The organism is Paenibacillus sp. B2(2019), assembly GCF_008370385.1.
Classification (GTDB): domain Bacteria; phylum Bacillota; class Bacilli; order Paenibacillales; family Paenibacillaceae; genus Paenibacillus_AQ.
In genome coordinates, this window is record NZ_VTZR01000003.1 from 1 (window position 1) to 115,343 (window position 115,343).

Here is a 115,343-nt window from a genome sequence, read left to right on the forward strand (position 1 = left end):
ACACCAACGCCGATCGTGACACCAACACCAACGCCGATCGTGACGCCAACACCAACGCCGATCGTGACGCCAACACCAACGCCGATCGTGACGCCAACACCGACACCGTCGTCGGAAGTGACGCCAACACCGACATCGTCGTCGGAAATAACACCAACACCGACACCGTCGTCAGAAGTAACGCCAACACCGACGCCAACGCCGGAGCCTCCGGTGTTCCCGACACCAACACCATCATTTGTAATTGGTACTATCGTTGTTAATGATGATCCTGTGCCGCTGGGCCCTGTAGCTTCGTCAACTCCAGCACCAGTACCAACACCAACACCGTCGAGCAACACAGAGGTACTTGTTGATGAGGAGGAGATTCCATTAGGACCAGTATTGACAGTAACACCAACGCCGTCACCAGAGGATATTGCTGTAGTGGATGATACAATCCCGCTAGGTAATCCACCTGTGGATGAACTTCCAAAAACGGGAGAATCAAGTTCAGTCCCTTATTATGTAACTGGTCTAGGTTTTGCACTTATTGGATTGCTAATGAGAAATAGATTCTCGAGCAAGAAATAATAAACGGTGATTGTAGCTTGAACACAAGTTATGCCATGAAGAATAGTAAAGCCGCTTTCGGGACATATTCCGATGGCGGTTTTCTTTTGTTATGATTGTTATATTTTGGCGCATTCTAAGTAGATGTTATACTGATTTACAACGGATATGAAGAAAGGACGGGGAAGATGAATTGGTATGGTTCTTCATTAGCGCTGTCATCGTCATAGGAGCTCTGATCTATGCGGGCTTTTTCTTTTATGGAATTGCTATTAAACGAGCACCGAAGGAATTCCTGAGTAATAATCGTGATTTGAAGGTTGATCCCCCGGTTGCCGGGGCTTCTTGGGGTGAGGGGAAGGATTGGATCTCCAGTCAGAGCTTTGAGAATGTGGAGATTACATCTGAGGACGGGCTACAATTAAGAGGGTACTTGCTCCTTTCGGATCGTGCTGAAGGTCGTACAGCGATTCTAGCTCATGGTTATTCTGGAAAAGGGAAGGATATGGGGGCGTACGCCAAAATCTATTACGAGAGACTGGGCTTTAATATTCTGATTCCCGATGCCAGGGGACATGGGGAAAGCGCTGGGAATTATATTGGTTTTGGATGGCATGAGCGCAAGGATTATTTGCAGTGGAGTGAATATATAATAGAAAAGACTGGGCCCAGTGCTCAAGTTGTGCTTCATGGGGTCTCTATGGGTGGTGCTACAGTGCTAATGACCTCAGGTGAAAATCTCCCACCGCAGGTCAAAGCTATTGTCTCGGACTGCGCTTACAGCTCAGTTAAAGCACAATTAGCCTACCAACTACGGCGTATGTATCGCTTGCCAAGTTTCCCTTTTATTCAAAGTGCGAGTCTAATTACTCGTTTGAAAGCAGGGTATGGGTTTAGTGAAGCGTCTGCCTTGAAACAGGTGAGGAAGGCGAAGGTGCCGATTCTTTTTATTCATGGGGATGCCGATAATTTTGTACCATATAGTATGATGAATGAATTGTATGAGGCATGTCAGAGTCCCAAAGAGAAGTTCGTAGTGCCGCAAGCAGGGCATGGGTTAGCTTATGATATGGATAAGACGGGGTATATAAACGTAGTAACAGCTTTTGTGAATCAGTATGTAAATTAGATGCCCTGAACGTAGACAGCGCCCGATATCCGCTAGGTAGCGGTTATCGGGCGCCTATATTTTTCCACACATGGCATGTGTCCTTATGTAAGGTTCGTACAGCCATGCTTTTTCGTTATATTCATCCCCCGCCGTTCGTGAGTAACGGGTGTCTTAATTCCTTGTTATTTCCAGCAGCCGTGTGGCGAGAATAATCCTTCCAATACGACAAAAGCCCTACCTCTCTTTTGCCCTTGCGGCTCCATTGACCGCGCCAGTGTGAATCGGAATGCTATATTTCGAATTTAGTCTCATAAAAAGGAAAGTTTCTGCAAGAAAACATGAAGCCTCTGTGTCCAAAATGCCGAAGTGTAAAATAGTCGGCCTGACATCTTCTTGATGGGGATATTCAATATATCGAAAAACAAATACGATATAAATATAACACAGTATTGTTTAAAAGGCAAATATAATAATGAATTCCAAGATAAGGGTTGTTTGATTTAGAAGGGGAACAAGCAGAGCAAGAGAGAGTGTTTGATTCGAATATATCGTATGCTGGATTATTTGTGGATTAATTCGGAAAAGCTAGAAAGCCAGAGTAAATGGGGCTGTGGGGGTTATTTTGCGTGCCTATTTTGTGAACTGGTCTCTAAAACTTACATTAAACCCCAACATTGATTGAAGGATTGAGGGTAGACCGTTATAATTAATAAGTCTGGATTTTAATTAAAAAATAAGGGAGATTTTTATGAAACGCGCAGATGTGTGGTTGATTTCCATCGTATTAATTGCTGCGCTCGCTTTTCTCGCACCGAGATGGTTTTCGGACAATGATGATAAAGGTGGGGCCGGTAAAAATCTCGTAGCCAATGTAACGGTGGACGGCGAGTTATTTAAAACGGTAAAGCTTACAAAAGAAGAACAAACCATTGAGGTCCGTACCGAACGTGGCTATAACCTCTTGAAGGTGCATGATTACGGGATTGAAATGTACGATGCCGACTGCCCGGATCAAGTATGCCTAGGTTTTGGTTTTATTACCCTGCCCAAACAGACGATTGTCTGTCTACCGCATAGAGTATTAGTGGAAATCACAAGTGCGTCGGGGGAGGATGATATAGATGCCTATGTCCAGTAGTGAATCTGCAACAGCTTTAAAAAGAACGGTAATTATTGCGATTTTCGCCGCAGTGGCAGTAGTGCTTAGTCTAATAGAAGCGCAGATTCCGTTGTCAGGAATGGGACTGGTGCCGGGTGCTAAACTAGGATTAGCTAACATTATGATTTTGACTTGTATTTACTTTTTACGTGGACGGGACGCATTCCTGCTTGTCATCCTCAAAACGTTGCTTACTGCATTTTTGCTAGGTACTTTTTCAAGCTTACTATTCAGTTTATTCGGTTCGCTGTTTAGCTTTGTTGTAATGTTCGTGTTAATGCTGATTAGTGGCAAAGGCAAGAGTATAAGCTTGATCGGCATTAGTATAGCTGGTGGGATTGCACATAATATCGGTCAGCTGCTGGCAGCTTCTATGGTATTCTCATCCCTTAGTATTTTTTATTATCTTCCCATGCTGCTAATCACTGGAGTAGTAACAGGAATTGCCGTGGGCTATGCAGTCCGTTATTTGGTGGCTTCATTGTCAAAAATATCGTTGTTTGAAGAGTTTTTGGACTGATTAGTCACATCAGCGGAAGGATGACTAACATGAATGAATCATATGAAGGTCAAGAATTAGAGGGAGAAGGACAAGCTATCATCTCTCTGGATGGGGTATCGTTTGGTTATGATCCTGAGCATCCGATTCTTCAAAATATAACGTTATCTATTTCTCAGGGACAATGGGTTAGCTTGGTTGGTCCTAATGGCTGCGGAAAGTCTACGCTAGTTAAGCTACTAAATGCTTTGCTGCCTAAGAGTGCTGGCGAGATTGTGGTTAGTGGTATGCAACTGAGTGAGGAAACGATCGGAAGCATTCGGCAATGCATTGGTATGGTGTTCCAAAATCCAGATAATCAGTTTATTGGAGCCACTGTAGAGGAAGATATCTTATTCGGCCTGGAAGGGCTTTGTTTGTCGTACGAAGAGATGGCTGAACGATTACACTCTTATACGACGAGGCTGGGAATAAATCATCTGCTGTCCAAACACCCAGGTGAGCTGTCTGGAGGCCAAAAGCAGCGTGTCGCTATCGCCTCCATTCTTGCTATGGAACCAGGCATCGTCATTTTTGACGAGGCCTCTTCTATGTTGGATGAAGGAAGCAGAAATGATCTTCTTGGTATTTTGCAAGATATGCGAGCGGAAGGAAAGTATACGATCCTTATGATTACGCATGATGCAGATGAGATTTTGGCATCGGATCGGGTGCTTGCGCTGCATGGAGGTGGTTTAGCTGCTGATGTTACACCGGCGGAGCTGTTCCGGAACGAGGAGCTTCTGCAAAAATGCCATCTGTGTGAGCCGTATCCTTGGCGCCTTGCACGCGAGCTGCAGAATCAGGGCATCCATGTGGATGTTCCCGCCAGTGAAAAGGAGCTTATAGACACGTTATGGCCATAGAATTACAGCAAGTAAGTTATTCCTATGCTGACAGAAGCCTATGGAAGCTGACGGCGCTCCGCGACATTAACCTCAGTGTTCCAACAGGCTCTATGGTTGGTATTGCTGGGGCGACAGGCTCTGGTAAATCGACACTGCTGCAGTTGTTTAACGGGATACTGAAACCAACGGAGGGTACAGTAAAAGTACTCGATGTAACCATCCAGGCGGGGGAGAAATCACCTAAGCTAATGCCGCTGCGCCGTAGAGTCGGATTGGTATTTCAATTTCCAGAGCAGCAAATGTTTGGAGATACGGTCGAAAAGGATCTTATCTTCGGTCCTCTTAACTTCGGCATGAGCCTCGAAGAGGCAAAGGCACGCGCAAGACAGGCCATGTTGGATATGGGGCTGGATCTGGCGCTGCTAGAGCGGAATCCTTTTAAATTGAGCGGTGGGCAAATGCGTAAGGCAGCTATCGCCTCCGTACTAGCTATGGACCCTGAAGTCATCGTTCTGGATGAACCGACGGCTACGCTTGATCCCATCAGCCGTGCAGAACTAATCCACTTGCTGGAGCGTTTATGCCGTGAGCAGGGGAGAACGATCATCGTCGTCACGCATCGGATGGATGAGTTATTGCCTTACGCGGACAACTGGCTTGTCCTTAAAGAGGGCAGTACGGCATTTCAAGGCAGCGTAAAAGCGCTGGCAGATGACCCTTCGATTCTGGAACAGTGTGGCTTGACGGTTCCGCAGTCCCTTCGTTACTGGCGTGCAGTAGCTGATCGCTTTGGTCTTACGGATGAAGCTCCTCGCTTAACGGCAGAGAGCTTAGCAGAGCTAATCGCTTCGCTGCCATCTGGATCAGGCAACTCTAGCGAGCAGCACGAAGGAAAGAGGGATGGCCATGAATGAGAAGCTAATCATAGGGCGCAGTATTGAGACCGGTTCATGGGTACATAAGCTAGATGCTCGTGCCAAAATCACCGGAATGCTATTATACGTAGCTGTTATCCTGCTCTCCCGTTCGTGGATGGCTATGGCGCTGCTGGCTATTTTCTCAATAGCGGTTATGGCTTCCACTCGGATTCCGCTTAAATACTTCCTGAAAGCAGCTAAGCCTTTACGGTATTTAATGCTATTTATCTTTATCGTACAGCTGCTGTCTGTGAAGACGGGTGAGGCGGTGCTGACGCTTGGTTCGTGGTCCATTTATGAGGGAGGGCTAAGATTAGGCGCATTTTCGGTCATCCGCATGTTCTTTCTGATCACTTTCACGGCGTTACTTACATTCACCACAACGCCGGGTAAGCTGAATCAAGGGCTGGAGGGGATTTTGGCTCCATTCAAAAAGTTTGGCTTGAAGCCCGACCGTATCACACTGATGATCAGCATTTCCCTTCGTTTCATACCTACGATTCTAGATGAGTCGCAGATTATCATGAAAGCGCAGGCCTCACGAGGTGCCGATCTGAAAGAACTGCCTTTGAAGGAAAAGGGACGAATGTTAGTCTCCCTGCTGGTTCCGATTATCGCTAGTGCGTTTAGGCGTGCGCAGGATTTGGTATATTCCATGGAAGCTCGTGGCTTTCGTATGGATGCTCCGCGTAGCCAGTATCACCGCCTAAGGTGGGGCATATTCGATACTATTTTTATTACTATGTTTATTGTAATGGGGATTGCAGTAGCTTTGGTGTAAAGTACAACTTGTATGGAGAGTATCAACTTGGGAGGGAACTTGAATGGCACGTTATTTTAATGGTAGAGAGATTGAATTATTAGCACCCGCAGGAACGTTTGAGATTTTCAAGGAAGTGATCCAGGCACGATGTGATGCAGTTTATTTTGGTGGACCTGTATTGAATATGAGAATGATGCGTAAAGGATATAATCTGTCTCATGAGGAGATCGTAGAGGCACTAGATATTGCTCACCGTCTAGACAAAAAAGTGTATATCACAGTGAATAACCTATTTAGTGAAGAAGATGTGGAAGAGGCTAAAGAATATTTGCGTTTCCTTGATGGTGCTCGTCCCGATGCCTTGATTGTTCAGGATATGGCAGTGCTGGAGCTAATTCGCGAGATGGAGCTTAATCTTCCTATTCACTCTTCGGTCATGATGAATGTTCACAATCTGGAAATGATCTACGCATTGCGTGATCTGGGTGTAAGTCGTGTGGTTACTTCGCGGGAAATGGATTTGCAGACAGCTAAGCTGCTAGGTCAGCGGAGTGGGATGGAACTGGAGTATTTTATTCACGGGGATATGTGCTCCGTTCACGGTGCGAATTGTTATTTCAGCTCCCATGTATTCGGTATGAGCAGTAACCGTGGGAAATGTATGAAGCCTTGCCGCTGGGATTATCGGGTTAAAAAAGACGGGTATGTATATCCGGCCGAATACCCCCTAGCTGTAAAAGATATGTTCATGTATGAACATCTTCCGGAATTGATTGAATCAGGGATTACCTCCTTCAAAATAGAGGGCCGCATGCGGGATAAGGAGTTTATGGTGATGCTGGCGAATAGCTACGGCGAAGCCATTGACCGGTATATCGATGATCCGATTGGCTTTGATCGTACGGTAGATACGAAAGAGCTTCATAACAACCGTAAACGTGACTTTTCGACGGCGTATGCCTTCGGCAAACCAGGACTGACTAACATTAACCGCCGTTATGAAGGAACTGGTAAATTCTATAGCACTGGAAAAGTATTCAGTACACCAACTGCAGAGCGTGAGCTGTCTGAGAAACGAGTTGAGCAGTTGCGTGAAAGATTGGCTGAGGTCGAGCAACCGCAAAAGACAAAAGCTAAGTTAGCTGTACGTGTGAATAATATGGAACAGGCACGGATGGTCTTAGAGCTTGGTGTAGATAGCCTGTACTTGCCAGGGGATGTATTTGAACCAGATAAACCTTTTACAAAGCGTGACATCAAGGAACTGGGTGAGCTAAAGGGCGATAGCAAAATCTACTTGGGTTTACCACGGATGATGACCGAGCTGCATTTTGACCAATATGATCAATTGCTTGGCGGAGAACGCTTGCCGATTGACGGTATTATCGTTACAAATTTAGGAGCTATTCGTCGTTATAACAATACAGGCTATCCGCTAATTGGGGACAGTAACTTAAATGTATACAATCATCTTTCAGCGCAATTATATGCTAACTTAGGTTTAACTCAGCTTTCGGTATCGCCAGAAATGACGCTAGAGCATTTTGCTACCTTTGCCTCTCGTTGCAAAACGCCTTTGGAAGTTGTTGTTCATGGTACACCCGCACTAATGTATATGGAACATGATCTTTATGAGAATACGGAGTTAATGGAGCCTATTGCTGAAGAGGATAATCAATATGTGCACAATAATGTATTGGTACTAAAGACAGATCAAGGCGAGAATCCGGTATATCGTGATCAGCACGGCCGTTGCCATCTTTTATTCGCAAAAGAGCTTTGCTATTTACCTTTGTTGAGTGAGATGAGTGGACTAGGGATATCAAGCTTCCGTATTGAAGGAGCAACCTATAGCGTCGAACAGCTACGTGAAATTATTGTTTCTTATCAACAGGCAATCAACGGATCTGATAGCGGGGATGACATGCTGGGCGGCCTTAAGCCAGTCTATGCTGGTTATACTTTGGGCTCGCTACAGTTCAACTAATTGTATTTTAATGGGAACTAAATATCGCCTAGTGATAGGGCGGTGCACAGGACTCTATGAATAAGTTACTATTTTCACAAAAAGGAGAGAACCCTTCATGGAACAACAAGACTTCATCGGAAGAGAAGCAGTAGCAGCCAAACGTAAGCAATATTTCTATCCTTGTACACAGCATTTTTACCGTGATGCACCTCAGCTTGTTCGTGGTTCAATGCAGTTTGTTTATGATGAAAAAGGGAAGTCCTATACGGATTTCTTCGCTGGCGTATCCGTAGTCGCATGTGGTCACTGTAATCCGGCTATAACAGTACGCACGATTGAACAACTGCAGCAGCTGCAGCATACGACAACCATCTATCTGACGCAACCGAGTGTAGATTTGGCAGAGCGTTTGGAAGAGGTTATGCCGGGTGGGCTACGACGGACCTTCTTTGTTAACAGTGGTTCTGAGGCTAATGAGGGAGCTCTGCTGCTCGCTCGGATGTATTCGGGACGTAAAGGGTTTATAGCGCTGGAGAGTGGCCTGCATGGCCGTACCAATCTAACTATGAGTGTGACAGGCCTGCCTATGTGGCGTACCGATAAATACTTGGATCATGACGTTGAGTTTATTCCTCGCCCTTATCATCCGGATTTATCGCTGGAGGAAGCGGCATCGTTATCCCTGGAATCGCTAGAGCAGGTGCTTGAAGTGAAGGGGAATACTATCGCTGCCATGATCGTAGAGCCAATCCAAGGCAACGGCGGAATGATTATGCCAACCCGAACCTACTTTCGTGATGTAAAAGCATTGTTAGAGAGATACGGTGTACTCCTAATCGCTGATGAAATCCAAACTGGATTTGGACGTACTGGTAAAATGTTTGCTATGGAGCATTTTGACGTTGTACCCGATATTATAAGTATGGCCAAAGCACTCGGTAACGGAATTCCAGTTGCAGCCTTCGCTACAACCGATGAGATTGCCCTTGCCCTAAACCGTCCTTCAGCTTCCACATTTGGAGGGAATCCGGTATCTGCTGCAACAGCGCTGGCTGTGCTTGATTATATTCGAGATGAACGGCTTCCTGAACGTTCGGTACAGCTCGGAGAACGATTGAAGGCAGGTCTGAAGGCTTTGCAAGCTCGTTATCCTTCGTTGATGGTTGATGTGCGGGGAACTGGACTAATGCTGGGTGCGGAGCTAACGGGTGTAGATGCTGAGGGTGCAGCGGCACTTACAGATCAAGTGCTGGAGGCGATGAAGGACCGAGGTTATCTAATCGGCAAAAATGGCATAGGGCGCAATGTACTAGCCTTCCAGCCACCGATGATTATTACGGAAGAAGATATCGACGGGATGCTTAACGTCCTGAACGAAGTTCTTGCAGACCATAATCATTAATGGACATAAACACAGTAGTGAAGAAAGAGGAATGCACGAATGGCGATTCTAAACATATGTAAAACTGCAGGTCTAAAACTTAAAATGTTCAGCGAATTGGTAATGTTCTCTCATACGCTTTTTTCGCTACCATTTGCTATTATATCGATGGTATGGGCCGCAGGGGGCTGGCCATCGGGACATGTGATGATCTGGGGATTGATTGCATTGATAGGCGCCCGTAATGGCGCCAATGCATTTAATCGGCTGGCGGACCGTACGTTCGATGAACAGAATCCTCGAACGGCACATCGACATCTGCCTCAACGCTTACTGGCGGAAAAAGAAGTTGTTGTCTTTGTTATTGTCAACTATGCCATTTTCATTGTGGCTTCAGGCATGCTTAATTTGCTCTGCTTGATCTTGTCGCCAGTGGCTATCGTATTGATATCAACCTATTCCTACACGAAGCGGTTTACCTTTCTCAGCCATTTATATTTAGGATTTGTTATTGCTTCTGCACCGATTGGCGCATGGTTCGCTGTAACCGGAAATATCGCATTTACACCGTTTGTTATCGGTACTGTTGTTATGCTGTGGATTGCCGGATTTGATATTATTTACGGCACTCAGGATATCGACTTTGACCGGCGGCATGGTCTATGGTCTATTCCTAGCTTTTTCGGTCTAGAGAATGCGCTGCGCATTGCAAAAGGACTACATTTCATTATGATTATGCTGCTATTGTTCCTATATTTATGGCGTGATCTCGGCTGGATGTATCTGGTAGGGATTGGCATCGCGACGCTGCTCCTGATGACCGAGCATAAGATTATAAAACCATCGAATCGTAAGCTGATGAAGGTGGCCTCTTATAATCTGAATCAGGTGATCAGCATAGTGATTTTATTGTGTACGCTGATTGATTTTTTTTATGTTAGCTAGGGAGCGTTTATCGTTGAGTGTGGTTAGGAAGCTGCACTGCGTGGAATGTTGGACTTTCGATCGCTGTTATTCTCGGATTTCTTTGATTTGAACCGGCTGTCTGCGGTAGAAATCCGAGAATAAAGGCGAGCACTTCGTTTCTACAGTTCCAAAATTCCACTCCGTTCCGTCCTAACCTCTAAGCTAACAACAAAAGACAACAGCCTACCCAAAAGAGGGTAGGCAAAGGGATCGGAAAGCTGACTACGCGGCTTTCCTTTTTTTGTTTTTGTGGGCATCTGTGAAGGTGACTAGAGCCATGTAAGAGGGCTGAACTTATCCAAGGCAGACTTATAGGGAAAACCTCCCTATATTTCCGAGCTTAATTGACTTTAGATCTTGTTATAGGGAAAGTCTCCCTCTAATTTACCTGATGAGTCTATAAACCATGCAAAATCGGTTTTTAGAGGGAGGATTTCCCTATATGTTCGGAATAGTAGAGCCTGGAAGCTAAAAGGCTAAACACGCTCACGGGCGCTGCGCTACGTTCGGCTTGTTTAGCAAGCACACAAAAAACGGATACCAACCCAATTAAACGGGTGATATCCGTTTTTGATTGTCCTTAGCGATCACGGTCGGCAAAATATTGCAGCAGTGTATCCAGATCGGCATGCGCCGGATAGGAGGAGAGCTGCTGCACAATCGCTCCAGCCTTATCTAGATAGTTCTGGCTGAACTGTTCTGCGCGAGCTAAGGCATCGCTTCTCTTAATAAGGGCAAGCACATGTGCCACCTCAGCATCGGAAGAATCAGGGCCGATTGAACGAATCACAGGCGAAAGCTTTGGATCCTGTAATGCATAAAGCACTGGCAGGGTAACCTGACCATGACGCAGATCGCTGCCGGCGGGCTTACCCAGCACAGCCTCAGACTGCGTGAAATCCAGCAGGTCATCTTGTATTTGAAAAGACATGCCTAAGGCTTCGCCAAAGGTATACAGAAGGTTGGCCACTTCCTCTGAGCTTTCGGTGGATAATGCACCCACACGTAAGCAGGTGGCCATAAGAAGAGCTGTTTTGTTTAAGGACTTCTCCAGATACTGCTCCATTGTAATCTCATAATCAAAAGCATGTTCCATTTGCTGATACTCACCTAGACAGAGCTGAGCAGTAGCTACAGAAGATAAGTCATGAACATATTTGTTTTTGTCTCCGGTATATTTGCTTAACAGTTCGATAACCCGAGCGGACATATAATTGCCAATATGCACTGCTGATAGTGTGCCCGTCTTAGTATGTAGGGCGGGTTTGCCCCGCCGTAACTCAGAATCGTCGATGATATCATCATGAATTAATGAGGCAACATGAATAAATTCAGCGGCAGCAGCTAATTGAAGCGCTCTTCGACCTGTATCCTTTCGGCCAAAACGACTGCCAACAATGACCATAAGAGGACGGAGGCGTTTACCTCCAGAATTTATAAGCTCAAGAACACTCTGCCCGAGTTGTGATTTCTTAGGAACATCCTTATCTCGTGCCACAAGATTTACGATTTCACGATTAATTTCATCTATGTCTATGTTTAAGGCCTCATGCAGCTTCATCTTATAGATCCCACCTGTCAAATGGCTTTGCTTGTGCGACTGCGCTGTCTGCACTCTTGAATCAAGAACTGTTCGATTCCAGCCGCTGGATCATGTTCCGCGAAGTCTCCATTTGACCGTCTAATTTGCATTTTTTTGATCGAAGGAGCTAGATAAGCAACTAGGTCGAGCTCACGGCATTTCACCGCAAACTGAAGGTAAAAGCTGTACAAATAATCTCCATCCAAAATGTTGCGTGTAAGGTCGGGATGATGTGGGATACATTCCATATGGCGCTCAGCTGCCAAAGTGAGAATAGTGTAAATACCCAGCAAATTGACTTTGCGGTTGTATTCCAGATCATGGCGTTCTAGTACCGAGATTAGCTGCTCACATGCAGCCGGAGAGGGATTAAGCTCAATTCCGGCAATAGGTGACATTTCAGTATGCAACAACCGGAGGGTATCTTCTATGAGTTGTTTGTTCACAAGATTCTCTCCTTCTTGTCGGTTTTGCCGGAAGAAACCATACCCCTGATCATCCCTACAAAACCATTCATTAAAGAATAAATTGACCATTTCCTGATATTAGGAAGATTATTTTGTTCATGTAAATAAGGAGAGTAATGTGTCCTAGGGACACATTACTCTGAAGTACATCCATATTTAACTTACTGACATGCAATCTACATATTTGTTCTAAAATAAATTACACGAATTCAGGGCTTTATAATCAGTCGGTGTATAGATACCATCGTCTGACGATCGGAACTCTCTTCCAATGTTTCTTAAGCCAAGGAAGTACATAGTAATCTAGGCCAAATGTGCTGCCCGATCCGCCGATGCAGGCGATACCCGCACCAACATACCATAACATTTCTGTAGAAGCCATTTTGGTCGACCAGATCATGACGGACATGGCTATCGTCGCTATAGAAGCAATAGCTGTGAACAGACCAACGATGAGCATAATACCGAACACGATTTCTGCACATACCATACCGATTTGGAACCATTTTGCGAGGAAAGTATAACTTCCGTCGTTGTTGTAGAACATCAAATCCATGAACCAGTTTGTAATATTATATACGAAGCCAGGAACTGGCAATGCTTCAACCGCTTCTTTTGCAGTGGATACTGCTGAAGCTGCAGATTGTGCATCTACTGTTGTTTTAACTGCATCCACCGCTACGCTGGCTGCTGATGAAGCATCCGTTGCAAAAGGAGCGGCTGGAATTAGGAATATCTTGTTAGGATCTACCCAAATTTTCCGTAGCTTATCTATACCTTCATATAACCACATTCCACCAAGCAGCATGCGAAGCGGAACGAGCCAGAAGTTAGGTGAACGCTTGGAGAAGTGTCCGCCCAAGAAGCTCTTACGGTTCTCAACATGGAAGAACTCATGCATCATGTAAGTCCAAACCTTATTGAAGCCTACAACCTGAGACAGGTAGAACATATTGATAAAGTGTTTGGATAACATTGCCATAAAACCAGTAAGCATAAAGAACTTGCCTGGCAAACCAACATTTGCTACACCGTAGCGGCTACCGATGGATACCATGGTACCGTGGAAACCTGGTTTGTATGCTTTTTTAGCAGTGTTCTGAATGTCAGCTGCAATGTTACCAGCAACGATCGGAGCTGCTTGTTCAGCATTCTCAACCATTTGTGGTACAGGACGAGTTTCACCTTCAGGAATGAAGAAAATGTTGTCCCCTACTACATATACGTTCTTATGATCTACACTTTCAAGGTTCTCATTCGTAACAATACGTTTGCGTCCTTGTTGTTGTACTTCAAGTCCACCCACGATTTCAGAACCTTCAACACCTGCAGTCCAAACAATGGTTTGTGAAGCGACAACATTTTTCTCACCAAGGGCAACACTACCTTCGCCTACTTCAGTGATCTTGGCGCCTGTAACAATTTCCACGTTCAGCTTGCGAAGGTGAGCTTCGGCTTTTTGAATCAGCTTATCTGGAAGGATAGGCAGAATCTTCGGAGCCATATCAGCCACAATCAATCTTACTTCGGATGGGTCAATATAGAACTCCTTGCACAATTCCTCGCGTTGCTCAGCCATTTCCCCAACAAGCTCGACACCTGTAAAGCCGGCACCGATGATAACAAAAGTTAACATTGCACGGCGTACAGTTGGATTTTTCTCCATAGCGGCTTTGGTATACATGTCGCGGATTTGACGTTTCAATGCTACCGCATCATCGTAAGACCAGAAGGAGAAGGTATTCTCTTCTGCACCTGGAATGCCGAAGAAGGTTGGTTTGCTACCTGTACCGATTACAAGGTAATCGTACGCATAGGTAGTTTTATTGGATTTGAGTTTCTTACCCTTGAAATCAATATTGCTGATTTCGTCAAGAACAACATTCACTTTAAGGCCAGCAAAGATTTTCTTAAGATCGATCTTGATTGAATCCTCTGGAGCACGGTTCGCGGCAACCTCATGCAGCTCAGTCAATAGAGTGTGATATGGATTCCGGTCGATCAGTGTGATTTCAACATCTTTGTTTTTCTTAAATTTCTTTGCCAGTTTCTTAGCCGTGAGTACGCCGCCGTAGCCGCCGCCCAAAATGACTATTTTTTTCAAAAGAAATTCACCTCATTCGTCTGATTAACTGCAGAAGGTTATGCGAAATTATTTCGCGCCTTCGAGTGCTTTTTCAGCAAGTGTAAAATATTCACCAACATGAATACTCACGCCGGAAATTGCATCTGTTTTACCTTCAGCTGTAAGTTCTGGAGCAGCGCCTTTTTCAAGGTAGTATTGCTCAACTTTAGCGATCTCTTCATGCCATTCAGCTTGAGCACCGCCAGCTTTCATACCGTATTTACCGTCAACGGAGAATTGTTTCTTGTCGTCACCAGCAGCATTTACACCGCTGAATTTAACAGCGACGATATTACCGTTAGCAACAGTCAAGTCAACAGTGGATTTCCAACCGGAGTCTTTATCCATTTCGCCTTCAGCATGGTAGCCTCCGTCTTTGTATTGACCAGCTTCAACAGGGCCAGCGGCCAGAGCAGCTTCAGCAGCTTTTACAAAGTCAGTAACATGTACAGATACTCCCGAGATAGCGTCAGTTTTCCCCTCAGCGTCTAAAGTTATAGCTGCTGGATCTTGTTTCTCAATCAGAAATGCTTCAGCTTTAGCTGCTTGCTCGTGCCATTCAGAAGAAGCACCGCCAGCTTTCATGCCATATTTACCATCTTCGGATACTTTTTTCTTCAGGTCGCCTGCACTATTAACGTTAAAAGCATTCCAATCAGCTTTAGTGATTTTTCCACCTTCTACAGTCAAGAGTGCATAAGTTTGCCAGCCAGTTTTAGCATCGGCTTCAACAGTAGCGTAGTAAGTTCCATCTTTGTACTTCGCTGTTTCAGTTCCTGTGTTGCCGGAATTAGCTGCTGCATTGGTTTCAGTTGGAGCATTAGTAGCCGCCGGTGTGTTGTCTGTGTTGTTACCACAACCTGCAAGCAAACTACCTAGGATAAGGGCAGTCGACAAGATTACTGTTGTTTTTTTCATTTGTTATGACCTCCAAAAATATAGTTTAAAATATATATATTAAAATGTAAAACATTTTAATAGTAATGCGAAGTGATAAAAATCACTTTATAAATGATATTTGTCACTTTAATCTCAGGGTGAAGAGCCAAGTTCCAACAGTATCATGACATATATCGGCATACAATAGAAAAAAATTTAATGATGTTGTTTCATCTCCGAGGGCATTCTAGCACATAGAGCAATTAACTCATGTGAAAAAAATCACTTAAAAAATTAAATGTTTAATTTATACATTGATTGTATCAAATTTTAAAGGATTTGAATACCTTTTTTTAAACTATTATTTGACAAATTGTGACTTTCTATAGATTAGGTAAGATTCATGGCGAATAGGACAGGGTAATGTAACGATAACACAGGATAGTATTCTACCCTACTTAATTCAGCTAAGGAGATGAGCTTATAATGGACAACAATGTGTTTAAAGGAAAATGGAAACAGCTCAAAGGCGAGGCCAAAAAGCAATGGGGCAAGCTTACGGATGACGATCTTGATGTGATTGATGGTGAAAAGGATAAGTTGGTAGGTAAACTACAAGAGCGTTATGGCCATTCGAAAGAAGACGCGGAAAAAGAGTATCAAAGCTGGGGACGTTCCTACCGCGATTAATTCAAAATAGCTTATACTCTCAGTGCCCAAATATAAAATGCATAGGAAGAGCGCAAATCGTATACGATTTGCGCTCTTCCTATGCAACAATTAGGTGTGCGAAGGTTAAGCTATGGTATTATTGTGAGATGAAATCTGTAATTTATCTTGTGCAGGCAGGAGCAAAACTATGGGGTATCTTAAAATATTTTTCGGGAATACCGCGATTCTTATAGCCGTGGCCTATTTGGCTAATCTGATCTATAAACATACCATTTCAAATGCAAGTGTAGGAATAAAGAAGGCGAGCTGGGTGATCCTGGCGATCTTTGCTGGTTGGATCAGTACTCTTTTTGGTTATAATCTGGACGACCATGTGATCTTTGATTTGCGGTTTGTACCCTTAATCATCTCGACGCTGGCATATCCTAGACCCATCACACTTATATTGATCGGTATAGGGACGGGGCTTACAAGGTTAACTTTTGGAGTGACAGAGGCAGCAGTTGCAGGAATGCTAAATCTTTTTGTTTTGGGAGTTATTTGCGCGGCGCTTAGCTACTGGGTCAGACGCTCAACCCTCAGTATTGTGAATCAAGGTCTGATCGTTATTCTAATCGTTAATCTTATGAATGCCATAAACATTATGGCGTTAGGCGTTATCCCTGTGGAAGAGTACATAAGAGAGATTATGCCAATTACGTTCCCTGCGGGGCTAATTTTAAGTATTTTGTTCTCATTAATTATCCGTGATTTTCAACTCGGTCTTCTAAGGAATGAGCAGATCCAGCATGCTAACGAACAGTTGTCTGCTCAGACTGAAGAATTACATAAGAACAAGCTTGATCTTGAAGAGCGTGCTAATCAGTTAATGATGGCATCTCAATTCAAATCGGAATTTCTAGCCAATATGTCACATGAGCTTAGAACTCCACTGAATAGCATCATTAATTTATCGCAATTAATTGAAGAAAATGATGATTTGCTTACGGAAGCAGAAATAAGAGAGTATGCAGCCATTATCCATCGTTCGGGTGATGAATTATTGATGATCATCAGCGATATTCTGGATTTATCCAAGGTGGAGGCAGGTCGATTAGATATTATAAATATAGAATTAAATGTTAGCGAGATCCCAGATTTGCTGGCAATGCAATTCGCTGTGACGGCCAAACAAAAAGGGCTGGATTTTAATATCTACATGGATGAGAATGTCCCTCCAATGATTCATTCCGATCCACATCGCGTGCAGCAAATTTTGCGTAATTTGCTCTCAAATGCTTTTAAATTTACAGAGACAGGTTACGTATCGCTGCATATCCACGAGCAGGAAGGTGGGGAAGCGGATGCCGTGCAACACTGGCTTGTATTTGATGTGGAGGATAGTGGCATAGGAATCACGCCGGAGAAGCATGCCATGATCTTTGAAGCCTTTCAACAGGCAGATAGAACGACTAGCCGGAAATATGGTGGAACAGGACTAGGACTTTCTATTAGTAATGACTTGGCCAGATTGCTCGGCGGATTCATTTCTATGGAGAGTGAGGAAGAGAAGGGGAGTCGGTTTTCGCTTTATTTACCCCTTGAAGTGGATAGTGAGTAAAGCTCCAATATTATTTGGTGATTTGGCGTATTGACAGTAGATTGATGCGGAGTAGAATGAAGCCAATGCCGCATCAAAGGAGTGTTACCGCCTCTATGGACAACATGGAAAATAAGCATAAGGTTACGGTTTCAAAACGTGTTCGTAAACCTTCAGTTCATCGAAGAAATTTGCGTATAGCTACGCTGGAAGGTGTGCCATCAACTATTTTTCAGGTACTGCTGCAAGGGCAGTTCCTAACAGGATTCCTACTATATTTAGGAGCTTCCTCTAGTCAAATTGGATTTGTGCTAGCGCTTACTACATTAGTTAATGTGGCACAGATTGGTGTAGCCTTTCTGATTCAGAAGCTGCCAAGTCGCAAATGGGCCATGGTTACTTTTATCGGTCTGCATAGGATACTTTGGGGTTCTACGGGACTAATCCCGTTTATTTTTCCTAAAGAATATTGGGTCATTGCATTTATTGCTTTATATACTACTGCTTTTATTGCCAATACTGCTGGTGGTGTGCTGTGGAGCTCTGTGATTAGTGATCTAGTTCCCGCACGGGTACGTGGACGTTATTTTGGGATTCGTAACACTGTCCTGAATGCACTTGGAAGTTTGGTTATGTATGGCGGAGGTATTATTCTGGACCGTTATCCCGGGGGTCATGGTTTTCTGATTCTATATATTGTTGTGTGGATCTTCTCGATATCGAATGTCGTAGTATTCTTTTTTTATCCGGATGTACCGTTCGAGAAATCAGAAGAGCATAAATTTTTGCCCATGTTTAAGAAACCGCTTAAAGATACATTATTTATGAAGTCAACCTTGTTTCTGGCTGCTTGGCTGTTGTTGCAGAACCTAACGGTTCCGCTATACTCTTATGTCATGTTGCAGTTACTTCATATTAATTATGAAACGTTGTCATTGCTTAATGTGTCCCAGACCGTGTTTATGATGGCTAGCTTCTACGTTTGGGGCAATCTAAATGCGAAATACAGCAATAAGCGACTGTTATTCTTTACTTTGCCGATTATTGCGCTGTCCTCATTGATGTGGGGACTCTTGTCTGTGATGCCGATGCTGGTGGTCTTATTTGCGGCCCATATCGTTTTTGGTGTTGGTGTAGGCGGTTTCAACCAGCTGGCCTTTAACTTTATTATTGGAGACACGCCGAAAAAAGAACGTCCGATGTATATGGCCACATATGCGGCGCTTACCGGGTTATCATCCTTTTTTGGTCCGCTTATTGGCGGTCAGCTCTATGAAAAAATTGCGCACTGGCCGCAATGGACTCAGGTATACGGTATGCAGCTAGTGGTAGGGACGCTGATGATTGCACTTGCGTTTCTGCTAGGTCGTCGTATTCTAAAGGACGAATAGAAGTAAAAGGGGGTTATTCCTTGTTAAGAATAGCGATGGTATTAGGTGCCACCGGATTGGTAGGCAAAGCGGTTACGGAGGAATTGTTAAACCGTGATGGCTGGAAAGAAGTAAGGGTGCTTGTACGGACACCGTTAGCCATAGAACATCCTAAACTTAAACAAATCGTTGTAGATTGGGAGAACCTAAGAAACTATACAGAGTCGTTCGAAGGGGTACATTCCATCTTCTGTTGTTTAGGGACTACGATAAAAAAGGCGGGTTCACAAGAAAAGTTTGAACGAGTCGATCTACACTATCCGCTTGATGCTGCAGCCATAGCGAGAGAACAGGGTGTTAAACAGTTTTTGGTCGTCTCTTCAATAGGGGCAAAGGCGAAGTCGCGTAATTTCTACAGTCGGACTAAGGGAAGAGCGGAAGAAGGTTTAACCGCTATTGGATTTCAAGGTATGCATATATTTCGCCCCTCCTTGCTACTAGGCCAACGTGAAGAATTCAGATTAGGGGAGAGAGTCGGAGCCAGTTTGATGAAAGCGCTGGATTTTGTAATGGTGGGTAAGGCGGCTAAATATCGTGCGATACCTGGTACGACAGTCGCAAGAGCTATGGTTAACATTGCGTCTGCGGATACCCGTGGATTACATATTTATACGAATGAAGTGATACATGTGATTGGGAAACGCTAAGCTTTCTGGGTCTCTAATAAATTTGCATTAAGATGAGAACAGGACTTACAATGGACAATAAATGATCAGCGCATAATGGAGAGGGGTAGTAAGATGAGCAAAAAACAAGTAGCTACAACAAAAGCACCCGGAGCAATCGGTCCTTATAGTCAAGCTATAACCACGGGTAGCTGGGTATACACTTCAGGACAACTTGGTCTGAATCCGGAAACGGGTAATTTGGCTGAGGGTGTACAAGAACAAGCGCGTCAAGCGCTTAACAATGTACAAGCCATTCTTGAGGAAGCTGGTGCAACATTAGACCATGTAGTAAAGACAACTGTATTCTTAAAGGATATGAATGATTTCGCGGCCGTTAATGAGGTTTATAGCACCTTCTTTAAAGAACCTTATCCTGCCCGCAGTGCTATTGAGGTTGCGCGTCTACCTAAAGACGGACTTGTTGAGATTGAAGCGGTAGCTCGTAAGAAATAAGGAGTTATCCTTTTGCACTTTTATTATTTTTATCAAAATGGCAGGCTAAGGTGGATAACCCTAGCCTGCCATTTTTTATATTAGAATTAGTAACTTCTGTATCTCCGATACTTACTACGGCGGGGTTTGAACAATAACCAGATGCTGTAAAGAAGCAGGAGGCCTGCTGTAATCAGTCCCGTTAAATAGACATCGCTGGTCTCTTTGTGTTCCAAGGCAATCGCAATGAAGGCCCACACGAATACGAGTGGGTAAATGCTATCTCGGTAAGGATAGCTGACCACAATTGCAAGTAGAGTTCCCACGCAGAGCATAATAACGCCCCAAGTGCTACCGCTAAGACCCCAACCTCCCCAATGATTCTTTTCTAGAACAACGCTGATGTTCACGATAGTAGCCACAGAGATCCAGCCAAGGTATATACTAAAGGGTAGCTTCATCAGCCATTTCTCGCCTGAGGTAGGATTAGCGATCAAACGTGTTTTTCGGTAAATGACAATCAGTGTGATTAACATCAGCACCATAGCAACCAGAGAGAGCTCAATGTATAAGTATTGCCAAAGGAAGAGCCAACTCATATTAAAAATACAGCTCAGAACAAACCAGAACTGAATCGCCCTCACAGAATCTCTAGAGGCTGTATAGGAGCGGAATTGATAAATAACGAAGCCGGCTAACAGTAGATAAATCAATGACCAGATGGAAAACGCGTAACCGGCAGGTGTGATGTAGGTCTGATATTTATCAGAGATTTCTCCAGTGCTGTGCCCGCCTAATGGTAAGGTGACCGAGAGCACATTCACGATAATCACACCTAAAAAGAACAGAAGATTCCACCATTTATAAGGATTATAACGTCTCAAAGAATTCACTCCCTAGCTTTTTAATAGGGTGATGCTTACTTAGAATATACCCGCTTTCGGCACAATTAAGACTATAAACAAGAAAAGAAGTGACTAGTGAGTCATAATGTTCATGGATAGTATGGTAGTGGTGAAGGGTACTTTACGATAGTGGATAGAACATTTATTAAAAATATGCTGAAATGAATCAAATTCATGGGTGTTTCTACGTACTTCAACTTTATTTGTATAAAAATCTACAGAAAATATGCAGAAACGTTTTTAAATCAGCGCTTTTTCGTATAAGATGAAGAGATGAAGATTCAAGAGCAGATAAGTTTTATCCTAGTTCTTTATCCTTATATTTCTTACAGGAGTGTATCTCATCTCTAAAAGGATGGAGAAACTACTTCTACTTGTATAGCTTCAAAATTTATTTCTCGCGGAAAAGGTTGCAGTTACCACCTGATGGTGGCGGACTGGTTCTTTTTTTGCTTGCTTAAAAGACAGGAGATCACCGATGACTAAGCATCTTTATGCAATATGGTTGGGGGATGTGTTATTTTGCTTCTCTGGCGAAACTTCGGAGCCGAAGGTTGACGCTTGGACCCGAGTGGTGAAGCGGCTGGAGCTGCAGGGAGGAGTTCGCCCTTTTGCGAGTGCTGCTCTGCGGCTCGCAGAAGTGAAATATCCGGCTCCTCCTGTAGAGGGGAAGCCAGCACGCCGTGGATTGCCCGGAAGAACATTCGAAGGGCTCGCCTTAGTCCCTAGCGATGCATTTGAACTGCTTCTGGCATGGGATGAGACGTTATGCCGAGATCAGGGAGTAGAGCCTGGAGGCGAATTGCGCTATTGGGCGGCAGCAGCTCGCTTTGCGCTGGAATTGATGGGTACAGGCGGCGTTACGCCAGGAGCCTTGCCCCCACGTCCGGTAGGTTCACGCCGTCGTGGTGGTGAACAGGCAGCAACGGTCTGCTGGTCTCCAGCTTTTCGAAAGCAGGAGGATAAGGAGATCTTTCTGCAGCTGGCGTCGTCCATGCCGGTATTGGCCTTAGGGACGCATATTGCTGAAGCGGGGGATTTATCTTCGAGGGAAGAGGCTGGCGCCTATGTGCTTTACTCCTTTATGCAGGCGGTAATGACTGCAGAGATCAAGAAAGTGATTGCGGGTATTGAAAGTGAACTTACCCCTTACAAAGCCAATTATCGCCGGGGTTACTCCCCTTTAACTGAGCTGTGGTGGAATAGTCTTCTTACAGGCAGCCGGGATATACCCGTGCAGGGAACTCAAGCAGAGGTGACAGATCTTCTGGCTACTGTGAATGAGACAGCTGGTAGCGATGTGCCGCAATCGGAACCTGAAGAAGCGCGGAGTGGACAGCTGGGTCTTGGGCTACGTCTTGAGCCCCCTGGAGATAATGACGAAATCTGGCGCTTAACCTTCTGGGCGGAGAACAAGGAAGAAGGGGAATTCTGGATTCCGGCAAAATCGATTTGGAGCAGTAAGGAACGAGAGTTTACGTTATGGGGGAAACGCTATCGCAATATACAGCAGCAGCTTCTTATAGCGCTGGGCCGAGCGGCAAGAATCTCTCCAGACATAGAGCGCGCTCTTTCTATGCCTGCACCTACGGGAGCAGATTTGGAACCAGAGCGTCTTTATTTCTTTTTGAAGGAGACGGTGCAGCAGCTGCGTGAGCGTGGAATAACCGTGCAGATGCCATCGCGCTGGAGCCGTGAGGGACGCCGCCGGATTGGCATGAAAATGAAAATGCAGCCGGTAGTGAGTGGGATTGATAGTCCTGCTCCAGTGGCTCTTGGGATGGAAGAGCTGATTTCATTTCGCATTGAAGCCTCACTTGGGGAGAGTACAATCAGTGAAGAAGAACTAAACGCACTAGTGGAGGCAGGCGTACCCTTTGTACGTTTCCGCGGAGAATGGATTGAGGTAGATCCTAAAGAAATTCGCCAGGTTCTTAGATATATGAAACGCCATGAAAATGGGGAAATGACCGCAGCCGATTGGATGCGTCTAGAGGCTGAGGATGGTGAAGAGCGGCTCTGGAAAGGGATGTCGGTCACGGGGATGGAAACATCCGGACTATTGTCATCGCTGATGCGGGGCGACATATTGCGTAATCTTCCAGTGCGTGCCGTACCTGAAGGTCTGCACGGCACCCTGAGACCTTATCAGGAGCGCGGCTATCAATGGCTCTCCGTTCTCAGTGGTCTGGGATTTGGGGTGTGTCTGGCCGATGACATGGGTCTTGGTAAGACGGTGCAGGTCATTACCTGCCTGCTGGACCGCGCTTTAAGTGCTCCACCTGAAGAGAAGCAGGAGCCTGTCTTGATTCTATGCCCAACCTCACTTTTGGGGAACTGGCAGCGGGAATTGCAGCGCTTTGCGCCTTCTCTTAAAGTTCACATTCATCATGGTGGACGCCGAGTGCGGGGAGATAGCTTTTTAGAACTGGCTGCCAGTCATGATATTGTATTGACGACCTATCATTTAGCAGGTCGTGACAGCGAGGATTTAGCGAATGTTCAGTGGTCCACTGTGGTGCTGGATGAAGCTCAGTATATTAAGAATCATCGGACGAAACAGGCGCAAAGTGTGATGAAGCTATCAGCGCCGCATCGCATAGCTATGACGGGGACACCTGTAGAGAACAGACTAGGTGAGTTATGGTCTATTTTTCACTTTTTAAACCCGGGTTATCTAGGAACCTACCATTCCTTCCGGCAGCGTTATGTATCTGGAGAGGGTGGAGAACGACTAAGGGAATTGCATCGCTTGGTATCTCCGTTCTTGTTGCGCCGCTTGAAAAGCGATCCGGATATCTCTAAAGATTTACCGGAGAAGCTGGAGCTGAAGTCTTATTGTCCGCTGACGGAAACACAGGCAGTCCTATATCAGGGTGTCGTGGATGAAATGCTTGGCGTGATCGGAGAGAGTAGCGGGATGGCTCGCAGAGGACTCGTGCTGTCTTCTCTAACGAAATTGAAGCAGATTTGTAATCATCCTCAGCTATTCCGCAAAGAAGAAGGCAGGGGTCCACGAAGTGAGCATTCCGGTAAAATGGAAGTCATGTTCGAGATTCTGGATAGCATTGCGGAGGTCGGAGAATCTGTGTTGATCTTTACTCAATATGTAGCGATGGGTGAGCTCTTGGTTAGCAAGCTGACTAAGCGTTATGGAACAGCGCCGCTGTTCTTGCACGGCGGAATTCCTAAACGAGAGCGCGACGAGATGGTTCATGATTTTCAAGAGGGAAAAGGCCCATCCTTCTTCGTACTTTCTTTAAAAGCGGGTGGCGTAGGGTTGAACCTTACAAGAGCTAATCATGTCATCCATTACGACCGTTGGTGGAATCCGGCAGTTGAGAATCAGGCGACAGACCGGGCGTTCCGAATTGGTCAGGATAAAAATGTTCAAGTGCATAAGTTGATTTGCCAAGGAACGTTGGAAGAACGTATTGATGAATTGATTGAGCGTAAGAAAAATCTTTCCGAGCAGGTTGTTGGCTCTGGCGAAACATGGTTGACTGAGATGTCCAATCATGAGCTGAAGGAACTTATTGAACTGCAGGATCAGGACTGGATGTAAGACAGATATGAGTGTTACGGAGGGATCGAACAATGAGTGAACGGTTAGAGATGCAGCTGGAAGTTGTGCCTGGATTAGTAAAAGCAGCATGGACGGTGCTACCTGGGAAAGTGACGGGAGGGTCTCGGTCGAAGGGTGAATTGAACGCCAGCGCGCCTGCTCAGGAACAACAAGCGGATCGACCTCTCTCTCTGAAGGTTCCGGTATGGCATGCTTCCCGAAGAAAAGAAATATTACGAAGTCTGGCACTAAGTCCCGGGGAAGTATTTGCCTTGCTGCAAGGGCGTTTGACGGGTGAACTGGCAGAGCTTGAGCTTCTACCTACCGATAGTGAGCTGGAGCAAGCCCTTTTTGAGGGTGAAGGTGTGGAGTATAAGGCGGAGACTTTGAAGCTTATTAAAGAACGTCTTGCTGAAGAGCCACTGCTGGCACTTTCGCTGAGAGGATTTACTAAAGGAGAGCTCTTGGACGGAATTTTTGCCCTTTGGGCTGAAGGGAATATTTCTAGCGACGAAGCTGAAACAGAGGAAGAAGAGGCCTCTGTTAGTGAACTTTCTACGGAATTGGCTCGGCTTGAACGCAAGGGTCCGGCCATTTCCTCTGGCGAATGGCTGGCAGAAGCGGCTGCTGAAGGTTCGCTACATCAGCCTGGGCCACAGTTCCATGAGATTGCGGCTAGACCGTTTCCTTCGCCGGTAGTAGTAGCTGAAGTTACAGAAGACTGGGGAACATTGCTACCGCAGACACCTAAAGCCATTGAGGGATTAACTTTGATTATGCAGCGGGTTGCAGAAGCGTCTGCACGTCGAGCGACTAAGGGTCCGATTAAGCGGTAAGTGAAAATACGAAAGAGGCTGTCTCAAAAGTAGTGAATGCTACTCTTGAAACAGCCTCTTGTTTTGCCTAACTATCTAACAGAGTTTCTGGTTAGTTATTCTAATGCTGACCAGCAGGGGGCAATTCTCCTTCTGAAAGCTCTAGAATTTCGCGGCGAAGACGAAGCATTTTTTGATCTAGTTCATCAGCGGCGCGCGCGGCTTCTTTCAGTTCCTCAGCGACATGCGAAGGCAACTGCTTATCGAATTTATAATACAGAATATGTTCCATGCTTGCCCAAAAGTCCATAGCTAGGGTGCGCAGCTGGATCTCAGCCTTGACCCAGCGTGTTCCTTCCAGCAGGACGAGTGGGATACCGACTATAAGATGAAGGCTTTGATATCCGTTTGGTTTAGGATGAGCTATATAATCTTTAATCTCAAGCACGCGGATGTCTTCGCGTGTACTAAGATGATCTACTAAACGGTATATATCTTTAACGAAGGCACATACAATCCGCATTCCGGCAATATCGTGAATGTATTGCTCCATATTTTCCAAGCTGAAACCGTAGCCTTTGCGCTCCATCTTTTGAAGAATGCTCTTTGGTTCTTTGATCCGGCATTTGACATGTTCGATGGGACTGAAGCCGTCGCGGGATTGCCATTCCGTCTTGATTACATCAATTTTATTCTGAAGATCATTTAACGCGTGGCGATAGAGTGCCGGTAAGGCTTCGAATTCGTTAACCAGTTTGGCGAAATCCTCGTTGCTGTTACCTTGCCACTGTTGCAGATCCTTTACGTGTACCTGTAGCTGACTAAGCGTAAGCTGTGTGCTCTCATGTTCTTCCACTGAAACTCTCCCGATTTCGTTATTTGTGATAATTCTATTTTAACCGATGTAGAACCCCTGACGCAAAATTACATTCAAAATTAGGAAATATAACCCATAAGTGTAAGGGGGAAGTGGCTTAAATCAATTAGTATGGATTTTATAGGAACATTCTCCTCTAAATCGCGTATTAAAGCACATTAATGAATCTACTCGATACATTTGGTATGATAGAAACACGTATCGCTGGAGAGGGAGGAACTGTAATGAGTTTTATCAAAAAATTAAAGATAGCGCGAGCCGGGTTACCGAAAAAGCCCAAAACTCAGTAGAGATCGGCAAGCTGAACGGACTTATTTCCGATGTTGAACAAGAGATGGAAGTTGAATTTACGAAAATGGGCAGACTTTTTTATGAAGGATATCGTTCAAAGGATATGTCGGTAGCTGAAGGTAAAATGGTGGAGCTGTCCCGTAACTGTTCCAAACTTCAGGAAAAAATCGAAGTCCTGCGGACACGAATTGCTGAGCTGAAAAACGAGCGGTTATGTTCATGTGGTCATATTGTGGCGCTTGATGCAAACTTTTGTCCGAAATGCGGAAGTAAGCTGGAGCCATTGTCCGCTTCGAGAAGGGTGCCTTCTACACCGGTATTTGTTCAATCTGTGAATGAAGATGACGAAGATCAATATTATGGTGCAGATGAGCTTACGGATGAAGAGAAGGAAATTGCAATGAAGCTGCACCCGCAGAGTGTTGTATATGCTGAAGTTCAGCATCCGGATGATGAGCTGCCACTTGAAGAATATAAGGCGAGCGAGCAAGAGATTGAGCGGGAACGTAAACAAGCCGAGCAGCTGGAACGGGAAAGAAAAAGACAACTTGAACTAGACCGTCGCTTCGGCGAATGGCACAAGAATGAGCACCAGGAGGAATCTGCGGTCACTGAGGACCATGGTGTACGAGATATGATCCAGTGCCAAATCTGTCGGAACGAATTACCTAAGGGCTCCTTATGGTGCCCGCGATGTGGGTCAGAGCAAATATAGAACGGATTTCAGTCAGCTTAGGGGGACAACAAGATGGAACAGCTGCTGCTGCATCTGCGCAATCTGGGCTTCACAGAGATGGAGTCCAAAATTATGGTAGAGCTTGCGACAAAAGGTCAGGCTTCTGGCTATGAGGTTGCCAAACAGCTCGGAGTTTCAAGATCGAATGTGTATGCGGCGTTACAACGCCTTACGCAGCAGGGATATGTACGATGTGGCGAAGGAGAACCTGCGCGGTACAGTGTTCTCAATCCAGAGGAGCTTGCGACCATGATCTCGGGACGGGTTCAAGCTTCACTGGCTTATATGGAAAGTGAGATGCCTCGCGGTGGACCTGTTAGCCCTTCGTTTTATAATGTGGAAGGTGACCGCAATGTATTGGGCGCTCTTATTCGCCAACTTAATATGGCTGAGCAAGAGATCGTAGTGGATATGTGGCGTGAGGAAGCGTCACTTCTACGGAGTGAACTTGAACAGGCGGAGTTGCGTGGCGTTAGACTCTTGTGGGCGTTTGATGGTGGCAATGCTGCTCCTGCCGCCTATCCGGTATGGCCGCCTCTCGGAAGAGATTCTCAGCGAACAGATGGACGGAAGTTCTCATTCGTGATCGATCGGAGCTGGTGTATGCTCGGGATGCGCTATGAAGATGGATCGGCGCAAGCGGTTGTAACCGAGCACCCGGTGTTAGTAGATCTGCTATTGAATCATTTTGCACAGGAAATGGTGCTGTTCGAGCTGGAGCAGGATATGGGCGCAGAATTAGAAGAACGTTATGGTGAGCGTTACAGCAAAATTCACAGCAAATATGTGATGCATGATCCAGGCGATGATGGGGAAGAACAGGCGCAGTAGCTATTACAGGGAGGTGAAAAGCATGGAATGTATCGTACATTTTGAAGTGGTGCATGAGGATGGTCCTAAAAAATTGCGTGGACTGCTGTTTCTGGATAAAGGAGCAAGTCCCGGAGAAGCAGAGCTAGTTGAAATGTTCAAGGACATGAAATTTAACGTGAGACTGGAAGACCGCGAGAAATTGATCTTTAAACCGGTAAATCCGGGCGATTTCGTGGAGATTCGAATTACGGGTTATGATAACGGGCAAGAAAAGAGCAAAGATGATCATAACTTAAAATCTATCGTTGGAAATTTATTACCACAAAAACCGACAGGTCTATAAAGTGGGGAGAAAGGATTCATTGATGGGAGAAGGAGGAGCACAATGGAGCTGTTGAGACAAAAGGTGTTAAAAGAAGGTATTGTACTCGGGCAAGGCGTGCTCAAGGTAGATTCTTTTCTGAATCATCAGATGGACCCCTTTCTAATGCGTGAGGTTGGCCGTGAGTTTACCCGCCGTTTTTCCGGCGAAGAGATTACGAAGGTACTGACGATTGAATCTTCGGGAATTGCTCCGGGGATTATGACGGCATTAGAGCTGGAGGTTCCGCTGATTTTTGCACGTAAGCAGAAATCGTTGACGCTGACAGAGGATATTTATGTAGAGAAGGTGTACTCCTTCACGAAGAAAGAAACGAATGAGATCACCGTTTCTAAGAAGTTCATTGCTCCGGGAGAGCGGGTTCTAATTGTCGATGATTTCTTGGCAAATGGCGAAGCCGCCTTCGGACTTGCTCGAATTGTTGAGCAAGCAGGGGGAAGTGTAGTTGGGATTGGTATTGTGATAGAAAAAGCGTTCCAGCCGGGGAATCGGCTGCTGCAGGAAGCTGGATACCGGGTAGAATCACTTGTGCGGATCGCTTCACTGGAGGATGGAAACATTTCTTTTGTGGATGAAGAGTAAGAGCAGCTTGGCTGAGACTCTTTCCTGAAGATTAGGACGAAGTTAACATTAAAACAGCAAGAGACAGGTTTGGAAGCCTGTCTCTTGCTGTTTTTTGTTTGTGATATGCACGGGTATGGCTTACCCGTTGCCACCGCATGCCGCTGCAGCATCGGCGGGGCGCTGTGCGCCAACCGCCGCCAGCGGCGAGAGCACCCGCAGCGTCCCTGGCTCGCAGCGTACGGCAAGCGGCCCTTTGCCGAAGCTCTCGCCATCGCCGATCGCCGGCCGGGCCTCTGCGAAGTTGACGGCTACGCTACGTCCACGCAGCATCGACACGAAGGGCAACGCTACATGCTTGCCCTTCAGTACCGTTGGGAACAGCCGCAGCAGCTGCCCGCGGCTGCACCCGTGCACGACGCAGACGTCGAGCTGGCCGTCATCGGCCTTCGCCTGCGGGCAGATCAAGAGCCCGCCGCCGTAGCTGGGCAGGTTGCAGACCGAGACCAGCCATGCCTTCTCAAAGACGTGCTCCGTCCCGTCGCACGCAACACTCACCCGGCATGGCTTAAACGTCATCAGCGTATGCAATATGCCGATGATATAAGCCAGTTGGCCTGCGCCAATGGCATTGCACAGCCGTTTGTAACGGCTGGCATTCACATTCTCGGCCACCTGAGCATCGAAGCCGTTGGCAACGGCTGTTAAAGTCAGTCCGTTTGCGCCTGAGATCAGATCGGCTTCGATATACCGTTCGCTAAGTGCAGCTTCCAGCGCGGCTTCAGTCGAAAGGGGAATGGCGAAGCCGCGTGCGGAGTCGTTACCGGAGCCGGCAGGGATGATTGCCATAGGAATATCTTTGCCACGAAGGGCACCCAAAATGCTGTGCAGCGTGCCATCGCCGCCGATTACAATCGCGGCTTTCCAGTCCTCACGGTGTTTAATTGTATTTAGAACGAGGGCTTCTGCACCCTCTGCGCTATGCGTAAACAAGGTCATATATGGCAGCATCCGCTCTTTCATGATCGCCTCTACAGTATGCCAGGTCCGCCCGCCTGCGCCCCCGCCGGAACGCGGGTTTATGATGAATAGATACATTTAAATTCCTCCAGCCTGTAGAATTCCGTTGATGCCCGTCTTTCCATTGTAAGGAGTGGATGGGCAAAAGGGAATACTTTTCAGCGATAAGAGGTGTTAGTTCAGCGGTGTTTATAGATGCCGAATCTGACTTTCTGCGATATCCCCAACCCAAGGGAGCTTATACCATCTGCTGCTTAAAGCTTGATAGATCATAAGCAGCCATATAGCAAAGCTGCAAAGAGAAAGGATTGCACTCAACAGAGAACCGAGAAAAGGGATAAATCCGGTTAGGACATGGAGAATCATCAGCACGCCGAACGTAAGCAGTGATTGCAACGCGTGGAACAGCACGAAGCGGTTGCGTTTCTCCAGAGCGAGAAAGACCACGCCGCCGATAAAAGGGAAAAAATAGCACAGCGCGCCCGCAATATTATCGGGTAATCCGGTGGATGATTTGAAAGGGGACAAAGGGCTCACTCTCCTTCTACTTGGAGAAGAAGGGGGTTAGTTCGCTACTCCTTCTTCCTTAAAAGCCTATGACTTGTCAGGAAAAAGTATGTTTAGCTCATTGTGGGTATAATATACTTTTCCAACAGCTTGCGGGGGCTCTTCCAATTGTTTGTCTTACTCTCTGCTGTAAAGACCACAACCGCATCTAAATTGGGTAGGATAAGGATTTGCTGTCCGCCATGACCGTGGGCAAGCTTGTAGGGTTGGCCGCTCATCGTACCCACCCAGAACTGATATCCGTAATCTCCAAAAGCCGGGTATCCCGTAGTCTGTACAGTTAGTGCTTCTTGCAGCCAATGCTTCGGAATGATCTGCTGCTTCGCAAATACGCCTTTATTAAGCAGACACATACCAAATTTTGCCATATCTCTTGAGTTTAAGTACAAACCAATATGTCCCATACTATGTCCTTCGGGACTCGGTAACCAAGCCGTGTGAGTCATTCGGAGAGGGCTAAATAAATGCTCAGCAGCATAGGTGAATGCATCGAGACCTGTAGATTCACTAAGGATCATCGAAATCAGATGGGTGTCGATACTACGGTATTGAAATTGACCGATATGTTCCGGAATTATGTTCATACTAAGAGCAAAGGAACCCCAGCGGCGACTACGATGGAGATTCCGGACGAAAGGCTCCCCCAGCTTCTTGCCCGTGATCCAGCTAAATCCGGAAGTCATGGTAAGCAGATGACGGAGAGTGATTTTTGATAAATGAGGGGAGTGCAGGTATGGAACATGTTTACGAAGTACCTTGGAAACCGAGACATCGATATCAGGGATATCTCCCCGATCGATAGCAATTCCGATAATTGCGCTGATAAAGCTTTTAGTCGCAGATCGAAGATCATTTAATGCCCCGGCATGATGGTTGCCGTAATAACGTTCAAAGATGAGCTTGCCATGGCGAGCAATAAGCATACTATGCATCTTTGGATATTCTTTCTGAATAGCATAATCAGCTTGTTCAAGACCCTCACGGCGCGTTGCAGTTTCCTCGGGTAGCGCGGTAGTCATCGCGGGAACTACGTTATAAGATGAAGTCAGTAATGGTGTAGGTTGGCCCATAATGATCTCCTTTTCTTGCTGTGGTATGTGCTAGGTGTGGCCTGCTATAGAGCATATTGTATTTTAACCCGACACGAGCAATATGACTTACGAAGAACATTGTAAAAAAATAAAAATTTTCCAATTAGCACATTTTACAAGGAAAGGTGGAAGTTGGACCGGAATATGATACAATATAACGATAAGGCCCGAAAGGGGTGATTCAGTAAGTGGCTCTTCGGGTAATAAAAGTGTCAAGGAGCTTTCGTTCAACAGGCGTCCTTACTCTCAGCCCAAATCACGACGAACCTGCTTCACCGGCGAACCAGTATCTCAAGGCTTTGAAGCTTTGAATTTTACGTTTTGGCGGATAATGCAAGCCACGTATGTGTAATGGTTACTTCACTTGCATTCGAGGTTACGGCGTACTTTTCATCATGCATTCTCTACAACGGAGCATTCATTTTCAATGTTTTGGGAGGGAACTGAATCATGGCAAGTAAAGGTCATAACGAAGTCAAGGAAAGTTTACGGGAAATGACACGCATTTTCCGGCCCAAAGATCCCAAGAAATTCGTAAAGGAGTACGTCCGAAAATATCGGATTACCGGAGGCTATGAAGAAGAACTGACCATGGTCGTGGAGCATGAGCTGGTAAAGATGAATTCATCCGTCTCCTAGCTAACAGATACGAGTGTCACTTACTTTTGACATCATTTTGAGTAATAACATCCACGAGGATTCTTATAAACCGTGCCCGAGCAGCGTTTGTTGCAGGAATCGGTTTTTTTTGTATGTACATTTATGAATAAGAAATATTGTTTCTCATAGAATAGTCAAATGAATTAATAGACACATTTCACAATGAATGCGCTTTAATGATCATTTTTTATTTGATTGCGTTTTCAAAAAATGCGCATAAATGCAGGTGGGACAAGGAATTTTTATGTCGAAAATTACAATGTGAACTAGTTGTGAACGATTGACAAAACTTTCCCTTAAACTTATATTAATAGTGATTGTTATAATTGACAGAAAAAAACAGGAACCTACGAAATCGGGAAAAGCGGGGTAGATCAATGATGAAAACGTGGCAGGCTGTAAAGCGACTCCTTCCCATGACCGCTATGTTTGGTCTCTTTCTTGCCGGGTGCGGCCGTGAGGACTTGTCAGCGCTCAGACCACAAGGGCCTCAGGCGGAAATGTCTTACGGATTAATGGAGCTGTCGATCAGTATTATGATCGTCGTGTTGCTGATTGTCTTTACGATTGCAGCTTATGTACTGATCCGTTTCCGTCGAAAGCCGGGTCAGAATGAAATCCCTGAGCAGGTTGAGGGTAGCATCAAGCTTGAGATTCTCTGGACGGTCATTCCGCTTATCCTCGTAGTGGTACTGGCAGTTCCAACGGTGAAAGCAGTGTTCGCCGCAGGAGATGATCATGCCAATGACAAGGATGCGATTAAGGTTAAAGTAACCGGCCACCAATATTGGTGGGAGTTTGAGTATACCGATTACAAGGTGACTACAGCGCAGGATCTGATTATTCCGGTGGGCAAGGATATTGCCTTTGAACTGGAAACTAAAGACGTGCTGCACTCCTTCTGGGTCCCTTCCCTTTCCGGTAAAATCGACACCAACCCAGCCGGAACGATTAACCGTTTCAGCTTCAGTGCACCTAATGAAGGCGTTTACCGTGGCAAATGTGCGGAGCTATGCGGGCCGTCACATGGATTCATGGAATTTAAGGTGAAATCGGTTAGTGAACAAGACTTTCAGAAGTGGATAGATTCGATGAAAGCACCCGTAGCTGTGCTGCCAGAGGATCCTGCTTTAGCTGAGAAGTTCAAAGCGGCGTGTCTGACTTGCCACGCTGTAGGTGATCAAGGGATTAATAATGCGCCGAACTTGACTGGAATTGGTTCTCGGGAGTCGATTGCAGGGATCCTGCTCAACGACGACACGAGGGAAGATGGTGCACCAATTGAGGAGAATCTCAAAACATGGCTGCATGATCCACAATCCGTAAAACCGGGCAATCTGATGCCTAACCCCAAAGATCTAGGCCTAAGTGATGCGGAGATTGATGGCATTGCTGAGTATCTGGCCAACTATAAGCTGGACTAATGCCTTAGCCTAAAGGCGGGCGGAACTTTCGAAAAAGGGGGTACGAACTTTGGCTCAAGCAGCGCATACCTTGAATTCATCCAAGCCTCTGGGGCATGGCCACAGTGTGAAGCGCCATACAGGACTTATGGATTGGCTAACAACCGTCGATCATAAAAAAATCGCAATTTTGTACCTATGGGCCGGAGGATTATTTTTTGGTATCGGCGGAATTGAAGCACTTCTGATTCGCTGGCAACTCATCAAACCAATGAATAATTTTTTGGATGCCCAAACGTTTAATGAACTTATTACCATGCATGGTACGACGATGATATTCCTCGGCGTCATGCCAATCATCTTCGCCTTAATGAATGCCGTCATACCGCTACAGATCGGTGCACGTGACGTAGCCTTTCCTTTTCTAAATGCACTTGGCTTCTGGACCTTCCTGTTCGGCGGAATTCTACTGAATCTCAGCTGGATAATGGGTGGTGCTCCTGATGCCGGATGGACCGCCTACACCCCACTATCTACGAGTACATACAGCACTACACACGGTGTAGACTTTTATACGATTGGTCTTCAAATTGCCGGATTAGGGACCCTCATCGGGGGGATTAACTTTCTAGCCACGATCATTACGATGCGCGCGCCGGGAATGACCTACATGCGGATGCCGATGTTTGCTTGGACTACATTTATTACTTCCGCAATTATTTTGTTTGCATTTCCGGCAGTTACAGTAGGTCTAGTACTGCTGACATTCGACCGGATACTTGGAGCCAATTTCTTCGAGGTTGGGGCTGGGGGTAACCCGGTGCTCTGGCAACATATCTTCTGGATATTTGGTCATCCAGAAGTATATATCCTCATTCTGCCTGCCTTCGGAATTATATCGGAGGTTATCCCGACTTTTTCACGGAAGCGACTGTTCGGGTATAGCTCAATGGTGTTCGCTACCATCCTGATTGCCTTCCTGGGCTTCATGGTTTGGGCTCACCATATGTTCACTACCGGACTTGGGCCGGTAGCTAACGCGTTGTTCTCTGTATCTACGATGTTGATTGCGGTTCCGACAGGAATCAAGATTTTTAACTGGTTGTTCACGATGTGGGGCGGGCAAGTGCGCTTCACGACACCGAACCTGTTCGCGGCAGGATTCATTCCTACCTTTACGATGGGTGGCGTCACTGGCGTCATGCTGGCTTCTGCGCCTGCTGACTTTCAGTTCCATGATACGTATTTTGTTGTAGCGCATTTTCACTACGTTATTGTGGGCGGCTTGGTGCTTGGCCTGTTTGCAGGTCTGCATTACTGGTGGCCGAAGATGTTTGGACGGATGCTAAGTGAGAAGTTGGGCAAATGGACCTTCTGGACGTTTATCATCGGATTCCATCTGACATTCTTTGTACAACATTTCCTTGGACTCATGGGGATGCAACGTCGGGTATTCACGTATTTGCCGAATCAGCAATTCGATTTGCTGAATTTAGTCAGTACAATTGGTGCTGGGCTGATGGCTGTCGGTACGATTATTTTCTTAGTCAATGTCTTCCTAACTTCAAGAAAGCCAATGGATGCAGCTGATGATCCGTGGGAGGATGGACGTACACTAGAATGGACGATTTCTTCGCCACCGCCAGAATATAATTTCAAGCAAACCCCGCTTATCCGTGGAATTGATGCATTCTGGAAAGAAAAGATGGCAGGAAATAAAGGCATGACTCCGGCTGAACCCGTCGGTTCGATTCATATGCCGTCTGCGACCATATTGCCGTTCACTATGTCTGTTGGGATTTTCATCGCTGGACTTGGCTTCATGTTCAGTCGGGATGACTTCGGCAACGCCTTTATGAGCTTTATGTTTAATAATTATATCGTTACAGCCATCGGTCTTATCATTACGTTTGGATCTATGCTGTTGCGTTCGCTGTATGATGATCATGGATGGCATATTGAACCTGAAGAGCTGGAAGGAAGTGAGCGGACATGACAACGGCACATGCAGAAGCTTCTAAGGAAGAATTTCCTCACGAGCCGGAAAAAGCTACGCTCGAAGGACGAAACAAGGTTCTTGCCTTTTGGTTGTTTCTAGGTGGGGAAGCGGTATTGTTCGGCACGTTGTTCGCTACGTTCCTCGCATTGCGTAATCAGACGAATGAGGGGCCATCGGCGAATGAATTGTTTCACTTACCGCTTGTAGCTGCTGCAACATTCATTCTTTTGGTAAGCAGTCTGACGAGTGTATTCGCTATCCAAGCGATGCATAGGAACCGTCCGGCAGTGCTTCGTAACTGGCTTTTGGTAACTGTAGCCTTAGGGCTTGGCTTCCTGATTCTGGAGATCTATGAGTTTACTCAATATGTGAGACACGAAGACTTCGGAATGACTACAAGTGCATTTAGTTCGGCATTCTATACCTTAGTAGGATTCCACGGTGCGCACGTAGCTTTCGGGATTGCATGGATCGCCATCCTGATTGGGCAACTCATGCGTAAAGGATTAACCGTAGTTACTGCACCAAAAGTGTATGTGTCAGCCATGTACTGGCATTTTATTGATGTGGTATGGGTCTTCATCTTTACGGTTGTATACCTACTTGGAAAGGTGGGCTAGACACTATGACGAAAGATCAGCATCTGCCAGAGAACGACGGGTATAAACATCGTCATCGGCATGAAGGGCCACAGAGGCATATTGTTGTCTTTATACTGTCCATTGTCTTGACCTTAATTGCTTTCGCTACTGTTGCGGCTGGAGGTGTGAATGCCACCTTTGCGATTATTCTACTACTGGTGATGGCAGTCATTCAGGTCATTGTACAGATGGGCTTCTGGATGCACCTGAAAGATAAAGGACATTTAATACCGATTATCTTCATGCTGGGTGGTTTTTTTGCCGCCGGTACCTGTATTATTATGTCGCTGTACTGGGTTTGGTGGAATTAACGGACAATAAAGAAAGAGGTGGGCTGAGATGCCCCCTCTTTTTGATGTTTCGATAGATCCTGCGTTAGGGGGTTAGGGTTATGCTGGGATTACAATATTTTAGCTTTGCAGAACTATGGAGCCCGCTTTTTTTGGCGGTTATGCTGCTGCTGACGGCGGGTTATTTCGTTTGGATTGGTCCGATTGCTGGACGTTATGCCGATTCAGTTCCGGTTCCGTTCTGGCGAAGAGCACTATTTGTGTGCGGAATGCTTGCGCTTTATGTGGCACAAGGCGGTCCTGTTAGTCTATTAGGACATATGATGTTTTCCTTCCACATGGTGAGTATGGCCTTATCATACCTAGTGGCGGTGCCGCTGATTATGCTGGGGATTCCGGATTTTATCTGGCGCAGCATATTGAGAGTAAATCCATTTCGTCGGTTGTCTTTTTTAGCTCGACCGGTGGTAGCTGCCTTACTGTTTAATGGACTATTTTCCTTGTACCATATTCCTGTTATCCATGATTATGTAATGCTACATTTTACCGTTCACAGAATCTACTATATTGTTTTATTTTTAACAGCTGCCTTAATGTGGTGGACATTGATCAATCCGCTACCGGAGCGCCGAATGGCGAGTGGACTGGGCAAGATTGGGTTTATTTTTCTAAACATGGTATTGCTGACACCAGCCTGCGGACTGATTATTTTTGCAGATCAACCGCTCTATGCTACTTACAGTGATCCGGAGACTTGGGCACTTGCCATGGGCTATTGTATATCGGGTGATCCTTCTGCCTTACTTCAGAATTTTGGGGGTCCTGCGTTCTTTTCATTGTTGTCACCAAAAGTGGATCAGCAGGTGGGAGGTATCGCGATGAAGTTCATTCAGGAATTTATTTTTGCCTCTATGCTTGCTTATGTGTTCTATCATTGGTATAAAAAAGAGAACGGACAAGAGGGCGATGAATTATCGACGCCTTCCTCAGCACTCGAGGAGAGCACCTTGACCCGTGCATAACTGGTAGACTGCCAAGGAGGAGAATCATGGATATTTTTACGGTGTTTCCAACTATTAGCACATCGTTCATCGTGCTCAGTGCGGTGCTCGTAGCTATTGGCTGGTGGCTCATCATTAAGGGCAAACGCGAGGCGCACAAGAAGACGATGATTGCTGCCGCAATCGCTGCGCTCCTGTTTTTTATTGTTTATGTATCTAGAACGTTGTTCGTGGGAAACACCTCATGGGGCGGACCGGATGAACTTCAGACGATTTATCAAGTGTTTCTGATCTTCCATATCGTGCTGGCAACGGTAGCTGCGGTATTCGGACTTACTACGTTAACTCTTGGATTTAAGGCGAAGTACTCCAAGCACCGTAAGTGGGGCAGAGTGACATCTATAATCTGGTTCATTACTGCGATTACTGGCGTTATGGTGTATGTGCTGCTTTATGTTCTGTATCCAGGTGGACACACCAAGCCAGTGTGGGAAGTTATTTTGGGCGCGTAAGATAGTTGCGTGAATAGAGCTTGTGATTGGCATGTGAAAAGAGCATGTGAATATGCGTGCGAATCGTACGTGAATTTGTGTGAATAGTAATGAAATAAGCCTGTGCATCTGCTCGTTCCTAAATAGGGATGATGGATGGTGGGCTTATTTTAGTTTATGGAGTTGGGGGAGTGCTGAAATCTTGAAATTGTACTGTGAAATCACTTGTGATCTGAACAGTGCGTGATGTGAAGCATTCTATTTACTTATTTTTAGGGAAAACCTCCCTGAAAAAGATAAGTTTTGAGCTCGAAAAACGATAATTAGGGAATTTCTCCCTGTATTTTAACCGTTTAAGCTCTAAAACGTAGAAATGGGTGAATTTATAGGGAGGAATTCCCTAAAAACGATGATTTCAGGCTAAATCCAAGTAATTAGAGGGAGGTTTTCCCTAATTGTTGATTCTACTAGCAGTTACACCCACCGAGCGATCACATCCACTCGCAGTAGCACCCGTCGAGCCTTCGCATCGATTGAGCGGTCGCATCCATTAGTGGTCACAACCACCGAGGAGTCACTCCCGCCCTTCAATCACCCCACAACATCTGGCCCTACACCTACAACCCATTGACGAAGCAACAATGAGGCTGTCCTCACTCCGCGTCCTTCGCTCACATTCAACCTCTCCATAAGTTATGTTTAATCCTCTGATCAGTTAATCCCAATAATGATCAGTTTCCCATACGTGCAAAGCCTTCTCCAAAGGGGGGAGCGCATACCTCCTAATCAACTTGAATGTTTTCCATTTACAGGATTGACAATGGTAAATTAAGGACATATACTGTGTATATAGATATATACAGTAAGCACAGGGATATGAACACCTGCTTCTGCTAGACGCTGAAGACATTGTAAAGCGAGGTTAGTTTTAATGAGAACATTAAAAGATTCATGGTTTATGTTGCGCTCTGATTTTCGCGGAGACAAATTAAAGATATTAGGGACCCTCGTAATAACAGTTATTTTTATGTGTTATCTTGGTGGAATGACTAGCCTGGTAGCAAATGACGTACTAGGTGAGCAGGATCGGACGATGATAACAGATTTCTTATTTCTCTCCTTTATACCCTTATTGGGATTAACATTCTCTCGCCGTTCCATGAAATATTGGAGTGAAGACTCTTACACAAAAATGTTGGTTTACTTAAGAACCTTACCGATTCCAGCTGCAGTAATACTATCGCGGAGAAAACTTCAGGGGGTAGGCTCCTTTATTCTAAATGGTACGTTATTCTTCGGTATTGTTTACTTGTTAGGGGAAAATTTCCGGACAGAGCTGGCGGTTCCCTCGTATATAGCTTTTGCCATTACATGGCTCGGCTTCGGATTCATGGTCTCAGGTCTATATATTTTTATTGAGTATCTTTTTAGCGGCAAAGCTTATCTATGGCTAACATTGCTTATCGTAGTGTTATCGTGGGGAATATCATTCCTAGTTACACTTGGGGGAGGCAATTTGTTTTTATACAGTATCTCCTATTCCAAGGAGTGGGGGCTGTTATCTCCGATCATGTGGGGGTCACTTCTGCTGGGGACAATATCTGTGCAGTTATTCTCTAAATGGACTATACATCGGCTGAAGAGTCGCAATCTCGTATAAAAAATCGGAATGGCAAGGACTGCGCTCTAGCACGCTAGAGTGGAAGGCGAGGTGTAAATAATGTGGATACCGGTACAAATCAACGAAAATAGTGCAGAGCCCCTCTATCATCAGATAGAGACTCAGCTTAGATCCTTAATCATTAGCGGAGTCATTACAGAAGGTACGCTACTGCCCTCGATTCGTGAGTTCGCAGGAGATCTGAAATGCAGTGTAATTACAGTGCGGCGCGTATATCAGGATCTGGAGAATGAAGGTTTGCTGCGAACGAGACAAGGAACAGGTACCTTTGTATCCCATGTAGGCGACGGAGCAATGGAAGAATACAAACGGGACACGGTAGGCAAAGCACTTGAAAGTGCTGTGGATATCGGCCGATCGATACATTGCAGCAAGGATGAACTTGAGCAGATTTTTATGGAGATTGTAGAACGCAAGTATAGAGCAAAGGAATGAAAGGGGGGGCGCATGCTCATATGGTACAGATGGCTATAGAATTGCGGAATGTACTTAAACAACGGCGAAACAAGACGATAGGACCGCTGACCATGAATCTGCCTAAAGGATATATTACAGCCCTGGTAGGTCAGAATGGATCTGGCAAAAGCACGCTACTGAATCTACTGATGCAGCTGACCAATCCAGAGGAAGGCGAGATATATTGGTTTGAGAACAGGTATAATAGCGGGTTGCCTCTGGAGCTGCGGCAGACCATTGCCTATGTTCCTGAGACGTCGATTACTGAGGAGAACCACTGGAATGCAGAAGAGGCAGCTCAATTTCGACAGCATTGGTATCCGAACTGGGATGAGTCGTATTTTCAGGATCTAATGGATCGCTTTGAGGTTCCATATCATATGAGGCTTTCTAAGATGTCAAAGGGTGAGCGTCGGAAATTCGAAATTGCCGCAGCACTTGCGTCACGCCCAAGTCTGCTGCTATTGGATGAACCTTCATCAGGTCTTGATCCCTTTGCCTGGAAGATTATGATCGAGACGCTTCTTAAATATATGGATGAGAACAACGCTACGATCATCATCTCCACACACATTGTGGAAGAGGTGCGGCGGTTGGCAGATTATATCGTGCTTATGCATAGAGGTGAACTGCTGGGTATGGCCGAGAAAGACAGTTTATTCGGTACTTGGACCGAGGTATGGGTACAGGTTGCAGGTGAAGAGGAGCTTGCTGAGTTATCAGCGGAATTACCGGGAGGTATTAACTTTACCATGGATACACCGGGTGTAGCTTCTTTTATCATAGAACAATTTTCTAAGAACGAGAAACGCATTCAGGACTTGGGCGTAAAGGTTATCAAGAGTCGCAGTTTAGAATTGGACGAAATATTGGGTTTATGGACACAGGGACACCGTCCTATCCTGATTGATCACAAGAGAGGGGACTAGAGAAATGGAAGCCTTAAAGCTGGAAAGTGTAATGAAGCAATATGGAGAAAAAACCGCTGTAAACGGAATTAACCTAACGGTAGGCAAGGGGGAAATTTACGGATTACTGGGGGCAAATGGTGCAGGAAAAACAACCACAATGCGCATGGTGCTTGGCCTAATTTACCCTGATGGCGGGAATATTTTGTATAATGGAAAGCCGTATAACAGCGAACTTCAGCAAACCATGGGCTATCTACCCGAAGAAAGAGGATTATATCCAAAGGTAAAGGTAAGCGATCAAATCGTCTACTTGGCACGTCTGCGCGGGATGTCGGCTAGTGATGCAGATAAGAGCCTTCGCTACTGGCTCGATCGGTTTGAGGTTCCGGATTATTACAATAAGAAGATTGAAGAGCTCTCCAAAGGGAATCAGCAGAAAATGGGCTTTATCGCCGCAGTCGTTCATAAGCCGCAAATTCTCATCCTTGATGAAGCCTTCAGTGGCTTGGACCCTGTTAACGTGGAACTACTGAAAGATACGGTAAAAGAATTACGTGATCAAGGAACGAGTATCTTATTCTCTACTCACCGGATGGAGCATGTTGAAGAGCTTTGCCGTAATATTACGATTTTGGATCGTTCCAATACTGTCGTGCAGGGCGATATTCGTACGATTAAGAGTGGGTATCCTCGTGAACAAGTATTGTTGCGTACGGATAACGAAGTGACCGGTCTAGAATCAATTGCAGGTGTAACAGCAGTACAGCGACAGGAGCGAGGTTATCTGTTGTCCATCAGTGAGATCGGCGCAGCACAACGTATCCTACAGCAGGCGATGGCACAGGGTGAAGTGGAGCATTTTGAAATTAAGGAACCAACATTAAATCAAATCTTTATCAGAGCGGTGGGTGAATCTCATGAATAAGATGGGGACAATTATTGGCTTTACCTTTAAAAATAAAGTAAGAACGAAATCATTCATGATTACTACATTAATTCTAGTGTTGCTGCTCAGCATTGGGATGAATCTTCCGTACATCATCGATCAGTTTAAGGGTGATTCTAAAACAAACGCAGAGACTCAAATTGCTGTGATCGCGGAAGAGAGAAATCAGGCTGCAGAGTTGTTGAAGGCATATACTTCACCTGAAGGAATGCCGCAGGCAAAAGTTGTGCAATATACTTCTGCCGACGATGCGGAGCTAAAGAAAGCTTTAGATGAAGGGACTGTAGAGGGGTACGTTACTTTTGCAGAACCTACTGGCGAAGGACTTCCACCCGTTACTTATCATAGTGAAAATGGTGAATTGAAGGGCGATGTGCAAATCTATCTCCAAAATGCCCTTCAGCAGGCCAACACCCAGTTCATCGTTGGCGACAAGCTGACGCAGGAGCAGATTGCTGCTATGTCAACACCGGTACAGATAGCTACTCAGCAGCTCAACCCTGATGGGACTGCGGGAGATAAAGATGCGTCGCAGGAATCCGCTCCACCTATTAATTACGTCATTGTATACGCCATGCTTATGCTGTTCTTCATGTCTATCATGATGACCGGTAATATGATCGCAGCTGAGATTACTTCAGAGAAGAGCTCGCGGATCATGGAGATTCTGATTACAAGTGCCTCACCTTTAGCGCAAATGTTCGGTAAAGTTATCGGTGTCTTCTTAGTAGGACTATTACAAATTGGCGTCATTATCGCAGCGGTAGTTGTCAATCTTAAGCTTCCGCATAATGCAACGATTTTGAAAGATTTAGACCTGGATTTAGGCCAGCTTAATATTAACTTGTTGCTTTATGGAATTGTTCTTTATGTACTAGGTTATTTCCTCTATGCCTTGATGTATGCAGCTGTAGGTTCGATTGTCAGCCGTACAGAGGATCTTGGCCAAGCGGTTATGCCGATTATGATGTTAGGCTTCGTAGCATTCTATGTTCCACTGTTCAGTATCTCTAATGCGGATACTCTGCTGGTTAAGGTAGCGAGTTATGTGCCTTTCACCTCTCCATTGACCATGCTGCTCCGAATTGGTGTTGGTGAAGTAGCGATCTGGCAAGTTATTGTATCATTAGCCATCCTGCTTGTTACCACGTTCATCTTTGGCTGGTTGGCTGCCAAGATCTATCGCACAGGCGTATTGATGTACGGCAAACGTCCAAGTATTAAAGAGATCAGAAAAGCGATGAAGGCTTACAAGATCTAAGTGGCTTCATATGAACTTTTAAGGAGTGGTAATCATGACTAAAAGTGAACAATACAATATGATGCTTTTAATGAGTTCGGTATCTCTGGCTACGGTTAGTAGAATGCTCTCGATCAATGGGTCCACTTTAATGGATTTCACTCAGGGTGTAATGACTGGGATTGCCATGGTGGGGATGATTGCGGGATTGTGGATGTACGGAAAGGCTCGTAAGAGTAAAGCGTAATAGTAGGAAATAAGGAAGCCGCGGCAGATGCCGTGGCTTTTTCTTTTTTGTGTACATATCGTAAAAGTTATTTGGAAGATAGTTGCGGACTCCAGGGCTCCTGAGTCCAATATATCCTCCGTACACTCAAATGTCGTTTCCTTTTGAGGGATTAGACAACGGATAGATTACCACTAGGCAGCAAATCCTCTTGAGCAGTCAGTTGCTCCCGCACACGCCTAAGCAGCGCTTTTAGCACAGGAACACTCTTTTGCAGGATGATGCTTATTTGAGGTAAAGATAGCTTTAGGCCATACCACATCGTTTTTATAAGTTGTTCCTCCCAAGGCAATGCCTTGGCAGACAGAAGGGACCGGCGTGCGTAATAATCGGCGCATTGTCGGATACAAGAGCGGTAAGCTTCGATAGAGAATAGCTGGCTGTCGAAGCTTTTTTGACAGAATATTTTATGAAGCTCTTTAAAAGTACGGATAGTAATCTTCTCGGCTTCTGCTGATTGTTGTAACAACATGGAACTGAGCATATAGATATCATTCGTACACTTTTGAACACACTCTGCAAATATAGTTCTACGGGGGGATTCGGCAGGTAAGGGGTCAGGCATGATAAACACGATCCTTTCAGAATTGTTTATGGGATGAACCTATAATATAGAAAAGTAAGAAATGGATTTGTTGATAAGCTCGGCGGTATCAGGTTCTGGATAACTATGTTTTTGAAGCGCAACACTGGATGGTTTATAATATAGCCGCCCTCCTTTGGAATCTCTCCCACCAGCGACAGCTCTGTACAGACGACCTTGCTCAATGTGCCCTGCCAAGGATTTACCCTGCAGCTTGGCTTTTAAATCCTGTAAAGCACCTTGCACTAGCTCAAACTGAGTCTGATCCCACTCTGAACCATGGGTACGTACTTTATCTATCGCTTCCTCTAGCCGGCAATGGTATATCATTCTGAGAAAAGAACTCCATTTAATAAGATCGAAAGTTTTGGTATTGGCAGAGATAAGACATGCCCCCCAGCTGCTACCTCCTTTACAAGTAAGTTTCAGGATGCCATAACGGCTGCCTTGATCAGCCTCCATTCCATAGTGAATAGGTTCAGGTGAATCAAAGACGAATACTTCTATGCGAGATAGTCTTCGCTGGTCCATGACAGGTTTCTCCTCCTTAGGTTTCCAAAAGCTTAAGATCTACATGGTGAATGACGTTAGCCTTCTCTATACAGGCGAGCATTTCAGCTTCATTCTCACAGACTGCGGCATGCTCCAGCCATAGTCCGAATTTCTGTTTGCGTATAACGGATAAATGTAAGGGGAAGGTGCTGCGGGATCTCATTACGTACCAACCGACAGCAACATCTTTCCACGGTTCCTTAAAAGCGGTGAGCCACGGAAAACGTTGGTGTGCTGACCAATCCTGCAGCTGTTGCTTTTCTCGGATACTTTTATATATTTCGTATATAATTGTTCGGTCCATACAGTATTCACAGGTAGATGGGCTGCTGAAATGGCGAAGTGATTCAATCTGCTTCTGACCAAAAGCATAGCCGACAATAGTTCTGTGATGATCCTCTTCGAACCACAACGCTCCAAAGCAAACATAATTTAGACTTATCGGCTCAAGTAGCCCTTGCTGAGTTCCCCAATAATAGTGTTTCATTCCTTTCACCCCGTCCAGCATGCTATCACCCTATAGATTCAGGTAACGCAAAAACCGCAGCAAGAGGAGGACCTCTGCTGCGGTTTTGGAATACAGGTATACACACACCTGTGCCAAAGCGTGGCGGATCAAGGGTCTCTCTCTTTACGCTTACGAGGTTAGCTGTCGGATTCGGACGGTGAGAGTCGCCCTACCTATGTGAGACTTGGACAGTCTCCTTCGGATTCACCCCAAGTAGGCCATGTGGCCTGATGGTTCCCCCGTTCCCTGCAAATACAGGAACTCAGCGTTGAATGTATTTTGTGAAATAGATTCAACCCGAATCATACTCTTTTCAAGGTGTTTCTGTAAAAACAGAAAGTGTTCTTTTGAGCGCGATTTAAACCAAATCCTGCCTACTACGACGGAAAAGGGAACCAAATAGGTATTTATTGCGAGTTATCGGGCTTCTTCCTCGCTTAATCTCGACTTCTTGTTTTCTTACCTATAAAGGCGATTTTTTGAGATTTCTACATTTGTGGTGAATAAAATCACATGGTATGCCCGCTTTTCGCTAATGGATTAAAACTCGAGTAAACAAGAGATATAGAGAGATTGGATATCAAGTAAGCGCTATCCAATACGAAAATAGTTTTTAATTTGCATTATTTTGGCATCAATCAGGTTTTACAATTCTTCCTGCATAAGGGTATGATTACTCCTGTTTCAACAACAATCGAATATTTGATCCGCTTAATTTCCGATAAGGAAAGCGGGGGAACCAACAATCGGCAGACGATGTGAGAGTCGGAAGCCGGTTATGGGGTGAATCCTGTAGAAGGTGCGAGTGAGCTCGCATCTATACAGGTAGGGCGACTCTCACCGCCCGAATCCGACAGCTAACCTCGTAAGCGTATGGAGAGAGGATGAGTGCAATGTGACCGCTAGCGAGCCACAGAGGAGAATCCTTTGTGGCTTTTTGCTGTGCTTTTTTAAGCAAAGCATTTATGGAAAACCTCACGAAGAGGTCGTTATATTCATCATTAGCGGTAGCTTTTCTTTCAAGATCAGGGTGATCAAGCTCTGATCTTACAAGCAAAGCATTTGAGGAGAATAAGAGATGACAGATCAGAATGAATATGTACTGGTATGTGCGCCAACGAAGGCAGGCGAACATTTTATTAAGCTTCTAAAATTCAGAGGCATTAAGATGGCCGGATTGACCAACAACTTGCCTGAGAAGGCCCTACTCGAAGAGATGGGGATTGAACAAGTCGTTCTAGTTGATACCCGCCATCAGAATACTTGGTTTCGCCCGCCGTTCCCGGTAGGACGGGTATATCTGTTCGAGAGCAGCTTTACGTTATGCTGCCGCTACATTCAGATGTGCCGCACCTGGACGACACAGCCGATTTTTGTAATCACAAGCTCAATAAATCCTAGATTGGTCTATAAAAGACTTGGTGCAAGTTATGTAATCTATTCTCACAGTGGTGATGCTGATTTTCTAATCGATAAATCACCTCATCAAGGATAAAAGAAGGAGTGCGGGAGATATGATGGATCTGTATATGGTGGCTTCGTTAGCTGTAATTTACGGGTTGTTTTATGGATTTATGCGCTGGTGCGCAGGTGTAGTTGAGGATACAGGGAGGGATAAGTTGTGATTCTAGTAATCGCTGTTACCCTACTTTTGTTTGTATATCTGGTTTACGCATTGATTCATCCGGAGAAATTTTAAGGAGGGGCATTCATGGGCATTTTGCAAATAGTTGCTGTAATCGTAATTCTTATCTTGCTGGTTAAGCCGATGGGCACGTATTTATATTATGTATTTTCTAATGAACCGAACCGTACGGATCGATGGTTTGGAGGCATGGAAAAAGGAATTTATAAGCTGATCGGCCTGAAAAAACGGGACGGAATGTCTTGGAAGAAGTATGCGCTCAGCTTTGTGTTAACAAATATCGTATTGGTTACTTTCAGTTACATTGTTCTTAGATTGCAGCGGGGATTGCCGTTAAACCCGAATGGAATTACGGATATGGAACAGACGCTTTCATTCAATACAGTGATCAGCTTTATGACCAATACGAACCTGCAGCATTATAGCGGGGAGACGGGGCTTTCGTATTTTTCACAAATGGCTGTCATCACGATGATGATGTTCACATCTGCAGCGAGCGGATTTTCTGTTGCGGTTGCCTTTGTCAGAGGAATCACGGGACGGAAATCAGTCGGGAACTTCTTCGAGGATTTCGTCAAAGCACATATTCGTGTGTTCATTCCGCTAGCTTTGTTAGTTTCATTGGTGCTGGTAGGACTACATGTGCCACAAACGCTCAAGCCATCACTTGAAGTCACTACACTAGAGGGCCAAACACAACAAATTGCTATCGGTCCAGTAGCTTCTTTAGAATCGATCAAACATCTGGGCACGAATGGTGGCGGCTTCTTCGGGGCCAATTCATCCCATCCTTTTGAGAACCCTAATCCACTTACGAACGTTCTGGAGATTCTCTCTATGTGGATGCTGCCAGCTTCGCTCCCTTATATGTACGGATTGTTTGCCAAGAACAAACGTCAGGGCTGGGTAATTTTTACCGCAATGATGACCTTGTTTGTTCTGCTATTAAGCCTAAACTTCTATGCTGAATCAAAAGGTAATCCGGCGATCAATGCACTAGGAATCGAATCTTCACAAGGTAGCATGGAAGGTAAAGAGGTGCGCTTCGGCATACCGCAGTCTTCCTTGTTTACTTCAGTAACAACCGCAGCTACGACAGGTAGTGTTAACAATATGCATGATACGCTGACGCCGCTGGGAGGCATTACGCCTCTTGCACTGATGATGCTCAACAATGTCTTCGGTGGTAAAGGTGTCGGACTGATCAATATGCTGATGTATGCGATTCTGGGTGTCTTCCTGTGCGGTCTGATGGTCGGCAGGACACCGGAGTTCCTCGGACGGAAGATAGAGGCCAAGGAGATGAAGCTGATTGCCATTGCGATCCTTGTGCATCCGTTCATTATCCTTGTGCCAACTGCAGCTGCGTTCCTGACCGATTTGGGGCAAGGGGCGATTACGAACACTGGATTCCATGGACTCAGCCAAGTGTTATATGAATATGTCTCTTCTGCCGCGAACAATGGCTCAGGATTTGAAGGACTTGCGGACAACACAACCTTCTGGAATGTTACAACCGGGATTGTCATGCTGCTAGGTCGTTATGTTTCTATTATCGCAATGTTGGCGGTAGCAGGTTCTTTGCTTCAGAAGAAGCCGGTTCCTGAGACGATTGGCACGTTCCGCACAGACAATGGACTGTTTACGGGAATTCTGATTGGTACAGTAGTGATTATCGGTGCGTTGACGTTCCTGCCGGTCATTGTACTCGGCCCCATTGCAGAATATCTAACCTTACGGTAGGAAGAGGGAGAATAAGATGAGTACTGTAAAAAGAAAAAAGCTGCTGACGGGACCCATACTCCTAAGCGCTGTAAAGGATAGCTTTATAAAGCTTAACCCAGTAACGCTAATCAAAAATCCAGTCATGTTCGTGGTAGAGGTCGGTACGATCATTGTACTCCTCATGGTGCTGGCTCCTGGATATTTTAATGCTGAGCAATCGATAGGATTCAATATCACAGTGTTGTTCATTCTGCTATTTACAGTGCTGTTTGCGAACTTCGCTGAAGCACTGGCGGAAGGCCGCGGTAAAGCCCAAGCTGATTCGCTTAAGAAAACGAAACAAGATATCACTGCCAACAAACTGGTTGGAGGGTCGGTGAAAACAGTATCCTCCTCCGAACTGCGTAAAGGGGATATCGTCATCGTCAGTCAGGGTGAACTCATCCCTGGTGACGGTGAAGTGATTGAAGGGCTGGCTTCCGTAGATGAATCAGCGATTACAGGTGAATCTGCACCTGTAATCAAGGAAGCTGGTGGGGACTTTGGTTCCGTTACAGGCGGCACGCGGGTCGTCAGTGATGAGATCAAAGTCAGAATTACTAGTGATCCTGGTGAGTCGTTTCTAGATCGGATGATTTCCCTCGTTGAAGGGGCGAAACGTCAGAAGACACCTAATGAAATCGCGCTAAATACGCTTTTGATCAGTCTGACGCTGATTTTCTTGATTGTAGTAGTGACCTTGCGGCCGATTGCAACTTATCTAGGTGTTGATCTTGATATTCCCGTCATGATCGCCTTGTTGGTCTGTCTGATTCCGACAACAATCGGGGGGCTACTCTCCGCAATCGGAATAGCGGGTATGGACCGGGTGACCCAGTTTAATGTACTCGCCATGTCGGGTAAGGCAGTTGAGGCTGCCGGCGATATTAATACGATGATCCTAGATAAGACCGGTACGATTACCTTTGGGAACCGGATGGCGAGTGAATTTGTACCAGTCGGAAATGAATCCGAAGCGGAGCTTACGGCATGGGCGGCCATCAGTTCCCTAAAGGATGAGACGCCTGAGGGACGTTCTGTAATTGAGCTGGCCAAAAAGCTGGAACGCAGCTATGACAGCAAGCTTGCTGAAGGTGGCGAATTCGTAGAGTTTAAGGCCGAAACTCGGATGAGTGGTATTGACCTGCAAGATGGACGCTGCGTACGCAAAGGTGCGGTAGACTCCGTGAAGAAATGGGTACAGTCGAAAGGCGGTGTCATTCCCGCGAACCTCGACAGTAATTCTGATGCCATCGCCCGGATGGGGGGGACCCCGTTAGCGGTTGCGGTAGACAATCGGATCTATGGACTTATTTACTTGAAGGATACCGTAAAGCCAGGCATGAAAGAGCGGTTTGATGAGCTGCGGAAAATGGGGATCAAGACCATCATGTGTACGGGTGACAATCCGCTGACCGCAGCTACGATTGCCCGTGAAGCGGGGGTAGATGATTTCATCGCTGAAAGTACACCTGAGGATAAAATAGCAGTCATTCGCCGCGAACAGAACGAGGGTAAGCTGGTTGCCATGACTGGGGATGGTACAAATGATGCCCCTGCCCTTGCACAAGCTGATGTGGGCTTAGCCATGAATAGCGGCACTACAGCTGCTAAGGAAGCAGCAAATATGGTCGATTTGGACTCTGACCCTTCGAAGATTATAGAGGTCGTAGCGATTGGTAAACAGCTGCTGATGACGCGGGGCGCGTTAACAACCTTTAGTATCGCGAATGATATCGCGAAGTATTTCGCTATTATTCCGGCGATGTTCATGCTCGCCATTCCTGAAATGGAAGCCCTGAATGTAATGGGACTAGGCTCGCCAAGCTCGGCTATAATATCCGCCTTAATATTTAATGCGATTATTATTCCGCTGCTCATCCCACTGGCTATGAAGGGTGTGTCGTATAAAGCTATGAGTTCTACGAAGCTGCTTGGACGCAATATATTTATCTATGGGCTAGGCGGAGTGGTTGTTCCATTTGCTGGCATCAAGCTCATTGATATGATCGTAAGTGTATGGATTTAACGACGTGTTGACTAATCATTGAAAGGGTGAGAGCATCGTGAATAACGGAAACTCCATGGAGGACACTGAAGAGCAGTTATCATCATCGAAAGGTGCTTATTTCTTTATTATTGTGCGACTAAGTTTAGTATTTATTGTTCTCTGCGGAGTGATCTATCCTCTGACAACTACAGCGCTTGCCCAGGTTCTAATGCCGTCGCAGGCGAACGGCAGCTTGCTTAAGAATGATGCTGGAGTAGTTGTAGGCTCGGAACTCATCGGGCAGAACTTTACGAATCCAGCTTTATTTCATGGTCGTGTGTCTAGTATTGAGTATAAAGCAGAAGCTTCAGGTTCCAATAACTACGCTCCATCCAATCCGGATATGCTGCAGCGGACAAAGGATTTCATTACGCAGTGGAAGCTCGATAATCCGGATGTGCCCGTGAACAAATTGCCAGTTGATTTGGTCACCAACTCGGGTTCGGGGCTTGATCCGCATATCACACCAGCTTCAGCTATGGTGCAGATTCCTCGGATTAGCAATTTAACCGGTATTCCTGCGACACAGCTGGAAGAGCTCGTAAATAAGCATACCGAGGGTCGTGACTTAGGGTTGTTTGGTGAAGAACGGGTCAATGTGTTGAAGCTGAACATGGATCTACTGAAACTAGCGAACAAATAAATATAGTAAATGTCCCTGCCAGATTACTAGAATCGGGCAGGGATATCTTGCTTTCTAAAATATAAGAAAGTATAAGTTTTACATTATACATCATCCTTATATTTCTACGAGAAACGGCTGTCATCTTTGAAGGACGACAACGTCGTTTCTTCTTGGAACAGAAGGGTACATGCATGATCGGGGTTATTAAGGAGTGGTCTTGATGGGAACATACCGGAGGAAGACGCCGGAGGAGCTGCTGCTCTCTATCTATGAGCTGCATCGGGGACGTCTGAAGATCTATATCGGTCCAGTCAGTGGGTCGGGCAAAACGTATCAGATGCTGCGTGAGGGCCAGGCGCTAAAAGCGCAGGGAATCGATGTTGTGATCTGTGCGGTTTCGACGAATCAGAGTCCAGAAACTAAGGATCAGCTGGGCGATTTGGAACGGATACCAAGTATTCATTGGTTTCAGAAAGATATAGAGAAGAAGGATCTTGATGTAGCTGCTATTGTGGCACGTAATCCAGAAGTTGTGCTAACCGATGGCTTGGCTCACCAGAATCGCGAGGGTGCGGAGAGGTCTGGAAGACTGGAAGATATCAAATATTTATTGAGCAATGGGATTAGTGTCATTACAACTGTAAACGTATACGAACTGGAGGGTGCTGCGGATTTAGTGCGGAAGTGGACCGGGATTGAGGTAGAGCATTCCCTTCCTGCAGAGGTGCTTACCCTTGCCGATGATATCGTTCTAATTGATGTGACTCCAGAAAAGATACTTCAGCGCTTGTCCGATGGACATTTAGGGAAGCACCAGCAGAGATCGCTTTTTAACAAGGGTAATTTAAGCAAGCTGCGGGAGCTGGCACTTCGGATGGTCGCTGAGGATGTTAATGATTCGCTGGAGAAACACCGGGAAGAACAAGGGTTGCAGGGAGCTTCGGGGATCGCAGAAAAGGTGTTGGTATCTGCGCAGTATTATTGGAACGGCTCGATCCATATCCGACGTGGACAGCAGATTGCCAAGCGGTTAAATGGGGATCTGTCAGTGGTGTCATTCTGGAAGCAGGGTCTCACCCTTTCTAAGGAAGCAGCTACCTTTAAGCGTTCCCTCTGGAAGCTGACCGAGAAGATTGGTGCCTCTATGGAGGAGATCACCTTTCGCTCGAAGCGGGAGATCCCACGTCTGTTGGTAAAATACGCGATCGAACACAATATTACCCGAATCGTTATGGGACACTCCAAGCAGACCGCTTGGCAGGAATTATGGAAAGGCTCAATCGCTAATTCGTTACTGAAGCAAATCCGAGGTGTGGATGTGTTCTTCGTGGCGGATCGCGCAGACCGTGAGGGAGAACGTGTACTTCCAACCCGGCAGACTCGTAATGAACGGAAAGCGGATGCCTATCACAGGTTAAGCAGTCAGGAAGTAAAGGATAAAATCGATGCGATTCGCGGAGGAACCTTTAAGGTATATATCGGGGCTGCTCCCGGTGTGGGCAAGACTTACAAGATGCTGCGTGAAGGAAACGATCTCTTGAAGAGAGGGATCGATGTCGTGATAGGACTCCTTGAAACGCATGGCCGCAAAGAAACCCTTGAACAAATTGGCGATTTGGAGACCCTTCCGCGTCTACGTATGGAGTACCGCGGGACTATCCTTGAGGAGATGGATACGGCAGCAATTATTAAGCGTAATCCAGAAGTCGTGCTAGTGGATGAACTCGCTCATACCAATATGCCAGGCAGCAAACATAAGAAGCGGTATATGGATGTTATGGAGCTGCTGGATGCGGGAATATCTGTGATTTCTACCGTGAATGTGCAGCATTTAGAAAGTCTGAATGACGCCGTAGAGCAAATTACAGGAGTTAGAGTAAGGGAGACTTTTCCGGACAGCATTCTACAGCGGGCAAATGAGGTAGAGCTTATCGATGTATCACCCAAGACGCTTCAAGAGCGAATGAAGGATGGAAAAATATATGCCATGGCCAAGGTGGATCAGGCGCTGGGGGCTTTTTTCAAAATCGGGAATTTGATCGCCCTTCGGGAGCTGGCGTTGCGGGAAATTGCTGATGATGTTGATGAAAGGCTAGAATCTTGGGAACGTGTTGGTTCGTTACGGGGACCTTGGCGGCGTCAGGAAGTTATATATGTGTGTATCACCTTGGGGGATCATGCGGAGCGTTTAATTCGGCGTGGTTTTCGGATTGCATATCGTCTAAAAGCTTGCTGGTATGTTACGTATGTGCAGGAATTTAAACAAAATGGACCCGTATATGATAAACGTATAAATGATTTAAAGGAATTAACGGAACGACTGGGTGGAACGTTCAAGATGATTGAGAGCGGGCTCCCCGCCCGAGTGGCGTCGTTGCTGCTTGAAAGATCTCAAGCTTTGCAAAGCACTCAGATTATTATCGGTCAATCACAACGCTCATGGCTGCGAAAAAGTATCCGCGGCGATGTTACCAAGCAGATTCTGCGTTCTGCCAGAAACGTGGATGTGCTGGTCGTGGCAGATCTCATACGTGAGGAAGCATAGACTATGACTAACAAGTAAAAACGCCTTCGGCGTCCCTAAAGGACGGTAAGCGTTTATGCGAGAAATATAAGAATAATGTATAGCGTGAAAATTATAGATTCTTATATTTTGAAAAAAGGGTACCTTCAAGCCTATTGGCTATGAGGATACCCTTTTTTGCAGCTATGAATTACATCATGTACTGAATAGTTTAATGGCTTAATTATTGGGCAGCTTCGATGAGTGCTTTGAGCGCAGGAAGATTAAATCCCTTGATCGCTTGATCCCCTGCTACAGTGACAGGAACACCCATGAATCCAAGCTTCTCAACTTCCTCTTGATAGACTGTGCTGGTCATAACATCTCTTACTTCAAAAGGGACACCCTGCTCCGTAAGATAATTTTTAACCAAATTACAGTCACTGCACCCTGCGGTTGAATAGACAATCACTGGCTCACTCATTGGTTCACAGCCTCTTTGATAGCATCTCTTGTGATTTTCCAGTGGGAAGTGTTCCAGCGAACCTCATTATCCTCAAGCAGGAAGAGTTGTGGAGATTCATGTTTGATGCCAAAATCCTCAGCAATTTGATTGGAAACGGGACGATCCTCGATGACTAAGACCACTGCAGCGGCAGTATCCGCATCCTTCAGATAAGCCTGAAATTCTTCATTAGCTTTAGCACTAATCGGGCAGGTCGTGCTGTGTTTGAACAGCAGCTTCTTGCCAGGCTTAGCTACATATTGCTCAAGATCCTCCAGCGTATGGAGTTGTTGAATAGACATAGATATCACCCTCCTGGGATCGTTATTTTGCTAACAATTGTGTTGTTAACAACCTGTAATCATGATTGTAACATATATCAAAATTAAAACAAAAAGGATTCTGAAAGGCTTGCACACGAGGCGATGTACCTGAAACCAATCGCGTTGAAAAAAAGAGTACAGCATGCTAAGGTGAAAAGAAGCAACATGCCTAACCATATCGCTACGAGATAGGAGTGTTCAGAAGAATGAAGAGAGTTGCATGTGTAACTGGAGCTGATCGTGGGCTCGGACTGTCGCTTGTACGTTCGTTGCTGGCCAACCAGTTCTCAGTATTTGCAGGACAGTTTTTGAAAGAATCAGAAGATTTGAAAGCGCTTAAAGAGCGATATCCTGAACAGTTGGAGCTTATCCCCCTAGATATCAGCAATAAAGATAGTGTAAAGCAGGCTGCGAGAGTGATAGCCAGTAAAACTGGATATGTCGATATGATTATTAATAATGCAGGTATTATTCGTTCTGCTGATAATGCTACTGTGCTGGTGGAGCTGGATGATGAAGGCATGGCAGAAATATATAATGTAAATACGCTTGGCGCGTTAAGAGTCAGCAATGCACTGATGGGACTATTACTACAAAGTGAGGATAAATTAATCGTCAATATTTCATCAGAGGCAGGCAGTATTGCCCGAAATAAGCGTATCAACATGTATGGCTATTGTATGTCGAAGGCAGCACTGAATATGCAGTCCTCCTTGATGCATAATCATCTGAAAACGCTTGGCGGTCAAGTAATGGTGTTCCATCCTGGCTGGCTGCAGACTTATATGCATGGTAAGAAGGATGAGCAAGCGGAAATGACTCCTGAACAGTCCGCGGAGCAGATTATCGACCTTGTTCTGGATTATAAAAAATATAAGAGCGAGGAACCAGCCTATCTGGATACGGATGGCAGCTCATGACCGTGGTAGAACGGATATTTCAAAATAGATAAGAAGAAAGGCGCTGATAACATGTCTACACTAAAAGCACTCGCACTCGGAAGCTACTCGGAGGTTAAATATCACCCCTTTGCTGGCGTGGATCGGGAGATCGAACAAATCCTTGCGAATGACTTACAGGTTTTCTCTTCAGAGGATTATTTACTTCTCAATAAAGAAACGTTGTCTGACTACAAGCTGGTAATCTCCTACACTGAATTTTCTGATGACAAAATCCCCGCGGATCAAAGTGGTGCTTTGCTATCCTATGTGGCTGGCGGGGGCGGACTACTAGTGGTACATAACGGAATTTCCTTACAGCGCAATCAGGAGCTTGGCGCTATGCTGGGCGCACATTTCACCCATCATCCAGAGTATACTTCGCTGCAGATGTCCATACCCGCACGAGAGCATCCCATTATGCAGGGAATTGAAGAATTTGTAATTGAGGATGAGCCATATTATTTTGAGATGCATCCTTATTTCGAAACAACGGTGCTCGCTGAATATTCTCATGAGGGAGCTATGCGCAAAGCGGCTTGGTGTCACGAATTTGGCTTGGGCCGGGTTGTTTATTTAATGCCAGGGCATCATTTACCATCATTCTCAGTAGAACCATTCCGCGAAATGATTCGTAGAGGTGGGCTTTGGGCAGCAGGATTATTGTAGAATATAAGCGGCGGATATACTTGTTGTAAGATTATAAATGAGTCCAACTGTGGGATAACTACGGTTGGATTTTTTTTGTTGACTCTTACATTGATGTCAGGGTTTATACTGGTGTAGAACAATTCTCATGAACCCCGGGGAGATTGCTATGAAAATAGGTGAGCTTGCTAAACTGACGGGCGTAAGCGTCCGTTCAATTCGTTATTATGAGAGTCAGGGATTAATATCGCCGATCCGTCAGGCCAACGGATATCGGGAGTACTCTCCGCTCGCTGTGGAGACGGTAGAAACGATAAAATTATATTTGAACCTGGGTCTGTCCACAGAGCAGATCGCGGGCTTTCTACATTGTGTTTTGAAGAACAAAGAAGCTTTCTGCGCAGAAGTGATGCCACTATACCGTAGCAAGCTTGAGGATATTGAACGTCAGCTTGTAGAACTGAATCAGATCAAACGCAATTTGGAAGAAAGAATGGCCTCTATCTTGCAAGAGCAGAACGAGAATAGTTTAGAGGCATGTACACTGGAGAGTTTGGAGTAGGTACTGCTGGAGTTGAAAACTTTGAGGAGGAATGACAAATGGCTATTACAAATGCAGATAGCGCTGATTGGGTACGAGCAGAGATTCGCGGTGGTGGAACGGTTTTGGTAGATTACGGTGCGCCATGGTGTCCCCCTTGCAAGGTGCTGTTGCCTCTTTTGGAAGATCTTCATCAGGAATATGGAGACGATGTCTCTATAGTGAAGGTGAATTGTGACGAATTGCCGGATCTGGCTGGGGAAGCTGGTGTTATGGGGATGCCTACAGTCATTGTATATAAAGATGGGCAGCCAATGGAAAAGTTGGTTGGCCTACGTCCGATAGCAGCCTACCAAGGGATATTGAACAAGGTTATTCTAGCATAGGGAATTGGAATTTAGTTGTATTTTGATGCTATATTAATTTCAAGCTGAGAAGGCATTAAGAAGCCTCATCCGGATATTTTCCTGCGTGCACTCGATAGGCTAGACGTGAAGCCCTAGGAGAGCGTCTATATTGTTGATCATCCGCTGAACGATGTAGCAGCCGCGGTGAGCCGTGACGGTATGAAAGGCACAGCTTTGGAAGGAGTCTAGCACGTATGGATTTTCAGGTCGCATATACCAACTATCACTCTCTGCTGAAAGCAATCGCTTACCGTATGACCGGCTCTATAGCAGATGCAGAGGACCTCGTTCAAGACGTATTCATCGAGTACAGCAAGCTACAAACAATAGATATCACCCATCCGAAAGCTTACTTAATCCGTATGACAACAAATCGTTGCATCAACTATATGCAATCCGCCCGTAAAAGGAGAGAGCAATATGTCGGCACATGGCTGCCGGAGCCGCTCGTCAGCTTTACGAATGGAGGCGGCGATAATCCTGCTGATCTCTTCGATCACGATGAAAATGTATCCTACGCCCTGCTCGTCATGCTGGAACATTTGTCGGCTGTCGAGAGAGCCGTCTTCATCTTGCGCCAATCCTTCGCTTTCGAATATAGCGAACTTGCCGATGTATTAGGAAAATCAGAAGCCAACTGTCGAAAAATATTTAGCCGCGCTAATGATAAGCTGCATCAACAATCGCCAGTTCTGCCAGGCAACACGGCTCAGGCAACACCTCTTGCGACAGCATTCCTCGCAGCTGCGCGAGGCGGCAACGTCGATGCGCTTGTCAGCCTGCTGACCGAGGACGCGCTGCTTACGTCGGACGGCGGCGGTAAAGTTCGCGCAGCGATCTTCACCATTACGGGCAGAGATCGTGTTCAAGCTTTCATTGGAGGCGTCATTACGAAGGGCTTCCTCGGAGATTCGCAAAGTATGGTGCTACTTAACGGCCAGCTGGGCATCGTCATCTATCGGGATGGCCGACCGCTTAAGGCGATCAGCTTCCAGCTTGATGCGGCCGGGGAGCGGATCGAGCATATTTATATCGTACTCAATCCCGATAAACTACAACGAATGGGGTAACCTGTCACAAACGGAGCTTTTGTATTGTCTTATTAGTGAAACAATCAAAAGATAACCGGTCTACAGCCGGAGAGGAGCTATCCCCATGGAACAAAGAATGGATCTGGCCGGTGAAATTCCAGCCGCATACAAAGCGATGATGGGTCTTGAAGCGTTCGTACAATCGACAGGCATGGAGAAGTCGTTATTGGAGTTAATCAAAATCAGAGCGTCACAAATTAATGGCTGCGCCTTCTGCATCGATATGCATACGAAGGATGCCCGTAAGGCAGGCGAGTCGGAACAGCGCATCTACATGCTGAACGCATGGCGTGAAGCGCCGTTCTACAGCGACGAGGAGCGTGCAGTGCTTGCGCTGACCGAATCGGTTACACTCGTGACGCAAGGACATGTACCGGACGATGTCTATTCGGAAGCGGAGCGCCATTTCGACACTAAGCGACTTGGTGAGATCATCATGGCAATTGTTACAATCAATGCATGGAATCGCATCGCGATCACCACTCGCATGATGCCGCAATAAACTTTAATTACGTCAGCCGAACGTCCAAGGCTAGCATCCGACACTTTACAGATACAATAGAGGTATAAGAACATATGAAGTTTAACTTAGGGAGACCCCATACTGTGGGGTCTTTTTTGTATGCATGAATTATCCATCTTCGGTAAAAAATACGGTCACAGCTATAAAGGAGGTGTTAGGGGTGTGGAATGAGGTAATAGAATTAATTCCAAGTTGGGGTGTGGTTTTCCAAGGGATTATGATTTTCTGTGTCCCTTTCTTCCTGCTTCGTACAATAAGCTGGGCTAAAGCTAAAGAAGACAGGATAACGACTAGAGCGGAAAAAGCTACGGGCAGCAAAGGTGGAGGTGTTTCTTCCGTAGAAAACTCTGGAGAAACAAGCATTTTAGAAGGGCCGGTGAAGCAGTCTAGCTCGAATGTAGTAACTAAGGATAAGGGGAAGAGAATAACTTATAGTGGCCATTTTGAGGATGATTTGCAGAAATTCAGTGAGATCAGTGCCGATATGCATGATGTAAATGTAAGGGAGTTGCGAATCGGAAGCATAAAGACAAGAGCAGCACTTTTGTACGTAGACGGGCTAACGGACAAAGACAAAATGGATCAGAATATATTGAAGCCTTTAATGAATGCGTATCAGCCTTTTAAGGATATGAATTCCGTACCGGCTGCGAAAGATCTACAAGATATTCTCATACATGAGATCCTCCTCATATCGGAAGTTGAGCTTACAGATAATGCATACCTCTCTCTTCAGAAGGTGTTATTTGGATCTGCCGTGCTGCTCGTGGAGGGGATATCTAAGGCTTTTATACTCAGTAGTCCGAAGGGGAATACAAGAGGGATTCAGGAGCCAGAATCTGAAGGAGTCTTGCGGGGCTCGCGAAGCGGATTTAACGAGACATTAAGCGATAACACGGCGATGCTGCGTAGACACGGACAGAGTACAGAACTAGCTATGATTTCTTTTACTGTAGGAAAGAGAATGCAGAAGGAATTGATCCTAGCCTATATCAAGGATATTGCGAATGATGAACTTGTAGAAGAGGTCAAACGAAGAATTAGAACGATAGATTTAGATGATGTTCAAGAATCTGGTTATGTTGAGCAATTGATCGAAGATAATGGCTATAGTCCTTTCCAACAGATTCAGAATACGGAAAGGCCGGACCGTGTAATGGCAGCACTTTTGGAAGGAAGAGTAGCTATTTTACTTGACGGTACACCCTTTGCATTGATTATGCCGGTAACCTTCGGGATGTTACTGCAATCGCCAGAGGATTATAACGATCGCTGGATGGTAGGATCGATGCTACGTCTTTTGCGTTTTTTTGCGGCATTGATATCACTTTTTGCTCCGGCACTATATATTTCCTTCCTTTCGTTCCAGCCAGGCTTGATTCCAACTAAGCTAGCCATTTCTATTATCGCCTCCCGGCAAGGAGTCCCCTTTACGGTATTAATCGAAGCCTTGATTATGGAGGTCTCGATTGAAATCTTACGAGAGGCTGGACTTCGCTTGCCCAAACCTATCGGTCCGGCGATGGGAATTGTCGGCGGTCTGATCATCGGGCAAGCCGCGGTAGAGGCTGGAATTGTGAGTCCGATTTTAGTGATTGTAGTATCAGTTACGGCTGTTTCTTCCTTCTCTATGCCCATGTATAGTGCGGGGATGACGCTTCGTATGCTCCGTTTTGCAGCCATGTTTTTTGCAGCCATTTTTGGATTATACGGAGTTGTACTGTTTTTTCTCTTGCTTAGTAGTCATTTAATTAAGCTGAAGAGTTTTGGTGTTCCTTATCTAGGTCTGGCAGTCCCAAATAAGATGGTGAATTGGAAGGATTTTATATTCCGTATGCCTTTTCAATTTCTAACAGGGCGACCTACGTTTTTGAAACCAAAGGACCCCTTGCGTAAAGGGTGAGAAGTTTAGGTAAAGGAGGAAGAGAACATGAGCGCCGAGGTAAAGGACCGAATTACTGCAGTTCAAGCGACGATCATTCTAGCCAATTATACGATTGCGGCAGGGGTACTTACGCTTCCTCGGACCATTGTAGAGGCCAGTGGTAGTCCAGATGTATGGATAAGTATTTTTTTAGGGGGAGCAATCTCTTTTCTGTTCGGATTGATCATAGTGAAACTTAGTCAAAGGTTCCCAGGCCAAACATTCTTTCAGTATATCGGGAAGATCATCGGCAAGCCACTCGGAATGGTTCTGTCAATAGGAGTCATTGGGTATTTTCTCAGTATCGCCGGCTTTGAGATACGTTCGGTGCAGGAGGTGACCTCTTTCTTTCTACTGGAAGGTACACCTCCGTGGGCTATTATGGCTGCTTTTATATGGATCGCCTTCTATTTATGCAGAGGAGGAATTAATGCGATCGCTAGCATGTGCAGACTCATTGTTCCGATTACCTGGACAGTGTTTCTAGGGGTTTGTCTGCTTAGTTTCGAAGTTTTCGACCTCAATAATCTACTTCCAGTACTTGGAGATGGTTTGGAACCCGTGTGGAAAGGGATCAGACCAACCATCCTAACCTTTACAGCTGGAGAAGCAATGTTGTTCGTTGTTGCTTTTATGGATAAGCCTCAAAAAGCAGTAAAGGTAATCATAGCTGGAACCTGTATATCGACGATATTTTATATCATGGCAGTTGTAGCGACCATAGGTGCCTTTTCTATAGATGGAGTTCTCACAAGAACCTGGCCGTTTCTCGATCTTGTACGAAGTTTTGAAGTGAACTATCTCATCTTTGAAAGGTTTGAGTCGTTGCTGTTGGTGATCTGGATTATGCAGATCTTTTGTACCTTTTGTATTTCAATTTATGCAGCGGCTTTAGGATTGTCCCAAGTGATCCATAAAAACTTCAAAAGTTGTTTGTTAGCTATTCTTCCGGTTGTCTATGTAATTTCTAGAATTCCACCAAATGTGAATGCTCTGTTTGCTTTAGGAACAGGTATCGGTGATTCTATGCTTATTCTATTCGGATTGCTTCCGTTGCCATTGTTAATTATCACATATTTCCGGAGGGCTGCTTCATGAAAAAATGGAGGTTGTGGATCGTGCTCTCTGTACTATGTTCTCTGTTATCAGGCTGCTGGAGCAGCACACCGATCGAGGAATTAAACATGCAGATTGGTGTTGCACTGGACAGTGCGGAGGAGTCAGGGGGCGAGGAAGTAGCTAATCCAGAAGGTGGGAATCATGCGAAGCCTACAAAAATAATAAGCACCTATCAATTTACGATTCCACAGGGGTCGGGAGGGGCCGTCATGAAGTCTTCTTCAAATTCATCCTCCATTAAGAATTACTATAATATGAGTGAAACTAGCGATTCTATCTTTGAAGCGCTACGGCAGCTTTCACTGCGTACTAGACGCACTCCGATAGGCCATCACCTAAAGGTCATTGTGATTAGTGAAAAACTCGCGCGTTCCAATAACCTTACTAAACTCATAGATTTCTTTACTCGGGATAATGATATCCGTCCGAGTGTTATGTTATTTGTCAGCAAGGGAATGGCCAAGGATGTATTGGAAAATGCACTGCCGGGTCAGACTCCTGCCTTTGTACTTGAAGGGATATTCAATAACAGAGACCGTAATATGGGGATATGGGAGCCGGTAACTTTGGCAAAAGTAGTTGGCCCGTTGCAAGCAAAGAAAAGCTTCTTATTGCAAAATGTTATTCCTATTGATCATGAGACAAAGCTATCAGGAGCAGGTGTAATCAACGGGGAAACGGGAAAGCTTGTTGGCTTTTTGGATGAGTCGGAGTTGGAGGGGATGGCCTGGCTGACCGGGAAGGGGCTAGGAGGAGTGCTTAAGACGTATAATCCGGATAACAATGACCTCTTAACCTATGAGGTGAAATCCATGCATAGCAAGATCAAAGCCAATGTGAATAATGGTCAGATCTCTTTTAACGTGAAAATAACATCTACAGGTAGATATGCTGAGGTCTTTGCCGAGAAAGCGAAGAAATTACACGACGGAATTGTAAAGAAGGATAAAGCCTTGCTGCAGAAGCGTGTCCTAGAAATAGTGCAAACTACTGTAACAAAGATGCAGAAGGAACTGCATACCGAAGCTGCCGGTTTCGGCACCAGTCTACATAATCAGCATCCAGCCGTATGGCGGAGCGTCAAGGATAACTGGGACGAAACCTTCAGCCAAATTCCGATTACCTATGAAGTAAATGTGAATATAGAAGAATACGGCGCATCAGATACAACGGCTGAATAGAGAGATTGTAAAAGATTCAGAGTTACTTCATTTGATGTGTGAGCGGTATGACATCATTTTGGTGCAGCGCATCGAGTACTTCGGCTTTTAATTGTTCAGTAAAGGTATTCCATGTTTTTTTGCCGACATTCAGCTCTTCTCGCCCAATAGCATTTAGTGTTTCCAGCCAAAGGCGTTTATCGTTTATCAGCCCGAGCTGATCTTGGATCTGCTTATATATTTCTTCATGGGCATGAAATTTTTGATTTAATGCAAAAGAGGCTGCACTAGCGGTATATCGCAGTTCCTTAGCAGCCATCCTCAGCTCATGCAGTGAGTCGAAGGCTGCTTCTGATTCGGCATCTTGTCCACGAAATATAGCCTTGCAAGCTTTTTTCTTCTGCTCGTAAGCTACCTCAAGTTCGCGCATGACAACGTTGGCATCTTTTTTCGCTACCAGGGCCTCTAGCTGTTCACTTAGGAAAGCTTTCCACTTCTCATCCAGATCCTCATTGATTAGCTTAGGCAGCTCATCGGCCAGCTTTTTACGATAAGTTTTGCGCTTGTCCTTTTGGTGGTCGATCACAGCCTTCAACAGTTCTGCTGTCTTTGTATCGCCGTTTTCCTTGGCGTCTTTACGTTTAGTCTTGAACGATTCAATCAGAACGTCTGCATCTCTGACCTTGCCTAATCTCTTTTGGGCTTTTTCAAATAGGGGGTATAGCCCTAGAGTATGACCAGGGTCGAGAATGGAAAGCAGTGTTAACAGCTTACGGCAGTTCACTCTTGCTTGGTGAATGTCCTCGTCATCGAATTTGCTAATTGCATCATGGCAGTAATCCCAGAAATCAATATACAGCAGGTTAAGTGCCTGTTCCCATTGTCTAGTCTTGGTTAACTGTCGTTCCTTCATCACTTCCACTGTCATGCGGCATCACTCCTTAACGTTGTGTATAGCATGAACCTAAGGCTACCCCCTATTCGAGCTGGGGCATGTTCGTATACTATAAGGATAGCGTTATCATAACCTCATTTCAATTCTGATTTCGACTAGCGAGGCAGAACGATTACAATATCACGGATAATACGGGAAAGAGGGGAATCGGTGGATACTCGGGAGTACGATGCAATGATCAATGGATCTGTTGATAGAAGTAAAGAAGTCATCGGACTTCCTGCAGAAATGGGACTTTTTCAGCATCTAATCTTAAAGGATGACAGGATAGATGAGGAAACAGGGGGCATTGGGGAGATGTTGATCCCGTTCGCCTTTGAAGAGACCCTTTGTAGGGATGTCGGAGCGGGACTTGTTCCTCCTAGTCTGCACCTATGGAGTCATTCTGGGGGTGTTGTGCTCGGCCTACGGGACAGCAAGCTTCCGTACGCGGCCCAAGCGATGGCTAAGTTGGAGCAGCGAGGCATTCGTACAGCGGTGAGACATTCCGGTGGTGCTGCGGTGCCTCTGGATGATGGAATTGTTAATGTTTCGCTAGTTCTCCCCAAAGGACGCGGAAAGCTGGACTTTCATGATGACTTTAGGCTTCTGGCTTCTCTGATCACTGAGGCAGTTGCTATGAGTCATCCACAGGCTGCGGCTCAAATTGAGGCTGGTGAAATTGTTGGTTCTTACTGCCCGGGGGACTTCGATTTGGCGATCGGTGGGCGGAAATTTTGCGGCATTGCTCAGCGCAGACAAAATAATGCCTATTTCGTACATGCATTTGTAGTGGTTTCGGGTTCGGGACAGGAACGTGGTGAACTCATTCATAAATTCTATGAGCAAGCCTCTGGAGGAGACTCAGCATTATCTTATCCACGGGTTCGTCCAGAGACGATCGCTGGGCTTGGCGAACTAGGTGGACCGAATGCGACTGAAGTATTTGCCGAAGGTATTAGACAAGCATTAGCCCACCGTGGAGTGGTGCTTAAATCCTCTGACAGGCTACAGCAGGAGACCGGATATTTCCTAGACTATGAAGATCCGCGAGTTCTGGATGCTGCGCGAGTTCTGCATGAACGTTATGCCCAAGGATAAATGGATATTGAGCATCGTTAAGAAGGACGTAACAGAAATCTGGCGAGAGGCCAGCATCTGTTACGTTCTTTTTAATCATATAAGTCCGGACGTCTGTCTGCAAAAATCGGGATTTGTGCTCGAATTTCACGCACCATATGTAAATCGATATCCCCCGTTAGGATTTCTTCCCCTTCAGAAGCTTCACATAAAATATCTCCCCAAGGATCAATTATCATAGAATGCCCAGCAAAGGTATTGTTAGGATCGCTTCCTGCACGGTTGCAGGCTACTACATAACATTGGTTCTCGATCGCTCGGCTGATCAGTAGTGCACGCCAATGTGATAGCCTGGATAATGGCCATTCTGCACTGACAAACAAGATTTCTGCGCCTTGTGCGGTATGGGCACGAACCCATTCTGGAAATCGGATATCATAACAGATTAATCCGGCACATAACGTGCTCTCCAATGTGAAGAGGCCTTTGTCTTCTCCAGGCTGCAAATATAGATGTTCATCCATTAGCTGAAACAAATGTAGCTTACTGTATTCGCCAACGAGTTCGCCAGTTCGATTAAATACAAACATACGATTAGTTACACCGGAGGCGTTCTTGCTAGCGACTGAACCAGCGACGATATTGATGTTGTATTGTCTGGCTAAGCTGGAGATGAATTCCTTGGTAATTTCTCCTTCTGGATCGCCAATATCTTCTAGTCGGGTCAGATCATAGCCAGTGGTCCAAAGCTCAGGGAGAATAAGACAGTCGGGGGCTGTGGCGGCCGCTACACTAATTTTATTTGCTACAGCAGCATAATTCATATCGGCATTGCCAAATGCTATATCCAGCTGAATCAGGGAGATTCTCATAGGATTCCTCCTTTTTGTTCAAGACTATAGCACCATAAGAGGATAAGCAATGTTGATTTTTAAAAAATGATTTGATATATTAGTTGACGGGTCAATGATTATCAGTTAGTATAATTTTATACAAAACAATTGCATACAATTAAATTTATAAAGGAGGTATATTTTGACGGAGCACTATCCTGAGGAAGACCGCATATTTGAACTGCTGCAGGCATTAAACAAGGGAATCTGTCCGAAATTCGAACGATGTGCTGGGATTAGTCCCACACGGCTTCGCCTCCTGCATGAACTATTCCAGGTGGATGAAGTCAGCCAAATTACGCTGCAAAAGGGCATGGATATAGATGCGGCCGCCGTCACTCGGCACTTGAAAGGGATGGAAGAGAGTGGTACGATCACTCGCCGCAACAACCCCGCAGATAACAGGGTTACATTGGTCTCATTAACGGATCAAGGGCGGGAAAGAATGATTCAATATGGCGAAGAGAAGAGACGATTTGTCGCTACTCTGCTTACTGGATTTAACGATCAGGAGCGAAAAGTGCTCATAGATATGCTTAATCGTCTGCAATCTAATATCAATCTGTTGTAACTACCAAAATCACACACTCAAAGGAGAAATACACATATGAACGCTACACAAACACAAACCAATGATTTTAAAGAAATTATTACGGGTCGCCGCTCTATCCGCAAATATGATCCATCCGTTAAGATCAGTAAAGAAGAGATGACTCAGATTCTTACGGAAGCGACTCTTGCACCTTCTTCTGTAAATATGCAGCCTTGGCGGTTTCTTGTCATTGAAAGTGACGAAGCAAAAGCTACTTTAGCTCCTCTTGCTCGCTTTAATGGCGTACAAGTTGAAACCTCTGCAGCTATGATTGCCATCTTTGGTGATTTGAACAATTTCGACTACGCTGAGGAGATTTATGGTACAGCTGTTGAACGTGGACTAATGCCTGCTGAAGTAAAAGAAAACCAATTAACTAGATTATCTGCTCACTTTGCTACCTTGCCACGTGAAGTTAACAAAGATACTGTGCTTATTGATGGTGCTCTTGTTGCAATGCAATTGATGCTGGTTGCCCGTGCACATGGATACGATACAAACCCAATTGGCGGTTATGAAAAAGATCAAATCGCAGAAGCATTTGGCATGGAAAAAGATCGTTATGTTCCTGTAATGTTGCTTTCCATCGGTAAGGCTGTTGATGCAGGTTACCCTTCTGTCCGTTTGCCTATCGATAAGATTGCTGAGTGGAAATAATACTTTATACCTTAGGAGGAAAATATAATGATCATTATCCATGCAGTGCTTAAAGTGAATCCGGAACGTCGCGAGCAGTTTTTGGCGGAGTCCAAAACACTTCTCACAGCTACTCACACTGAAGAAGGAAATCTCTCTTACGAGCTGTATGAGAATGCTGGAGAAGCGAACTCATTTATTATGGTGGAGACTTGGCGCGACGCTGAAGCCGTATCCAGCCACAATACGAGCGCTCATTTTACCGCGTTCTCAGCTAAAGCTGGTGAATTCTTGGCTGCGCCACTAGACGTAAAAGTATTTAGCGCAGAGCAAGTGAAATAAGTTATCTCGATTCTTAGTGAATCCTGGTTGATCTTAAACAGGGATGTTCCATAGCCATAATGGCTGCGGGGCATCCCTGTTTTTTATGTTCCCCGTTTATAAGGAGGAGTTCAAGGGTATCTATCCTTACCTTGATACATGTGCACTCACAATAAAGATAGGGGATCTTACATATGGAAATACAGAAAAATATGATCGATATCGTGAACTATTATTTATCAGGCGGTTCACTTGTCTGCATTATGGGCGAAGCAGGAGAAGAGGCAGAGCGCAGACTAATGGGGATCGATCTGGAGGCGGCTAGAGCATACCGACAGTCCATTGGCGGAGTCATTACGGAGGGTCAGCAGCTATTTCAGGTTCCTGGCTTTAGCCCAAGATTGCTGGGGCAACTTACTGAAGTATTAGGCAGATTAGATTCAGACAAGCTAAAAGCTCTGGCCCCGCAAACCACATGGAATAACCAAGTAGATCCTTACGTGAATGGACCCGAGTGCCTAGGGATGATACTAGAAGAAATAAAGAAGGCACAGCATTATATTCACCTGTCCGTTATGCTCTTCTTTAATGACCGTTCAGGCAATCTGGTTGCAGATGAATTATTTCACGCCCTTAAACGGGGGGTGAAGGTACGGATCATGGTCAATTACACGCTGACAGCTTTAGGGTATGAGAACAATCTGGCGTTTGGTCAATTTTCCAAGATTTCTGAAAGGCTCGAGAATGCAGGAGCTAAGCTGTTGAATACCTTCAATTCTTATTATACAGCCGTAGAATGGCGTGTGAAGCGGAAGGCGCTGAAGCAACAAGGCGTACCTGAAAGTATCCTGTTCTTACAGGATAAAGTACAAGAGGACGTTGAAATCACTGGGCTGAATGTCATTGATCATCGGAAGTTTATGGTCATTGATGGGGTAACCTCTATTATTGGCAGCCTGAATATTGGAGATCAATACACGTACGTGACGCCTGTTCAGGCATCTTCCTCGATCAGTATAGAAGGACATCTACAGGGGATTCCTAGTAAAAAAGAGGAGTGGCATGATGGCTGCTTCCGGATCCGTGGCGCGGCGGCGCAGCCTTTAAATGCTAAGTTTCATTCCCGTTGGTTACTTCTGGGTGGTGATCATTTTGACGTGGAAGATGCTTTCTACCATCCGAATGTAAATTATCATTTTGGGGAGGAGGAATGCACGCTGTTTGCAAGCTTTCCGGGCAACCCAGTTAACTTAATTCAGCAATATTACTTGAATTTAATTACCTATGCGGCTGAGGAGACATTAATTGTAAATCCTTATTTGATTGATCAAGAGTTTTGGGATCGGCTGGGGGAGCTGGGGCCAGACTGTTCCTGTCATCTGAGCATCTGCAATCCGCTGAAGGTTAATGATCATCCTACCAATACTGCGGCGGTACGAGGCAATATGTATAAGCCGTTTCTCAATGGGGTTTCCTTTTATGATTACAGCTTCACAGGTCGTTTTTCACATTGGAAAATAACCTATGACCACAGATCACGGGCGGTATTTCATGGCTCCTACAACATCAATGAGAGAAGCGCCTGCCACGATTTCGAGCTGGGAATGCTGGTGAAAGGGGAGGCCTTCGCAGCGCGGATAAAGTCTATGATCGATTATGATCTGGGTGTCTCACGGAGAATTACGAAGAAAAGTGAGTTCTTTAAGCATCCTTGGCTGCATCCTAGTATGTATCTGAACAAGGTTACTCAGAATTACACTTGATAATATCGGTTCATTGTCATGTATAATGATCGTTATAAATTATCAAGGTGGAATAATAGCTATGAAAATCAAAATTACAAAGAGTGGCATGAAAAAGGATGAGGGATTCTTTCGCACAGAGTTTGGCGAGGGTCGGGGGATCTGGTGCGGAGCTCCTGTGGAGCCAGATACGGAAACAGATGTGGAATTCGAGCTTTCGGAGCTGCTGATGAGATGGGTGGATATTCTGCCTGTACCTACTAGTGAGTTCAATACAAGGTTAGAGGGAGATAAGGTTGTTTTTACCGGTGTGCTGGAGAATATTGAAGAGGACGGAACAGGATTTTTGCGAATAGGTGAAGGTTTAGTGATGTTCGAGTGTCTCGGTGAGCCTATGGCGCTTGGTGTGTTTGTAGAAGTACAGGTTCGTAATGTGAGCATCTACCCCTTGAGTATTTGACGCTTATCAGGGACTAAGATAACATACAAAGATGACATTAGAATCAGAAGTAAGCTATGAGGAGTAGAAGTCTATGAACACCGAAATTCAGCAATTTAAGACCGAATTCTTCAAGGCGCTGGCTCATCCAATGCGAATTCGTATACTGGAACTGCTCAGCGAAGGTGAGAAGAATGTGAATGAGCTACAAGCCATTCTAGGATCAGAAGGTTCTGCTGTATCCCAGCAGTTAGCTGTTTTACGCGCTAAGAATGTAGTAGCCAGTGTAAAAGAAGGTACCACTGTGATCTATTCGTTACGTGATCCTCTAATTAAAGATCTTCTGGTCGTAGCTAAACAAATATTTGATAACCATCTGGTGAATACCATTTCATTGCTCGAAGGTATGCGCGGAGAATAAAGGAATAACATTATTTTGGCGTTGACAACAGTTGCGTCCTAGAGTAATGTTCTTCTTATATTCAAATAATCAGATATTTAAAGAAAAGAAGGTTTGATCATGACAGGGTGGGGCCGATATAAAGGCTACAACATGAATGCATTTCGTAAGGATTTGATTTCGGGAACAATCGTTGGTGTTATTGCCATTCCTTTGGGGATGGCATTTGCTATTGCATCTGGTGTAAAACCGGAGTATGGCATTTACACGACAATCGTTGCCGGAATATGTATTTCATTGTTCGGAGGATCAAAATTTCAAATTGGTGGGCCAACAGGTGCTTTTATTCCTATCTTGTTTGCCATTGCGATGGAGTATGGCTATGAGAACTTACTTATCGCTGGGATGATGGCAGGGGTTATTCTAGTTCTCATGGGATTATTAAAGCTGGGTGTATTGATTAAGTTTATTCCGAGGCCAGTAACGATTGGTTTCACAGCAGGGATAGCGGTCATTATCTTCACCGGGCAGATTGCTAATTTCCTTGGACTAAGGAATATAGAACGGCATGAGAGCTTTGTAAATAATATGAAAGAAATAGGGCTTCATCTATCGACGATGAATGGATACAGTATTCTGACCGCCGTGATTTGTCTTGCCGTCGTTATCCTAGCAATTCGATTCGCCCCGAAGGTGCCTGGATCATTGGTAGGTCTTCTGTGCGCGACTGTGATTGCTGCGTTATTCTTTAGCGGCAAAGTGACTACGATTGGCTCTGCTTACGGAGAAATCCCTAATACCTTACCGAGCTTTAGATTTCCGGACATTACTTGGGAACGAATTACCCTGCTAATTCGTCCGGCATTTATCATTGCAATGCTAGGTGCTATAGAGTCATTGTTATCCGCTGTTGTAGCGGATGGAATGACAGGCAGCCGCCATAATAGTAACCGAGAGCTGATCGGTCAGGGGATCGCAAATATTGCTGCTCCATTGTTCGGGGGCATACCAGCGACAGGAGCAATTGCTAGAACAGCGACGAACATCAAGAGTGGCGCTGCTTCTCCGATCTCGGGGATCGTTCACGGTGTTGTGGTGTTTCTAATTCTCCTGTTGCTCGCACCCTATGCTTCCAGTATTCCTTTAGCTGCGATGGCACCGATCTTAATGGTAGTAGCTTGGAATATGAGTGAGCGCAAAGAGTTCCTTCATCTGCTTAAGATCAAGACCGGCGATTCCTTGGTATTATTCATCACCTTCTTGTTAACGATATTTGCAGATTTAACGCTGGCTGTAGAGGTGGGATTAATTCTTGCGGTTATTCTGTTTGTGAAACGAATGGGAGAGGTTCATTTGGTAGCCAAAGTGCTGCCTGATCCGAAGTCCGTTAAGGTAGAGGCACATATGGTTACGGAGAGTCATGACTGTCCGCAAATTGGAATTTACACGGTGGAAGGTCCGCTGTTTTTTGGCGCTGCTTATCGATTCGATGACACTATGCCAAGCTATGGTTCAGATCAACCTAGAATTATATTAATGCGGATGGGGAAAGTACCCTTCATGGATACCACTGGAGAATCCAATTTAGCAGAGCTGGTGCGGCATTTACAAGCTGTTGGAGGGAAACTTATGATCTCAGGTATTCAGCCACAGCCGCTTGAGCTACTCAAGAGAACTGGACTGTATAGTACCATAGGTGAGGTTCAGTTTTATCCGCACACCGGGGAAGCCATTAATGACGCACTTAACAGCATCGATTACAACAAGTGTATTGGATGTAGCCATGCCGCTTTTAGGGAGTGTACAGCGTTCTCCTGTCTGGAAGAGGCGGGAAGTGTGCGCGGTCTGAAAGGGCGTAAGAAACCTGTAATTGCACCTGAACTAAATAGTGGTCTTTGAGTGAAATAGATAAGAGTCAGCCCGGACGTTTCTGCGTCCGGGTTTTTCTGTTCAAATATAAGAATTTAAGTTTCACATCATATATTATCCTTATATTTCTCGCTTAAACGCTTATCGTCCTAATAAGGACGACAAAGGCGTTTATGCTTGAGATTGGACTTGGGAATGCCAAATTTGTACAATTGGGTATAAGTTAGATGTAAACTATCTCGATAAGGAGAATATAAGCTCATGAAGGAATTGCATTATCCGAAGGTGTTTATGCTCTTGGCAGGTCTGTCTGTGGCGACATTGGCCGTATATCGTGTAGTGTCACTACAGACGGATTCGTTTTATGCATTTTTACTCTGGAATTTATTCCTGGCTTGGATTCCGTTCCTGTTCTCTATGGCTGCTTATGAACTGGATAAAAGGAAGATAGGTGGATTGCTGCTTGTTCCGCTAGGCGTCGCTTGGCTGCTGTTCTTTCCGAACGCGCCTTATCTCATGACGGATCTGGTGCATCTGACGATAAGAAAAAGCAGATATATCGTGGATGGCACCATTCAGAATAGGTATTGGTATGATCTGGTTACCCTCTTATTGTTCACTTGGAGCGGCTGGTTGACCGGGTTCTTCTCTTTATACCAGTTCCAGACGGTTGTTTATCGCAAGAGCAGCCTGCTGTTCTCTTGGATATTCGTACTCGCAGCATGTGTACTTGGGGGGTATGGTGTCCTGCTTGGCCGAGTCTACAGGCTGAATAGCTGGGACGTACTGACGGACCGGCATCAGTTGTACCAACTGGTTATGGACAGCTTGAATCGACAGTCGGTATTTTTCAGCTTGTTCATTGCGTTTGTATTGCTGGTTATCTACGCTACGATGTACTGCTTGCTGAATGGTCTTGGAACCAGTGAAAGAGGAAGGGGCGCTAAGCGCATGCGTGATTAATCCATAAATTCGGGATCAAATTGGTATTGCTTCAGATCCACCACACCTTTTTCATTAAAAATAATCCCTTCCTCCTGTAAATAAAGCTTCTGGAGGGAGTTGGATTCATCTTCAGTCAAGGCGATCATTCCTTTGGCGTTGATAACCCGATGCCAGGGAAGCTTATATTTTCTACTCATGGAGTGAAGGAGACGAACTACCTGCCTTGCGCCTCTTGGGCTTCCTGCCGCACGAGCAACGCCACCGTAAGTCATCACTTTTCCTTCAGGTATAGATTGTATGATACGAATCACTTGTTCTGTAAATGGTGTCATAGGGAGCTCCTGTCTCTTATTTTCATCAAATTATACCAGATGATCACTACAATCATAAACCATTCAACATGCCGCTGCTAAAGCGGCTTTTTTTTATTTTAACGGATGGAGTTTACTCTCCTTTGCGAAGAAGTTGATCCCTTTACAGTATAATTTTGGCGGATAGTATTTAGTGAGATGGGGGATAATTTCTAGGAAACTATTGTGACAGGAGTGACTACTGTGGAGGAACAGACAGCAGGAGGTAACCGCAAAGATTCTCAACAAAATACGACGTCTGGGCAGACTCCGAGTACGTCACTAGATGAAATGATGAACCTATTTCGGCAAATATTCAAGGAAGATGGAACACTTAGAATCAGAGTGATAAATAATGAGGGCAGTGAAACTCTTCGTTTTGGGTTAGTTAACGTTGACGGGATGGTTGATAAGCATATGATTCAGGAGGGTGTTATTAAGCCATTGATGGCTTTTGACTTCACCAGAATGGATTATGGCAACCCAGCGGAGCTAATGGAGAAAATTAGGACGCAGGTCATTAACATTTCGGATGTAGTTGCCTCTACAGATTTAAATGAAATGATCAGTGCGATTATAGCTGGCAAGACCTTATTACTGCTGGACGGCTATGCGGGTGTTCTCAATATTAATGCACAGGGCTGGGATAAAAAGGCTATTACGGAGCCAGTGACCGAGAAGAGTGTTTATGGCCCGCGGGAAGGATTTACAGAATCGCTGATAGTTAACCTGACCCAAATCCGCCGAAGAGTACAAGATTCCGACTTGAAGTTTATTTTTAGCAAGATCGGATCACGTTCTAACACACAGATATGCATTTGCTATATGGAAAGCCTAGTATCACCAAATATTGTTAAAGAATTGCAGGATCGGCTTGGGCAGGTAGATATAGATGTTGTTCTCGATACGTCATTTCTTTCGGAATTAATAAGAGACGAGCCATATTCACCTTTTGAGATGACAGGAAGTACAGAACGCCCGGATTCCGTAGTCAGTAAAATAATGGAGGGCAGAGTCGCCTTACTTATGGAAGGTAGCCCGTATGCGATGACTGTACCCTATGTATTTGTGGAGAATTTTCAAGCGAGTTCGGACTATTATATTAACTTTTATTTTGGTTCATTCAACCGAATGCTAAGAATGGTTGGAGCTTTGCTGTCTGTTAGTATTCCGGCTCTATATGTGGCCTTGGTAACTTATAGTCAGGAGATGATACCCACCCAGTTATTGCTCAGCATTTCTACTGCGAGAGTAGCAGTCCCCTTTCCTACAGTAGTGGAGGCCATATTCATGCTAACCATATTTGAAATCCTAAGAGAGGCGGGCGAACGGATTCCTACCTATATTGGGCAGGCGATCAGTATCGTGGGGGCGCTTGTGTTGGGGCAGGCGGCTGTGGAGGCAAGATTAGTGAGTGCCCCAATGATTATTGTAGTCGGTTTAACAGGGATCATGACGCTGCTCAATCCAAGGCTGACGGGTCCGTTAATCATAGTAAGAGCAGTTCTGTTATTTGCAGTTTTTTTTCTAGGGATTTATGGATATTTTCTTGGAATGCTCGGTTTAGTGGTTCATTTGATGAGCCTTCGCTCCTTTGGGGTTCCTTATATGCTAGGGATAGGTTCCATCCGTCCGCAGGACATTAAGGATACAGCTATCAGAGCGCCGTGGTGGCATATGTATCTACGACCGGCAATGATCGGGGCACGAAATATGAAGAGAAAAGGGTCCAACAAAATAGGGAGACGACCATGAACAAGTGGAAAAGGATGGTTCTTGCCATTGTGTCTTTGATCGTGCTTATGAGTACTGTGGGTTGTTGGAACTACATTGAAATTGAAGACATGTCAATTGTAGCCGGGGTGGCGATTGATAAAGGGGCATCAGATGGAAAGCTGTTAGTAACTGCTGAAATTGTGGACACGAAGGAAGGCTCCAAATCAAGTCAGGCTGGCTTTAAGATGCTTTCTCTCACGGGGGAGACGATGTTTGATATTGTGCGAGGAATGATCTCTATCACAGGGAAAAAATTATTTTGGAGCCATTCTAAGGCGATTATCCTCAGTGAGGAGATCGCCCGAGAAGGGGTTATCAATATTATTGATTGGTATAACAGAGATACAGAAACTAGATCGGATGTATATATATTTGTCTCCAAAGAGAAGACGGCCCAGGAAATCATCAATCTAAGTAGTTTAACGGAAAGTATTATGGCCTATGCACTTGCACAACAGATGAGATTTGAGAATAGTGTTAGTACTGCTCCCGTCGTGGAAATTTGGGATTTCATTGATAAGTTAGAGGCCTCTGGCGAATATGCTATAGCACCACTTATTTATATTCATGAAACAAACAAGATAAAAAATGCTCGGGTAAGTGGAGCAGCGATATTCTCCATGGATAAAATGATCGGCACGATCAGCGGTGAAGAAACGAAATACATGCTGTTTGCCAATAATCAAATCAAGGGAGGGGTTTTAGCCGTAAATGACAAAAACGGGAAGCCCGCCTTTTCCCTTGAAATTCTGTCCAATAGAACAAAAGTAAAGCCGGTTTGGGTAGAGGGTAAGCTCCAAATGCAAATAAATACGCTAACGCATACCGGACTGGATGAGGTGAAGGCTCCGGAGGAATTCACTAACCGTGATAGCAAGAAAGTTATAGAGAAGCGGGCTGGGGAGGAATTGCAGAAGGCTATCCTTTCTGTTATCCATAGAGTACAGAAAGATTATCATGCTGATATTTTTGGGTTTGGTGAGCTTCTCCATGAACAAATGCCACAGACCTGGAAGAAGATTGAGAAAGACTGGGGAAAGGAATTCTCTGAAGTGGAAGTCGTTGTGAATTCCGAAGTGATTATTGACAGTAGTGCGCAGACGTCAAGATCTATCAAGATCCATCAAAAAGGTGATTAAATTGGTTGTTGTGGTGGTGTTTATTTATGCGGTTATCGTATTGATTGATCCTTACGGACTGTTAAAACAGGGAATGAAACGGGATTTTTATGTCTGTTCCGCATTATGTCTAATTTCATTTTGCATTGCTTTTGCTTTGGCAATGAAGTGGTCGATCCCTAGTCCTTCACCGTTGCTGGAATTCTGGATCAAAAAGCTATTTTAGAGGAAAAGACTAAAAGGAGATAGATGATGAACAAAGAGATGATACCTACAGGCCATGCTATCAGTATTGCTGTCCTGTTTACTGTGGGTACTTCGATATTTATGGGAGTTCCGGAGGAATCCGGTAACAGCAATTGGATTTCCGTCCTTCTTGCCATGGTGCTAGTTGTTCCTCTTCTATTGATCTATGCCAGACTTCATCTTATTTTTCCAGGTAAGGATTTATTTGATATGCTAATCGCTGTGTTTGGCAAAGTCATCGGGCGATTCATCTCCTGTCTCTACATTTGGTATGCTTTTCATCTGGGGGCGCTAGTTCTCAATGTCTTTGGAGAATTCAGTAAGACGGTTGCCTTGACCGAAACTCCAATGCTTGCTCCTATGTTATGTCTTGGCCTACTGGGCGTTTGGGTGGTTAAGTCGGGGATTGAGGTGCTGGGGAGAAGTGCCAAACTTCTGCTTCTGTTCACCGTCGCTGTGGAGATAGTAATTCTTACACTAGCCATTTCCAAACTGGAATATCATCACTTTCTTCCTTTGTTCGATAAAGGTTGGCATCCGGTAGTTAGCGATACGCTGGGTCTGTTTTCTTTTCCATTTGCAGAGATTGTAATATTTCTAGGAGCATTCAGTAGTTTATCGGGCAAGAGCTCAGCGAAGAAAATTTTATTAGGAAATGTGTTGATTTCTGGGGTGGTTATTCTTATAGTTACACTGCGCAATCTGCTAATGCTTGGTCCTGAAGTACTGTCCGGTCAATATTTTCCCTCTTATGTGTCTGCAGGGCGTATTAATGTAGGCGATTTTCTGACGCGAATTGAAGCTTCATCGGCGGTTGCATTTGTAATCACAACATTCATAAAAGCGAGTGTATGTCTGTACGTAGCAAGCATAGGATTAGCTAAAGTATTCAAGTTAAAGAGTTATCGATCTGTTGTACTCCAAATAGGACTGTTAATGATTTATTTTGCGGATTTTGTGTACAAGGATATCATGGAGATGCAGTATATTTCTTACCATATTTATAAAATCTACGCCTTTCCTTTTCAGGTAATTATTCCGTTGGTATTGTGGATTTGTGCTGAAATTAAGGTTAGTAAAAGTAAAAATAAGCAGGTGGCATCACAGCAATAGACCTACTTTCGAACATTCCTGATCTCTAGTAAAGATTAGGAATTCTTTGATTTTAAAACTAAACATAAGTTAGCTATAATGATAGATATATATAGAATGTTTGTTTTAGAAAAGAGGGAAACAGGTATGAACGTCAGCAACATCATTATGTCCTCTTATTGGGGTAGAGAGGTTAGACATAAATATATTACTCAAGGATCTAAGGCATTGGCTGTTATTTTTCCAGGTAAAAATTACTCGGCTGAACGCCCTCTGCTAGATTATGCGGCCAAAGCAGCTCGGGAACATAATTGCGATGTCCTGCTGCTTGAATATGGCTACCAGAGTGCTAGAGTAGGTTTTAAGCGTGATGAAATGATTATTCTCATTCAGGAATGTAAGGCGGCCATTGCATCTCTTCCTGAATACAAAAAGATTCTATTCATTAGCAAAAGTGTGGGTTCGGTCATAGCAGGGAGAATTGCAGAAGAGCTAGAAATACAGAAAAAGACGTCTCATCTATATATAACACCATTACCTGAGGCGATCCCTTTGATACAGCAGAGTCGTGGGACTGTAATTTATGGCGGAAGCGACCCTTTATTTAGCGAACAGCTTTCTGGTGAAATTAGTGGGCTTCATCATTTAAAAGTGTATAGAATCGATGATGCTAATCATAGCCTTGAGGTAGAGCTGGTCAACGAGTCACTAGCCATTCTGCTTGTTATTATTAATTTTTATCATGAATTTTTCCGTGATGCTTTAAATACATAACCTTTGGAGGATGCTGATTATGATTTTGGAAGCTGCGATGCTGCAAGTGAAGCCTGGTTTAACTACTGAATTTGAAAAAAGCTTCAAGGAGGCATCAAGCTTAATTTCTTCGATCGAAGGCTACATAGGGCATGAATTGCAACATTGCTTGGAGGATGATCATAAGTATCTGCTGCTTGTGAAGTGGAGAACGCTTGAAGATCACACCATAGGATTCAGAGAATCCAGCCAGTATCAGGAATGGAAGGCGCTACTTCACCATTACTACGATCCATTTCCGGTTGTTGAGCATTTTACCCGCATTAATCTGGACTAAATGGAGGATGCCGAATGAAGGCGAAGCTTGTTGGGGAAGGCAGAACTGCGGAGATCTGGCAGCATGACGATCAGAGGATTCTTAAATTGTACCGGGAGGATATAGCAGAGCAACACGTCAGCCGGGAATATAAAATCAGCCAGTTTGTACATGCGCGGGGTGTTCGGACACCTCAGCCTTTTGAGCTTATTTTTGAACAATCAAGACAAGGTATTGTATTTCAACAAATTAAAGGTCCCTCCCTGCTAAAGGTGATGGGTGAGAAGCCTTGGAAAGTTACCCAATATGCCAGGCTGATGGCGGGGCTTCATTGTGATTTGCATAAGCTTGAAACTACAGAGGAAATCGGCCAGCAAAAGGATATGTTGAAAAGTCAGATATTGGAAGCACCTATGCTGAGCGAAGAGGAGAAATCCGTCATTCTGAAGTATCTTGAGAAGCTGCCGGAAGGCACTCGTTTATGTCATGGGGATTTTCATCCCGACAATGTGCTTATGGATGAACAGCTCTGGGTGATCGACTGGATGACAGGTGTAGTGGGAGAACCTGCTGGAGATGCTGCGCGTTCCGTAGTAATGTTCAGTTTGGGGGCTATGCCTCCGGGAGCTTCTGCATTCTCCAAATTAATGCTTGGTTTTATCCGAAAAAAATTAACTAAGGGATATATTCAAGAGTATCTCAGATTATCAGGACATACTTATGAGGACGTAGACCGCTGGATTTTGCCGATCGCTGCCGCGCGTTTGGTGGAGGGGCTTTCGCCTCCAGAGAAGGAGCTGCTGGTAAAAGAAGTTCGTAAACGTCTACAAACCTTAGCCGCAGAGGTAAGCTGATCATGGCACAAAAACGGAGGCGTATTCTATGACTACCTATATTGCGCTGCTGCGTGGAATTAACGTCGGCGGGAACAAAATTATTAAAATGTTGGACCTGAAGGCGATGTTTCAGACTCTTGGATTTGAAAATGTACGAACGTATATTCAGAGCGGAAATGTTGTATTTGAGAGTGATGAAGGTTCGGAGAGTCTGCTTACTGGAGTCATTGAACGTAAGATTCATGAGGTTTTTGGATTCGAGGTCTCTGTTATTATCCGTACCTTAGCAGAAATGGAGAACGTGATCGCTAACGATCCCTTTCAGCTCTCCGAGCCAGAGGAATTCAAAAGATGGTATGTTACTTTTTTACCAGCCGAGCCTTCAGAGGATGCATTGGATAAACTGCACACTTATGAGAATGGACCCGATAAAGTGCGTTTTGTCGGCAGAGAGATGTACGTGTTATATGAGGTCAGTGTGAGCCAGTCGCCGCTTTTCAAGGTTCCTTTTGACAGAATATTGGGTATGACGATTACAGCACGTAATTGGAATACGGTGAATAAGCTCGTTACTATGGGCAGGATGGAATAGTCTATTTTAAAATATTTGCTTGGGTTGGGATTTGAACAGAAAGCCTCCACATTTGTGGGGCTTTTTTTGCGTTCTGGCGGCCTTTTATATTCAGCAAACATTCAGCTTGGACTCATTGAGAGTTAAGGTAAGGGTGAAATAATACACCTACAGAAAGTTTGAACCGGGGGCACAGAACTGCCGGAATATAGACGATCAAAGGATAGGAGTGGATGGAGATGAGTAGGTTCAAAAAAATAAGCTCGGATCTTATACTTTGGCTCATTTTATTACTTGCCGCTTTTTTGTATGGTTATGGAGTTTGGAATGACCACTATGTGAATACATACTACACCACCGCGGTGGGAAGTATGCTGCAGAACTTTCATAATTTCTTCTTCGCTTCACTGGATTCCGCGGGTTCAGTAACGGTGGATAAACCACCAGTTACCTTTTGGATTCAGACACTTAGCGCGCTTATCTTCGGGCTGCATGGTTGGAGTGTGATTTTGCCACAGGCACTCGGCGGCGTGGGCTCCGTGTTACTTGTATACCTGCTGGTGAAGCCTACCTTTGGCAGAGCGGCAGCACGTATAGCAGCTCTAGTCATGGCGACTACTCCGGTAGCAGCGGCAGTCAGCCGGACGAACAATATTGATGCGCTGCTTGTATTCACCCTTCTGCTCGCGGCATGGTTTCTATTTAAAGGGACGAAGAGCAATAAGATGGGTAGCCTTCTTACCGCATTTGCGTTAATCGGTGTTGGGTTTAACGAGAAGATGCTGCAGGCGTACATGGTTCTGCCGGCTTTTTATTTCTTTTATGTCTTAGCTGCCAAAGTGAACTGGAAGCGGAAGACGGGAGTATTGGCAGCCTCCACAGCAATATTGCTTGTAGTCTCCTTATCCTGGGCAGTGATCGTGGATTCTATTCCCGCCAGCAAACGGCCTTATATCGGCAGCAGTGGTACCAATTCAGTGCTGAATCTTGCTTTTGGGTACAATGGCGTTGCCCGATTAACGGGGGATCGTGGGGCAGGTGGTGGTGGCGGTGGAATGCCAGGAATGAATGGCGGTGAGATGCCAAACATGAACGGCGAGACGCCAGCTATGAATGGGTCAGGCAGTAATAGTGGCACTGATGGTGGACGTGCAGCATTTTCGGGCCGGCAAGGCACAAATTCGACCTCGAATAGCCAGACTGGTGACGATGATGGAGGTGCACCAGGTCAGCCTCCTAGTGGAACAGACAGTCAAGGTCGGCAATTTGGTGGCGACGACGGCGGGCGAGGAAATCGCGGCGGCATGAATGGCGGTGGAAGCGGAGGCGGAATGTTCAATACAGGAACAGCAGGCCCACTGCGCCTGTTCCAATCAGAGCTGTCTGGTCAAGCTAGCTGGATGCTGCCTTTCGTATTGCTAGGCATCATTGGATTGTTCGCCAATCTGCGGAGAAAGAACTTTACCCAAGCTCATAAAGAAGCTCTCTTCTGGTTAGCGTGGCTGGTGCCCGTTATGGGGTTCTTCAGTATCGCAGGGTTCTTCCATCAATATTATCTGGTGATGATGGCTCCGCCAGTTGCAGCGTTAGTCGGTGCAGGATGGTCAAAGTTGTGGACGCTATATCGCGAGCACTCTGGTTGGCTGTCTTGGTTATTGCCAGCCGCAACGCTGGTTACAGCAGGTTTCCAGTGGTACATTGTTCATCCTTATAACGATACGATTGGCAGTGGCTGGTCCATTGGGATTTTAGCTGCAGGCATAGTGGTTTCGCTGGTACTGGTAGTTCTTAAAGGCAAGAAGAAATCCTTTATTTATACGACAGGCATTGCAGCCGTATTAGTATTGTTAATTGGGCCGCTCTACTGGGCAGCGACTCCCATTACTTATGGCTTGAACAGTCAAACCCCTGAGGCGGGCCCGACTAGTAGTGAGGGTAGAGGGGGAATGGGAGGCAGTCCAAGCAATTTTGGACGTAATAGCGCCGCAAGTGCGAATGAGAGTCTGTTGTCCTATTTGGAGGAGAACAATACTGGGGAGCCTTATCTTTTTGCTACATTGGATTATGGCACAGCAGCTCCTTATATCGTTGACAAGGGTGCATCGGTTGTTATTTTGAACGGATTTTCTAACTCAGACACCGTGTATACCCCAGATACCCTAAAGGCGTTTGTAGAGAGCGGAAAGGTGAAGTACTTCCTGATCAATAGCGGTGGTATGGGTGGTGGACGCGGGGGAAGCTCCGAGTTGACGACTTGGATCACAGAGAATGGTACAGAAGTTCCAGCAGCCGATTGGGCAGGAAGCGATGGAGGAAACAGCGGGACATTATACAAAGTTACTGTAAACTAGGCAAATGTTAATCCTATGAGGCGTGTTATGAGATAGATCAGACACGCTTCATTATTCAAATTTAAGGAGGAGCTGCTCATGAGTACCAACGTGCGCTATTCCATTATTATACCGATGTTTAACGAAGAGGCGGTCATTCAAGAGACGTATCGACGTATCAAAAAAGTAATGAGTTTAACTAATGAAGTGTATGAGCTGATCTTTGTGAATGATGGCAGCACAGATAATTGCGCCCAGATGATTGAGGAATATAGCTACTGGGATGAGAGTGTGAAGCTGATCGACTTGTCTCGTAACTTTGGACATCAGATCGCTATTACTGCCGGAATGGATTACGCCCTAGGGGATGCAGTTGTCATTATTGATGCCGATTTGCAAGATCCGCCAGAACTGATTCTGGACATGATTGCGGAATGGAAGCAGGGGTATGAAGTTGTATATGCCAAAAGGATAAAGCGAAACGGAGAATCCTTATTCAAAAAGTGGACGGCCAGTCTCTTTTATAGAGTACTTCGTTATTCAACCGATATATCTATCCCTGTCGATACAGGGGATTTTCGCCTCATCGATCGTAAAGTCTGTGAGGAGCTCAAACGCCTGCCGGAGAAAAATCGGTTCGTACGCGGGCTAGTCAGCTGGGTCGGTTTTCGGCAAAAATCCATTGAATATGAACGCGATGAACGTCTGGCTGGAGAAACTAAATATCCGCTGAAACGGATGATCAAGCTCTCGCTGGATGGAATTACTTCCTTCTCTTATAAGCCGCTGAAGCTGGCAGGATACCTTGGCATGCTGCTGTCGGCTTCCGGCTTTCTATATCTGATGTATGTGCTATATCTGGTGGTTTTTACGGATTCAGTCGTTAAGGGCTGGGCATCGATGATCGGAATCACACTGACCTTTAATGGCTTTGTGCTCATTATGTTAGGGATTCTGGGTGAGTATGTCGGTCGGATTTATGATGAGACCAAGGGACGACCGCTCTATATTGTTCAAGAGTTCTATGAAGGTAAGAAACAGCAGGATGTTCGTGAGCAGCAAGTTCTACATCGTCAATAAATGCAAGGGAGGGATTCGTTGTGAAGATTAGAAAAGCGGTTATTCCCGCCGCGGGTTTAGGTACTCGTTTCCTGCCTGCAACTAAGGCTCAGCCCAAGGAAATGCTGCCCATTGTGGATAAGCCGGCGATTCAATATATCGTAGAAGAAGCTGTTCGATCCGGTATTGAAAGCATCATTATCGTGACGGGCCGCAACAAGAAGTCGATTGAAGATCATTTCGATAAATCAGTGGAACTGGAACAGACACTTTTGGAAAAAGGAAAAGAGGAGCTGCTTCGTGAAGTCCAAGCGATTAGCGAACTGGCCAGCATTCATTACATTAGGCAAAAAGAGCCGCTTGGACTAGGTCACGCCATCCTTTGTGCGGAACAGTTCGTTGGCGATGAGCCCTTCGCTGTTCTGCTCGGTGACGATATCATGGTCTCGGAGGACCCGGCGCTGCTGCAAATGATACGATTGTATGAACAAGAGGAGAAGACCATCGTCGGTGTTCAGCAGGTACCACGGCAGGAGGTTCATAAATACGGAATTATTTCATCAAGCGGTTCTCTACAAGGCGTCCATGAAGTTAAAGGTTTGGTGGAGAAGCCCTCCCTGGATACGGCACCTTCAGAGCATGCGATTATGGGACGTTACATTTTGGAGTCTTCGATATTTTCAGTGCTGGCTAACCTTGAACGGGGAGCAGGCGGTGAATATCAACTGACTGATGCATTGCATGAGGTATGCCGTAATGAAGGTTTGCTGGCCCTGGATTTGATCGGCAAACGTTATGATATTGGTGATAAATTCGGCTACATTCAGGCTACGCTGGAGGTCGGATTGATGCGGGAGGAGTTGCGTCCATTACTGGTTCCGTATTTGCAAAAGCTGGCTGCGAGTCTGAAGGAAAGTGAAGAAGTGGGGGCGTTACCTTGGGGTACACGCTAGTGATTAAAAGAGACTGTTTCAAACGATCCTAACATCGTCTTCGGCGGCGGTGGGATGATGTTTGGGGCATTTTTTTTGCGCGTGGGGCATTTACAGGGCAGTTGGGGATGAACAAATAAGTGTACTTTATACAATTAAAAAGCGCATCAGACTGCTATGTATCGACTTAGTTGCACTTGATACACTTATTTCTTCATAATCCAATGTAAATACTCTTTCCATCTGTTTTTAGTTGCATAAACTGCACTTAAAAGAGTCATAGAGGGGCTAAGGTATGAAATAGCTGCACCAAGTGCAGTTATTTTTTGCGATATAAAAAATCCGGAGGACAGATTCCTAAGAATCGTCTCCGGATCTATATTTTCAGTCATTGATTAAGCCTTTAGTACATCATGATCCACGTAACGCGTACCATTTAACTCGCTAATCACATTAATGGCTACCTTCGCGCCATCGCCTGCCGTAATAATGGCATGTACACTTACTCCGGCAACGGTACCTGCAGCCCAAATGCCTTCAATATTTGTTTTACCTTCTGGATTAACAGCGACTACTGTTTTGATTCTTGGCTCTGTACCATCCTTAGTTTCCACGCCTGCTTTGGCGGCTAGATCGGTAAGGGCGCCTGTTGCAAGAATAACATGTTTGGCTTCATAAATGATTCCGTCTTCGGTCTCAATGACAAATCCATTGCCGCTGGAAGTGAGGTTAATAGCTTGTTCTGCTACCAGCTCAGCGCCGAATTTGACGGCTTGCTTATGTCCGGTTTCTACGAGATCAGGACCGCCTACTTCGGAAATTCCATAAAAGTTCTCAAACCATCCTCTACGGGTCATGCCTTTATCATTGTCGATCAGCAGCGTTTTTTTGCCCGCCTTGGCGGCGAACAGGGCTGCGCTTGCACCGGCAGGACCGGCTCCAATTACGGCGATTTCGTACATTTTTTTGACCTCCTAAAAGTTTTGCGGAGCGTGGCTCCTTAGAATGGACAACATAGCAAAACTGGCATCGTAAGCATAGGCTTAAGTTTTGCGGAGCGTGGCTCCTTAAAATGGACAACATAGCAAAACTCGCATCGTAGACATAGGCTTAAGTCTATCATCTATTATAACGGTTGTTACTCTCTATTGGCTAATCCTTCCTCGCAAGGGAGGGTAACCCTGAACGTTGTTCCCTCACCGAGAGTGCTGCTTACACTAATCTTGCCGTGATGTGCCTCCACGATAGACTTGGTAATAGAAAGGCCGAGTCCAGATCCACCATATTTTCGTGTACGAGAAGAATCGCTGCGGTAGAAGCGATCAAAGATATGTGGGATATGCTCTGGAGAAATCCCGCAGCCGTTGTCTTGCACCGTTAGAATGGCCTCATTTCCTCTAGCATGTAAAGAGAGATGAATAGTGCCAGATTCTGTATCCGTATGCTGAACTGCATTGTGGAACAGATTCAGAATCACCTGTTTGATTTTATTGGGTTCATATTTACCATGGATGCCATACGAGATATCAAAAGTAACCTTGCGCTGATCCGCTAACAAGAGCAGATGCGGCTTCATTTCGGAAATGACCTCACCGAGCAGCAGATCCGTCATCCGCAGTTGAGGGGCGCCGTCCATCCGAGCGAGCAACAGCAAATCCTCCACCAGCTTATTGATCCGTTTCGATTCGCCATGCATGCTTCGCAATGAATTGTATAACTGTTCTTTGTTGTCCACAGCGCCACGCAGTAAGACCTCCAGAAAACCGTGGATCGAGGTCAGCGGCGTTCGCAGCTCGTGAGAAGCATCGGCAGCGAAGCGGCGCATCTGTTCCTTGGCTTCCCGTTCATTATGAAAGGATATTTCGAGACGCTCGAGCATACCATTGAATGAATGAGCCAGCTTGTCGATCTCAGTCTGGCCTTGGTTAATTGGAAATCGGATATCCAGATTACCGGCATCAATGATCTCGGCGGACTCTCCCATATTTGAAAGAGGGACCAGCGTCTTTCGAAGGGCAGGCAAGTATAGGAAGAAGCCAGCCAATAAAGCAATCACTGACAAACCTGCGTAGATCATCAATTGCTGTAAGATTACATCCGTAAGAGGTCCGGTATTCACACTCATTTGGAGTAGCAATCGAGTATTTCCAGGTCTATAGAGATTCACGAATATAGCCAGATGTTCAGTGCCGTCATCGGCCTCTATGAGCTTGTAATTTCCTGTTGCTCTATCCGTGGTATGAATGAGCAGATTATTGTATTGCTCATTCGTTAATCTAGGCGCGGCTGAATCAGATAAAGTCATTTGCTGTAAGTCCCTGAAGGTGCCATCTGAGCTATAAATAGCGAGGGTTGTATGGGCATCCAGCAGGAGTGGACGCCTATTCTCACCGGTTCTTTGACCATTTGGGATTTTATTCTCGCCGTTTCTTTCCCCCGGCAAATTGCCGTTATAATCGGTGTTTCCCTCATTCGGAGTTATGGTGTCCTCGTCATAGGAATTGAAAAAGTTGAAAAACATCTCACGGGGAACAGAACGTATTTGCGCTTCCATAGACTCTGCTCTATTGCTATATATGAAATCCCGCATGAGTATATATTGTAATACTCCGATTAGCAGCAGCAATCCAGAAAGAATGAGCAGCGAAATGGCTAGCAACTGTTTGCGCAGAGAACGTGGTGCAGGCAGCTTACGAAACCATTTAGAGATGCGCGTGCTCATAGATCTACCCGGTAGCCTGCTCCCCGCAGGGTACGGATAATACGGTGCTCCTTATCCCCGAGCTTCTCGCGAAGCGAACGGATATAGACCTCAACGATATTTTCCTCACCACCAAAGTCATAGCCCCACACTTTATCAAGAATCATGGGTTTACTTAGTACAAGGCCGTGATTAATAACGAGATACTGTAATAACTCGTATTCCGTGGGTGAGAGTTCAAGGACTTCTTCCTTGAAGCGAATTTCTTTTCTACGGCTATCAATTCGGAATGGACCGCAGCGAACCTCGCCGAGCAGACCTGGAAACTGATTGCGTAGCCGCGCTTGAATTCGGGCAAGCAATTCGTCGAAGCTGAAGGGCTTGACCATATAATCGTCAGCACCAATAGTGAGACCCTTGACTCGATCGTCCACTTCATCCTTTGCAGTTAGCATAATAACGGCTAGTTCCGTCTCTTCCGAGCGAAGGTAATGACATAACTCGAATCCATCCATACCAGGCATCATGACATCTAGGATGGCTACATGTGGCTTGAACTCAGCAGCGACCGAGACGGCTGTGATTCCGTCGGGTGCGGTTCTGACTTCAAATCCTTCGTTAAGGAGCCCCAGCTCTAGAAATTGTAATATATGAGGCTCATCATCTACGAGCAGTAGTCGAACGCCTTGAGCTGCTTTCATCATAGGTACCTCCAAATCAGTGATAGATAGCTACATTATGACATATTCGGTTGAATGTTTGCTGAAGATGAGTCCCTTTGCTTTACGATTAAAGGAGCCTTTTCTTATTTCATGATGATTCAAAGGGGGTAATTTAGTTATAAGTAATATTAATGTGTTTAATAACAAACAAGGTTAAAAAATTCGGATTTTCGAAAATGTGATAAAGGGTTTTGACGGTGGATATAGAACACTTTACAATAAGGATAATCTCCTGATTTTGGTGAAAGTTACCCATTTTAGGAAAGATCATTCGACCGTGTTACATCTCCTTCCACGTTTTTCTCATCTTTGTCCATCTTCCTATCAAGGCTCATTTCTTTCAAGTGTATTTCTTGTTAATTCATTTCTTTTTGGAACTTCTGTTCATTCAACCTGTGCTTGCTGAACTTCATATTACCCATAAGTCAAGGGAGGCTTTTCCATGAAGAAAAAGGAAATGGTAGCCATGCTATTGGCTGGAGGCCAAGGCAAAAGATTGAAAGGTTTAACCAAATCGCTTGCTAAGCCCGCTGTTTATTTTGGAGGGACCTATCGGATCATCGACTTCCCTTTAAGTAACTGCTCCAATTCAGGTATTGATACAGTTGGTGTGCTGACTCAATATGAGCCACTCATACTGCATTCTTACATCGGAGTAGGCAGCGATTGGGATTTGAACCGTAAGAACGGTGGGGTATTCGTGTTGCCACCGCATGAACGTGAGAATGGAAGCAGCTGGTATCGGGGAACAGCCGATGCGATTTATCGGAATCTTAAGTTTGTGGATCAGTTTGATCCAGAGCATGTTCTTATTCTGTCCGGTGATCACATTTATAAAATGGATTATCACGCTATGCTTCAATACCACAAGGAAAGAAACGCTGATTGCACAATTTCTGTCATTGACGTTCCGATGGAGGAAGCAAGCCGATTTGGAATTTTGAATACGGAGGACGATCTGAAAATTTACGAATTTGAGGAAAAGCCCGCTCAGCCAAAAAGCACATTAGCTTCTATGGGTGTGTATATCTTCAAATGGGAGGTTCTCCGCAAGCATTTACTAGAGGACGGGGAGAATGTAGGATCATCCCACGATTTCGGCAAGGATATCATTCCTTTGATGCTGGAGGACGGAAACTCCTTATTTGCGTACCCTTTTGAAGGATACTGGAGAGATGTAGGTACAGTAACTAGCTTATGGGAAGCAAATATGGATTTGCTGAGCGATACTCCGCCACTTAATCTAAATGATCCCAGCTGGCGCATTTTTACACGTAATCCGAATCAACCTGCCCAATATGTTGCCCCTGGGGCGAAAGTGTCAGGCTGCATTATTAATGAAGGCTGCATAGTGCACGGAGAAGTGAATCATTCGGTTCTCTTTTATGGGGTAGAAGTAGGTGAAGGAAGTGTAATTACGGACTCCGTGATTATGCCTAAGGTCAAGATTGGCAAGAACGTACGCATTCATAAAGCGATTATTAGTGAGAATACGGTAATCGACGATTATATGGAAATAGGCATCGAACGGGAGAACGAGAACGAAATTCTGCTGATCGACAATAAAAGCAAAAAACGTAAATCAGCTGTGGCCAAAACCATATAATCAAGCTAAAACGCCTTCGGCGTCCTTCTAGGGACGGTAAGCGTTTATGCGAGATTTATAAGGATAAAGTATATCGTGAAACTTATACTTTCTTATAAATTATAAGAGGACGGTGGATTCCGATGAAGCAACTCATGGGTGTAATTAATCTGGATCATGAACTCGACAAACTAAATGAACTCACTTATTTCCGCTGTGGTGCAGCCGTACCTTTTGCCAGTCGTTATCGGTTGATTGATTTCGTGCTTTCTAATATGATGCGTGCAGACCTGGAGAGCGTTGGCCTGTTCGTCCGCCGTAAATACCGTTCTCTAATGGACCATTTGGGTGACGGGAAATCGTGGGATATGAACCGCAAGCATGGGGGATTATTCATTTTGCCTCCAGACTGGAACGATCCAACGGATACTTCTCTCGGGGACTTACAGCATTATCATAACAATCTGGATCTTTTTAAACGGGGATCTGCTAAATATATCGTGTTTTCCGGCAGCCAGCATATCAATACGATCGATCTTCAGGATTTGTACAGTTACCATCTGGAGAAGGGTGCCGACGTTACAGTAGTGTATAAAAAGATTGAAGAACTGCAGCCAGAACATGATCTATGCCAGCGTATTGAAGTAGACGAAGAGAATAAAGTGACTAATATCCATCATGAGAAAGACCATCCTAATTTATATCTGGATATCTTCATTATGGAGAAAAAACTGTTCTTAGAGCAGGTGGAGCATTGCATTGCGCATGGAGAGAGTTATTTTTTCCGAGATGTAGTTCAGAAGAACCGACACAAATTTAATATCGCCGCATACGAATATCATGGCTATCATGCCGTAATTAATTCATTAGAGAGTTATTATAAGAACAGTTTGGAACTGCTCCAGCAGGAGAATTACTTCAGTTTGTTCAAAGAAAGCCCGGTACAGACGAAGATAAAATATGAGGCTCCGACCCGATACTTGGAAAGTGCTAATGTCAGTAATTCGTTGGTGGCTAATGGCTGCATTATAGCTGGAACGGTAGAGAACAGCGTGATCTTTCGGGGGGTTCAGGTACGTAAGGGAGCGAAGATCATCAACTCAGTAATTATGCAAAAATGCGTCATCGAAGAAAATGCGGTCATTGAGAATGTAATCATGGATAAAGACGTACATTTGAGTAAGAATCGAATTCTTGTTGGAGATAGCAAACGTCCATTCGTCATCGCCAAGAGCAGCAAGATCTAACGACTGGATTAGATGAACAAAGCAGTATTAACCTATCTGATCTAATGGCACAGTCTGCTGCACTTCTAATAAAAGCATTTGTCAGGAGGACCTACTGTTGTTTAACGATAAAGAATCTTTCAAACAGGTATTCCGTGAGACCCTCATTGGTAAATTAGGTAAACCACTTGAGGAAGCCTCGAATGCCGATGTCTATAAAATACTGGGCAACATGATTCGTGAGAACGCCGGGAAAAATTGGGCGGAAACGAACCAGAAATATAAGCTCGATAAAGATAAGCAGGTTTACTATTTTTCAATGGAGTTCTTGATCGGTAGGCTTCTGGGGAACAATCTGTTGAATATGGGTGTACTGGAAGTAGTACGTGAAGGTTTAGCGGACCTTGGCTTTTGTTTGCAGGATATAGAGGAGGAGGAATCGGACGCTGGGTTAGGGAATGGAGGTCTCGGTCGTTTGGCCGCCTGCTTCCTGGACTCACTCGCTTCCCTGCAATATGCGGGACATGGCTGTGGTATACGGTATAAATATGGCCTGTTCGAGCAGAAGATCGTTGATGGGTATCAAGTGGAACTTCCTGATTACTGGCTGCAGAATGATAATGTATGGGAAGTGCGCCGCGAAGACAAGCAGGTTGAAGTTAGGTTCTGGGGGACAATTGAGACCCGCGAAGAGAACGGACGACTCGTATTCGATCATACGCAATATGAGGCTGTTCGAGCAGTGCCTTACGATGTCCCTATCATTGGTGCTGATCGCCGGCATGTGAATACACTGCGTAACTGGAGTGCAGAATCCATCACCCAGCCCTCAAGAACCTTTGGTTCTTTTGCCGGGACGGACTATCATAAGTTTCTGGAGTATAAGCGTTCTGTAGAATCCATTTCGGAGTTCCTTTACCCAGATGACTCTCAATACGAAGGTAAGCTGCTTCGCCTGAAGCAACAGTATTTCCTCTGTAGCGCGGGGCTGCAAAGTATTCTGCGTACCTATGCCAAGCTTGGGATTCCTATAGAATCGCTGCCAGACAAGGTTGCTCTTCATATTAATGATACACATCCAACGTTGGTGATTCCTGAATTGATGAGGATTCTGATGGATGTACATGGTTTAGGCTGGGATGAGGCATGGAGTATCACGACGCGTATGGTCTCTTACACTAATCACACTATTCTGAGCGAGGCGCTTGAGAAATGGCCTATTCAAATGGTTAGGGAGCTACTGCCACGTATTTTTCTTATCATTGAAGAGATCAATGCGCGTTTCTGTGGCGAGCTTATGAGTCGTTATCCGGGGGATCAGGATCGAATTGCGCAGATGGCGATAATTCATGATGATCAGGTTCGAATGGCTCATCTGGCGATTGTAGCGAGCCATAGTGTCAATGGAGTAGCGGCGCTGCATACAGAAATATTAATGAAGCGCGAGATGCGACTTTTTAATGAAATGTATCCACACCGTTTCAATAATAAGACGAACGGAATTACCCATCGGCGATGGTTACTGCATGCCAATCCAGATCTGGCTAATTTAATCAATCAATCGATAGGGACCCGTTGGGTGAGCCATCCTCAAGAAATGATTGGCTTGATTAAATATTGTGAGGATGCTTCCTTCCAGGAACAAGTAGCCAGTATTAAGCGCCAGAATAAGCTTCGTCTTGCAGAGTACATCTACAGTAAGCATTCAGTACATGTCGATCCTGACTCTATCTTTGATGTACAGGTGAAACGTCTACATGCCTACAAGCGCCAGTTGCTTAATATTTTGCATATTCTGCATTTGTACAATCAAATCAAAGATAATCCTTCGATGGATATGGTTCCACGCACGTTTATATTCGGAGCAAAGGCAGCGCCAAGTTATCATCTGGCGAAGCGGATTATCAAACTTATTAATACAGTTGCGGAGGTAGTCAATAAAGATCCGGATGTTAAAGGGAAGATTCGTATCTTTTTCCTTGAAAATTATTCGGTATCCCTAGCAGAAAAGATCATTCCTGCAGCGGACATCAGTGAACAGATTTCTACAGCCAGCAAAGAAGCATCCGGTACCGGGAATATGAAGTTTATGATGAACGGTGCATTGACGGTAGGAACGATGGATGGCGCAAATGTAGAAATGCATGAAATGGTGGGAGACAACAATATGTTCCTGTTCGGACTTCGTGCTGAGCAGGTCATGGATTACTACCAGCATGGCGGTTATCATGCGCGTGATATTTACAACGGGGATAGTCGTGTGAAAGAAGTGCTGGATCAGTTAATCAAACCAGGACCTATATGTTGTCACGCTACGGAGTTTGAGAGCATTTTCCACTCTCTTCTGGATAATAACGATGAGTTTTTTGTCCTGAAGGATTTCGCTAGTTACGTTGAGACGCACGTCGAAATTGATCGGGCATATCGCAACCGGCAAGAATGGCTGAAGAAGTCCATTATTAATATTGGTCATTCCGGTAAATTCTCCAGCGATAACACAATTAGTCGCTATGCAGCTGAGATTTGGAACATTAGTCCAGTTCGACTGTAGGATCAACATAAAAAGGCTGTCTTATAAGTAGGTAACCCCTACAAATAAGACAGCCTTTTTTTAAAAATATAAGACATAAAGTATAAGTTTCACACCATACTTTATGTCTTATATTTCTCGCTTAAACGCTTACCGTCCTTATGAGGACGACGAAGGCGTTTATGCTTGACCTATCAGAAAGTATATATTTGTGAGTGGATTTTTAGATAGCTTCCGATACTAAAGCTGCGAACCGCTCCAGAAATCGGCGTTCTTCATCATCAAAGCGATCCTTGAGCGGACTGTCGATATCAAGTACGCCAAGCAAGCGATCATCCTTTATTAAAGGAACAACAATCTCGCTGTTGGAGGCTGCATCACAGGCGATATGACCTGGGAATGCATGCACATCACCTACTACAAGTGTGCGCCGCTCGGCGGCTGCCGTTCCGCACACCCCGCGAGATAGCGGAATTCGAATGCATGCAGGGAGGCCTTGAAAAGGTCCAAGTACTAGCTCCTTGCCGTCAAATAAATAAAAACCGGCCCAATTCGTATCCGGTAGAGCGTGTTTAAGTAGTGCCGAAGCATTAGCCAGATTGGCTGTAGCACTTGGTTCGTCCTTTATCAATGCTTCGAGTTGGATTAGAACGGCTTCAAACTGCTCGCTGCGCGTTCCATCATATGGCATAGCTTGAAACATGAAGCATCACCTTCCTGTACTTTAAATTCAATATGAAACCATAACTGTAACTAACAACATAGTACAGCTATGAGGGGTACGTCAAGACACAACATTGTTTTGTAATATTTTGGGATGGGCTATGATCCCTCTGTAGCACTGAACCCTTGTGATGATGTTTCCAATGAACTGTCATAGGGTAATGCAAGAGTAAATACCGAAGGCTTTGTTGCCAGAAGGAGTGGAATATGCGCGCTGATGTACAGAACTTGTTCATAGGAATTCACATGCTTTATTGTGCTCATGATAAAGATGTGACGATCTCGGAGATGCTGCTCGGACTGGAAGACATGGGGTATCGTGTTGGAGAACGCGAAGTGAAACAGGAATTGGAAAAGCTGACGCTGGACAACTTTCTGACTGCACATAGTGAAGGGTACAGTATTACTGGCACGGGTATTGAAGAGTTCAAGGATATTCGAGCCAAACTTCAGGTGCTGTGTAGTGAAGTTATTCAGGGAGCAGAATGAAATCGTTTAAAGCAAAGTTCCATAAAAGTGTCTGTATCAAGGGAGAATTACCCTTCTGATGCAGGCGCTTTTTACGTGAGAGGATACAATTTGTTCTTTTCAAAGTTAAAGAAATTAGAACTTTTAGCTTAAGGATATACTCTTGAATGATGTATAATTGATAAGTTGAAGGGGGAGCGGAGAATTGTATCTATGCAATGGAGTGACACCTACACTGATCGGTAGAAGATTAAAATTATGTGCTATGACTACTGAGCATGCTTCAGCGTTATTTCAGGTTTGGTCTCATCCGGAAGTTTCTCTCTGGCTGGGTGCACCGGCATTATCCTCTATAGAAGAGACGAAGCAGCTTATCGACCTTCTATCACAGATGGCTCAGGAAGAGGAGAGCTTACGTTGGAGTATTATTGGACCTGGGGAGGAAGTCATAGGTAGCTGTGGATATAACCATTGGCAGCTTCAGGGAGCTTACCGTGGTGAAATAGGCTGTGATCTGTCGCCTGCCTTTTGGGGGCTTGGATATATGAAAGAAGCGCTTGGGCTTGTACTCGATTTTGGTTTCAATATTATGGGCTTGAATCGGATTGAAGCGCTCTGTCATCCTGATAATATCCGTGCGGAGAGGCTGGTTCATACGCTTGGATTTCAGAAGGAAGGCGTATTGCGTCAATACAGGCAGATCGCTTCCGGCTTTCAGGATACTGCTCTCCATGCTCTACTGCGCGAGGAATGGCAATCCACTTAATACATAAAGAGAGGGTTTGGAACATTGAAGTCAACAGGGAATTTAGAACGTAAACTAATATTAACAGGGGTACTGCTGGCCACGTTTCTGGCGGCTATTGAGGGGACTGTAACAGGACCAGCCGGGCCGGCGATTGTAGGAGACTTTCAGGGAATGCAGTGGCTGAGCTGGATATTTACTTCATATTTACTGGCAATGGCTATTACTACACCTATTTTCGGCAAAATCAGTGATCTGTTCGGACGCAAGCCTGTATTCATGTGGGGAGCGGCTGTTTTTTTACTAGGCTCATTATTATGCGGCATATCTCAAAGTATGGAACAGCTGATCCTGTTTCGCGCGATACAGGGGATCGGTGCGGGTGCACTTATTCCAATGACCTTTACCATTATCGGTGATATTTACAGCATTGAAGAAAGAGCAAAGACACAAGGGTTGCTAAGCTCTGTATGGGGGATTTCCTCTTTGGTAGGGCCACTGCTTGGTGGCTATGTGGTAGATTATTTAAGCTGGCGCTGGGTATTTGTATTCAATCTGCCATTTGGCGTGTTGGCAATGGTATTTATTGCGCGCTACCTGAAGGAAGAAAAGGTGCGTCGGAAGACACAGATCGATGTGCCAGGCGTTCTTCTGTTCGCAGCAGGCATGGGTGCTCTACTCTTTGGACTCTCCACGGGAGGGCAGAACCTGGCATGGACCTCTCCGTTACTACTCGCAACACTGGGTGCAGCGGTTATCCTGCTAATCCTATTTCTGTTTGTGGAGCGCCGTGCACCAGAGCCTATGCTTCCGCTGAACCTATTCTCAAATCGTAATATCGCAGTATCAACGGGCGCTAACCTGCTTGTAAGCACATTAATTATTGGGCTTTCTACGTATATCCCTTTATGGGTTCAGGGCGTTTCTGGAAAAAGCGCTGCGATCTCAGGTTTGCTGCTTGCGCCAATGTCTGTAGGCTGGATGTTTGGGTCAATCGCAGGCGGACGGATGATTCTGCGAGCGGGTTCTCGCCGAACGGCAATGCTTGGATTAATGATGATTGCTGCTGGAGCTATTGGTCTGGTTTTCTTGACTGGAGAGTCTTCACAGGTAATCCTCTTATGCTTGATGCTGGTCTGTGGGGTAGGCTTCGGATACTCCTCTACGGTCTTCACGATTATCGCTCAGTCGTCGGTTGCGTATGATCAACGCGGTGCGTCCACAGCACTTAATGCATTTACAAGGTCATTAGGTCAGACCATTGGGGTGGCTATTTTCGGTTCCTGGCTGAACTTGAATATTGATCAGCTGTTGCGAAAACAACCGGATTCAAACGTTACAGGTGATGATATTAATAAGCTGCTAGGCTCGCATACAGGCACTAACCTCTCCGGCGAAGTATCAAACAGTTTACGTGGTGCACTAGAAGGGGGACTTCATTCACTATTTATTGTGATGGCAGTTTTCGCAGTCTTGTCACTAGTTATATCTTGGGGTTTGCGCAAGGGTGTACCTTCGGTAGAGGATGCTACGTCGTCATTAAAAAAGGCATAACTCATTCTCTAAGTCACATAAAGAAGCCCGACCGGGTATTTACCGGTCGGGCTTCTTCGTGCAATAACAGCTTGTCTAACACATATGAAGTAAAAAGCAGCCTAGCCTCTAGCTCTACTTACGGGGAAGAGGGGAAAGCTTCTCAGCTTGCAGACCCATCTTCTTGAGCAGAGTGATCATTTGTTCCTTCTCTTCATCATTCAGTCCGCTGAAAGCAAGATGAAGACGCTCTGAGTATTTCGGATACATCTCATTCATGAGACGTTCGCCTTCCGCGGTCAACTCTGCGAAAATCACACGACGATCACTTGGACAAGGCTTGCGTTGCAAATAGCCGCGTTCTTCGAGCTTGTCGATAACGTAAGTCACGTTGCCGCTCTGTAGCAGTAGTTTGGCACCAATTTGTTGAATGGGCTGTGGTCCCTTATAGTACAACACTTCCATGACGGCAAAGGCAGTAGGGTTAAAACCTTCAATTTTGCTGCCGGTAACAGCATGCTCATTAATACTCTTGAATGATTTGGCAAATACCCGGTACAAATGTAGTGTTAATTGTGTATCACGTTCATAAGATTGTATCATGCTTCTCCACCCTCTATCGTTAATCATGTGAACTCGTCGCACGTCTGTAATCATATTAATTAGTGCACGGTTTACCTGTGCAACGAACTTTGAGATAACAATAGAATACGTGAAAGATCGAATGAAGAACATGTGATTTGTCACAATGAGCAACTTTTAATTATTAAAAATCAAACAATTTTTTGAAGATGCTGAAATTGAATGTTTTTTTACTTCAGTCTCTGAAAGGAGATCAATTTCATCCCCCGGTTCAGTGTTATTTACGCCTCCAGACGGATGAATGACAATCCCCAATATTTTACTATTATTTCATTGAGAAATAGTAACGGGGAGTGAAGGAAGGATGGAGGAACATCATATTGATGATTTAAAAGAAAGTAAGCTAACCGCAAATAAACCATTCATGCTGCTTATTGCGGCACAGCTTGTATCGAATGTAGGAGACTGGTTGCATATACTAGCGCTACTGACAATGGTAGGGTTTAAATGGAATGCCACACCGTGGGAAATTACGGCTATATCTTTATGTATGGCAGTGCCTTTGCTCTTAGGAGGACCGTTTGCAGGTTACTTAAGTGATAGATTTAACCGCAAGGCACTAATGATTGGTTCGGATATAGCCCGTGCAGCGGTTGTTATTTGCTTGGTATTTGCAGGCTCGCTGTGGCAGGTTTATGTGCTCCTGCTGGCTAAGGGATGTATGGATGTGTTGTTCTCTCCGGCCAAAAGCGGAAAGATTAAGGAACTTGTTCCTGCGGCTCAGATGGATAAAGCAATGGCGCTTAGCTCATCTATAGAGCAGATAACTAAAATTGTGGGTCCAGCTCTTGGTGGATTGCTAGTTGCAGCCTTCGGCATATCTGTTTGTTATATGATCGATTCTGCTACGTTCGTTTTATCGGCGATTATTTTGCTTGGATTACCGCGTACAGCTGCGATTAAGAAGAAAGATACGGAAACAAGCAGGGGGGATACGGAGGTGCGTAACTCCTTCCGCCAAGAAATGTCGGCAGGTCTGCATGTGATTGCAGGAATGCCTGTAGTACTGTGTGGCATTGTTATGCTGGTACTGGTGCTGCTAATGCTACAGATCGGAGACTCTCAGATTGTAACGTTATTCCGGGAGATTCCAGGTGTGAACGGAGATCTGCTGGGGTGGTGTGTAGCAGCCAGTGGCTTTGGAACCTTGCTATCTGCGCTGCTTGTAAGCCGATTAGGCAGTGGTAAGCATCCACTTATTTTTATGGGATTAGGGGCTATAATCATGGGCATTGTCTTCTCAAGTGCAGGGATCGTAACTGCTCATGGTCAAGCCGGAATCTGGATGAACATTGCTTTGTTTGGGTCCTTCATGTTTGCTGGTGTGGGTGCAGGACTAGCGTTTATCCCCTTCAATTCAATGCTCCAGCAGCGGACACCTGCGGAATACACCGGTCGTGTATTTGGAACCATAGGCAGCCTGACAAGCGCAGCTGTTATTCTAGGACCTGTAGCCGGTGGAGCCTTAGTGACAGCATCGGGGCCGGTATCTGCCTTTATTCTATCTGGTTTGCTTACAGGATTGCTAGGACTAGGGCTGTTAATGCTGCGTGGTAAAATCGAGCGCAGGGATGAAGCGGCGATCAAGAAGCAGGAAGGAATAGCTGCTACGAATAACATGGACCTTGTAGGACAGACCTCCCTTTGATGGGAGGTTTCTTTTATTCGCTATTGCGCAGGGCTTAAGTTATTATTGTGAAAAAAGCAGCTTGATTATTTTCAGGAAAAATATATAGTACGATTAGATAAGTTGCGATTGCCTCTGTTGATCATTTGAATATCATTCATATACGCAATAGGGAATGCAATTTATAATAGTATTTATTAGAAGTACTAGGAGATGGAGAGTATGGAAAAAGAAGAAACTACAGTGGATACCGAGAGCTATGACGACATTGTGCTCGATGTTGAGATCGATGAAGCTGGCTATGAAGCGGGAGATCCTTGCATATTCGATATTTCTTTTCAAGTGAAGCGAGGTCAACTGCTCGGACTGATCGGACCTAATGGTGCTGGGAAAAGTACAACCATTAAGACCCTGCTTGGTTTGTTGAAGAATACCAAGGCTAAGGTGTCTTTTAGTGGAGTTAATAAATCTTACGCTTATGTACCGGAGCAACCTGTGTTTTATGAGGATTTGACATTGTGGGAGCACTTGGATTTAGCGGCCGCTGCCTATGGACTGAAGTACGAACAGTTCGAAGAAACTGCAGAAAGACTGTTGAAGCAGTTTGGTATGGGCCATGTGCGCAATGATCTTCCAGCTGGATTCTCTAAGGGCATGAAACAAAAAATGATGCTAATGCTTGGCTTCTTGGTACAGCCGGATGTTTATATTGTGGACGAGCCATTTATTGGTTTAGATCCTCGCGCCACTAAAGATTTCCTGCGGCTGCTAGAAGCGGAGCGGAAGCGCGGAGCTGGTGTACTAATGTCTACGCATGTACTGGATACAGCAGAGAAGATATGCGATGATTTCGTATTGATCTCCGGGGGAAAGGTTGCCGCCTCAGGAACACTCGAAGATATACGTGATTATGCTGGACTGCCGGAGGCGTCGTTGTTTGATTGCTTCGACGAACTAACATGAGTAAGCAGGGACAGCGGGCGTTTGCTTTTTCTAACGCTAAACAACTATTCAGACGGCGGCTATTCTCTCATTGGCGTGAGCAATCCGCTATTATCCGTACGGCGGCTGATTGGACCGTTCTATTATATATTCTTATTCCCGGGGGATTATTGGGAGGGCGTTTGTATTACGGGTTCTGGAATGAGGCGCTACCGGCTTGGAGTGTGAATTTGCCGTTTATGCTCATTCCTTCATTATTAGTGCTCTTGATCTGCAACGGGGGCTTGGTGCTATTATTGCAGGAAGGCGATCTATTATTTCTTAGACAACGGCAACGATGGATGAATACGATCCTATTTCGCGGGTTGCTCTACAGCCTGATTGTAACCTCGCTGAAGTTCTGTGTAGCTTTTGCACTGTTACTGCCTTTTCTGATTCGGGGATTTGAGATGACGTCATCGGAGGTATGGGCGCTGTTCGCTCTGACCTTGGCGTGCAGTTGGTGTGTTAAGTTACTTGGACATCTTGTAAAAGTACAGAAGCAAGGTTGGCGTCGCTGGTTATGGCTATTTCTGGCGATCTCCGTCCCGAACGCTATTTATTTCAGAGTAGCTAGCCTTTGGAATGATCGCCCGCTCATCATATTGCTGAGTGCGGTTGTATTTACAGTCGTTGCAATATTTGCTTTCCGGTGGCGCTTATTGATGCGTGGGACATTTATGAACGATGTGCGCGAGGACTACAAGCAGCGAATGAAGATAGCGGCCATACTGCTCCGCCATGTTCTGGATAAACCTCGCCCGACTCGCCATAAGCCATGGATTTTCCGGAAGTCGCAGCCTTTGCTTAAATCAAAGACTGCCGAGAGCCGTTTCTCTGCGGCAGCGATTAAGGCACTCGTACGGAATCCGGCCCATTTAAAGCTTTACTTGGCTTTCACTGCCGTGTCTGCGGTAGCGATCCTTATCATTCCATCGGGATTTAAATGGCTAGGATTTGTAGTATTAACATCGCTTATGACTTTTTGGCTGTTTTCGTTCTGGTCTTTGTTTGTTGGGGATGATTACATCGGGATACTTCCATTTACGAAAGAACAAAAGGCTGAAGCGGGTATGCATGCGGTCCCTATTTTATTACTTCCCTTTACAATGATTACCTCCGCACTAATCTGTCTCTCTTTATATGGATGGTGGGGGATCATCTTGTTCGTACCAGTTGGATACATGGTTGGACTCTTTATAAGCAGAATATTTGGTACGTTCCGATTGGGCAAAGATTGATAGATAGATAAAAAAAACAGCGTGACTTGAGAAACCTCTCAAGTCACGCTGTTTTTAGTTGCAACACATTAACTAAGGCGAAGGTCAGCGGCATGTTTGCCTGCTGTATATCCAGTAGAGAACGCGGCTGTTATATTGTAGCCACCAGTGTAGCCATGGATATCGAGTACCTCTCCACAGAAGAATAACCCTTGCATAAGCTTAGATTCCATTCTTTTGGGATCGATCTCTTTCAGATTTACGCCGCCGCCCGTAACAAAGGCTTCGGACAGGGATCGGGTACCATGAACATTAACGGGCATCCTTTTCAAGATACCTGCTAGCGCATGCAATCCATTCTTGGATACATGATGACCCGTAATATCTCCATCCAGGTCAGCTTTAGCTAACAAGAGGGGAATGAGACGTTCTGGCAGCAGCCCCTTTAGTGAATTGCGGATCGCTTTCTTTGGCTCCTGGTCCAGCTTGTCCTGCAGCGATGATTCCACTTCTTGCAAGTTCAGATCAGGGAAGAGATCGATGGACATCTCAACCGTGTCATTCCCTGATTTACGCTGGACCTGTCTCAGAAATTGGCTGCAGCGCAGTGCAATTGGCCCGGATAATCCAAAATGGGTGAAGATCATATCTCCGCGATGAGAAATGACCTTCTTTCCTTTTGGATTCCATACAGTAAGTGCCACATCGCGTAGTGACAATCCTTGCAGCTCACCGGATTTAATCCACTCTTCCCGTGAAATAATCGGTACCTCTGTCGGAAATAGCTCAGTAATGGTGTGGCCTGCGGCTTCAGCCCATGGGTACCCATCTCCAGTAGAACCGGTCTGAGGAACGGACTTTCCTCCGGTGGCGATGATTACGGCAGCACTGGAAATCGTTTTGCCCGAGCCTAGCTGAACGCCTTTAACAGCCCCTTCTCCATATATTACACGTGAAACAGGACTGTCCGTCATAATCTGCACACCTAGACCCCGTACTTTGTTGATTAAGGCGGAGACGACGCTGGAGGCCTTATCGGAGACGGGAAACATCCGTCCGTTGTCTTCTTCCTTTAATGCAATGCCTAAGCCTTCAAAAAAGGCAATGATATCTTGATTATTAAAATGGTCGAAGGCGCTATACAAAAACCGCCCGTTTCCCGGGATATGGGAGATTAACTCATCTTTCTCCTTGACGTTCGTTACATTGCAGCGTCCGCCACCAGATATCCCGAGCTTTCGTCCTAGCTTAGCTCCCTTGTCGATCAGTAGTACGGATGCCCCGTGTTCTGCTGCGGCCACGCTTGCCATTAATCCCGAAGGGCCGCCACCTATGACGATCACATCGAAGTTGCTCATGAAATTTTACTCCTTTACATGTTAAGACACGGGTATTACTTCGTGTTTTCCTAACGGAATCATACCATTCTGACTGTCATGTAACCAGTCTTGTCCGCTCACTTGGTTATAATCGTTGTCAGGAGAGTAATCCTGTGCTTTAATCTAGTCATGTAGGGGAATTTGTCCATTTTGGGGTGTGATTGTAATTATTGGCGCAATTAAGGATATATTATTGCAAATATCGGCAGCATGCTCCTTTCTTTTTCTGATTCAGTGGTGGGTGGACCGAGGGCTTGTGGCTCGAAAAAAAGGTAGTTTCCCGGATAATCAAACTTTTTTGGTTTTGGCGTGTGCGTTAAGTCTTATGCTATGCTCTATTCTTTCGACGACTTTATTCGGTATTGCTTATTTGAATTTAGGAATGATTCCTGCTTATATCGGTATTTTATATGGAACTGTACGTTCAGGCATTCTGCTGTCCATCTTTTTGCTTGTCTGTAATATATTCATTGCAGAGCCAGCAGGAATAAGTAATATGATATTAAATTCAGGAATATTATTATATCCGTTGCTGTTTGGGCTAGCTAAGCCTTTTAAGAAAGGCACAGTGGTAGAGAAGATAGGTATGTTATGGATGGTTCTTTGTCCGAATATGTTGTTCATTGCACTTGTGCCTATTATAGGTGGGAAAAATATATATGAGGCTCATTCTGGCGAGTCACTTTTGATTACTTTGTATCTATTTTTCAGCATCGCACTAGGCGGTATTTTTGTTTATTTTGTTGAAATGGTCTGGAGTAGTTGGCGGGCTAAAGTACATATGGAAAGTATAAGTGATAATTTCCAGTGGGAGTCAGAGAAGCTGCAGCAGATTACAAATGTAGTACCTCTGAGTATTATGTCCCTGGATGATCACGGAGTTGTGACCGACCTCAATGATTGTATGTTGGGAATGACACGAATTCATTATCCCAATTTGAGAAGGGAAGATATAATTGGCAAGCCGGTTAGGGAATTTTTTAATGGTTCAGCGGATGTTGATGCATATATGAGGGTACGGGATAACATTCAGCATAAACGGCGTTCCCATGAGCGAATGATTCATGGAACGCGGATCTATCAAATTTATTCAGCACCACTAATGCATAAGAACTCAGGATTAACGAGTGGAGTGGTACTCATTGCACAGGATATTACGGATGAAGTGAAACTCCGCTCAGAGCTGGATCATGTGGAACGTTTGAGCTTAGTAGGGCAGATGGCTGCCGGAATTACCCATGAGATTCGTAATCCTATGGCGGTAGTTCGCGGATTTTTACAGCTAATGAGAGAAAAGAGCTCGGATGATTTGGATTCTTATTATCAGATCGTATTAGAGGAGCTGGATCGGGCGAATAGCATTATTAATGATTTTCTATCGCTGGCGCAAAGCCGGATATCCGATAAGGAGAAAGTGCTATTACACCGAGTTATAGAAGAAGTCAGTCCGCTGCTGTGGGCGGATGCTAATCTTCGTGGTCAAAGTGTTGAGCTAAAGCTGAACGCATCCATCCATGAATTGGAGTTAAACGTTCGGGAAATCAAGCAGCTTATCCTTAATTTAGGCCGAAACGGCATGGAGGCTATGGGATCCAAGGGGATTCTGACACTGGAAACACATAGTACTCAGGAACAAGTGGAGCTGATTGTAAGGGATAGGGGAATCGGTATGTCGGACAGTCAACGAGAGAAGTTGTTTTCCCCGTTCTTCACAACAAAAAGGGAGGGAACGGGTCTAGGGTTATCCTTGTGTCTCAGTATTGTGGAACGGCATAACGGTAAAATAACTGTAGATTCTGTAGAAGGAGAGGGTACAGTATTTACCATCTCATTCCCTTTAGTAAAGGAAGAATATAGCGAAGCCATGCTTGCGGATTGAATCAGGTTACTGTAGCATCTCTTGCTTTCACAGAGTATGAATGTATAATAAAGTTAGTAAGTACTGCTGTAATGTTATCTGACAAAACAGTAATCAGTGAAGGAGAGTGCAGAGAAATGTCCATGTCTTTTAATCAATATATGAGAGATTCGATTCAGCCTATGCGTGATGACCTTACAAGCATTGGGTTTCAGGAGCTTATGACTCCAGAAGAGGTGGAAGCCACTCTTCCTACCGCAAAAGGTACGGCGCTTGTAGTCGTGAATTCGGTCTGTGGTTGTGCCGCTGGACAATGCCGTCCTGGTGTAGCTCAGGCATTGCAAAATGAGATCGCTCCGGATCACTTGTTCACAGTGTTTGCAGGTCAAGAGAAAGAAGCTACTGCTAAAGCGCGTGAATATTTTGCTCCTTATCCGCCATCTTCCCCTTCCATCGCATTGATGAAGGATGGAGAGCTCGTTCATTTTATTGAACGCCATAGTGTTGAGAATCGTTCGGCTGCTGAAATTGCTGCTGAGTTGAAAGAAGTTTTTGATCGTTTTTGCAAGTAAAAAAGTTATTCCATATAATCTCGCATTAGTCGGTAATTCGGCTGTTGCGGGATTTTTCAAAATATAAGAGCGATAATGGGATAGAATATACTTAGAAGCATAGAGCTTCACTTGGTATGGATATTTTGATGGATATGGAACCATTTCTGATGGAACGGGGTGTGGTTTGTGAGTTTACAGGAAGAAATTATTGCAGATCTTGGTGTGAAGCCAACGATTGATGTAGAAGCAGAGGTACGCAAACGGGTTGATTTCTTAAAGTCGTACGTGCTGAAGGCAGGTGCCAAAGGATTATTGATCGCCATTAGCGGCGGGGTGGACAGCGCGGTAGCTGCGGGTCTGTGTAAGCAGGCTACGGACGAGCTGTCGGCTCAAGAAGGCACAGAGTATATTACGCTTGGCGTATACCAGCCATATGGTGTTCAAGAGGATATCCAGCACAGTTATGATGTCGCAAAAGCTTTTAATCTGACCCATACCGTGGAGACAAACATTGAGGAAGCTGTAAATGAGATTGCGCTTGAAGTTGAGCATAGCCTGAAGTCCTTGGGCCAACATCGTCATATGACCCATCAAGGCAAGGGGAATGTTAAAGCGAGAACACGTATGGTTATGCAATATGCGCTCTCTTTTGAGAACAATCTGATTGTAGTAGGGACGGATCATGCTTCAGAAGCCATTACGGGTTTCTACACCAAGTGGGGGGATGGTGCTGTAGATATTACACCTCTATCCACACTTAACAAACGTCAGGTTCGTCAATTAGCTGCTCATATTGGTGTGCCAGCGGATATTGTTACTAAAGCACCTACGGCAGGCTTATGGCCGGGGCAGACGGATGAAACCGAGCTGGGCATTACTTATGACGATAATAGCGATTATTTGGAAGGCAAACAGGTTAACCCTGAGGTAGCGGAGAAACTCGAGAATTATTACCGGAGAACGGCGCATAAGCGCAATGTCATTCCTGGAATTTAGAATAGGTAGAAGTAGAAACCGCCACGGGTCTGCGTTGTAGCAGCTCTCGTGGCGGTTTTTTGTGAGATGGATAAGCTACAAGAATCTTAGTTAGCCAGCGTTTGATCGATAAAATTAGTGGTCGAAGCAATCGCAAGCTCCAATTGTGGGGTAGTACCGGAAAAAGGATGCACAGTACCGAAGGTATGATTACCCTCAGGAATATGAACCCAGTTAATATCGGGTCGGAGCTCAATGAGCTGCTCAGATCCTTGCCGGAGGTGTACTCCATCCAGACTGCCTTGAATAAGAACAACTGGGAAGGACGCTGTCTTCATGCGTTCAAGGATGTTATAACGTTCTTGTTGGTTCTCCATATCTTCTAAAATAACAGCATCCAGCGGCATTTGTTGGCCCGTGCGTGCATTAAGGACATGGGTTCGTCCTGTTTGCTTCATCTCCTGCTTTTGTTCTTCCGTCAACAAATCGAGCTTCGTAACCCCGTTCCAGGAGATGACCCCGCTAACTTCACTGGGATGGTCAAGCGTGTAGACCAGACAAATTCCCCCTCCAAGACTATGTCCTAGAAGGAATAAGGGTAAGCTGCCGAATTTCGGGTGCTGGCTAAGGTAGGACAACAGTATTTCCATGTCCTTCAGCTCGCGACGAAAGGTGTTGCGGGCGAATTTCTCAAGCTCGGTAAAATGCAGCAGATCCTCTCCGATTCCAGCATGAGAGAAGTTGAAGGTGATCACTTCATGATCTTGGCTGAGAGTAGTGGCTATGTAAGGAAACATCCCCCAATCTTTGAAGCCCTTGTAGCCGTGTGCAATAACGATAAGGCTCTTAGGTGCTTCTTGGGCAGGAAAGTGTGAGCAGCGGAGAACAGCGTCTTCACCTGCGGGTATTTCGAAATTACGATGCTGCATAGGGTAATCCCCTCTCTCTATATATAAATGAAGTAAATCAGCAAGTCCATCACGAAGGCGCCTAGATAGACTTCCAAACCATTTTCTTTTAAGATAGCAGAAAGAATCTTATAGGACTATAATTTAAAATTGAAATGAATGACCTGTATAATGATCATACCATTATTGAAGTAGTATAGGATACACGTCCATAAGGAGCGTGAAATTTTGATTTACGGAATCGGACATGATGTGTTAGAAATTGAGCGAATCTCAGAGGTAATGCGCAGGGGACAGGGCAAGAAATTCAACCAGCGCATCCTAACGGAGCAAGAGTACCAGCTTGCTGAGCAACGAGGTGGAAGGTTGGCTGAGTTCGTAGCCGGGCGCTTTGCTGCCAAGGAAGCCGTTGTGAAGGCTTTAGGTTGTGGCATTGGTAATGTGGTTGGTTTTCAGGATATTGAGATATTACCTGACCGTAAAGGTAAGCCGGAAGTAACCTTATCATGCGAAGCCTGGAGCAGACTAGATCTACCTGAAGGACAGAAGTATACCATTCATCTTACGATAACACATGGCCGTGATTTGGCTTCAGCTTTTGCGGTGGTGGAGGAGCTAGGTTCATGAATTGAACCGTGATTATAGAAGGGCAAGGAGAGTTACAATGAAACAACAAGAACGACAGGATTTGCAGGAACGAGAAGAAGGACGAGTAGGACAAGATAAACAAGATCAGGAGCTGCGAGAGGTCAAGCAATATTTCAGTTATCATTTGCTAGAGTGGTATCAAGGGCAGAAGCGGGATTTGCCATGGCGCAGGCATCGCAATCCTTATTATATTTGGATTTCTGAAATCATGCTGCAGCAGACAAGGGTAGATACGGTAATCCCTTATTTTAATCGTTTTATTGAGCGCTTTCCGACGGTAGAGTCACTCGCTGACGCCCCTGAAGAAGACGTGCTTAAGTGTTGGGAAGGCTTAGGGTATTATTCCCGCGCACGTAATATACAGCATGCAGCCAAGCAGGTAAAGGAGCTTTATGGTGGACAGGTGCCGAATGACCGTGAGGCGGTGTTCAGCTTAAAGGGAGTGGGTCCTTACACAGCAGGGGCTATTCTCAGTATCGCGTTTAATCGGCCAGAGCCAGCGGTAGATGGTAATGTAATGCGGGTGTTGTCCCGATACTTCCTCATCGAGGATGATATCGCTAAGGGACCCACCCGCGTGAAAATGGAGCGCCTGGCGGCTGAGCTGATCCCGGAGGGGGAAGCTGCCTCATTTAATCAGGCGCTTATGGAGCTCGGGGCGCTCGTATGCACCCCGAAATCACCGAGCTGCTTAACCTGCCCGGTGATGGAGCATTGCGCTGCGCGCCTGGCGGGCTGCGAGACTTCGCTGCCCGTCAAGACCAAGGCCAAGCCGCCGCGCCCAGAGGAGCGGCTGGCGGCCTTAATCGAGGGCCGCGGTGCCCACGCGGGCCAAGTGCTCATCCGGCAGCGGCCACAAAGCGGGCTGTTAGCCCGCATGTGGGAGCTGCCGCACTGGCAGGCGCCGCCAGCGGAAGGCGGCGCTAAGAGCGCGCGGCTGCCGGAGGCCGCGGCGCTGGACCGGCTGCGCCGGTCACTGCGGCAGGCCGGGATCTCCGCCCGGCCTGAGGAGCACTGGATGGCTGCTGAGCATATCTTCAGCCATATTGTGTGGACCCTGCAGGTGTATCGCTGCAGGGAGGAGGACGCCCTTCCGCTGCCAATAGCGGCAGAAGGACGGGCAGCCTACACCGCGGATGCAGGCCTGTTCCCAGAGATGGACAGCAGCGTGCCCATCGAGAAATTTGAGGATGGTAATGCTAGTCCAGAGGATGGCGGAGCTGTTCGCTGGATCAGTCGTGAGGACATGGCTAATTATGCGTTTCCTAATGTCTTCTTGAAGCTGCTGAACCTTTATTTCGATGAGCAGGAAGAGCTGGCGAAGTCGGGGAAGTAGCAGATTATCCGATGTGGCAAAAGAATGAGTTGTGAGAGAAGCAGCAGATATATGAGAAGTGCCTGAAGTAAGCAAAGTACGCTGAAGTGGATGAAGTAAGAGATGCATCCAAAGTCTCTGGAGTAGGAAATGTGTTAAATGCGTCGATTGTGCTGAGCGAGTTGAATGTGTAGATGTTTTTGATGTGTAGAATGCGTCGATACAGTTTGATGTGTTGAATATATAAGTTGTGTGTGAAGAGAGAGTGGCGTACGCATCTAAATATGATCACTTACCTCATCCCCGTGGTCAGTTTAAAGGGAATTCCTCCCTATAAACTGCCTGTGGGGATCTGTTTTTGATCTTTTTAGGGAAAAACTCCCTTTAATTTGGGTGAATACCTGTATTATGCTCCAATATGGATGATTTAGAGGGAGGATTTCCCTAATTAGAAGCAGAATGCCTCATTTAGGCGTCTTTCCAACAGCGGTACGATAAAGGGCAGTCTCGTTCCACACTCATTGATCTGCATTCAAGCGGGGTAAAAAAGCGATGTCCGTGGAGAATGATCTATTCTATTTGTTTCTAACGAACCTTGTTTCTAACGAACCTTGTTTTTAACAAATCTGCTTCTAAACGAAATTAGTCTCAAACAAACTCTCTACACACCCCACCCAAATAAACGACCCAAACACAAAGAAGGTATCCCTTGGCCATAACGGCTCGGAGATACCTTCTTTGTTTATACTTAGTTAAACGGTAAATCCACAGCCTTGAAGGCTATGACTTTATCCGTAATTTAATTTCTTATTTCGAGCTTTCGTAACGTTTGCCAACTTCTTCCCAGTTTACTACGTTCCAGAACGCTTTGATGTAATCAGGGCGTTTGTTTTGGTAGTTCAGGTAGTAAGCGTGCTCCCATACATCAAGTCCGAGGATTGGAGTAGCGCCTTCGCTGATTGGGTTGTCTTGGTTAGGTGTGCTTGTTACTGCCAGTTTGCCATCTTTAACAACTAGCCAAGCCCAGCCACTGCCGAAACGAGTAGTTGCTGCTGCTGCGAAATCTTCTTTGAATTTTTCGAATCCGCCTAGTTCACTATCAATAGCTGCTGCAAGTGCGCCAGTTGGTACGCCGCCGCCGTTTGGTCCGATAACTTCCCAGAACAAGGTGTGGTTAGCGTGTCCGCCACCATTGTTACGAACAGCAGTGCGGATAGCTTCTGGTACAGCGTTCAGATCTGTAAGAAGTTCTTCGATGCTTTTGCTTTGCAATTCAGGTGCCTTTTCCAAAGCTGCGTTCAGATTAGTCACATATGTGTTATGGTGTCTATCATGGTGAATTTCCATCGTCAAAGCGTCGATGTGTGGTTCGAGTGCGTTGTTTGCATAAGGTAGTGCTGGTAATTGAAATGCCATGGAAAAATCCCTCCTGAGTATATTAGAATTTGTATAGATAAAGAACTTCGGCGGTTTGTCGTCAAAATTCTTTATTGTTGATATGTACTATAGGGTATCTCCCAATAGGATACTTTAATTAAACAGTATCTGGATCAATAATGCAACACTAAACAAACATAAATGTTTATAAAGTATGATGGGAGTGTAAAGAGGATTATCAATTGTATTAAAAATGTTAAAATAAAGAGCCGTCACCCCATAGACATAACTCTTTATAATTACCCTTATAATGAAACAATGAATCTCAGCCAAAATGTAAACGCTTGATATTAAGCGCTTTCAAAAGAAAAATGATGATATCACGAGAAAAGTGTGCTTTAATAGATTTAAAAGCAGGTATTCCTCGGTATTTGATGCTTTTTTTTATTTTCTCAATGTTAAGGGAACCCCTTCTTTTTGTTAAATTCATAAGCCATAGACAAGGGAGATTTTAAAGAATGCACGTTCGTTCCTTTCAATTAAGCGACGTTAGCCCTGTGACTGATTTGCTGCAAACAGCATTATCGGAAGAATGTTTCGAGAACACTATCGAGCCTTTCTCCAGGCAGCTTTCATGGGATTCAGATCTCATTGTAGTTGCGGAAGATGAAGAAGAAATTGTTGGAGCACTGATTGGTACGATTGAGAAAAACCACGGTTGTTATTTCCGGATTGCTGTACATCCTGATTATCGCCGCAGAGGAGTCGGTAGAAGTCTGGTATCGGCTATGGAATCCAGGTTTCAAGCTCGTAAGGTTAGTGGTATCTACGTAGCCGTCGATGAGCATAATTCTTTTGCATTGCCATTGTATGAAGCTATGGGATATAGCGAGAATCAAATTTTTAAATCTGTCCGGAAGCTGAGCATTGTTGGGTAATTTTGATCACTCAGATGCGTAAGCGGAAACATTTACTAAATATAGAACTATAGTTGATGATATAGTCTGTTTCATTCATACTCAAGCGTATTTTCCAGAAGTCCATTACTAATGGCTGGGAGATATGCTTTTTTATTGTTATAATATCTGCAAGTATAGACATCAATAATTGAGAATAAGAGGTGACATATTGAGTCAGGAGTCCCAAGTAGAGTTCATGCGTAATCGGAAGCAAAGACATAGATCCTCCAGATCAAAGAAAGGCTTTGGTGGTCGTTTGGCCGCGGAATTGAAGGATTGGTTGCTTACAGCGGTAGTTGTCTTTGCGGTAATGTCTGTTCTTAATATTTTTGTGTTCAATATATCAACGGTTAAAGGTCAGTCTATGCAGCCAACGCTTGTGGAAGGTGAGAGGCTCTTTATTAATAAGCTTTCATTGATGTTTGTAAACCCAAAACACGGGGATGTCGTCATTCTTCATGATCCTAGCACGGGGCCTAGTCGGAAGGACTTTTTAGTGAAACGAGTCATTGGTATACCTGGAGATATCATAGAAGTGAAGGATCACCAGTTATATGTGAATGGAAAAATAGTGAATGAGCCATATATCGATACTGAGATTGAAGACCCGGATTTTGCGGCGTTAACTGTGGAGAGCGGAAACTATTTTGTCATGGGAGATAACCGTCATGCTTCAGCAAGCAAAGATAGCCGTTATTTCGGCTCCATCCCACAGGACATGATTGTAGGCAGGGCGGATTATATCTGGTGGCCGCTGTCTAAACTGAAAGGGTTATAAGAATTATATCGATAACATGAAAAGGAGAAGGCGGAAATGAACAATACATTTCAGTCACCGTATGCACCCCCGCCTTCCAAGTGGGCACAGCTTAAAGCGGAAATTCAGGAGGCTGCGACGTCACTCGGTATTGATGATATCGGGTTTACTACAGCAGAACCATTTTTATATTTAAAAAATATTCTGCAAGACCACCGAGACAAAGGATATGAATCTGGTTTCGAGGAACCGGATCTGGATAAAAGGACAATCCCCGCTCTGAGCTCTGGGGACAAGCCCTTATCTATTATTTCAATTGCTGTGGCCTATCCTTCCAAAATGGAGAATCCTCCGAAGTCTGAGCCAGGTGCACGAAGAGGTATTCTCGCCCGAGCATCATGGGGCAGGGATTATCATCATGTGCTGAGGGAGGCCTTAAGTAAGCTAGAGGACTTTATTCATGAACGTGTACCGGAGGCTGTGCTGGAAAGTATGGTCGATACCGGTGTATTGGTAGATAGAGCGGTAGCGGAAAGAGCGGGGATAGGCTTCAGCGGCAAAAACTGTTCTATCATCTCACCTAAATGGGGATCTTGGATTTATCTAGGGGAGATGGTTACGAACATTCCTTTTGCTCCGGATGAGCCTGTTGAGGAAGGCTGCGGGGAGTGTACCAAGTGTATTGATGCTTGTCCAACCGGTGCACTGGTGGGGCCGGGTCAGCTTAACGCGCAGGCTTGTATTTCTTTTCTGACGCAGACCAAAGGATTTCTGAGTGATGAATACATGACCAAGATTGGCAACCGTCTATACGGCTGTGACACCTGCCAGATTGTATGTCCCAAGAATCGAGGGAAGAACTGGAATCATCGCCCTCAGATGCTGCCTGATCCTGAGATCGTGAAGCCATTGTTAATGCCAATCCTGGATCTTAGCAACCGTGAATTCAAAGAGAGATTCGGAAATAGCTCTGCTGCCTGGAGAGGCAAAAAGCCGATGCAACGAAATGCGATCATCGCTCTCGGTAATTTCAAGGAAGTAGAAGCGGTGCCAAAGCTAACAGAAATTGTTCTGAAAGAGTCGCGGCCTGAGATGCGAGGCACTGCTGCTTGGGCGCTGGGACGCATCGGTGGTGAGGAGGCTCTAGCTGCTGTTGAATCGGCTTTAGAGCGCGAAGAGCATGATACGGTAAAAGAAATGCTGAGCCGGGCACAGGATGTGCTCCTTACTGCGAAGCAGGCACGAGAGGACAGCGATGTTTAATGAAGGAAAAAGATCATAGACAGGTTGCATATTCCCAATTGCTGTCCAGTTCTCGAAATGCTATGATAGATTCGCGCGCCATATGGCGATGCAGACAATAGAGTGTAGAGGTGGGCTTTAGATGAATATCGCATTACCTATTATTACATTGGTCGTAGGTCTCATCGGTGGATTTTTTATCGGTGTGTATTATCTGCGCAGACAAATGACAACTATGCAGAATGATCCTGAAATGCTGCAAAAGGTTGCGAAACAAATGGGTTATAACCTGAATGGGAAACAAATGCAACGTGCCCAACAGATGATGAAGAATCAGAACCAGACAGGCGCCCGACCAGGAGCAGCTAAAGGGAATAAACGTAGAAGTAAGTAACCGGGTCCGGATAGAAATTATACGGGTGCGGAAGGGGGAGACATCATGGGGAACATCAATGAATACGTGAACGGTAAAGTATCAGAGAACCGTGAGCAAATCGAGTATCACGTTGAGAAAATATTAGAATTAATCGGTGAAGATACCGGCCGCGAGGGACTGCTTGAAACACCAGCACGTGTTACGCGGATGTACGAGGAGATATTCGGCGGTTATTCGATAGATCCCCGCGAGGCGCTCGGTGTTACTTTTGATGAGTCTCATGAAGAGCTAGTGATCGTGAAGGATATCGTCTATTACAGCCAATGTGAGCATCACATGGCTCCTTTCTTCGGTAAAGTGCATATTGGATACATTCCGAGCGGACGGATTGCTGGACTCAGCAAATTAGCTCGCCTAGTTGAAGCAGTGAGTCGGCGTTTGCAGGTTCAAGAGCGCATTACGACGCAAATTGCGGATATTATGACGGAGGTACTAAGCCCTCATGGCGTTATGGTCGTTGTGGAAGGTGAACACCTTTGTATGTGCGCACGTGGAGTGAAGAAGCCAGGGAGTAAGACGGTAACCATGTCTACTAGAGGGGTCTTCCGGGAGGATGCCGCCGCTCGTGCGGAGTTTCTGAACTTGATTAAAGAATAGTATATAGAGGTGTCTATGCCTCGAAATTAGAAGGACCCATCATTCACTTTTTGTGAACGATGGGTCCTTTTGGGTCAATATAAGCGAATAGAAGTGATGTCTTCTACGAAGTGGTAAGAGATCAGTAAGGCTTCCATGCCAGTTTACTGGCAGCGGCATAACGCTCTGACACATATGGCCAGTTGACGACCTTCCACCAATCGTTAATATAATCCGCACGATTATTCTGATGTTTCAGATAGTAGGCATGTTCCCATACATCCAAGGCCAAGAGCGGAACAACGTCCCATTGCGATAAATTTTGATGTTTTTCCGCAGTGAGAATTTCTAGTCTATGGCTACGTGGGCTCCAGACTAGAATGGCCCAGCCGCCACCTTCTACTTTATTCGCAGCTTCGGTGAACTGTTTCTTGAAGCTGTCATAGCTTCCAAAGCTTTGTTCTATAGCTTCTAGTAAAGCACCTGTTGGGCGGCCCCCACCTTGCGGAGACATCACGTTCCAAAAGATCGTGTGAAGATAGTGGCCTGCACCATTAAAGGCTAATTCTCTCTCCCAATGTTTAACGAGATCGAAGTCACCGTTCTTACGGGAATCTGCTAATTTAACTTCAGCCTTGTTTAATCCATCTACATAACTTTGATGGTGCTTATCGTGATGAATTCTCATCGTCTTTTCGTCAATATAAGGTTCTAGTGCATTATAGGCGTAAGGCAAGGCAGGTAGCGTATGGCCGCCAATGGGTACCGCGTCGTTTTTATCGCGGATATCAGGAACAGTGTCAGTAAAAGTAGAGAATCCATCATTCCGCATGGTATCGTCTGTATCGATGTTTACGACATAATCCTCTGTGTAATCACGCATGACTTGTGAAAGCTTTCCGGGCGAGCTGAGTGTCTGCAGTACGGCTAAGAAGTATTCTGTTTCGCGAATAATATGCAGAATCACAGTAGTTGCAAGGGGGACGGCTTTGACCGCTGCGCTACTCTCCATGATGGCAAAGAGCTGCCGGACGAACTCTTGGGATTGATTGCAGGAGATATGTAGCAGTTTCTCCGTTTCCGCAGTGAGTTCTGCCTGTGGCGGAGGAGAAGCGGAAAGGGCAGCATTCAATAGCTGCTGTGCCGCCTGCTCAGTTGCACCAAAAACAACGGCCCATTCATCGAGGAGTTTCACATAAGGGTCCTCTAATTTAGGTACGATCGCTTTGATGACTTCGGTATGCTCCTTCTCTTGTGTTTTCCAAAATACGATTTCTTCCAGGATACGTACTGGCAGCATCGGCCCGTATACATATAGCATGCCAAGAAAACCTCCCGTGATATGTCTTTA

General features: G+C 45.3%; 113 protein-coding genes, 1 pseudogene and 2 riboswitches. Of the genes and pseudogenes, 88 read left to right on the forward strand and 26 right to left on the reverse strand.

Annotated features, from left to right (window positions below):
• The 10 genes from PAENI_RS05560 to PAENI_RS05605 form a co-directional block, all read left to right on the forward strand.
• Positions 1-573 (forward strand): LPXTG cell wall anchor domain-containing protein (locus PAENI_RS05560; RefSeq protein ID WP_149644605.1); only part of this gene is annotated, 573 nt, incomplete at its 5' end.
• A gap of 172 nt (positions 574-745) precedes the next feature.
• Positions 746-1,681 carry an alpha/beta hydrolase gene (locus PAENI_RS05565; protein ID WP_149644606.1) on the forward strand — a complete coding sequence of 312 codons (936 nt, stop codon included), beginning with the start codon at positions 746-748 and terminating at the stop codon, positions 1,679-1,681.
• 730 nt (positions 1,682-2,411) lie between these two features.
• A complete protein-coding gene (locus tag PAENI_RS05570; RefSeq protein ID WP_042184493.1) occupies positions 2,412-2,801 on the forward strand; it encodes a NusG domain II-containing protein in 390 nt (129 codons plus the stop codon).
• Positions 2,785-3,342, forward strand: coding sequence for a Gx transporter family protein (locus tag PAENI_RS05575; protein WP_042123757.1), 558 nt, complete (start codon positions 2,785-2,787; stop codon positions 3,340-3,342). The genes PAENI_RS05570 and PAENI_RS05575 overlap by 17 nt, the downstream gene beginning before the upstream one ends.
• Positions 3,343-3,371: 29 nt before the next feature.
• Positions 3,372-4,226 carry an ATP-binding cassette domain-containing protein gene (locus tag PAENI_RS05580; protein ID WP_052404135.1) on the forward strand — a complete coding sequence of 285 codons (855 nt, stop codon included), beginning with the start codon at positions 3,372-3,374 and terminating at the stop codon, positions 4,224-4,226.
• Positions 4,217-5,122, forward strand: a complete 906-nt coding sequence (locus PAENI_RS05585) for an ATP-binding cassette domain-containing protein (protein ID WP_149644607.1) — start codon at positions 4,217-4,219, stop codon at positions 5,120-5,122. The genes PAENI_RS05580 and PAENI_RS05585 overlap by 10 nt, the downstream gene beginning before the upstream one ends.
• On the forward strand, positions 5,115-5,906 hold the full coding sequence (locus PAENI_RS05590; RefSeq protein WP_042184497.1) for an energy-coupling factor transporter transmembrane component T family protein: 792 nt from the start codon (positions 5,115-5,117) through the stop codon (positions 5,904-5,906). The genes PAENI_RS05585 and PAENI_RS05590 overlap by 8 nt, the downstream gene beginning before the upstream one ends.
• A gap of 43 nt (positions 5,907-5,949) precedes the next feature.
• A complete protein-coding gene (locus PAENI_RS05595) occupies positions 5,950-7,875 on the forward strand; it encodes a peptidase U32 family protein (protein ID WP_042184499.1) in 1,926 nt (641 codons plus the stop codon).
• Positions 7,876-7,972: 97 nt separating this feature from the next.
• The gene (locus PAENI_RS05600; RefSeq protein ID WP_149644608.1) at positions 7,973-9,259 is read left to right on the forward strand and encodes an aspartate aminotransferase family protein; all 1,287 of its coding nucleotides are present in this window, start codon (positions 7,973-7,975) and stop codon (positions 9,257-9,259) included.
• Between the two features lie 39 nt (positions 9,260-9,298).
• Positions 9,299-10,183 (forward strand): UbiA-like polyprenyltransferase, encoded by an 885-nt coding sequence (locus PAENI_RS05605; RefSeq protein WP_076300130.1) that lies wholly within the window; start codon positions 9,299-9,301, stop codon positions 10,181-10,183.
• Between the two features lie 601 nt (positions 10,184-10,784).
• On the opposite strand, the gene PAENI_RS05610 is transcribed toward PAENI_RS05605, so the two are convergent.
• The 4 genes from PAENI_RS05610 to PAENI_RS05625 all read right to left on the reverse strand — a co-directional run bounded on the left by PAENI_RS05610 (position 10,785) and on the right by PAENI_RS05625 (position 15,296).
• Positions 10,785-11,765, reverse strand: coding sequence for a polyprenyl synthetase family protein (locus PAENI_RS05610; protein ID WP_149644609.1), 981 nt, complete (start codon positions 11,763-11,765; stop codon positions 10,785-10,787).
• 17 nt (positions 11,766-11,782) lie between these two features.
• Entirely contained in the window at positions 11,783-12,232 is a 450-nt protein-coding gene (locus PAENI_RS05615; RefSeq protein ID WP_042184507.1) for a hypothetical protein, read from the reverse strand.
• A 244-nt stretch (positions 12,233-12,476) separates the two neighbouring features.
• Positions 12,477-14,357, reverse strand: a complete 1,881-nt coding sequence (locus tag PAENI_RS05620) for an FAD-dependent oxidoreductase (RefSeq protein ID WP_042184509.1) — start codon at positions 14,355-14,357, stop codon at positions 12,477-12,479.
• 48 nt (positions 14,358-14,405) lie between these two features.
• Complete coding sequence (locus tag PAENI_RS05625; protein WP_149644610.1) at positions 14,406-15,296, reverse strand: FMN-binding protein; 891 nt, start codon at positions 15,294-15,296, stop codon at positions 14,406-14,408.
• Between the two features lie 447 nt (positions 15,297-15,743).
• On the opposite strand from PAENI_RS05625, the gene PAENI_RS05630 reads away from it, so the two are divergent.
• The 5 genes from PAENI_RS05630 (at position 15,744) to PAENI_RS05650 (ending at position 20,059) form a co-directional block, all read left to right on the forward strand.
• Complete coding sequence (locus PAENI_RS05630) at positions 15,744-15,947, forward strand: CsbD family protein (RefSeq protein ID WP_042184513.1); 204 nt, start codon at positions 15,744-15,746, stop codon at positions 15,945-15,947.
• Positions 15,948-16,116: 169 nt separating this feature from the next.
• Complete coding sequence (locus PAENI_RS05635; protein ID WP_149644611.1) at positions 16,117-17,529, forward strand: ATP-binding protein; 1,413 nt, start codon at positions 16,117-16,119, stop codon at positions 17,527-17,529.
• A 95-nt stretch (positions 17,530-17,624) separates the two neighbouring features.
• Positions 17,625-18,899, forward strand: a complete 1,275-nt coding sequence (locus PAENI_RS05640; RefSeq protein WP_081382976.1) for an MFS transporter — start codon at positions 17,625-17,627, stop codon at positions 18,897-18,899.
• Positions 18,900-18,919: 20 nt separating this feature from the next.
• On the forward strand, positions 18,920-19,585 hold the full coding sequence (locus PAENI_RS05645) for an oxidoreductase (RefSeq protein WP_149644612.1): 666 nt from the start codon (positions 18,920-18,922) through the stop codon (positions 19,583-19,585).
• Between the two features lie 93 nt (positions 19,586-19,678).
• A complete protein-coding gene (locus PAENI_RS05650) occupies positions 19,679-20,059 on the forward strand; it encodes a RidA family protein (RefSeq protein ID WP_076285938.1) in 381 nt (126 codons plus the stop codon).
• A gap of 86 nt (positions 20,060-20,145) precedes the next feature.
• Here PAENI_RS05650 and PAENI_RS05655 read toward each other — a convergent pair whose 3' ends face one another.
• On the reverse strand, positions 20,146-20,922 hold the full coding sequence (locus tag PAENI_RS05655; protein ID WP_149644613.1) for a tryptophan-rich sensory protein: 777 nt from the start codon (positions 20,920-20,922) through the stop codon (positions 20,146-20,148).
• A 499-nt stretch (positions 20,923-21,421) separates the two neighbouring features.
• Here PAENI_RS05655 and PAENI_RS05660 point away from each other — a divergent pair, with 499 nt between their 5' ends.
• Complete coding sequence (locus PAENI_RS05660; RefSeq protein ID WP_076285936.1) at positions 21,422-24,508, forward strand: DEAD/DEAH box helicase; 3,087 nt, start codon at positions 21,422-21,424, stop codon at positions 24,506-24,508.
• 32 nt (positions 24,509-24,540) lie between these two features.
• Complete coding sequence (locus PAENI_RS05665; RefSeq protein ID WP_149644614.1) at positions 24,541-25,344, forward strand: hypothetical protein; 804 nt, start codon at positions 24,541-24,543, stop codon at positions 25,342-25,344.
• Between the two features lie 100 nt (positions 25,345-25,444).
• On the opposite strand, the gene PAENI_RS05670 is transcribed toward PAENI_RS05665, so the two are convergent.
• On the reverse strand, positions 25,445-26,119 hold the full coding sequence (locus PAENI_RS05670) for a GTP pyrophosphokinase (RefSeq protein WP_042193221.1): 675 nt from the start codon (positions 26,117-26,119) through the stop codon (positions 25,445-25,447).
• A 415-nt stretch (positions 26,120-26,534) separates the two neighbouring features.
• Here PAENI_RS05670 and PAENI_RS05675 point away from each other — a divergent pair, with 415 nt between their 5' ends.
• From PAENI_RS05675 to PAENI_RS05690, 4 genes are read left to right on the forward strand one after another with little or no spacing between them, the layout of a single operon-like run.
• On the forward strand, positions 26,535-27,206 hold the full coding sequence (locus PAENI_RS05675; protein WP_262495515.1) for a zinc ribbon domain-containing protein: 672 nt from the start codon (positions 26,535-26,537) through the stop codon (positions 27,204-27,206).
• A 33-nt stretch (positions 27,207-27,239) separates the two neighbouring features.
• Entirely contained in the window at positions 27,240-28,058 is an 819-nt protein-coding gene (locus PAENI_RS05680; RefSeq protein ID WP_042184525.1) for a TrmB family transcriptional regulator, read from the forward strand.
• Positions 28,059-28,080: 22 nt separating this feature from the next.
• Positions 28,081-28,383 carry a hypothetical protein gene (locus tag PAENI_RS05685; protein ID WP_042184527.1) on the forward strand — a complete coding sequence of 101 codons (303 nt, stop codon included), beginning with the start codon at positions 28,081-28,083 and terminating at the stop codon, positions 28,381-28,383.
• 42 nt (positions 28,384-28,425) lie between these two features.
• The gene (locus PAENI_RS05690; protein ID WP_149644616.1) at positions 28,426-29,004 is read left to right on the forward strand and encodes a xanthine phosphoribosyltransferase; all 579 of its coding nucleotides are present in this window, start codon (positions 28,426-28,428) and stop codon (positions 29,002-29,004) included.
• A 120-nt stretch (positions 29,005-29,124) separates the two neighbouring features.
• Here PAENI_RS05690 and PAENI_RS05695 read toward each other — a convergent pair whose 3' ends face one another.
• From PAENI_RS05695 to PAENI_RS05705, 3 genes are all read right to left on the reverse strand, one after another.
• On the reverse strand, positions 29,125-30,081 hold the full coding sequence (locus PAENI_RS05695) for a diacylglycerol/lipid kinase family protein (RefSeq protein WP_149644617.1): 957 nt from the start codon (positions 30,079-30,081) through the stop codon (positions 29,125-29,127).
• Positions 30,082-30,192: 111 nt separating this feature from the next.
• Entirely contained in the window at positions 30,193-30,531 is a 339-nt protein-coding gene (locus PAENI_RS05700) for a DUF4870 domain-containing protein (protein WP_060626766.1), read from the reverse strand.
• A 92-nt stretch (positions 30,532-30,623) separates the two neighbouring features.
• Complete coding sequence (locus tag PAENI_RS05705; RefSeq protein ID WP_149644618.1) at positions 30,624-31,640, reverse strand: serine hydrolase domain-containing protein; 1,017 nt, start codon at positions 31,638-31,640, stop codon at positions 30,624-30,626.
• A gap of 471 nt (positions 31,641-32,111) precedes the next feature.
• Between PAENI_RS05705 and PAENI_RS05710 the strand changes: the two genes are divergently transcribed.
• The 13 genes from PAENI_RS05710 to PAENI_RS05770 all read left to right on the forward strand — a co-directional run bounded on the left by PAENI_RS05710 (position 32,112) and on the right by PAENI_RS05770 (position 43,627).
• The gene (locus PAENI_RS05710; RefSeq protein WP_042123803.1) at positions 32,112-32,300 is read left to right on the forward strand and encodes a hypothetical protein; all 189 of its coding nucleotides are present in this window, start codon (positions 32,112-32,114) and stop codon (positions 32,298-32,300) included.
• A gap of 398 nt (positions 32,301-32,698) precedes the next feature.
• Positions 32,699-33,745, forward strand: a complete 1,047-nt coding sequence (gene coxB / locus PAENI_RS05715; protein ID WP_149644619.1) for a cytochrome c oxidase subunit II — start codon at positions 32,699-32,701, stop codon at positions 33,743-33,745.
• 127 nt (positions 33,746-33,872) lie between these two features.
• Entirely contained in the window at positions 33,873-35,720 is a 1,848-nt protein-coding gene (gene ctaD, locus PAENI_RS05720; RefSeq protein WP_149644684.1) for a cytochrome c oxidase subunit I, read from the forward strand.
• On the forward strand, positions 35,717-36,343 hold the full coding sequence (locus PAENI_RS05725) for a cytochrome (ubi)quinol oxidase subunit III (protein ID WP_042184533.1): 627 nt from the start codon (positions 35,717-35,719) through the stop codon (positions 36,341-36,343). The genes ctaD and PAENI_RS05725 overlap by 4 nt, the downstream gene beginning before the upstream one ends.
• Positions 36,344-36,348: 5 nt before the next feature.
• Entirely contained in the window at positions 36,349-36,675 is a 327-nt protein-coding gene (locus tag PAENI_RS05730; RefSeq protein ID WP_149644620.1) for a cytochrome C oxidase subunit IV family protein, read from the forward strand.
• A gap of 80 nt (positions 36,676-36,755) precedes the next feature.
• A complete protein-coding gene (gene ctaG / locus PAENI_RS05735) occupies positions 36,756-37,676 on the forward strand; it encodes a cytochrome c oxidase assembly factor CtaG (RefSeq protein WP_149644621.1) in 921 nt (306 codons plus the stop codon).
• 26 nt (positions 37,677-37,702) lie between these two features.
• The gene (locus PAENI_RS05740; RefSeq protein ID WP_042123812.1) at positions 37,703-38,167 is read left to right on the forward strand and encodes a DUF420 domain-containing protein; all 465 of its coding nucleotides are present in this window, start codon (positions 37,703-37,705) and stop codon (positions 38,165-38,167) included.
• Positions 38,168-39,077: 910 nt separating this feature from the next.
• Positions 39,078-39,806, forward strand: a complete 729-nt coding sequence (locus PAENI_RS05745; RefSeq protein ID WP_076285927.1) for a hypothetical protein — start codon at positions 39,078-39,080, stop codon at positions 39,804-39,806.
• Positions 39,807-39,866: 60 nt separating this feature from the next.
• Complete coding sequence (locus PAENI_RS05750) at positions 39,867-40,262, forward strand: GntR family transcriptional regulator (protein WP_076285926.1); 396 nt, start codon at positions 39,867-39,869, stop codon at positions 40,260-40,262.
• Between the two features lie 92 nt (positions 40,263-40,354).
• Entirely contained in the window at positions 40,355-41,212 is an 858-nt protein-coding gene (locus tag PAENI_RS05755; RefSeq protein WP_410477456.1) for an ATP-binding cassette domain-containing protein, read from the forward strand.
• Positions 41,213-41,216: 4 nt separating this feature from the next.
• On the forward strand, positions 41,217-42,119 hold the full coding sequence (locus PAENI_RS05760; protein WP_076285924.1) for an ABC transporter ATP-binding protein: 903 nt from the start codon (positions 41,217-41,219) through the stop codon (positions 42,117-42,119).
• On the forward strand, positions 42,112-43,401 hold the full coding sequence (locus PAENI_RS05765; RefSeq protein ID WP_149644623.1) for an ABC transporter permease: 1,290 nt from the start codon (positions 42,112-42,114) through the stop codon (positions 43,399-43,401). The genes PAENI_RS05760 and PAENI_RS05765 overlap by 8 nt, the downstream gene beginning before the upstream one ends.
• Positions 43,402-43,435: 34 nt before the next feature.
• Positions 43,436-43,627, forward strand: coding sequence for a hypothetical protein (locus tag PAENI_RS05770; protein ID WP_149644624.1), 192 nt, complete (start codon positions 43,436-43,438; stop codon positions 43,625-43,627).
• A gap of 151 nt (positions 43,628-43,778) precedes the next feature.
• Here the strand turns inward: PAENI_RS05770 and PAENI_RS05775 are convergent, their stop codons facing one another.
• From PAENI_RS05775 to PAENI_RS05785, 3 genes are all read right to left on the reverse strand, one after another.
• Positions 43,779-44,138, reverse strand: a complete 360-nt coding sequence (locus PAENI_RS05775) for a hypothetical protein (protein WP_223178908.1) — start codon at positions 44,136-44,138, stop codon at positions 43,779-43,781.
• Positions 44,139-44,270: 132 nt separating this feature from the next.
• Positions 44,271-44,780: a hypothetical protein gene (locus PAENI_RS05780; protein WP_094877483.1), complete on the reverse strand. Its 510-nt coding sequence runs from the start codon at positions 44,778-44,780 to the stop codon at positions 44,271-44,273.
• Between the two features lie 16 nt (positions 44,781-44,796).
• On the reverse strand, positions 44,797-45,288 hold the full coding sequence (locus PAENI_RS05785; protein WP_149644626.1) for a hypothetical protein: 492 nt from the start codon (positions 45,286-45,288) through the stop codon (positions 44,797-44,799).
• Positions 45,289-45,421: 133 nt separating this feature from the next.
• Positions 45,422-45,587: riboswitch (cyclic di-AMP (ydaO/yuaA leader) on the reverse strand.
• 420 nt (positions 45,588-46,007) lie between these two features.
• A riboswitch (cyclic di-AMP (ydaO/yuaA leader) is annotated at positions 46,008-46,197 on the forward strand.
• Positions 46,198-46,387: 190 nt separating this feature from the next.
• Here PAENI_RS05785 and PAENI_RS05790 point away from each other — a divergent pair.
• The 6 genes from PAENI_RS05790 to PAENI_RS05815 all read left to right on the forward strand — a co-directional run bounded on the left by PAENI_RS05790 (position 46,388) and on the right by PAENI_RS05815 (position 53,938).
• Entirely contained in the window at positions 46,388-46,804 is a 417-nt protein-coding gene (locus PAENI_RS05790) for a hypothetical protein (RefSeq protein WP_076285918.1), read from the forward strand.
• A 126-nt stretch (positions 46,805-46,930) separates the two neighbouring features.
• Positions 46,931-47,008, forward strand: coding sequence for a K(+)-transporting ATPase subunit F (gene kdpF, locus PAENI_RS33010; protein ID WP_076285959.1), 78 nt, complete (start codon positions 46,931-46,933; stop codon positions 47,006-47,008).
• Positions 47,009-47,020: 12 nt separating this feature from the next.
• Positions 47,021-48,697: a potassium-transporting ATPase subunit KdpA gene (gene kdpA / locus PAENI_RS05800; RefSeq protein WP_149644627.1), complete on the forward strand. Its 1,677-nt coding sequence runs from the start codon at positions 47,021-47,023 to the stop codon at positions 48,695-48,697.
• A gap of 16 nt (positions 48,698-48,713) precedes the next feature.
• Positions 48,714-50,747, forward strand: a complete 2,034-nt coding sequence (gene kdpB / locus PAENI_RS05805; RefSeq protein WP_076285916.1) for a potassium-transporting ATPase subunit KdpB — start codon at positions 48,714-48,716, stop codon at positions 50,745-50,747.
• A gap of 55 nt (positions 50,748-50,802) precedes the next feature.
• Complete coding sequence (gene kdpC / locus PAENI_RS05810) at positions 50,803-51,411, forward strand: potassium-transporting ATPase subunit KdpC (protein WP_149644685.1); 609 nt, start codon at positions 50,803-50,805, stop codon at positions 51,409-51,411.
• Positions 51,412-51,613: 202 nt separating this feature from the next.
• A complete protein-coding gene (locus PAENI_RS05815) occupies positions 51,614-53,938 on the forward strand; it encodes a histidine kinase (RefSeq protein ID WP_149644628.1) in 2,325 nt (774 codons plus the stop codon).
• Positions 53,939-54,140: 202 nt separating this feature from the next.
• On the opposite strand, the gene PAENI_RS05820 is transcribed toward PAENI_RS05815, so the two are convergent.
• Positions 54,141-54,380, reverse strand: a complete 240-nt coding sequence (locus PAENI_RS05820) for a glutaredoxin family protein (protein WP_042184561.1) — start codon at positions 54,378-54,380, stop codon at positions 54,141-54,143.
• Complete coding sequence (gene ytxJ / locus PAENI_RS05825; protein WP_042123836.1) at positions 54,377-54,703, reverse strand: bacillithiol system redox-active protein YtxJ; 327 nt, start codon at positions 54,701-54,703, stop codon at positions 54,377-54,379. The genes PAENI_RS05820 and ytxJ overlap by 4 nt, the downstream gene beginning before the upstream one ends.
• A gap of 227 nt (positions 54,704-54,930) precedes the next feature.
• On the opposite strand from ytxJ, the gene PAENI_RS05830 reads away from it, so the two are divergent.
• The 9 genes from PAENI_RS05830 (at position 54,931) to PAENI_RS05870 (ending at position 63,096) form a co-directional block, all read left to right on the forward strand.
• On the forward strand, positions 54,931-55,644 hold the full coding sequence (locus tag PAENI_RS05830; protein WP_149644629.1) for an SDR family NAD(P)-dependent oxidoreductase: 714 nt from the start codon (positions 54,931-54,933) through the stop codon (positions 55,642-55,644).
• 51 nt (positions 55,645-55,695) lie between these two features.
• Complete coding sequence (locus PAENI_RS05835) at positions 55,696-56,331, forward strand: ThuA domain-containing protein (protein ID WP_149644630.1); 636 nt, start codon at positions 55,696-55,698, stop codon at positions 56,329-56,331.
• A gap of 148 nt (positions 56,332-56,479) precedes the next feature.
• Positions 56,480-56,872, forward strand: coding sequence for a MerR family transcriptional regulator (locus PAENI_RS05840; RefSeq protein ID WP_149644631.1), 393 nt, complete (start codon positions 56,480-56,482; stop codon positions 56,870-56,872).
• Positions 56,873-56,910: 38 nt separating this feature from the next.
• Positions 56,911-57,237, forward strand: a complete 327-nt coding sequence (locus PAENI_RS05845) for a thioredoxin family protein (protein WP_042184566.1) — start codon at positions 56,911-56,913, stop codon at positions 57,235-57,237.
• Between the two features lie 215 nt (positions 57,238-57,452).
• Positions 57,453-58,328: an RNA polymerase sigma factor SigJ gene (gene sigJ / locus PAENI_RS05850; protein ID WP_149644632.1), complete on the forward strand. Its 876-nt coding sequence runs from the start codon at positions 57,453-57,455 to the stop codon at positions 58,326-58,328.
• Positions 58,329-58,413: 85 nt separating this feature from the next.
• Positions 58,414-58,851: a carboxymuconolactone decarboxylase family protein gene (locus PAENI_RS05855; protein WP_076285910.1), complete on the forward strand. Its 438-nt coding sequence runs from the start codon at positions 58,414-58,416 to the stop codon at positions 58,849-58,851.
• Positions 58,852-59,032: 181 nt separating this feature from the next.
• Positions 59,033-60,775, forward strand: coding sequence for a spore germination protein (locus tag PAENI_RS05860; protein WP_262495516.1), 1,743 nt, complete (start codon positions 59,033-59,035; stop codon positions 60,773-60,775).
• Positions 60,776-60,802: 27 nt separating this feature from the next.
• Positions 60,803-61,894 (forward strand): GerAB/ArcD/ProY family transporter, encoded by a 1,092-nt coding sequence (locus tag PAENI_RS05865; RefSeq protein WP_149644633.1) that lies wholly within the window; start codon positions 60,803-60,805, stop codon positions 61,892-61,894.
• The gene (locus tag PAENI_RS05870) at positions 61,891-63,096 is read left to right on the forward strand and encodes a Ger(x)C family spore germination protein (protein ID WP_149644634.1); all 1,206 of its coding nucleotides are present in this window, start codon (positions 61,891-61,893) and stop codon (positions 63,094-63,096) included. Before PAENI_RS05865 ends, PAENI_RS05870 begins: the two co-directional genes overlap by 4 nt.
• Before the next feature lie 22 nt (positions 63,097-63,118).
• Here the strand turns inward: PAENI_RS05870 and PAENI_RS05875 are convergent, their stop codons facing one another.
• Positions 63,119-64,003 (reverse strand): CHAD domain-containing protein, encoded by an 885-nt coding sequence (locus PAENI_RS05875; RefSeq protein ID WP_149644635.1) that lies wholly within the window; start codon positions 64,001-64,003, stop codon positions 63,119-63,121.
• Between the two features lie 177 nt (positions 64,004-64,180).
• On the opposite strand from PAENI_RS05875, the gene PAENI_RS05880 reads away from it, so the two are divergent.
• Entirely contained in the window at positions 64,181-65,110 is a 930-nt protein-coding gene (locus tag PAENI_RS05880; RefSeq protein WP_143764116.1) for a lipoate--protein ligase family protein, read from the forward strand.
• A 71-nt stretch (positions 65,111-65,181) separates the two neighbouring features.
• Here PAENI_RS05880 and PAENI_RS05885 read toward each other — a convergent pair whose 3' ends face one another.
• Positions 65,182-65,961, reverse strand: coding sequence for a carbon-nitrogen family hydrolase (locus PAENI_RS05885; protein WP_149644636.1), 780 nt, complete (start codon positions 65,959-65,961; stop codon positions 65,182-65,184).
• 163 nt (positions 65,962-66,124) lie between these two features.
• Here PAENI_RS05885 and PAENI_RS05890 point away from each other — a divergent pair, with 163 nt between their 5' ends.
• The 8 genes from PAENI_RS05890 to PAENI_RS05925 all read left to right on the forward strand — a co-directional run bounded on the left by PAENI_RS05890 (position 66,125) and on the right by PAENI_RS05925 (position 72,944).
• Complete coding sequence (locus PAENI_RS05890) at positions 66,125-66,553, forward strand: MarR family winged helix-turn-helix transcriptional regulator (RefSeq protein WP_042184581.1); 429 nt, start codon at positions 66,125-66,127, stop codon at positions 66,551-66,553.
• Between the two features lie 36 nt (positions 66,554-66,589).
• Positions 66,590-67,231, forward strand: coding sequence for a nitroreductase family protein (locus tag PAENI_RS05895; RefSeq protein WP_042184583.1), 642 nt, complete (start codon positions 66,590-66,592; stop codon positions 67,229-67,231).
• Positions 67,232-67,258: 27 nt separating this feature from the next.
• Positions 67,259-67,552 carry a putative quinol monooxygenase gene (locus PAENI_RS05900; protein WP_076300151.1) on the forward strand — a complete coding sequence of 98 codons (294 nt, stop codon included), beginning with the start codon at positions 67,259-67,261 and terminating at the stop codon, positions 67,550-67,552.
• Between the two features lie 173 nt (positions 67,553-67,725).
• The gene (locus PAENI_RS05905) at positions 67,726-69,294 is read left to right on the forward strand and encodes a phospholipase D-like domain-containing protein (RefSeq protein WP_149644637.1); all 1,569 of its coding nucleotides are present in this window, start codon (positions 67,726-67,728) and stop codon (positions 69,292-69,294) included.
• A 61-nt stretch (positions 69,295-69,355) separates the two neighbouring features.
• The gene (locus tag PAENI_RS05910; RefSeq protein WP_149644638.1) at positions 69,356-69,733 is read left to right on the forward strand and encodes a hypothetical protein; all 378 of its coding nucleotides are present in this window, start codon (positions 69,356-69,358) and stop codon (positions 69,731-69,733) included.
• A 73-nt stretch (positions 69,734-69,806) separates the two neighbouring features.
• On the forward strand, positions 69,807-70,133 hold the full coding sequence (locus PAENI_RS05915) for an ArsR/SmtB family transcription factor (RefSeq protein WP_042123860.1): 327 nt from the start codon (positions 69,807-69,809) through the stop codon (positions 70,131-70,133).
• Between the two features lie 99 nt (positions 70,134-70,232).
• On the forward strand, positions 70,233-72,011 hold the full coding sequence (locus PAENI_RS05920) for a SulP family inorganic anion transporter (RefSeq protein WP_149644639.1): 1,779 nt from the start codon (positions 70,233-70,235) through the stop codon (positions 72,009-72,011).
• Positions 72,012-72,242: 231 nt separating this feature from the next.
• The gene (locus PAENI_RS05925) at positions 72,243-72,944 is read left to right on the forward strand and encodes a DUF1361 domain-containing protein (RefSeq protein ID WP_149644640.1); all 702 of its coding nucleotides are present in this window, start codon (positions 72,243-72,245) and stop codon (positions 72,942-72,944) included.
• On the opposite strand, the gene PAENI_RS05930 is transcribed toward PAENI_RS05925, so the two are convergent.
• Positions 72,941-73,258: an MGMT family protein gene (locus tag PAENI_RS05930; RefSeq protein WP_149644641.1), complete on the reverse strand. Its 318-nt coding sequence runs from the start codon at positions 73,256-73,258 to the stop codon at positions 72,941-72,943. The genes PAENI_RS05925 and PAENI_RS05930 overlap by 4 nt on opposite strands.
• 222 nt (positions 73,259-73,480) lie before the next feature.
• Between PAENI_RS05930 and PAENI_RS05935 the strand changes: the two genes are divergently transcribed.
• From PAENI_RS05935 to galU, 11 genes are all read left to right on the forward strand, one after another.
• Positions 73,481-75,031: a spore germination protein gene (locus PAENI_RS05935; RefSeq protein ID WP_149644642.1), complete on the forward strand. Its 1,551-nt coding sequence runs from the start codon at positions 73,481-73,483 to the stop codon at positions 75,029-75,031.
• Positions 75,028-76,191 (forward strand): Ger(x)C family spore germination protein, encoded by a 1,164-nt coding sequence (locus PAENI_RS05940; protein WP_149644643.1) that lies wholly within the window; start codon positions 75,028-75,030, stop codon positions 76,189-76,191. Before PAENI_RS05935 ends, PAENI_RS05940 begins: the two co-directional genes overlap by 4 nt.
• The gene (locus PAENI_RS05945; protein ID WP_143759527.1) at positions 76,184-76,396 is read left to right on the forward strand and encodes a hypothetical protein; all 213 of its coding nucleotides are present in this window, start codon (positions 76,184-76,186) and stop codon (positions 76,394-76,396) included. The genes PAENI_RS05940 and PAENI_RS05945 overlap by 8 nt, the downstream gene beginning before the upstream one ends.
• A gap of 26 nt (positions 76,397-76,422) precedes the next feature.
• Positions 76,423-77,529 (forward strand): GerAB/ArcD/ProY family transporter, encoded by a 1,107-nt coding sequence (locus tag PAENI_RS05950; protein WP_223178909.1) that lies wholly within the window; start codon positions 76,423-76,425, stop codon positions 77,527-77,529.
• Between the two features lie 126 nt (positions 77,530-77,655).
• Complete coding sequence (locus tag PAENI_RS05955) at positions 77,656-78,282, forward strand: hypothetical protein (RefSeq protein ID WP_076285896.1); 627 nt, start codon at positions 77,656-77,658, stop codon at positions 78,280-78,282.
• A 19-nt stretch (positions 78,283-78,301) separates the two neighbouring features.
• Positions 78,302-78,598: an antibiotic biosynthesis monooxygenase family protein gene (locus PAENI_RS05960; RefSeq protein ID WP_042184604.1), complete on the forward strand. Its 297-nt coding sequence runs from the start codon at positions 78,302-78,304 to the stop codon at positions 78,596-78,598.
• Positions 78,599-78,612: 14 nt separating this feature from the next.
• Complete coding sequence (locus PAENI_RS05965) at positions 78,613-79,431, forward strand: phosphotransferase family protein (RefSeq protein ID WP_149644645.1); 819 nt, start codon at positions 78,613-78,615, stop codon at positions 79,429-79,431.
• Positions 79,432-79,459: 28 nt separating this feature from the next.
• A complete protein-coding gene (locus PAENI_RS05970) occupies positions 79,460-80,005 on the forward strand; it encodes a DUF1697 domain-containing protein (protein WP_149644646.1) in 546 nt (181 codons plus the stop codon).
• 218 nt (positions 80,006-80,223) lie between these two features.
• On the forward strand, positions 80,224-82,335 hold the full coding sequence (locus PAENI_RS05975; RefSeq protein WP_149644647.1) for an ArnT family glycosyltransferase: 2,112 nt from the start codon (positions 80,224-80,226) through the stop codon (positions 82,333-82,335).
• A gap of 78 nt (positions 82,336-82,413) precedes the next feature.
• Positions 82,414-83,394, forward strand: coding sequence for a glycosyltransferase family 2 protein (locus PAENI_RS05980; RefSeq protein WP_149644648.1), 981 nt, complete (start codon positions 82,414-82,416; stop codon positions 83,392-83,394).
• Between the two features lie 20 nt (positions 83,395-83,414).
• On the forward strand, positions 83,415-84,326 hold the full coding sequence (galU, locus tag PAENI_RS05985; protein WP_149644649.1) for a UTP--glucose-1-phosphate uridylyltransferase GalU: 912 nt from the start codon (positions 83,415-83,417) through the stop codon (positions 84,324-84,326).
• Between the two features lie 374 nt (positions 84,327-84,700).
• Here galU and PAENI_RS05990 read toward each other — a convergent pair whose 3' ends face one another.
• The 3 genes from PAENI_RS05990 to PAENI_RS06000 form a co-directional block, all read right to left on the reverse strand.
• Complete coding sequence (locus PAENI_RS05990; RefSeq protein WP_076116777.1) at positions 84,701-85,267, reverse strand: FAD-dependent oxidoreductase; 567 nt, start codon at positions 85,265-85,267, stop codon at positions 84,701-84,703.
• Between the two features lie 176 nt (positions 85,268-85,443).
• Positions 85,444-87,027, reverse strand: a complete 1,584-nt coding sequence (locus tag PAENI_RS05995; protein WP_149644650.1) for a sensor histidine kinase — start codon at positions 87,025-87,027, stop codon at positions 85,444-85,446.
• Complete coding sequence (locus PAENI_RS06000; RefSeq protein WP_149644687.1) at positions 87,024-87,707, reverse strand: response regulator transcription factor; 684 nt, start codon at positions 87,705-87,707, stop codon at positions 87,024-87,026. The genes PAENI_RS05995 and PAENI_RS06000 overlap by 4 nt, the downstream gene beginning before the upstream one ends.
• Before the next feature lie 463 nt (positions 87,708-88,170).
• Between PAENI_RS06000 and PAENI_RS06005 the strand changes: the two genes are divergently transcribed.
• The 3 genes from PAENI_RS06005 to PAENI_RS06015 all read left to right on the forward strand — a co-directional run bounded on the left by PAENI_RS06005 (position 88,171) and on the right by PAENI_RS06015 (position 93,090).
• Entirely contained in the window at positions 88,171-89,334 is a 1,164-nt protein-coding gene (locus tag PAENI_RS06005) for a glucose-1-phosphate adenylyltransferase (protein ID WP_149644651.1), read from the forward strand.
• A 122-nt stretch (positions 89,335-89,456) separates the two neighbouring features.
• Positions 89,457-90,560 carry a glucose-1-phosphate adenylyltransferase subunit GlgD gene (gene glgD, locus PAENI_RS06010; RefSeq protein ID WP_042184625.1) on the forward strand — a complete coding sequence of 368 codons (1,104 nt, stop codon included), beginning with the start codon at positions 89,457-89,459 and terminating at the stop codon, positions 90,558-90,560.
• A gap of 97 nt (positions 90,561-90,657) precedes the next feature.
• The gene (locus PAENI_RS06015) at positions 90,658-93,090 is read left to right on the forward strand and encodes a glycogen/starch/alpha-glucan phosphorylase (protein ID WP_149644652.1); all 2,433 of its coding nucleotides are present in this window, start codon (positions 90,658-90,660) and stop codon (positions 93,088-93,090) included.
• 202 nt (positions 93,091-93,292) lie between these two features.
• Here the strand turns inward: PAENI_RS06015 and PAENI_RS06020 are convergent, their stop codons facing one another.
• Entirely contained in the window at positions 93,293-93,772 is a 480-nt protein-coding gene (locus tag PAENI_RS06020; RefSeq protein ID WP_042184630.1) for a GAF domain-containing protein, read from the reverse strand.
• Positions 93,773-93,999: 227 nt separating this feature from the next.
• Between PAENI_RS06020 and PAENI_RS06025 the strand changes: the two genes are divergently transcribed.
• From PAENI_RS06025 to PAENI_RS06035, 3 genes are all read left to right on the forward strand, one after another.
• Positions 94,000-94,281: a hypothetical protein gene (locus tag PAENI_RS06025; RefSeq protein ID WP_094874766.1), complete on the forward strand. Its 282-nt coding sequence runs from the start codon at positions 94,000-94,002 to the stop codon at positions 94,279-94,281.
• Between the two features lie 184 nt (positions 94,282-94,465).
• Positions 94,466-95,026 (forward strand): GNAT family N-acetyltransferase, encoded by a 561-nt coding sequence (locus tag PAENI_RS06030; protein WP_042184632.1) that lies wholly within the window; start codon positions 94,466-94,468, stop codon positions 95,024-95,026.
• A gap of 24 nt (positions 95,027-95,050) precedes the next feature.
• Positions 95,051-96,559, forward strand: a complete 1,509-nt coding sequence (locus tag PAENI_RS06035; protein ID WP_149644653.1) for an MDR family MFS transporter — start codon at positions 95,051-95,053, stop codon at positions 96,557-96,559.
• A gap of 114 nt (positions 96,560-96,673) precedes the next feature.
• Here the strand turns inward: PAENI_RS06035 and PAENI_RS06040 are convergent, their stop codons facing one another.
• Positions 96,674-97,141 (reverse strand): MarR family winged helix-turn-helix transcriptional regulator, encoded by a 468-nt coding sequence (locus PAENI_RS06040; RefSeq protein WP_042123913.1) that lies wholly within the window; start codon positions 97,139-97,141, stop codon positions 96,674-96,676.
• 343 nt (positions 97,142-97,484) lie between these two features.
• Here PAENI_RS06040 and PAENI_RS06045 point away from each other — a divergent pair, with 343 nt between their 5' ends.
• The 3 genes from PAENI_RS06045 (at position 97,485) to PAENI_RS06055 (ending at position 101,029) form a co-directional block, all read left to right on the forward strand.
• A complete protein-coding gene (locus PAENI_RS06045; RefSeq protein ID WP_076300162.1) occupies positions 97,485-98,828 on the forward strand; it encodes an MFS transporter in 1,344 nt (447 codons plus the stop codon).
• 201 nt (positions 98,829-99,029) lie between these two features.
• Positions 99,030-99,770 carry an ABC transporter ATP-binding protein gene (locus PAENI_RS06050; protein WP_042184638.1) on the forward strand — a complete coding sequence of 247 codons (741 nt, stop codon included), beginning with the start codon at positions 99,030-99,032 and terminating at the stop codon, positions 99,768-99,770.
• Positions 99,767-101,029, forward strand: a complete 1,263-nt coding sequence (locus PAENI_RS06055; protein ID WP_223178910.1) for an ABC transporter permease — start codon at positions 99,767-99,769, stop codon at positions 101,027-101,029. Before PAENI_RS06050 ends, PAENI_RS06055 begins: the two co-directional genes overlap by 4 nt.
• Positions 101,030-101,097: 68 nt before the next feature.
• Here PAENI_RS06055 and PAENI_RS06060 read toward each other — a convergent pair whose 3' ends face one another.
• Positions 101,098-102,366: a BaiN/RdsA family NAD(P)/FAD-dependent oxidoreductase gene (locus PAENI_RS06060; protein WP_149644655.1), complete on the reverse strand. Its 1,269-nt coding sequence runs from the start codon at positions 102,364-102,366 to the stop codon at positions 101,098-101,100.
• Positions 102,367-102,643: 277 nt separating this feature from the next.
• On the opposite strand from PAENI_RS06060, the gene PAENI_RS06065 reads away from it, so the two are divergent.
• From PAENI_RS06065 to nadE, 3 genes are all read left to right on the forward strand, one after another.
• Complete coding sequence (locus PAENI_RS06065) at positions 102,644-104,266, forward strand: two-component system sensor histidine kinase NtrB (protein ID WP_149644656.1); 1,623 nt, start codon at positions 102,644-102,646, stop codon at positions 104,264-104,266.
• Between the two features lie 116 nt (positions 104,267-104,382).
• The gene (locus tag PAENI_RS06070; RefSeq protein WP_042184644.1) at positions 104,383-104,817 is read left to right on the forward strand and encodes a BrxA/BrxB family bacilliredoxin; all 435 of its coding nucleotides are present in this window, start codon (positions 104,383-104,385) and stop codon (positions 104,815-104,817) included.
• 168 nt (positions 104,818-104,985) lie between these two features.
• Positions 104,986-105,795: an ammonia-dependent NAD(+) synthetase gene (nadE, locus tag PAENI_RS06075; RefSeq protein WP_042184646.1), complete on the forward strand. Its 810-nt coding sequence runs from the start codon at positions 104,986-104,988 to the stop codon at positions 105,793-105,795.
• An 86-nt stretch (positions 105,796-105,881) separates the two neighbouring features.
• Here the strand turns inward: nadE and PAENI_RS06080 are convergent, their stop codons facing one another.
• Positions 105,882-106,703 carry an alpha/beta hydrolase gene (locus tag PAENI_RS06080; RefSeq protein ID WP_149644657.1) on the reverse strand — a complete coding sequence of 274 codons (822 nt, stop codon included), beginning with the start codon at positions 106,701-106,703 and terminating at the stop codon, positions 105,882-105,884.
• Positions 106,704-106,910: 207 nt separating this feature from the next.
• On the opposite strand from PAENI_RS06080, the gene acpS reads away from it, so the two are divergent.
• Complete coding sequence (gene acpS, locus PAENI_RS06085; RefSeq protein ID WP_076300164.1) at positions 106,911-107,309, forward strand: holo-ACP synthase; 399 nt, start codon at positions 106,911-106,913, stop codon at positions 107,307-107,309.
• Positions 107,310-107,346: 37 nt separating this feature from the next.
• Entirely contained in the window at positions 107,347-108,666 is a 1,320-nt protein-coding gene (gene mutY, locus PAENI_RS06090; protein WP_149644658.1) for an A/G-specific adenine glycosylase, read from the forward strand.
• 786 nt (positions 108,667-109,452) lie between these two features.
• On the opposite strand, the gene PAENI_RS06095 is transcribed toward mutY, so the two are convergent.
• Positions 109,453-110,061, reverse strand: coding sequence for a superoxide dismutase (locus PAENI_RS06095; protein ID WP_149644659.1), 609 nt, complete (start codon positions 110,059-110,061; stop codon positions 109,453-109,455).
• 479 nt (positions 110,062-110,540) lie between these two features.
• Here PAENI_RS06095 and PAENI_RS06100 point away from each other — a divergent pair, with 479 nt between their 5' ends.
• From PAENI_RS06100 to folE, 5 genes and pseudogenes are all read left to right on the forward strand, one after another.
• Positions 110,541-110,960, forward strand: a complete 420-nt coding sequence (locus PAENI_RS06100) for a GNAT family N-acetyltransferase (protein ID WP_036676822.1) — start codon at positions 110,541-110,543, stop codon at positions 110,958-110,960.
• Between the two features lie 190 nt (positions 110,961-111,150).
• The gene (gene lepB / locus PAENI_RS06105; RefSeq protein WP_076285881.1) at positions 111,151-111,759 is read left to right on the forward strand and encodes a signal peptidase I; all 609 of its coding nucleotides are present in this window, start codon (positions 111,151-111,153) and stop codon (positions 111,757-111,759) included.
• Positions 111,760-111,795: 36 nt separating this feature from the next.
• Positions 111,796-112,992, forward strand: a pseudogene (gene queG / locus PAENI_RS06110) (tRNA epoxyqueuosine(34) reductase QueG); the annotation flags it as partial.
• Between the two features lie 130 nt (positions 112,993-113,122).
• The gene (locus tag PAENI_RS06115; protein WP_042123938.1) at positions 113,123-113,374 is read left to right on the forward strand and encodes a YneF family protein; all 252 of its coding nucleotides are present in this window, start codon (positions 113,123-113,125) and stop codon (positions 113,372-113,374) included.
• Between the two features lie 45 nt (positions 113,375-113,419).
• Positions 113,420-114,013, forward strand: a complete 594-nt coding sequence (gene folE, locus PAENI_RS06120; RefSeq protein WP_076285879.1) for a GTP cyclohydrolase I FolE — start codon at positions 113,420-113,422, stop codon at positions 114,011-114,013.
• Between the two features lie 121 nt (positions 114,014-114,134).
• On the opposite strand, the gene PAENI_RS06125 is transcribed toward folE, so the two are convergent.
• Complete coding sequence (locus PAENI_RS06125; protein ID WP_149644660.1) at positions 114,135-115,313, reverse strand: Fe-Mn family superoxide dismutase; 1,179 nt, start codon at positions 115,311-115,313, stop codon at positions 114,135-114,137.
• Positions 115,314-115,343: the final 30 nt, after the last annotated feature.

What these genes read in the sequence shown, in the direction of transcription:
- PAENI_RS05570 (WP_042184493.1), top strand. Translation starts at nt 2,412, where the DNA reads ATGAAACGCGCAGATGTGTGGTTGATTTCCATCGTATTAATTGCTGCG.
- PAENI_RS05575 (WP_042123757.1), top strand. Translation starts at nt 2,785, where the DNA reads ATGCCTATGTCCAGTAGTGAATCTGCAACAGCTTTAAAAAGAACGGTA.
- PAENI_RS05580 (WP_052404135.1), top strand. Translation starts at nt 3,372, where the DNA reads ATGAATGAATCATATGAAGGTCAAGAATTAGAGGGAGAAGGACAAGCT.
- PAENI_RS05585 (WP_149644607.1), top strand. Translation starts at nt 4,217, where the DNA reads ATGGCCATAGAATTACAGCAAGTAAGTTATTCCTATGCTGACAGAAGC.
- PAENI_RS05590 (WP_042184497.1), top strand. Translation starts at nt 5,115, where the DNA reads ATGAATGAGAAGCTAATCATAGGGCGCAGTATTGAGACCGGTTCATGG.
- PAENI_RS05595 (WP_042184499.1), top strand. Translation starts at nt 5,950, where the DNA reads ATGGCACGTTATTTTAATGGTAGAGAGATTGAATTATTAGCACCCGCA.
- PAENI_RS05600 (WP_149644608.1), top strand. Translation starts at nt 7,973, where the DNA reads ATGGAACAACAAGACTTCATCGGAAGAGAAGCAGTAGCAGCCAAACGT.
- PAENI_RS05605 (WP_076300130.1), top strand. Translation starts at nt 9,299, where the DNA reads ATGGCGATTCTAAACATATGTAAAACTGCAGGTCTAAAACTTAAAATG.
- PAENI_RS05610 (WP_149644609.1), bottom strand. Translation starts at nt 11,765, where the DNA reads ATGAAGCTGCATGAGGCCTTAAACATAGACATAGATGAAATTAATCGT.
- PAENI_RS05625 (WP_149644610.1), bottom strand. Translation starts at nt 15,296, where the DNA reads ATGAAAAAAACAACAGTAATCTTGTCGACTGCCCTTATCCTAGGTAGT.
- PAENI_RS05630 (WP_042184513.1), top strand. Translation starts at nt 15,744, where the DNA reads ATGGACAACAATGTGTTTAAAGGAAAATGGAAACAGCTCAAAGGCGAG.
- PAENI_RS05635 (WP_149644611.1), top strand. Translation starts at nt 16,117, where the DNA reads ATGGGGTATCTTAAAATATTTTTCGGGAATACCGCGATTCTTATAGCC.
- PAENI_RS05640 (WP_081382976.1), top strand. Translation starts at nt 17,625, where the DNA reads ATGGACAACATGGAAAATAAGCATAAGGTTACGGTTTCAAAACGTGTT.
- PAENI_RS05650 (WP_076285938.1), top strand. Translation starts at nt 19,679, where the DNA reads ATGAGCAAAAAACAAGTAGCTACAACAAAAGCACCCGGAGCAATCGGT.
- PAENI_RS05660 (WP_076285936.1), top strand. Translation starts at nt 21,422, where the DNA reads ATGACTAAGCATCTTTATGCAATATGGTTGGGGGATGTGTTATTTTGC.
- PAENI_RS05665 (WP_149644614.1), top strand. Translation starts at nt 24,541, where the DNA reads ATGAGTGAACGGTTAGAGATGCAGCTGGAAGTTGTGCCTGGATTAGTA.
- PAENI_RS05675 (WP_262495515.1), top strand. Translation starts at nt 26,535, where the DNA reads ATGGAAGTTGAATTTACGAAAATGGGCAGACTTTTTTATGAAGGATAT.
- PAENI_RS05680 (WP_042184525.1), top strand. Translation starts at nt 27,240, where the DNA reads ATGGAACAGCTGCTGCTGCATCTGCGCAATCTGGGCTTCACAGAGATG.
- PAENI_RS05685 (WP_042184527.1), top strand. Translation starts at nt 28,081, where the DNA reads ATGGAATGTATCGTACATTTTGAAGTGGTGCATGAGGATGGTCCTAAA.
- PAENI_RS05690 (WP_149644616.1), top strand. Translation starts at nt 28,426, where the DNA reads ATGGAGCTGTTGAGACAAAAGGTGTTAAAAGAAGGTATTGTACTCGGG.
- PAENI_RS05695 (WP_149644617.1), bottom strand. Translation starts at nt 30,081, where the DNA reads ATGTATCTATTCATCATAAACCCGCGTTCCGGCGGGGGCGCAGGCGGG.
- PAENI_RS05705 (WP_149644618.1), bottom strand. Translation starts at nt 31,640, where the DNA reads ATGGGCCAACCTACACCATTACTGACTTCATCTTATAACGTAGTTCCC.
- PAENI_RS05710 (WP_042123803.1), top strand. Translation starts at nt 32,112, where the DNA reads ATGGCAAGTAAAGGTCATAACGAAGTCAAGGAAAGTTTACGGGAAATG.
- coxB (WP_149644619.1), top strand. Translation starts at nt 32,699, where the DNA reads ATGATGAAAACGTGGCAGGCTGTAAAGCGACTCCTTCCCATGACCGCT.
- ctaD (WP_149644684.1), top strand. Translation starts at nt 33,873, where the DNA reads ATGGATTGGCTAACAACCGTCGATCATAAAAAAATCGCAATTTTGTAC.
- PAENI_RS05725 (WP_042184533.1), top strand. Translation starts at nt 35,717, where the DNA reads ATGACAACGGCACATGCAGAAGCTTCTAAGGAAGAATTTCCTCACGAG.
- PAENI_RS05730 (WP_149644620.1), top strand. Translation starts at nt 36,349, where the DNA reads ATGACGAAAGATCAGCATCTGCCAGAGAACGACGGGTATAAACATCGT.
- ctaG (WP_149644621.1), top strand. Translation starts at nt 36,756, where the DNA reads ATGCTGGGATTACAATATTTTAGCTTTGCAGAACTATGGAGCCCGCTT.
- PAENI_RS05740 (WP_042123812.1), top strand. Translation starts at nt 37,703, where the DNA reads ATGGATATTTTTACGGTGTTTCCAACTATTAGCACATCGTTCATCGTG.
- PAENI_RS05745 (WP_076285927.1), top strand. Translation starts at nt 39,078, where the DNA reads ATGAGAACATTAAAAGATTCATGGTTTATGTTGCGCTCTGATTTTCGC.
- PAENI_RS05750 (WP_076285926.1), top strand. Translation starts at nt 39,867, where the DNA reads ATGTGGATACCGGTACAAATCAACGAAAATAGTGCAGAGCCCCTCTAT.
- PAENI_RS05755 (WP_410477456.1), top strand. Translation starts at nt 40,355, where the DNA reads ATGAATCTGCCTAAAGGATATATTACAGCCCTGGTAGGTCAGAATGGA.
- PAENI_RS05760 (WP_076285924.1), top strand. Translation starts at nt 41,217, where the DNA reads ATGGAAGCCTTAAAGCTGGAAAGTGTAATGAAGCAATATGGAGAAAAA.
- PAENI_RS05765 (WP_149644623.1), top strand. Translation starts at nt 42,112, where the DNA reads ATGAATAAGATGGGGACAATTATTGGCTTTACCTTTAAAAATAAAGTA.
- PAENI_RS05770 (WP_149644624.1), top strand. Translation starts at nt 43,436, where the DNA reads ATGACTAAAAGTGAACAATACAATATGATGCTTTTAATGAGTTCGGTA.
- PAENI_RS05775 (WP_223178908.1), bottom strand. Translation starts at nt 44,138, where the DNA reads ATGTTGTTACAACAATCAGCAGAAGCCGAGAAGATTACTATCCGTACT.
- PAENI_RS05780 (WP_094877483.1), bottom strand. Translation starts at nt 44,780, where the DNA reads ATGGACCAGCGAAGACTATCTCGCATAGAAGTATTCGTCTTTGATTCA.
- PAENI_RS05785 (WP_149644626.1), bottom strand. Translation starts at nt 45,288, where the DNA reads ATGAAACACTATTATTGGGGAACTCAGCAAGGGCTACTTGAGCCGATA.
- PAENI_RS05790 (WP_076285918.1), top strand. Translation starts at nt 46,388, where the DNA reads ATGACAGATCAGAATGAATATGTACTGGTATGTGCGCCAACGAAGGCA.
- kdpA (WP_149644627.1), top strand. Translation starts at nt 47,021, where the DNA reads ATGGGCATTTTGCAAATAGTTGCTGTAATCGTAATTCTTATCTTGCTG.
- kdpB (WP_076285916.1), top strand. Translation starts at nt 48,714, where the DNA reads ATGAGTACTGTAAAAAGAAAAAAGCTGCTGACGGGACCCATACTCCTA.
- kdpC (WP_149644685.1), top strand. Translation starts at nt 50,803, where the DNA reads ATGGAGGACACTGAAGAGCAGTTATCATCATCGAAAGGTGCTTATTTC.
- PAENI_RS05815 (WP_149644628.1), top strand. Translation starts at nt 51,614, where the DNA reads ATGGGAACATACCGGAGGAAGACGCCGGAGGAGCTGCTGCTCTCTATC.
- PAENI_RS05820 (WP_042184561.1), bottom strand. Translation starts at nt 54,380, where the DNA reads ATGAGTGAGCCAGTGATTGTCTATTCAACCGCAGGGTGCAGTGACTGT.
- ytxJ (WP_042123836.1), bottom strand. Translation starts at nt 54,703, where the DNA reads ATGTCTATTCAACAACTCCATACGCTGGAGGATCTTGAGCAATATGTA.
- PAENI_RS05830 (WP_149644629.1), top strand. Translation starts at nt 54,931, where the DNA reads ATGAAGAGAGTTGCATGTGTAACTGGAGCTGATCGTGGGCTCGGACTG.
- PAENI_RS05835 (WP_149644630.1), top strand. Translation starts at nt 55,696, where the DNA reads ATGTCTACACTAAAAGCACTCGCACTCGGAAGCTACTCGGAGGTTAAA.
- PAENI_RS05840 (WP_149644631.1), top strand. Translation starts at nt 56,480, where the DNA reads ATGAAAATAGGTGAGCTTGCTAAACTGACGGGCGTAAGCGTCCGTTCA.
- PAENI_RS05845 (WP_042184566.1), top strand. Translation starts at nt 56,911, where the DNA reads ATGGCTATTACAAATGCAGATAGCGCTGATTGGGTACGAGCAGAGATT.
- sigJ (WP_149644632.1), top strand. Translation starts at nt 57,453, where the DNA reads ATGGATTTTCAGGTCGCATATACCAACTATCACTCTCTGCTGAAAGCA.
- PAENI_RS05855 (WP_076285910.1), top strand. Translation starts at nt 58,414, where the DNA reads ATGGAACAAAGAATGGATCTGGCCGGTGAAATTCCAGCCGCATACAAA.
- PAENI_RS05865 (WP_149644633.1), top strand. Translation starts at nt 60,803, where the DNA reads ATGAGCGCCGAGGTAAAGGACCGAATTACTGCAGTTCAAGCGACGATC.
- PAENI_RS05870 (WP_149644634.1), top strand. Translation starts at nt 61,891, where the DNA reads ATGAAAAAATGGAGGTTGTGGATCGTGCTCTCTGTACTATGTTCTCTG.
- PAENI_RS05875 (WP_149644635.1), bottom strand. Translation starts at nt 64,003, where the DNA reads ATGACAGTGGAAGTGATGAAGGAACGACAGTTAACCAAGACTAGACAA.
- PAENI_RS05885 (WP_149644636.1), bottom strand. Translation starts at nt 65,961, where the DNA reads ATGAGAATCTCCCTGATTCAGCTGGATATAGCATTTGGCAATGCCGAT.
- PAENI_RS05895 (WP_042184583.1), top strand. Translation starts at nt 66,590, where the DNA reads ATGAACGCTACACAAACACAAACCAATGATTTTAAAGAAATTATTACG.
- PAENI_RS05900 (WP_076300151.1), top strand. Translation starts at nt 67,259, where the DNA reads ATGATCATTATCCATGCAGTGCTTAAAGTGAATCCGGAACGTCGCGAG.
- PAENI_RS05905 (WP_149644637.1), top strand. Translation starts at nt 67,726, where the DNA reads ATGGAAATACAGAAAAATATGATCGATATCGTGAACTATTATTTATCA.
- PAENI_RS05910 (WP_149644638.1), top strand. Translation starts at nt 69,356, where the DNA reads ATGAAAATCAAAATTACAAAGAGTGGCATGAAAAAGGATGAGGGATTC.
- PAENI_RS05915 (WP_042123860.1), top strand. Translation starts at nt 69,807, where the DNA reads ATGAACACCGAAATTCAGCAATTTAAGACCGAATTCTTCAAGGCGCTG.
- PAENI_RS05920 (WP_149644639.1), top strand. Translation starts at nt 70,233, where the DNA reads ATGACAGGGTGGGGCCGATATAAAGGCTACAACATGAATGCATTTCGT.
- PAENI_RS05925 (WP_149644640.1), top strand. Translation starts at nt 72,243, where the DNA reads ATGAAGGAATTGCATTATCCGAAGGTGTTTATGCTCTTGGCAGGTCTG.
- PAENI_RS05930 (WP_149644641.1), bottom strand. Translation starts at nt 73,258, where the DNA reads ATGACACCATTTACAGAACAAGTGATTCGTATCATACAATCTATACCT.
- PAENI_RS05940 (WP_149644643.1), top strand. Translation starts at nt 75,028, where the DNA reads ATGAACAAGTGGAAAAGGATGGTTCTTGCCATTGTGTCTTTGATCGTG.
- PAENI_RS05950 (WP_223178909.1), top strand. Translation starts at nt 76,423, where the DNA reads ATGAACAAAGAGATGATACCTACAGGCCATGCTATCAGTATTGCTGTC.
- PAENI_RS05955 (WP_076285896.1), top strand. Translation starts at nt 77,656, where the DNA reads ATGAACGTCAGCAACATCATTATGTCCTCTTATTGGGGTAGAGAGGTT.
- PAENI_RS05960 (WP_042184604.1), top strand. Translation starts at nt 78,302, where the DNA reads ATGATTTTGGAAGCTGCGATGCTGCAAGTGAAGCCTGGTTTAACTACT.
- PAENI_RS05965 (WP_149644645.1), top strand. Translation starts at nt 78,613, where the DNA reads ATGAAGGCGAAGCTTGTTGGGGAAGGCAGAACTGCGGAGATCTGGCAG.
- PAENI_RS05970 (WP_149644646.1), top strand. Translation starts at nt 79,460, where the DNA reads ATGACTACCTATATTGCGCTGCTGCGTGGAATTAACGTCGGCGGGAAC.
- PAENI_RS05975 (WP_149644647.1), top strand. Translation starts at nt 80,224, where the DNA reads ATGAGTAGGTTCAAAAAAATAAGCTCGGATCTTATACTTTGGCTCATT.
- PAENI_RS05980 (WP_149644648.1), top strand. Translation starts at nt 82,414, where the DNA reads ATGAGTACCAACGTGCGCTATTCCATTATTATACCGATGTTTAACGAA.
- PAENI_RS05990 (WP_076116777.1), bottom strand. Translation starts at nt 85,267, where the DNA reads ATGTACGAAATCGCCGTAATTGGAGCCGGTCCTGCCGGTGCAAGCGCA.
- PAENI_RS05995 (WP_149644650.1), bottom strand. Translation starts at nt 87,027, where the DNA reads ATGAGCACGCGCATCTCTAAATGGTTTCGTAAGCTGCCTGCACCACGT.
- PAENI_RS06000 (WP_149644687.1), bottom strand. Translation starts at nt 87,707, where the DNA reads ATGAAAGCAGCTCAAGGCGTTCGACTACTGCTCGTAGATGATGAGCCT.
- PAENI_RS06005 (WP_149644651.1), top strand. Translation starts at nt 88,171, where the DNA reads ATGAAGAAAAAGGAAATGGTAGCCATGCTATTGGCTGGAGGCCAAGGC.
- glgD (WP_042184625.1), top strand. Translation starts at nt 89,457, where the DNA reads ATGAAGCAACTCATGGGTGTAATTAATCTGGATCATGAACTCGACAAA.
- PAENI_RS06020 (WP_042184630.1), bottom strand. Translation starts at nt 93,772, where the DNA reads ATGTTTCAAGCTATGCCATATGATGGAACGCGCAGCGAGCAGTTTGAA.
- PAENI_RS06025 (WP_094874766.1), top strand. Translation starts at nt 94,000, where the DNA reads ATGCGCGCTGATGTACAGAACTTGTTCATAGGAATTCACATGCTTTAT.
- PAENI_RS06040 (WP_042123913.1), bottom strand. Translation starts at nt 97,141, where the DNA reads ATGATACAATCTTATGAACGTGATACACAATTAACACTACATTTGTAC.
- PAENI_RS06045 (WP_076300162.1), top strand. Translation starts at nt 97,485, where the DNA reads ATGGAGGAACATCATATTGATGATTTAAAAGAAAGTAAGCTAACCGCA.
- PAENI_RS06050 (WP_042184638.1), top strand. Translation starts at nt 99,030, where the DNA reads ATGGAAAAAGAAGAAACTACAGTGGATACCGAGAGCTATGACGACATT.
- PAENI_RS06055 (WP_223178910.1), top strand. Translation starts at nt 99,767, where the DNA reads ATGAGTAAGCAGGGACAGCGGGCGTTTGCTTTTTCTAACGCTAAACAA.
- PAENI_RS06060 (WP_149644655.1), bottom strand. Translation starts at nt 102,366, where the DNA reads ATGAGCAACTTCGATGTGATCGTCATAGGTGGCGGCCCTTCGGGATTA.
- PAENI_RS06070 (WP_042184644.1), top strand. Translation starts at nt 104,383, where the DNA reads ATGTCCATGTCTTTTAATCAATATATGAGAGATTCGATTCAGCCTATG.
- PAENI_RS06080 (WP_149644657.1), bottom strand. Translation starts at nt 106,703, where the DNA reads ATGCAGCATCGTAATTTCGAAATACCCGCAGGTGAAGACGCTGTTCTC.
- mutY (WP_149644658.1), top strand. Translation starts at nt 107,347, where the DNA reads ATGAAACAACAAGAACGACAGGATTTGCAGGAACGAGAAGAAGGACGA.
- PAENI_RS06095 (WP_149644659.1), bottom strand. Translation starts at nt 110,061, where the DNA reads ATGGCATTTCAATTACCAGCACTACCTTATGCAAACAACGCACTCGAA.
- PAENI_RS06100 (WP_036676822.1), top strand. Translation starts at nt 110,541, where the DNA reads ATGCACGTTCGTTCCTTTCAATTAAGCGACGTTAGCCCTGTGACTGAT.
- PAENI_RS06115 (WP_042123938.1), top strand. Translation starts at nt 113,123, where the DNA reads ATGAATATCGCATTACCTATTATTACATTGGTCGTAGGTCTCATCGGT.
- folE (WP_076285879.1), top strand. Translation starts at nt 113,420, where the DNA reads ATGGGGAACATCAATGAATACGTGAACGGTAAAGTATCAGAGAACCGT.
- PAENI_RS06125 (WP_149644660.1), bottom strand. Translation starts at nt 115,313, where the DNA reads ATGCTATATGTATACGGGCCGATGCTGCCAGTACGTATCCTGGAAGAA.